The sequence below is a fragment of the Arthrobacter sp. RCC_34 genome, from assembly GCF_041360795.1.
GTDB lineage: Bacteria > Actinomycetota > Actinomycetes > Actinomycetales > Micrococcaceae > Arthrobacter_E.
This window is the reverse complement of sequence record NZ_JBFUPW010000001.1, coordinates 510481-623126: the sequence shown is the minus strand read 5'-3', so window position 1 is coordinate 623126 and position 112646 is coordinate 510481. Positions and strand designations below refer to the sequence as shown.

The following is a 112646-nucleotide window of genomic DNA, read 5'->3' as shown; positions in this document are numbered from 1 at the left end:
GAAACGGTGAACGCTGCCGACGGCGAGTCGGATGACGACGTCCGCGAAGGGAACTCCCCCCGCCTGTCCGTGGTGCCTTCGCCGTCCAGCTCCTCGGCGGATCAGGCTGCCGGTGACGGTGCCGCGGACCGTGGCGGTGAGGCCGATGTCCCCTCGGCTCAGAACTCCGAGGATTCCCCGGAAACCGATGACGCTTCCGGCTCGGATACCGAGAATGGCGCAGCCGACGAGAGCGTGTCTTCCCCGTCGTCCGAGCATGACGGGGAACCGGGCGCCTCGCAGGCCGGGGTCGAGACCACGGCCCTGCCGGTCATCAAGCACGAGGGCTGACCGGCTGCTCGGGCGGTGACGCGCCCGGCTTCGGCCGGAGCGCGTCGCTGACGATCCTCTCGAGTTCTTCCGCCCCCGCCAGGTCGTGGGGCCTGATCTCCTGCCCGTCGGCGACGTAGTAGAACGCTGCCCGGACCGTGTCCAGGGGAACTCCCCGCAATCGGGACCACGCGAGGCGGTAGACGGCGAGCTGCACCGACTTCCGCGCCAGGTCCTGGGCATCCCGCGGCACCCTGCCGGTCTTCCAGTCGACGAGGTCCCAGCCTCCGTCGGCGTCGCGGAACACGGCGTCGATCCTTCCGCGGACCACCAGGGGTCCCACCGAGGTTTCGACGGGCGCCTCGATGTACGCCGGAGTCCGCTGCGCCCACTCCGAGTCCTTGAACCGGGACACCAGCTCATCCAGTCCCAGCGCGGTGTCCAAGGCGGAGTCCTCACTCAGCGGCTCATCAAGGTCCAGCATTCCGGCCTGACCGAAGAACTCCTCCACCCAGGCATGGAACACGGTGCCCTTCCGGGCCGCCTGACCCGGCTCCCGGGGAACGGGACGCCGGAGCCGGCGGGCGACGGCCTCGGAGTCCGTGCCGAGCTCGACCAGGGTGGATGCCGAGATATGGGCGGGCAGTCGGACCTCGTGCCGCCGGGGCTGCCGTTGCCGGGCGGCGAGCAGAAGTTCGGCGTCCTCAAGCCAGATCTCGCCCTGCGCCGTACGGACGGGGTGCGCCTCGGCAGGGCCTTCCGCCGAGGTTCCGCGTCCCTCGGTCCGGCCTTCTGGCCCCGGTTCCGGCCCCGGTTCCAGCTCCAGCTCCAGCGTAGCGAGTACGGCGTGTGCGGACGCTTCAAGAGCTGCACGGCGCCCGGGCACCAGGCTCCTGCGCTGCCCGGTGTCGCCGTCGAGGGGGCCTTCCAAGGGGTCATACGGCCAGGGCGAGCGCCGGGTCTGTGCGGTCAAGGGATTCGTGTCCGGGATGTCCTCTTCCCCGACGCTGAGGCCGTGAAGCTGGACTTCAGCGAACTCGTCGTCCTCGGCCAGGGGCAGCAGCTCTGCCAGGAAGTCCGACATCGGCCGGAGAGCCCCGGCCGTGGCGTAGGCATGACTGGACACCCAGAGCAGGTCCTTCGCCCGGGTGTACGCGACATAAGCGAGCCGCCGCTCCTCGCGGACCGCATGCGCCTTCGCTTCTTCAGCGAACACCTTCGCGCTGCGGGTCCATTCGGCCTGGCCCACCTCCGTGGTGTCCCATAGGGGCAGACTCGCATGATCGCCGCGCAATGGCCACGGCAGGGTGTCGATCTCGATGTCCCAGTGCGCAGCCCGCTCCGAGGGGAAGTCCTTGGTGTTGAGGCCCGGCACGAACACGGCGTCCCATTCCAGACCCTTGGACGCGTGCACGGTCAGGATCTGCACGGCCTCGGGATCGGGTTCCGGGGGCGCCGCCGCCAGGCCGTTCTCCTCCCGCGCCGCGGCTTCGAGCCAGGAGAGGAAGGCGAGCAGGTCCACCCGTTCGTTGCTGCGGTTGAATTGGAGCACCTGGTCCGTGAAGGCTTCCAGGTTCCGGCGCGCGGAATGCAGGCTCCGCCCGGCACGCGCTTCCACTTCGATGTCCAGGAGCATCGCCCGTTCGACTTCGGCGATCAGATCCACCAGTTCATGGCCCAGATGGCCGCGGAGCCGGCGGAGCTCTTCGGAGAGCCGTTCGAGCCTCTGCTGACCGAGCGGACTGAGTGAGCGCCCTGCCGGCGACACCCAGCCGGGTTTGGGCAGGAAGTCGAGTCCCTCGATCAGGCTGGAGTCGTCCACCGGGTCAGGGGTCAGTGCGCTGTCGTCATCCGGCTCCTCGGCGTCCTCCCGGATCCGGGCGGACCGGCGACGGGCCAGCTGGGATGACCATTCCTGAAGCGTCATGAGATCCGCGGGTCCGATCCTCCAGCGGGCGCCCGCCATCAGACGCATCAACTTGTCCGACCGACCAGGATCAGCCAAAACGTGGAGGGTTGCCGTGAGGTCCATGATCTCCGGGGTCTCCAGCAATCCACCCAGGCCGATGACCTCATACGGGATCCCGCGAAGCTCCAGAGCATCCTGGACCGGCAGCATCTGCGACCGTTTGCGACACAGCACCGCCATCGTGCGGGCAGGCTGGCCGGAAGCCCGGAGGGAGAGCACATCGTCGGCGAGCGCCGCGGCCTCACGGTACTGGTCCGTGAAGCGCGCCAGGACGACGGTGCCTGCCGGCGCTCCCGGGCGAGGCCTGAGTTCGGGGACACTCTCGGTCCCGGAACCGGATGAGAGAGCACCGGACGAGAGCGGCCCGGCAACACGGTTCGCTACTTCCAGGATCCGTTCGCCGTTGCGCCAGGCGGTGGTGAGGTATGCCGTCCCGGACGGTTCCAGACCGCCGTCGGGCCGCCGTCGAGGGAACGCCTCGGTGAAGCGGAAGAGTTGGCCCGCGGAGGCGCCGCGGAAGCCGTAGATCGACTGATTCGGATCGCCGACGGCGGTGACCGCGTGACCGTCCCCGAACAGTTCCGAGAACAGGACCATCTGGGCATGTGAGGTGTCCTGGAACTCATCCAGGATGACGACCTTGCTGCGGTCCCGCTCCAGCTGCCGGGCCTGCGGGACATCCTGGGCGATCGTCGCGGCGAGGGCCACGAGATCGCCGTAGTCCAGAAGGCCGCGCTGCCGCTTGGCCTCCGCGTAACGGCCCACCATGCGGGCCAGGGCCACCCGGGTGCGGAACTTCGTCTGGAGCGCCCTCGCCGCGGTGTCGGCAGCCCGTCCGGTCACCTTGGGAGGCAGTGCTTCGTAGTGCGAGAGCAGATCCGCGACCCACTCCTCCACGCTGAGACGCTGCGAGGAGCCGGCCAGCGCGCCGGGCACCGCGGGCCGGAGGTGCTCCGCGCACTCGCCTGCGAGTTTCAGAACCCCGTTGACCAGGCTCGACTTTGCGGCCTCGACGTATTCCATCGGGCCGTCGTAGCTTTCCACCACCTGGCTGGCGAGCTGCCAGGCCTGGGCCGGTCCCATGAGGGTGACGTCGCGTTCAATGCCGAGGCGCAGGCCGAAGTCGGAGACGAGTGAATTCGCGTACGAGTGGTAGGTGGAGACGCGTGGTTCATGCAGCTCGTCCACGGCCAGTTCCACCGGTGCGATTCCGAGCCGCTGATTGACCTGGGCGAACTGCTGGAGTGCCTTCCGGACCCGATGGGCGAGTTCACCCGCCGCCTTGCGGGTGAACGTGACTCCGAGGACCTCTTCGGGACGGACCAGGCCGTTGGCGACGAGCCACACCACCCGGTCGGTCATCGTGGCGGTCTTGCCCGACCCCGCGCCCGCGATCACCAGCAGTGGCTCGAGGGGCGCAGAGATGATGCGGGACTGCTCCTCCGTGGGAGTGTTGCCGCCGAGCAGCGCGGCCAGGTCCTCCGGCGAGATGATCGCCGACGTCGTTTCGGTCATTCCGTGACCTGCCTTCCCGAGTGGCACAGCGGGCAGACCTCAGGGGTCTTGCAGCCGCCGAAGGGCGTCCCCGCCGAATCGTGCCGGGCTTCGAATGCGTGACCGGCCATGGCGATGGCCGCCTGGTGGACGAGATCCATCGCCCATCCGTCGTCCGGACCCAGCTCCGGTTGCTGCTGTTCGGTGAATCCCTTGGTGGTGTCACCGAGCTGGACCAGCGCCGCGCCGCCGCTCCGGGAGATGGGCGGAACCACCCGGTTCACACCGGTCCCCTGGCCCGTGGCGGAGGCATCCTGGACGGCGCCCGCTTCGAACGCGCCTGCGTTGATGGCCGCCTGATAGGTGCCGAGCTGGGCGTGCTGAATGATGTCCTCCTTCCGCGGTTTGGACTTGCCGGTCTTCAGGTCGACCACGTAGGCGCCGCCCCGTGAGTCCACCTCCAAGCGGTCGATCTGGCCCCGGATCCTGGTATGCAGCGTTCTGGCCGCGGTCTCCCCTTCCGGCACGAACTCCAGCGGCTCCTCCAGGTCCACGGTGAAATCGATCTCCACCGCCGCGAGGGACCGTCCCCCGCCGTTGGCTCCTGTGCCCTTCAAAGATGCGATGTAACTGGCGAGCTTGAAGAGCATCTGATCCGCGCGTCGGCGAAGGGCGTCGTTCTCCCAGCCTTCCGGCAGCCCGAGTTCCGGCCAGCGGTGGTCCAGCAGCTCCCGGTACTCGTCAAGGGTGGCTTCCGGAAGCTCCGCGGCGATGGCGTGGATGAGAGTTCCCAGGCTCCTGGCGAAGTCGGTGTGGGCTTCACCCCCGGCGGCCGGGACGAACCACTCAAGCGGCGATTTAGTGGCCTTCTCCACTTTCGACGGCGAGACCACGACGGTGCCGCCATCCGGAACGAGATCGTCCTCGGTACTGGCCGGGGACAGGCCCCACCACTGCGCGGGGTGCGCCCCCGGGACGTCGTGCCGCGCGAGGAGCGCGAGTACCTGGGCTGCATCCTGCGCGACGGCGGTGTGCCCGCCCTGACGATCCGTGTCCTCGGGCACTCTGCCCTGAGTTTTCGCATGCTCTTCCTCCGCCGTGCGCCGCAGCTCGGCGACCAGTGAGCGGAGATCCAGGGAACGGATGGCTTGAGTCCCCACCTCGTCCGACGCACCGGGAACCGCCAGCTCCAGGAACGCCGAAGAGCGCGATTCCTCGTCCTCCACCGCGGTCAGCACGAGCCGTTCGGAGGCCCTGCTGAGTGCCGCCACGAAGGTCCGGAGCTCATCGGTGCGGATGGCACGAAGCCGCTCGCCGGGGCCCTGCTGCAAGGCGACCCCGGGACCGTGTTCCATCGCGTCGGCGAGCAAGGTGTTGCCCAGGAGCTCACCGCGCAGCCTGGTGTTGGGCCAGGTCCCCTCCTGGAGACCCGCGATGAAGACCACCGGCCACTCGCGTCCCGCGGCGCCGGCCGGAGTCAGGACTTCCACCGCTTCCTCCACCGGCGGGCGGGCGGTGAGCGTGTCCATGGGCAGTTCCTGCGCGGTCAGGTAGTCGTAGAACTGCGCCGCACCCGACCCGGGGAACTGGGTGGCGAAGCGCTCCGCGCTTTCGAACAGAGCCATCACGGCATCCAGATCGCGATCAGCGCGTGCGCCGGCCGTGCCGGATTCAAGGGCGGTCTCGGCCCAGGGATCGGCAAGGCGGGAGGCCTTCCAGATGGCCCACAGCACGGTCTCACCGTTGGCCGCCTGCTCCTGCGCCGCTTTCCTGCCGTCCGCGAGCATCCTGGCGACCCTGAGGGCATGACGGGCCACGATGCCCATCGTCTCCAGCCAGCCCGGATCCTCCAGAGCCTCCACCAGCAGCTCATCGCTGCCCCGGGTCCCGCCTGCGGTCAGTTCTTCATGACGCAAACGCTGCCGCAGGCGCCGGATGTCCAGACTCGAGGCCCCACCGACCCGCGAGGACAGGAGCTCCACGGCTCGTTCAGGGTCCAGGACGAGCTGTCCCAGGACCACGCCCAGAACGTCCAGCAGAGGGCGCACCGCGAATTCGTCGCGGACGGCCGTCTCCCCGAGAGACACCCGCACGGGGATCCCCTGGGCCAGGAGGAAGCGCTGCACCCGTGAGACTTCCGCACCGTTGCGGACCACCACGGCGAGGTCCTCGAGGCTCTTCTTCCCCTTGAGGTGTTCGGACTTGATCTCCGAGGCCAGGAACCGCAGTTCGTGCCCACTTCCGCGGAACACCGCACCGGTGACGGATGCCTTCCGTCCGGCATTCTCAGGCACGACGGCACTGCCATCCCCTTCTTGAACCGTGTGCGCCGCTGTGGTTTCCAACGTGCGCGCCCATGAGGCGTCCGCGCCTCGGGGCACTCGGGCGGCAGCACGCCGGTACACCTCGGCCAGGGGCGGGGTCAGCCGATGCGAGGTGGTGAGCTCCAGGTTCAGGACGGCCCGCTCCTCCGTGCCGGCCCCGGCCGCACTGGCCCCGTCCGCACTGGGCCCGCCCGCTCCGAGTTCCTCCGCGACCCGGGACACCAGGTCCGGGCGGGCTCCGCGGAATCCCTGGACCGCCGTGTCCGGGCAGACCGTCGCGATGACGTCCTTCCCGTGGGCCACATCAAGGAAGAGCTCGTACACCGAGCGGTTGGACTCGTGCAGATCATCCACCAGGATCAGCTGCAGGCGATCCCTCTCCGCGGCCAGGAACTCCGGCGCCCCGGCGAACACCGATCGCGCGGCGGAGATGATGCCCGCGGGGTCGAAGGCCCCGGCGTTCCGCAAGTCCATCACGTCCCGGTACTCACGGTAGAAGCGTGCTGCGGCCAGCCATTCCGGGCGCCCCACCGCCTCGGCGAGCTCTTCCAGATCCTCCGCGCCGCCGTCGTGCTCGATGAGGCGATCGAAAAGCTCCCGGACCTCCTGACGGAAACCACGGGTGGGCAAGGCGGCTTCCAGGTCTCGGGGCCACGCGATGCCGGTGCCGGGGGTCTCCCGCGCACCGTCCAGCAGTTCCTTGATCACCTGGTCCTGTTCGGGCCCGGACAGCAGGCGGGGCGGTCCGTCCAGAGCGATCGCCCCTTCGGCGTGGGCACGGCGGATCACGTCGAAGGCGTACGCGGCCCAGCTCCGCGCCGGAGTGGTGCCGAGACTCCTGCCCAGCCGGGCTGTCAGGGAGTCCCGCAGACGGGTGGCCGCCACTCGGCTCGGCGCCAGGACGAGGACACGCTCCGGGTCCACCTCACCGGCGTCCACCCGTCGCACGGCGGCTTCCACCAGGGCGGTCGATTTCCCGGTTCCGGGCGCGCCCCACAGGATCACGGGTCCGCTCCCCTGCGGGAGATCGACCACCGCCTGCTGGTCCGCACTCAGCCTCGGCTGAACACCCGCCACTTGCAGTGGCGGCAGCAACGTGGGGCGTGCGCCACGGGCACCCGCGGCCCGCCTTCCTGAGATCTCTTCCGTCACGCGAACCATTCCATCACGGTGCTCCGACATTCTTCCCGGACCCGGTGCCCGCCTCCGCTCCCGGCTGACGCAGAGCATCGGCCAGGGCGTCCATGACCAGGAAATCCTCTTCACGAGGCGCCCAGCGCGCCGCCGGGAAGTCCACGCGCCAGCGGCCCTCCCCGGTCCGTGCGAAGTCCTCGACCTGACCCCGGAGCGGAGTGCCCTCCTCCCGGTACCGCCGGAAGGCCTCCGGTTCGTGGCCGCTCGGGGCCTCTCCGCTGGCCCGCAGCACACGCCACCAGCTGAGCCCCTCCGAGTGCCTCGCCATGATCGCGCCGATCTGGCGCGGACCGCCCTGCCCGAGCAGATCGGAGATGTCGCTGTACGCCACGGCGGTGCCCGGGGGCACCATGGCCACGATCCGCCGGACCGCATCGATGTATTCCTGCCGCATGTTCCTCAGCGTAGAGGGCCACGCCCACCGTGCCATGCCGGGAATGCCGCATGTGGATCATTCCGTCATCCGGTCCAGGTAGCGTTGAGGCATGAGCAGCACGCAGCGGAACGAGAGCATCTGGAACGCGGGTCCCCGCGCGGCCTTCGACGTGGAGACCACCGGAAAGAACTCCCGCGCGGCCCGGATCGTCACCGCCTCGCTCATCGTGGTGGACGCGAAGGGCGAAGTCCTGCAGGAACACGAGTGGCTCGCGGATCCCGGTGTCGAGATCCCCGCCGAAGCGGCCGAGGTGCACGGCATCACCACCGCCAAGGCGCGTGCCGAGGGCCGGCCGGCCGCCGCCGTCGTGCTGGAGCTCCGCAACACCATTCAGGACCTGTTCGACGCCGGCACGCCGGTCATGGCGTTCAACGCCAACTACGACTTCACGGTCCTCGCCGCGGAATGCGCCCGCCACGGCATCCCGCAGGTCACGCGCTTCCCTGTCCTGGACCCGTTCATCATCAACAAGCAAGTGGACCGGTACCGGAAGGGAACCCGGACCCTCGGAGCGCTCTGCGAAGAGTATGGCGTCCGCCTGGACAACGCCCACACTTCCGCCGCGGACGCCCTGGCCACCGTGCGGCTGCTGGACGCGATGGCGCAGAAATTCCCCAAGATCGTGATGCCGACGGCGTCCTTGCACCGGCTGCAGATCGAGTGGGCCGCGGCTCAGGCCGCCGATTTCCAGCAGTACCTCCGCCGGACGAAGCCGACCGCCGTGATCGAAGGCGAGTGGCCTGTCCTGCCTCCCGAAGAGCCCGAGCGCGGCGGTTTCTGACACCCGCGTGAGATCAAGGTCACAGCGCGACGTGATCCGGCCCGCAGCTCAGTGCTTCTGAGATACCGCACTCGCACCACCGCTTTCCCAGCATTTCTTCAGCTTCACTTGCAGAAAATTCGGTGAAATCAAGTCACCTCCGAATGTTACGCCTTCATGAAGCCGCCAATCGCCCCGTGCCATACTTAAATTCATTCTTCGGCTCGCGCCGGGTGGCACCATCCGAACCCCTTCGCGCGGGCCGTTTCGACGACCGGAACCCCCGGAATCCGCGCGGATCATCTTCCGTGGACGGACCGGGCCAGGCCACGAGAGAAAGCATCACACCCTTGAAACTGACCGGAAAACTTCTGAAGACCGGCGCCGTCGCGGCCGTCCTCTCCCTGTCCCTCGCCGCCTGCGGCGGGACGGGCTCCCCGTCCGCGAGCGGGTCCGCCACGGATGCGCTGGCCGGCGCCCAGACTCCGGACAAGTACACGACCGCGGACGTGACGCCGCTGGACAAGATCGACAAGTCCAAGCTCGGCCTGCTGACCCCTGGCACCATCAAGGTGGGCACCCTCTCCGACGCGCCGCCGAGCATCTACATCGACAAGTCCGGCAACTTCACCGGCTTCGACAACGAGCTGCTGAAGGCCATGGCCGCCAAGCTGGACCTCAAGGTCGAGTTCGCGTCCACCCAGTTCCAGAGCCTGCTCGCCCAGGTGAAGAACAAGCAGTTCGACGTCGGATCGTCCTCCATCTCCACCACGGACAAGCGCCGCGAGACCGTCGCGTTCACCAACGGTTACGACTTCGGCTTCATGGCTCTCGTGGCCAAGGACGACAGCAAGGTCAAGGCCATCGCAGACCTCAAGTCCGGCGTCCGCGTGGGCGTCGTCCAGGGCACCGTCCAGGACGACATGGTCACCAACCAGCTCAAGCTGGATCCGGTCCGCTTCAAGGACTACAACACGGCCTACGCCAACGTGAAGAACGGCCAGATCGATGCCTGGCTGGCACCGTCCCAGCAGGCCGAAGGCCAGATCAAGCCGGGCGACGGCACCAAGATCCAGGAGAAGAAGGTCGCCACCCAGAACTTCTCCGCCTACGCCGTGGCCAAGGACAACCCGGCCCTGGTCGAGGCTCTGAACTCGGCTCTCGACGCCGTGATCGCGGACGGCACCTGGACCAAGCTGGTCAAGCAGTGGTTCACGGACCGTCCGACGGTCAAGGAGCAGCTGCCGGACGGCTGGAAGCCGGGCAGCAAGGTCGTCAAGGTCCCCGCTTCCTGATCACCAAGGTCATCCCCACGGTTCGCACCGTGACCCGGTCAAGCCTGGGCCCCACTGCGGGGTCCAGGCTTGACTGGCTGAAACACTAGGAGTCATATGGACGCCCTGACCCGGCTCGGCGAAACCTTCCTGGACTGGAAGGCCATGGGGGAAGTCATCCCCGCCATGCTCGCGTACGGCCTGCTCAACACCATCATCCTCGCGCTCACCTCGGGGATCATCGGCACCGCGATCGGCATCGTGCTGTCCTTCATGGGAATCTCGCGCAACCCCGTCGCCCGCTGGATCGCCCGCATCTACACCGACATCTTCCGCGGCCTCCCCGCCGTGCTCGTGATCCTGGTGATCGGCATCGGTTTCAGCCCTATCCTGCGCGAAACCACGGGGATCACCAACCCGTACCCGATGGGCATCGCGGCGCTCTCTCTCATGGCGGGCGCGTACATCGGCGAGATCTTCCGCTCCGGCATCCAGAGCGTGGACAAAGGTCAGCTGGAGGCGTCGCGCGCGCTCGGTTTCGGCTACGGACCGTCCATGCGCATGATCGTGATCCCGCAAGGCATCCGCCGGGTCCTGCCCGCCCTGATGAATCAGTTCATCGCGCTCATCAAGGACTCCTCGCTGGTGTTCACCCTGGGTCTGACCACTGGACAGCGCGAGCTCTTCCAGATCGGACAGGACTATGCGGCGAACTCGGGCAATCTGTCCCCGCTCGTGGCCGCCGGCATCGTCTATCTGATCCTGACGGTCCCCCTGACGCACCTGGTCAACTACATCGACAAGCGCCTGAGCACCGGCAAGGCCCAGAAGGCCGAGCCCGACGAGGCCGCAGCAGTCATCGGGAAGGGATCCCACGCATGAGCCAGTTCGAATCCGGTTCCCTGACAGGCAAGAACCTCCACCTCGCCTTCGGCAGCAACAAGGTGCTCCGCGGCATCGACCTCCACGTGGAGAAGGGCACGGCCGCTTCGGTCATCGGCCCCTCCGGCTCGGGCAAGTCGACGCTGCTGCGCGTCATGAACCGTCTGATCGAGCCCGATCAAGGCGACATCCTGCTGGACGGCCGCTCCGTGCTCAAGGACAGCCCCGACGAGTTGCGCCGCCGCATCGGCATGGTGTTCCAGCAGTTCAATCTGTTCCCCCACAAGTCGGTGGGCGAGAACGTCGCGTTCGCCCTGCGCAAGCTCCGGAAGCTGCCCAAGGACCAGGCCTGGACCGAGGCTCTGGCACAGCTCGACAAGGTCGGGCTGAAGCATAAGGCCGAGGTGCGTCCCGCCACCCTGTCCGGCGGTCAGCAGCAGCGCGTCGCGATCGCCCGCGCTCTCGCCATGCAGCCCGAGGTCATGTTCTTCGATGAGGCCACGTCGGCCCTGGACCCCGAGCTCGTCAAGGGCGTCCTGGCCCTCATGACGGACCTGGCGAAGGACGGCATGACCATGGTGGTGGTGACCCACGAGATGGGCTTCTCCCGCAACGTCTCCAACCAGGTGGTGTTCATGGACGGCGGTGTCGTGGTCGAGAACGGCGCTCCGGACCAGCTCTTCACGGACCCGCAGACCGACCGTCTGAAGAAGTTCCTCTCGGACGTGCTCTGACGCACTCCCCCTTCGCGAGGGAACAGTTGAGGCCCCTACCCGAGCCGGGTAGGGGCCTCAGCTGTTCCCTCGCGGTGTCAGGGAGCAGACACGACGCGCGACGGCGTCGCTCACCTCCGCCGTCGCACGCGGAGACTCACGCGCCTCACAGCGGCAGGACGCCGGCGCCCTTCAGGTCCCGCATGACGATCGTGGAGCTGAGCTTGGCCACCCCGGGCAGGGCGGCGAGATGCGTGTCGTAGAGGTTCTGAAAACCGGCGAGGTCGGTGGCCACGCACTTCAGGAGGTAGTCGGGATCCCCGAACAGCCGGTACGCCTCGACGATCTGTTCCTCCGCCACCACGGCGTCCTCGAACGCCCGGATGGTCTCCTGAGACGTCTCCCGGAGCGTGACGAACACGAGGGCCCCGAAACCGAGTCCGACGCTCTGCAGATCCACCTCGGCGCGGTAGCCGCGGATGACACCGTCTGCCTCCAGATCCTTGAGCCGCCGATGGCACGGCGCCACGGTCAGCCCGACCTCCGCGGCCAGCGCTGTGGCCGTCATCCGGCCGTCCTTCTGGAGGCTGCGCAAAATACTTCTGTCAATGGCGTCGATCACGAGAAGAATCTATCGCAGATCGCGGGAATCCGCCGCAAAGTCGCGAGCACTTCTCGCGCAGATTTCCCTAGTCTTGCGCGATGGACTTCTCGCCGTTCCTGGGCTTCGCAGGCATCTCGCTGGCACTCGTCATGACTCCGGGCGCCGACTGGGCCTACACGATCGCGGCCGGTCTGCGGCGTTCGTCCCCGGTCCCGTCCGTGGCGGGCCTCTGCACGGGCTACGTACTGCACACGGCTCTGGTCACCGCCGGGCTCGGGGTGCTCCTGGCAGCCCGGCCGGACCTCGTGTCCTGGCTGTCCGTCGCGGGCGCCTTCTACCTCGCCTGGCTGGGCCTGAGCACGCTGCGGTCCTGGCGTTCGGCGCGGATCGAGTCCACCGGCCCGGCATCCTCGGGCGACCTTCCGACCCTCGACCAGAACGCGGGGACCTTCCCGTCCTTGCCCACGGCCGAGCGGCCGCGCCGCGGCCGGGAGTTCCTGGTGGGGCTGGGCACCAGCGGCATCAATCCGAAGGGCGTGCTCCTCTTCGCCGCGGTCATGCCGCAGTTCGTGACGCTGAGCTCGCCCCTTCCCGTGGCCGCGCAGACGACGGTGATGGGCCTGTCCCATGTGCTGATCTGCGTGCTCGTCTACGGGGCGGTGGCCTTCGCCGCCCGCCGTCTGCTGCGGAGCCGCCCCGGGCTGGCCCGCTCGGTCACCCTGGGCAGCGGACTCCTCATGCTGCTGATCTCCGTCGCTCTCCTCGTCGAGCAGGGCGGGCGCCTGCTCGCCTGACCGTCCGCCGGCCCGGCCCCGGCCGTCCGGATCAGGACGCGGACTTGGTCCGCACGACGAGCTGGGCGGCCGCCTCTGCCTTGGCACGGAATGCGGGATCAGCCTCCGCCCGGGCCACCACGGCGTCCAGCATCCGGCTCGCGGTCCAGCTGTTGGCGCACACCAGCAGCGACCCGCCGGCGTTGAAGAACCCGATCGCGCGGTCTTCCAGGCTCAGCGAGGACAGCTGCTTCGCCTCACAGAGGTCGTCCGACACGACGGCCCCGCGGAATCCGAGATCCTGGCGCAGCATGCCCTGGATGACCACGGGGGACATCGGCGCCATCCGTGCCGGATCGATCCGGTCGTAGGAGGCGTTGGACAGCATCACCCACCGGACACCCGACTGGACGGCTTGGCGGAACGGCTGGAGGGAGGGATCGTTCCGCGTGGTGACGGTGTCGTGCACGTCGGCGGCGACGTCGGTGTTGGCCGTGACCCTGCCAAGGCCTGGGAAGTGCTTCACCACAGGAGCCACGCCGGCCGAGCTCATCCCTTGGGCGAAGGCGTTCCCGGACGCCGCGATCGTCGCGGGATCGAAGCCGTAATTGCGCTGGTAGTGGCCGATCGGGATGTTCTGCGGCGCGAAATCGGCAGAGGGAACCACATCCAGCACCGGCGCCAGATCCATCGTCACTCCTGCCGACCGCAGTTCGCTCCCCCACTGCCGGGCGGCTGCCCTGAGGTCGGTGGGAGCCCACTGCCCCTGCTGCAGGGCGCTCGGAATGGCACTGAAGCCCGGGCCGCGCAGCACCTGGACCTGCCCGCCCTCCTGGTCGGTGGCGACGGCGGGCGGGATGACGGTCTGCGAGGACTGCACGGCGGCGCGCAGCTGAGCGACCACGGACGCCGTCGCGTCGACGCCGCCGGACGTCCTGCCGTTCAGATAGAAATTTCCCACGCCGGACTGCAGCGACGCCGCGGTCGCCCCGAGGTTGCTGCCGTCGGCCTTCGCCGAGACGAGGAACAGCTGGCCCATCCGCTGGCGCAGGCTGAGCGAGGCCAGGCCGGTGGGCGGCTTGGCGGGGCTGGTGCCGGGCGTGGCCGACGACGGCGCCGGGCTCGGAGTGCTGCGCGTCGGGGTGGGCGTCGGCGTCGGAGTAGGGGTCACCGAGCGGGTCGGCGACGGGCTGGCCGTCGCGCTGGCCCTGCCGGACGCCGTGGTGGAGCCCGGCGGATTCACCGGCTGCGCCTGGCACGCGCAGCCGGAGAGCACGCAGCCTGTGAGCACGAGGAGCAGGGCGGTGATGCCCGCTCCCCGGGCTTTTCTCAGGCTGCGCGCGCCCATGGTGAATCCTTTGATCAAGCCCCTGCGGCTGCCTTGGCCGCGGCGGGAAGTGCGGTGAAGATGCGGTCCATGGCGGCGTCGTCGTGGGCGGCGGAGAGGAACCAGGCTTCGAAGACGCTCGGCGGCAGGTAGATCCCGGAGTCGAGCATGGAGTGGAAGAACGGCGCGTAGCGGTGCGCTTCCTGGGCCTGCGCCTGGGCATAGTCGTGCACGCCGGTGGCGGACGTCCCGAAGGCCACAGAGAAGAGGTTCCCGGCGCGCTGGATCGAGTGGTCCACGCCCTCCGCGTCCAGTGCGGCCGAGAGGGCCGTGGACAGTTCCAGCGAACGGGCGTCCACCGTGGCATAGACCTCGGGCGTCGCGTGTGTCAGGGTGGCCACGCCTGCGGCCATCGCGACCGGGTTACCGGACAGGGTGCCCGCCTGGTAGACGGGGCCCAGAGGAGCGAGATAGTCCATGACCTCGGCGCGGCCGCCCAGAGCGGCCGTCGGCAGGCCACCGCCGATCACCTTGCCGAAGGTGAAGAGGTCGGGAGCCCAGCCCTCGGTGGCGCCGGTCAGGCCCCAGTACCCGGCCCAGCCGGTGCGGAAGCCGGTGAGGACCTCGTCCAGGATCAGCAGGGCGCCGTTCGCCTCGGTGATCCGGCGCAGGCCCGCATTGAAGCCCTCACCCGGGGTGACGACGCCCATATTGGCGGGCGCGGCTTCCGTGATAACCGCGGCGATGCGGCCCGGGTGTGCGGCGAAGGCTGCTTCGACGGCGGCGAGGTCGTTGTACGGGAGCACCAGGGTCTGCGACGCCGTGGCCTCCGTGACGCCCGCGCTGCCCGGCATCGCGAGGGTCGCCAGGCCGGAGCCGGCTGCGGCGAGGAGGGAGTCGACGTGGCCGTGGTAGCAGCCGGCGAACTTGATGACGAGCTCACGGCCGGTGAAGCCGCGGGCCAGGCGGATGGCGGTCATGGTCGCCTCGGTGCCGGTGGAGACCATGCGGATGCGCTCGACGGCGGGGACGCGCTGCATGACCAGTTCGGCCAAGCGGCCCTCGTCCTCAGTGGACGCTCCGAAGGAGAGGCCGCGGTCCACGGCCTGGTGCACGGCGTCCAGAACGGCGGGGTGCGCGTGGCCCAGGAGCGCGGGGCCCCAGGAGCAGACGAGGTCGACGTATTCCTGGCCGTCGGCGTCGTACAGGTAGGCGCCCTTCGCGCCCGCCATGAACCGAGGAGTGCCGCCGACCGAGCCGAACGCCCGGACGGGCGAGTTCACCCCACCGGGCATGAGTTGCTGGGCACGGGCAAAGAGCTCTTCGGAGTGGGTCATGACTCCATTCTCCCACTCCGGGAGGGCTCCACGCACGTTCAGGAGGCCCCTGGATCCGCCCGTCCCAGGAGCATTTCGCGCTCCTCCGCCATCCTGTTCCGGATGGCCGAGATGACCGCTGCGACGGCGGGCTGACGGAGCGCGTCGGCGCGGACCACCATCCAGTACGGGAGCTGTTCGCTGAACCGGTCCGGGAGGAGCCGGACCAGGTCCGGATGCCGGTCCGCCATGAAACAGGGCAGGAAGCCGATGCCCGCGCCGGCCCGCGTGGCCTCGACATGGACGAAGACGTTGGTGGACGTCAGGGCGTCCCGCATCTGCGGCGCGAGCCGGCGCGGGGCGTCGAGGTCGTCCACCTGGAGCATCGAATCGACGAAGTACACCAGGCCGTGCCGGGCGAAGTCCTCCTCGCACTCCGGCGTCCCGTGCCGGGCCAGGTAGTCGCGGGATGCGTACATGCCGAGCGTGTAGGCGCCCAGCGGGATGGCCTCCGCCCGGTGCACCTGCGGTTCGCCGACCACCACTTCGATGTCGACGCCGGAGCGCTGCTGCTGAGCACGGCGGGTCACGGTGACGAGCTCCACCGCAAGCCCGGGATGTGTCCTGCGCAGGACCGCGACCGCGGGCGCGGCGATGTAGGCGCTGAAGCCGTCCGTCGCGGTCATCCGGACCACCCCGGTCACCGGGTCCTCCGCCTCGGGCCCGAGGCGAGCGACGGCGTCGGCCACCTGGGAGGCGACGCCCACCGCCCGCTCCCCCAGCGGCGTGAGCTCCCAGCCGCCGGCCGAGCGGACCAGGACGCGACCTCCGAGCGACTTTTCCAGGGCGGCGATCTTGCGGGCCACCGTAGTGTGGTTCAGGCCCAGGGTTCCGGCGGCCACGGTGAACCGTCCGGAGCGGGAGACCTCCAGGAGGACCAGCAGCTGATCCGGCGAGGGTGACGGCGTCGTCATGGGCACCACCCTAAACCCGCCGGCCACCACCTGCTGTGCGATTTTGCACACGCACAGTGCGGCACTGGCCATTGATGCGGCAAATTCGCGCAGCGATACTGGCAGAGATCCAGTGATGCACATCACAACGCGGTGGTGCCGGCTCGCTGCAGACCCCGGAGGAACTCCATGAGCACCAGAGAACAACCCGCCGAAGCGGCCGCCGACCGTCCGCTCCTCACCCGCATCGTCTCCGCCTCCATGGCCGGGACCGTGGTGGAGTGGTACGATTTCTTCCTCTACGCCACGGCGTCGACGATCGTCTTCAACAAGATCCTGCTGCCGAAGATGGGCAACGAGTACGACGCCATCATCGCGGCGTTCATCACCTACGCCGTCGGCTTCATCGCGCGGCCCCTGGGTGGCGTGGTGTTCGGGCATCTCGGCGACCGCGTCGGCCGGAAGCAGACCCTGCAGATCACCATCATGATGATCGGGGTCGCGACGGTCCTGATGGGCTGTCTCCCGAGCTACCAGCAGATCGGGGTGTGGGCTCCCATCCTCCTGGTCGCGCTGCGCTTCATCCAGGGCCTCGCGCTGGGTGGCGAATGGGGCGGCGCGGTGCTCCTGGTCGCCGAACATGCCCCCGACGGACGGCGGGCGTTCTGGTCCTCCTGGCCTCAGGCCGCGGTGCCGCTCGGGAACGTGTTGGCCACCCTGGTCCTCTGGATCATGACCTCGGTCCTGACGCCGCCGGAATTCCTGGCGTGGGGCTGGCGCGTCGCGTTCTGGCTGTCCGCGGTGGTGGTCCTGGTCGGGTACTACATCCGGACCCGGATCACGGACGCCCCGGTGTTCCAGGAGGCCAAAGCGGAGATGGACCGCGAGAAGAACGCCGGGTTCGGGGTCTGGGAGGTCCTCCGCAAGTACCCCCGCGGCGTCCTCGTGGGCATGGGCCTGCGCTTCGCGGAGAACATCCTGTACTACCTCGTGGTGACCTTCTCCATCGTCTATCTCGGGACCGCCCTCAAGGTGAACACGGCGGAGATCCTCGGCATGATCGCCGTGGCGCACGTGTGCCACTTCATCGCCATCCCGCTCGTGGGGCGCCTCGCCGACCGTGTGGGACGGCGGCCCGTCTACCTCGCCGGCGCGATCCTCGGCGGCACCTGGGGCTTCTGGGCCTTCCCCGCCTTCGGCACGCGGAACACGTGGATCGTGGTGCTCACGATCATCGTCGGCCTGCTGTTCCACTCCCTGATGTACGCCGCACAACCGGCCATCATGGCGGAGATGTTCCCCACGCGGATGCGGTACTCGGGCGTCTCCATCGCCTATCAGGTGACCTCGATCGTGGCGGGCTCTCTCGCGCCTGTCCTGGCCACGGAATGGCTCAAGACCACCGGCTCGTGGTGGCCCACCGCCGTGTATCTCGCCGTGGCCGGCGTCATCACCCTGGTGGCGGCACTGTGTCTGCGCGAGACGCGCGGAATCTCGCTGCGGGCCCTCGACGCCGGAGCCGCGCCGGGCCGCGGGGTGTCCGCCGCCGTCGTCGGCCACCCGAAGGAGTCCCTGCGATGAGCGACGGCAGTCCACGGAAGGCGCTCGTCACAGGAGGGGCCTCGGGGATCGGGGCCGCCGTGGCCGCGGCCCTGGCCGACGCCGGGCTGCACGTGGTGGTGGCGGATCTCGACGGGGAAGCCGCGGAGGACGTGGCCGCACGGATCGGCGGGGAGGCATGGGCCGTCGATCTCCTGGACACCGCCCCGCTGGAGGCCCTGGAGCTGGACTGCGACGTCCTGGTCAACAACGCCGGGTTCCAGAAGGTCGCCCCGATCACCGAGTTCGACCCGGACACCTTCCGGCGGATCCAGCGGCTCATGGTGGAGGCGCCGTTCCTCCTGATCCGGGCCGCGCTCCCCGGGATGTACCGCCGGGGCTGGGGCCGGATCATCAACATCAGCTCGGTGCACGGGCTGCGCGCCTCGCCGTTCAAGAGCGCCTACGTGACCGCCAAACACGCCCTGGAGGGGCTGTCGAAGGCCACCGCGCTCGAAGGCGCGGCCCACGGCGTCACCTCGAACTGCCTGAATCCGGGATACGTCCGGACCCCGCTGGTCGAACAGCAGATCGCGGACCAGGCCACCGCGCACGGCATCACCCCCGCCGAGGTGCTGGAGAAGGTGATGCTGACCGAGATGGCGGTCAAACGCCTCGTGGAACCGGAGGAGGTCGCCTCGCTCGCGCGTTTCCTCGCCTCCGACGACGCCGCCATGGTCACCGGAGCGAGCTACACCATGGATGGCGGCTGGTCGGCGCGCTGACGCCCGGCTTTGATCTGCACGCGAGAACGGGCATTCCCCGGCGCCGGAACGCCGGGGAATGCCCGTTGTCAGGGTTGCTGCTAGGCCAGCATGTCGTTGACGAGCGGCGCGACCTGGGTTCCCAGCAGCTCGATGCTCTTGAGCATGGAGGCGTGCGGGAGCGTGCCGTTGGAGTACTTCAGATCGAAGCGCTGCATGCCGAGGTTCTTCTTGGCCGTGACGATCTTCCGGGCCACGGTCTCCGGCGAACCGACGTAGAGCGCGCCGTGCGCCGCGACCTGCTCGTTGAACTCGATGCGGCTCGCGGGACCCCAGCCACGCTCGGCGCCGATCTTGTTGCGGCTGGCGAGCCAGTGCGGGAAGAACTCCTCGCGGGCCTGCTCATCCGTCTCCGCCACGTGGCCCGGGGAGTGCACGGCGAGGGGCTGCCACTCCTTGCCCTGCTCCTCGAGCGACTTGTAGTACAGGTCCACGTACGGGCGGAAGCGGGCGGGATCGCCGCCGATGATCGCAAGCGTCATCGGGTAGCCGTAACTCGCGGCGCGCACCACCGACTGCGGGCTGCCGCCGACGCCGATCGACACGGGAAGCAGGCCGTCCGAGACCTGCGGGTACGCCATGAGCCCGCGGATCGGCCCGCGGGTGCGGCCCTCCCAGTGGATGGGCTTCTGCGAGCGGGCCTTGTCGAAGAGGGCGAGGCGTTCCTCGAACAGGAGCTCGTAGTCCTCGAGGTCGTAGCCGAAGAGCGGGAAGGACTCGATGAACGATCCGCGGCCCAGCACCACTTCGGCCCGTCCGCCGGAGATGGCGTTGAGGGTGGAGAAGCGCTGGAAGACGCGGATGGGGTCGTCGGAGGAGAGCACGGTGACGGCCGAGGAGAGGCGGATGTTCTCCGTCTTCCCGGCGATCGCGGCGAGGACCACCTCCGGCGCGGAGACCGCGAAGTCCTTGCGGTGGTGCTCCCCCACGCCGAAACCGAACAGACCCACCTGATCGGCCAGGACCCCTTCCTCCACCACATCGCGGAGGACTTCCTCATGAGACTTGGGCGTGCCGTCCTCGTGGAGGGTCACATCCCCGAAGGTGTCGACGCCGAGATGAACCGAGTGCGTGGAATCTGTATGCATATGCATGCAAACCGAGGGGGTGCCGGTTTCATTCCCGGCCGCGAGAGGGGCCGTCCGGGACGGGCCCGTCGTACTCCAGCTCCCGGATCTCGACGTCCCCGTTCCCCGCATCCCGCACGGCCAGGACAGGTCCGCGGGCACCGGGACGGTCCTCCGCCTGTTCCGCGGCTCGACGCTGAGGCCGCCAGGCAGTCAGTTCTGGCGTGCGCCAGGCCAGCAGGCCCATCAGCCAGGGCGCGCGCTCGAGGGCGGTTGGAATCCAGGCCGCCCCGGCCGAGATCACGGCGGCGAAACCACCGCCGAACAGGGGAAGGTACCACGGCAGGGTCATCCCTGAGGAGTATCCGGGCGCGGGCCCGGCTGCCGGGGGTGTCATCACAGGTTCGAACCACGAGATGGCGTTCACGAACGTCAGCTGAAGGATCACGAGCAGCACCGTCACGAGCACCGGAAGGGCGACGGCCCGTCCGGCCCGCCTCCGGCGTGCGCGGATCAGCTCCCAGCTCCGAGCCTGCCCCTCTCCGGCCCCGGACGGCCGGCCTTCGGACAGATCCCTTGCTGTCAAAGCCTCATCGGCGGCCCGCCGTCGCAGCCCCAGCACGACGACGAGACGAAGGACCGGGAACAAGGCGAGGACGCAGAGGCCGACGAGGAGCGGAACGACGGCCCCGCTGCTCGCCGTCCCGAAACCGACGGTGAAGGGAGGCGGGGTTTCCACGAGTGCGGTGAACGGTTCCGTCATGGTGGACCAGGTGATGATCCCGCCACCGAGCACCACCGCCGCCAGGGTGAATCCCAGGTACACGGGGTCGGCCAGGGGCAGCGCGACGCCGATAGCGCGGCCCGGCTCCTCCGGCTGCGACAGCACGAACGCCAGCGCCATGGCGGACACCGCCGTGGCGGCGACGGTGAACACCACGATGAGGGTCACTATGAGCCGCTTGGCTTCGTCGACGGCCACCTCCATCAGGCCCCGTTCCGGAGCCCGTGACCACTGGAGACGAGCGGTCAGCGCCGCCAGGAAGACCAGGAGGAAGATGGTGAGGGCGATCGACCACCAGCGCGTCTGCAGGGTGACTCCCAGACTCTGGGGAAGGTCGACGACAGGGGACCAGAAACCCAGCGCGGGGACGACGACGATCGCGGTGAACAGTCCCTCCCAGAACGCCCGTGCGACGATCGCCGACCGGGACCAGAGCTTTCCCTCGCTCCGGCAGGACCTCCGGTAGACGCCCCTCAGCCACCACCAGAGCACGAGGAGGTAGGTCATCACCAGGCCGGTGAGATGGATCTGTGAGTACGCGGAACCCTGCGCGATCTGAGGACCCTGGAACGTGACGTCGAGGCCTCCGCCGAGCAGGACTCCCGCCAGGACCAGCAGCGTCGTGGCCGCGGTCTCCGGATGTGACACGAACAGCGAGGCGTCGAGCGAGATGCCGGTGTAGGTCACCAGCATCAGCGCGAGAACGACGATCAGAAGCACACCCGACACCACTGAGGAGAGGAGCACCACCGGCACGATCGTCAGGAGCGTTCTCAAGCCACTGGGCGAGAACACCGCCTGGCCCTGAGCGCGCAGGACCTCGATCCAGGACTCCTCCGGCTCCCTCGTGACGGCCTTCGTCCAGGCCCTGCCAGCCGTGCGCTCCACACCCATCGACGTCCCCCTCGCCCTCGGCGCCACGGCCGATCCGGGACGCCAAGCCATGTGCGCCGCGCCGGGACGCCGTCTCAGACGTCCCGGATGCCCGGGATCATCCGCCGGGTTCAGCCCCGGCGCAGCCACCCGGCCAGCTCACTGGCCCAGTACGTCAGGATCATATCGGCACCGGCCCGCTTGATGCTCAGGACGGACTCCATGATCGCCGCGTCGCGGTTGATCCAGCCGTTGGCTGCCGCGGCCTCGATCATCGCGTACTCACCGGAGATCTGGTAGGCCGCGACGGGCACCGGGCTCATCGCGGCGACGTCCGCCAGGATGTCCAGGTAGCTCATCGCCGGCTTGACCATGACCATGTCCGCGCCCTCGTCGAGATCCAGCTGGACCTCGAGCAGCGCTTCGCGGCGGTTGGCGGCGTCCATCTGGTAGGTCCGGCGGTCGCCCTGCAGCTGGGAATCCACCGCTTCACGGAACGGGCCGTAGAACGCAGAGGCGTACTTCGCGGCGTAAGCGAGGATCGAGACGTCCTGGAACCCGGCGGCGTCCAGCGCGGAGCGCATCGGGGCGATCTGGCCGTCCATCATTCCGGACGGGCCGAGGACGTGTGCCCCGGCCTCGGCCTGCGCCACGGCCATCCGCGCGTAGATCTCAACCGTGCGGTCGTTATCCACGCGGCCCTCGGCGTCGAGCACGCCGCAGTGGCCGTGGTCGGTGAACTCATCCAGGCACACGTCGCTCATGACCACCAGATCGTCGCCGACTTCGGCGCGCACGTCGCGGATGGCCTTGTTGAGCACACCCTCGGGGTCGAGGCTCGCGGTGCCCTCGGCGTCGCGCACCGCCGGCACGCCGAACAGCATGATGCCGCCCACGCCCAGCTCCACGGCCTCGGCAGCCGCTCGCTTGAGCGAGTCGGTGGTGTGCTGCACGACGCCGGGCATCGAGGTGATCGGCGCGGGCTCGCTGAGGTCTTCGCGGATGAACGCGGGCAGGATGAGCTCGGACGGCGCCAGGCGGTGCTCGGCGACCAGACGGCGCAGAGCAGGGGTGGTCCGGAGACGGCGGGGGCGGTGGTGGAGTTCCATGGGTTCTTCTCCTGAATGTCAGTCGTGCAGCGCCGCGATGACGGCGTCGACGATTCCCTGGGGTGTGGGGGTGGCCGCCACGGCGGCCACGGTGAGGCCGAGGCGCTCCGCCTCGGCCGCGGTGCTCGGTCCGATCGCCACGAACCGGGCCTGGAGGGCGTCGCCAAAACGCTCCACGACGGCACGTGCGGCACTCGGCGAGGCCGCGATGACGGCGTCGAGTCGCCCGTGTGCATCGGCTTCCCGGGCCTGTTCCGGGCTGAGCACTGCGAACGAAGAGGCGCTCGGCGCACCGGTCACGCTGCGGCCGAGCTCGACCGTGAGCCGGCGTTCCGGCCGGGCGGGGGCGTCCACCGTGTGATAGGCCGTGACGGTGTCCACGGTGTTCCCGGCGGCCCGGAGCCCTTCCGAGAGCACCGTGCCTGCGATGTCGGCCTGCGGCAGGAGGATCCGGTGACCCTGCCCGGTCCAGAGCGCCAGGAGTCCGTCCGCGGACTGCTGGTCCTCCGGGGCGAGTGCCACGGCGAGGCCCAGCCGTTCCAGGATGACGCGCGAGGTGGGCCCGATGGTCGCGACCCGCACCGGAGCCCCGGCGAGAGCCTTCCAGCGCTCACTGCCCGCGTACTGCACGAGCGCCCGGACCGTCGTGATGCTGCTGACCACGAGCCAGTCGTACTCCCCCGCGATCACACGGTCCACGGCGTCGACCACCGCGGACGGATCGTCCACGGCCTCGAAGTCGATGAGGGGCAGCAGCGCCGGCTGGGCGCCGTGCACCTTCAGCGCCTGGTTCATGCTCGTCGCCCGGTCCGGAGAACGGGTCAGGAGCACCGTGCGGCCCGCGAGCGGCAGACCCCGGGGATCCAGACCGAGGCGTTCCCGCTCGGCCCGGATGTCCTGGTCCTCCAGGTCGGTGGACGCCTGCGGGAAACCCCCGGCAGAGGGCCACTCAGCCGAGGTCGGCAAAGTCCGCCACCCCGGCGTCGAGAAGTTCCTCGGCCAGTTCGATCCCCAGGAGGGTCGCCCCCACTTCGGTGAAGACGTCCGTCGCCTTGGAACGGCGCTCGTGCCGGGTGCCGTCCGGCGCGCAGACCACGGCCTGCAAGTGCAGGAAGCTGCCCTTGCGGAATGCGTGGGCGCCGACGGGAGCGGCACAGCCGGCTTCGAGGCGCGCCAGCAGCGCCCGTTCGGCGGTGACGGCGAGGCGGGAGTCGGCGTCGTCGATCGCGGCGAGGGCCTGCGCCAGGACATCCGGCGCCGCGGCCTGCGAGAGGTCCTGCGGCGCGTCCGCGCTGCGGGTCTCCACGGCCAGGGCGCCCTGCCCGGGGGCGGGGAGCATGACGGATGTCTCGAGGTACTCGCTGATGACGTCCGTGCGGCCCAGGCGCTTCAGCCCGGAGGCCGCGAGCACCACGGCGTCCAGGTCACCGGGGGCGTCCGCCGCGTTGCCCGGAAGTCCCGGGACGCGGCCCAGGCGGGTGTCGACGTTACCGCGGATGTCCACGATCTCCAGATCCGGGCGGGTCAGCAAGAGCTGGGCCGCGCGGCGCGGGGAACCCGTGCCGACCCTCGAGCCGATGGGCAGGGTCTCCAGCGTGAGGCCGTCCCGCGCGCAGAGCGCGTCACGGACATCCTCACGCGCCGGGACCGCCGCGATCGTCAGGCCCGGGACCGCCGCCGTCGGGAGGTCCTTGAGCGAATGGACGGCCACATCGCAGCGTTCCACCAGCAGCGCGTCGCGCAGCGCGACGGCGAACACCCCGGTGCCGCCCATCTGCGACAGCGGGCCGGTGAGGACGTCGCCGTCGGTCTTGATGCGGATCAGTTCCGTCTCAAAACCGCCGACCGCGGCCAGCTGATCTGCGGTGTGCTGGGACTGTGTGACAGCCAGCTGGCTCCCACGCGTTCCGATGCGGACGCCCATGCTCTTCTCTTCCTCCCTGTCCCGGTGTCCCGGGGTGATGCGGCTCAGGCCGGGTATGCGTCGTGCGTGGTGCCGAGAGTGACACCGGCTTCGGCGATCACCGGCTTGGCGCCACGGAAGTTCTCGCAGCAGCCGGGACGGCAGATGTCGTACCAGGCGCCGAGGTCCGTGACGTGCGGGCGGTCGGCGATGTTCTGCGCCACCGTCCGCTCGCTGATCAGGTCCACGAGGCCGGCCACGAACGTGCCGTGCGTGCCGGGGGTCGGCACGCGGACTGCTTCGACGCCGAGTTCCTTGCAGGTCTCCAGCGCCTCGGTGTCCAGATCCCAGGCGACCTCCATGTGGTCACTCACGAAGCCGAGGGGAACGATCACGGCGCCCTTGACGCCCTGCGGAGCGATCTCCTGCAGGTGGTCGTTGATGTCCGGCTCGAGCCACGGCACGTGCGGGGCGCCGGACCGGGACTGGTACACCAGATCCCAGGCGACCTCGGGGGCCACGACGGCCATGATGGCGCGGGCGGCGGCCAGGTGCTGAGCCACGTAGGCGGAACCGCCCTCGAAATCGCGGGGCTCGTCCGCGCTGCGGCCGGCGGCCTCGGCGTCACGGGTGGGGATGGAGTGCGTGGCGAAGAGGACGCGGATCTCCGAGTCCCGGGAGCCGTCCTCGGCTTCCAGCGCGACGCGGATCTTCTGCAGGCCCTCGAGCGTGCCCTCGACGAACGGGAGGATGAATCCCGGGTGGTCGAAGTACTGGCGGACCTTGTCCACCTGCAGCTTGCCGTCCAGGCCGGTCTCGGTGAGCGCGAGGCCGATGTCCTCGCGGTACTGGCGGCAGCTGGAGTAGCAGGAGTATGCGCTCGTGGTGATCATGAGGACGCGGCGGTGGCCGTCGTCGTACATCTGCTGGAGCGTCTGCGGGATGTAGGGGTCCCAGTTCCGGTTTCCCCAGTAGAGCGGCAGGGCGAGGCCGCGGGCCGAGAGCTCGGACTCGATGGCCGCCTTCAGCTCACGGTTCTGCTGGTTGATGGGGCTTACGCCGCCGAAGGCGCGGTAGTGGTGGCTGACCTCTTCGAGGCGCTCGTCCGGGATGCCGCGGCCGCGGGTGACGTTCCGCAGGAAGGGGATCACGTCGTCCTGGCCCTCCGGGCCGCCGAAGGAGGCGAGGAGGACGGCATCGTACTCGGCCGGGGCCATGCGGCCGCGGTCGGTGACGGTGTTCGGTTCGGTGCTGATGTGCAGCGCCTCGAGGGCGGCGTCGACTGGGGTGCTCATGCAAGGACCTCGGCAATCTGGGCCGCCGGGATGCGACGACCGGTGTAGAACGGGATTTCTTCGCGGACGTGGTTGCGGGCCTCGCTGTGACGCAGGTGGCGCATCAGGTCCACCAGGTCCACCAGCTCCGGCGCTTCGAGGGCCAGGATCCACTCCCAGTCACCCAGGGCGAAGGATGCCACGGTGTTGGACTGGACCTGCGGGAACTCGCGGCCGAGCAGGCCGTGCTCGCGGAGCATCTGGCCGCGCTCCTCCGCGGGGAGGATGTACCACTCGTAGGAGCGGACGAACGGGTACACGCACAGCCACTCCTCGGCGGGGACGCCGCGGGAGAAAGCGGGGGTGTGGCTCTTGGCGAACTCGGCGTCGCGGTGCACGCCCATGGCGGAGAACGCCAGCTCGGTGCCGGCGAACAGCTCGGTGCGGCGGATGCGGCGCAGCGCGGCCTGGAGTTCCTCCGGCTTGGCGCCGTGCAGCCAGAGCATGACGTCGGCCTCGGCTCGCATGCCGGAGACGTCGTAGGCGCCGCGGAGGGTCACCTGCTGGTCCGAGAGCGAGTCGATGAGGGTCTCGAATGCGGCCACCGCGCTCTCGGCCCGCTCCACGGTGCCGGTGCGCTTGAAGACGGCCCAGAGGGTGAAGAACTCGTTGCCGCCGCCCTGGGGCTCCGGCGCCCCGGCGTGGTGTCCTGCTGCTGCGTGGCTCATGCTGCTGTGTCCTCCTGCATCGGAAGTGATCGGATGTCCGTCTCCGCTGTGTACTTCGGTACTTCTTCGGTACTTCTTTTGACTTCTACGATATGTAGAATTCTAGGCCCGTGAGGGCCCCTGCCCGGAACCGGACCCGGCTCCGGTGAAAATCTTGAGCGTGTCCGCGACCACGGCGGCGAGGCCGGTTCCCGCAAGCCATGCTCCCACGACGTCGAGTCCCGGCTCCGCGGCGCACAGCTCCCGGACGGCCGCGACGCGTTGCCGGTGCCCGACCGCCGCGAACGGCAGCGCCCCGGACCAGCGGACCACGTCGTAATCCAGCACATCGTCCGCGGCGAGGGGCACACCCAGCAGCTCGGACGCATCGGCCAGGGCCGCCTGGAAGAGCTCCTCGTCGCTCTCGGGGGCGGCGCCGACTGCGGAGCTCTCGGTATTCTGGCCCGGCGCGCCGTCCTGACGGCCATAGCTGAGACGCAGCACATGCACGCCCGGCCCGGCGGCCTCGGCCAGCCAGGGCCATTTCGCCGTCGCGTGGGTGAGCGCCTTCGCCTGCACGCCCTGTGTCTGGGGCGCCACGAGGATGCCGGTGCCGCGGGGGCGGGCGTCCAGCTCGGGCTGATCGACCACGAGGGTCACGAGCTTGATCTGTGCCCCCGGCTCGGGACGATGCGCTGCGAGAGCGGGCACCTGGGAGGCGAGCAGCTCGACGGCGGCGGGGCCGTCCAGCGCCACGACCAGGTGCTCGGCGCGCAGCGTCTCCACCGCGCCGTCGTGCTCGACCGGAATGGTCCAGACGCCGTCGGCGTCCCGGCTGACGGGCCGCGCCGCGGCGGAGGTCAGCACGCGGGCGCCGGCCTCCCGGACATGGGCCTCCAGCGTTTCCACGAGCCGGTGCATACCGCCACGGAGACCCGCGACGGCGGACCCCGCACGGCGCGGCGCTCCGTTCCGGTCCGCGTCCCCGGGGACCGTCCGGGCCGACTGCCGCTGAGCGAGGACGGCCGCGCCGAGCGATCCGTGTTCCCTCATCCGCTTCCGCAGGCCGGGAGCCACCATGTCCACATCGAGCAGGCCCGGATCGGCGGCGTGGACTCCGCCCACCACCGGTTCGACCAAGCGCTTCAGCACCCGTCGGCCCTGCCGCAGCCTGACGAGCCGGGCCACGCTGCTGACGTCCGCGCCCGCGCCGAGATTCCCGGGCAGGACCCGGTCGAGGCTCGCCCGCAGCGATCCGGCCCAGCCGAGCGTGCGGCGGACCTCCTCGTCCCAGGGGTCGGCCGGGATGCCGAGGACGCCGGTCTTCGGGAGTTCGCGCGGCCCTTGGGGAAGCCTCACCCACGCACCCGACGGATGCGGCGCGACCACGTCCTGGTCGAGTCCCAGGTCCTTGAGCAAAGCAGGGATGGCGTCGCCACGGGTCGCGAAGGACTCCGCACCCGAGTCGAGTGTCAGCCCGCCCACCGTGTGCGAGCGAACCGCGCCGCCCAGCACGGGCCGCGCCTCCACGAGGGTGACGGCGACGCCGTCGGCGCTCAGCCGGTACGCGGCCAGCAGCCCCGACACTCCCCCGCCGACGACGACGGCGCGCCGCACCCCGGCGGGCGCGGTCACCGGAGCCGGGCCGTGGCCCTGCTGTGGCTGGGTGGGCTGGGACATGGCGGGCTCAGTACCCGATCGAGTGGATGAGCTCGACCACGCGGGTGAGCACTGCGGGATCCGTCTCCGGGGGAACCCCGTGACCGAGGTTGACCACGTGGCCCGGGGCCGAGGCGCCCGCCGCGATGACCTCGCGGACGTGGGCTTCCAGGACCTCCCACGGGGCGGGCAGCAGGGCAGGGTCGATGTTGCCCTGCAGCGGGACCGCGCCCCCGAGGCGGCGGTTGGCCTCGTCGAGGGGCAGACGGTAGTCGACGCCCATGACGTCCACACCGACCCCGTGCATGGCGGGCAGCAGCTCGGAGGTCCCGGTGCCGAAGTGGATCAGCGGGGCGCCGAGGCCGCGGACCGCGTCCAATGCCCGGGCGGACGCGGGGGCGACGTAGCGCTCATAGTCGGCCAGACCGAGGGAGCCGGCCCAGGAGTCGAACAGCTGCGCGGCGGAGGCGCCGGCTTCGAGCTGCGCCTGAAGGAAGAGACCCGAGGCGTCGGCGGCCCAGGCGGCCAGTGCCTTCCAGGTCTCGGGGTCGGCGTGCATCATCGTCCGGGGGCCGAGGTGGTCGCGGGACGGGCGGCCTTCCACCATGTAGGCGGCCAGGGTGAACGGAGCGCCCGCGAAACCGATCAGCGGAGTGCTGCCCAGTTCCTCGACGGTGAGGCGGACGGCCTGGCGGATGGGCTCGAGCGCCTCCCAGGTGAGCTTCGGCAGGGCGGCGACGTCCGCCGCGGTGCGGACCGGGTTCTCCAGCACCGGACCGACGCCGGGGACGATGTCCACTCCCACGCCCGCGAGCTTGAGCGGGATGACAATGTCGGAGAAGAAGATGCCGGCGTCGACGTCGTGGCGGCGCACGGGCTGCAGCGTGATCTCGGCGGCGAGTTCAGGCTTGAGGCAGGAGTCCAGCATGGAGATCCCCTGGCGGGCCTCGCGGTATTCGGGCAGCGAGCGGCCGGCCTGGCGCATGAACCACACGGGCCGGCGGGTGGGCTTGCCCCCGCGGTACGCGGTGATCAGCGGGGAATCCGACGTGGCGCCGGTGACCAGAGGGTGGGCAGCCGGGAGGGCCTGGAGCATGGAAGGCATATCTTGATTGTGCCTATCTTCGGGGCCGCAACTTGACGACACTTCGTCACTGACACTGTGTCAGTGATTTCCGCGCCATTACTGGGATCCGCGGATTCGCGGCCGGTTTTTCTACAAAGGTGCGAAGAGCATAAGATGGTGCCACTGTGGTGCTCTTTTCACTCACGGCGACCCACGCCGATCTGAACCTTGAAACCGTTGCTCGGCTGAGCAAGGGCGCTTCCGCCGTCGCCTCGCGGAGCGCCATGTCGCCGCCCCTGCCCGCCCGGTCCGGTGACGCCGCTGAGGACCTCGCCCTGAACGGCTCCGTGGTGCTCGCGACGTGCAACCGCTTCGAGATCTACGCCGAAGCCGCCACCGAACGCGGCCTGGAAGCCGCGCGTGACGAACTTCTCAAGAACATCACCACGCAGAGCGGCCTGGACGTGGCCACCGTCTCCCAGGCCCTGACGCTCCGCCGCGGCCCCGAAGTGGCCCGCCACCTCTTCTCGGTCGGCGCCGGGCTCGACTCCGCCGTCGTCGGCGAACGCGAGATCGCAGGCCAGGTGCGCCGAGCCCTCATCACCGCCCAGGATTCCGGCACCGCGAGCCCCGGTCTGGTGCGCCTCTTCCAGGCCGCCAGCCGCACAGCGAAGGAGGTCGGCACCCGCACCGCCCTGGGCAGCCGCGGCCTCTCGATCGTCTCCGTGGCTCTCGAGCTGGCCACCGAGCTGTCCGTGGACCGCGACTGGCAGAACACCCGCGTGGTCCTCTTCGGCACCGGCGCCTACGCCGGAGCCACCATGGCCCTGCTCCGCGAACGCGGCTGCACCCAGGTGAGCGTCTTCTCCGGCTCCGGCCGGGCGGGCGAGTTCGTGGCGGCCCGTGGCGGCACCGCGCTCGACGCGGACAATCTGTCCGCCGCGATCGCCGAGGCCGACGTCCTGATCGGCTGCAGCGGTTCGGACCGCAGGGTGTCCGCCGAAGAGCTCGCCGAGGTCCGCGGCCCTGAGCCCAAGCCCTTGATCGTGATCGATCTGGCGCTCAGCCGCGACTTCGACCCCGCCGTGGATGAGCTCGACGGCGTGGAACTCCTCACGCTGGAATCCGTGCGGCTCGCCGCGCCTGAGGAAGCCGCCGAATCCCTGGCCGAGGCCACGCGGATCGTTGACTCCGCCGCCCATGAATTCGAAGCGGAGCGTCGCTCCCGGAGCGTGGACTCCGCCATCGTGGCGCTGCGCCGCCACACCATGTCCGTGCTCGACTCCGAGATGGAGCGCGTGCGGGCCCGGCACGGCTGCACCGCCGCCGCCGAGGAGGTGGAGTTCGCGCTGCGCCGCATGGTCAAGCAGCTCCTGCACACCCCCATGGTCCGCGGCCGCGAACTCGCCGCCGCCGGCCTGCAGGAACAGTACGTGAACGCCATCGAGGCGCTCTACGGCATCGACGTCGCCGAGCCGCAGCCTGCCGCGTCCGAGGCCGGCTGCCCGGCTCACGAGGTGCCGACGCATGAGATGTCCGTGCACGAGGACACCGCGCAGGACCTCAGCGCCTGAGTACGCTGGAGCCAGAACTCCCCGGGCGCTCGGCCCGGAACCCTCAGTAGACCGGCTTGCCGGGCTCGACGTCCCGCACCCACGCCAGCACGCCGCCGTCGAGGTGGCTGACCTTCGTGTAGCCCTCGCGGCGAGCGGCCGCCAGGACGTTCGCGGAGCGGCTCCCCGCCTTGCAGTGGAACACGATCTCCGTGTCCCGCGGCAGCTCGTCCCACGCGTCGCCGGCCAGGATCCGGCCCTGCGGAATGAGGACCGAGCCGGGGATCGCCACGATGTCCCGCTCGCCCGTCTCCCGCACGTCCACGAGCAGGAAGTCCCGCGTCCCGGCGTCGCGCTCCTCCAGCATCGCGGCCAGGCGCCGCGCATCGATCACTCCGTCACTGTCGCCATCAGCCTCCGACGACGACGGCGCCTCCTCCGTGGGCGCCGTGCCGCAGAACGCGGCGTAGTCGCTCAGCTCGGTGATGGGCTGCGCCTCGGGATCCTTGAGCACGGTGATCTCGCGCCAGGACCCGCCCAGGGCATCGAACAGCGCGACGCGGCCCAGCAGGGACCGGCCCACGCCCGTCACGAGCTTGATGGCCTCGCTCACCATGAGGGATCCCACCGCGGCGCACAGCATGCCGAACACGCCTCCTTCGCCGCAGCTCGGCACGCTGCCGGCGGGCGGCGCCTCGGGGTACAGATCCCGGTAGGTGGGGCCGTGCTGCTCCCAGAACACGCTCACCTGACCGTCGAACCGGAAGATCGACCCCCACACGTACGGCTTGCCGGCGATCGCCGCGGCGTCGTTGACGAGGTACCGGGTCTCGAAGTTGTCGGCGCCGTCCAGGATCAGGTCGTACTGGCGGAAGAGCTCGACGGCGTTGGACGAGTCTAGACGGACGCGGTGCTGGACCACGGTCACCAGCGGGTTCAGCTCGGCGATGGCCAGCGCGGCCGACTCGGTCTTCGGCAGCCCCACACGATCCACCGTGTGCATCACCTGCCGCTGGAGATTGCTCAGCTCCACGACGTCGTCGTCCACCACGCCCAGGGTGCCCACGCCCGCCGCCGCGAGATAGAGCAGAGCCGGAGAGCCCAGCCCACCGGCGCCGATCACCAGGACGCGCGCGTTCTTCAGCCGGCGCTGACCCTCGGAGCCGATCTCCGGGATGATCACGTGCCGCGAATAGCGTTCGAGCTCTTCGCGGGTCAGATCCGCCGCGGGTTCGACCAGGGGCGGCAGGGCGGTGCGGGAAGTCAGGGAGGACATGTCTTCAATGTATGCCCACCGCCTCACACGCGTCATATTACCTATGGGTAAACTGGCCTTCACGCCGGACGCACAGGGATGGCGCTGGAAGTAAAGGATGGAATGTGACGGTGAGCGAAGCACGGCCGGGCGCTCGTACCGCGCGTCTTCCCCGGGACGAACGGCGGGCACAGCTGCTCCAGGCGGCCCAGGAAGTGTTCGTCGCGAACGGCTATCACGGCGCCGCGATGGACGAGATCGCCGAGACGGCCCGGGTCAGCAAGCCGGTCCTCTACCAGCACTTCCCCTCCAAACGGGAGCTCTTCCTCGCGCTCCTGGAAAGCCATCTGGCGGTGCTGACGGACATGCTCCTGACGGCCATCGACTCCACCACGGACAACAAGCTCCGCGTCCAGGCCGTCATGCGGGCGTACTTCGAATTCATGGCCGGCGACGATCAGGCGCACCGCCTGGTCTTCGAATCCGGGCTGACCAATGACGAGGAGGTCAGCGACCGTCTGGAGACGTTCAACCGGACCTTCGCGGACGCGGTCGCCCGGGTCATCGCCGAGGACACGAAGCTGCCTCTCCTGGAAGCACAGCTCCTGGGTCGCGGCTTGGCCGGGATGGCCCAGGTCAGTGCGCGCTATTGGCTCGAGACGGACGGGAAGCTCGACCTCGACGTCGCCAGCGACCTCATCTACCGCCTCGCCTGGCGCGGCATCAGCCGCTTCCCGAAGGAGAGCTGAGCGCCCGGCGTCCATGCCATGCCGCGCCCAGCGCTCCACCCCCGCGGTCTCAACCCACGCGCGCCGAACCGCTGAGTCCGCTGTCGACGTCGTGAGTCCGCTACACGATGTAGCGGACTCACACCCTGGGCAGCGAACTCAGCAGCTCCAGGGCCGGCAGGCCCTCGTTTCGACCGCTCCACCCGACCTCGTGTTCGCTCCCAGCGTGCCCGAACGGGCCTTCTCCCCCGGCCCGCCATATTAGGCTTGGAACAGCTGTTGAAGCCTGCGGTGCGCCGTGTTCGTCCGTGGCCCGCACGAAACTGCCAGGAGGCAATTGTGGAAGTAAAGATCGGCATCCAGAACGTAGCTCGCGAAGTCGTGTTCGAGTCCTCCGAGGAAGCGGAGGCCATCGCCACCGCCGTCTCCGAGGCGCTGGCCTCCGGCGGGCAGCTCTCCCTCACCGACGACAAGGGCCGTCGCGTGATCATCCCCGCCGCCGTCCTCGGCTATGTCGAGATGGGCCCGGAGGAGCAGCGCCGCGTCGGTTTCGGCGCTCTGTAAGGCAGACATGCTGTCCTTGATCATCCCGGTCCTGCTCGTGGCGGCCGTCGGCGCGCTCGCCTGGGCCGTCAACCGGCAGCGCGCCACGCTGGGCGCCGCACTCCCGGCCGGGGCGGGCGTCCTGGTCACCGCGCTGAGCTGGATCATCTTCATCGCGTTCGGACTGGGCTACCTGCCCGGCTGGACCTGGCTGCCGTGGATCGGACCGCTGGTCCTGGGCATTGCGGCGTCGTTCGCCGTGTCCTGGATCCTCAGCTCCCGCCGGTCCGCCGAGGACGCCAAGGCGCTGACGGAGATCCTGAAGGTCTGACTCAGTCAGCGCAGACGTCTTCAGGCCCGACGCCGAGGGGCGCCTCCCGTACCGTTCAGGTCCGGGAGGCGCCCCTCAGTCGTTGTGGCCAGGCGGGCCCAGGCCTGCCGCGCTGCGCAGCGGTCGGGCGCAGCCCGCGGTGCGCGCACGCGCCCGGAAGCCGGCGTCGTCTCTCAGTTCCGCAGTTCCTCAGAGGAACTCGGCGCGGCCCTCCATGCTGGACGAAGCCAGTGCGTGCTCGCGGCGCGGGATGCGGCCGGCGAGACGCGCCAGGCGGCCGGCCGTCACGGCGTGCCGGAAGGCGGTCGCCATGCGGGCCGGATCCTGCGCGCGGGTGACGGCCGTGGCCAGGAGCACCGCGTCGCAGCCCAGCTCCATGGCGAGCGCCGCGTCGGACGCGGTGCCGATGCCGGCGTCGAGCACCACGGGAACAGAGGCCCGGGAGACGATCACTTCGATGTTGTGCGGATTGAGGATACCCAGCCCCGTGCCGATCGGGGCGCCCAGCGGCATCACGGCCGTGGCGCCGAGCTGTTCGAGGCGCAGGGCCAGGACGGGGTCGTCGTTCGTGTAGGCGAAGACCTTGAAGCCCCGGGACACGAGCTGCTCGGTAGCGTCCACGAGCTCCACGGCATCCGGGAGCAGCGTGTGCTCATCGGCGATGACCTCGAGCTTCACCCAGTCCGTCTCCAGAGCCTCGCGCGCCAGTTCCGCGGTGAGCACAGCGTCGCGCGCCGTGAAGCATCCGGCCGTGTTCGGCAGGACGCGGATCCCCTGATCCACGAGCAGCTGGAACAAGGAGCCGCTTTGTGCCGGGCTGTACCGGCGCATCGCCACGGTGGTGAGCTCGGTCCCGGACGCGACGAGCGCTGCGCCCAGCCCTTCCAGGCTCGGCGCCCCTCCCGTGCCCATGATGAGCCGGGACCCCAGCTCCACACCGTCCACCACCAGCGGATCGAGCCCCTGGTCCTGCAGGATCTCCGTCATGTCAGCCTCCCTGCACCGCGGTCACGAGTTCCAGTTCATCGCCGTCTTCCAGCGCAGTCCCGGACCACAGGCTCCGCGGGATCACCGTGGCGTTCCGGGCCACGGCCATCCCGACGCGGCGTCCGTCCGCGGCCCGTCCATCGGCCAGGATCTCGCGACCCGTCACCTGAGAGACCAGGACCGCCACGGTGGCGTCCTCCCCCACGGCGCGCTCTTCGCCGTTCACCGTGATGTTCATGCGTGCGCCTCCACTGTGTTCTCCTTCAGAAGTCCCGGGCTGAACCGGTCGGGCCGGAAGGCCGCCCAGCGCCCGTCGTCGTGTCCGTCGAGCAGGTCCAGGACCGCCCGGGCCGCCACCGGCGTCAGCAGGACGCCGTGCCGGAAGAATCCCGTGGCGATGACCAGACCCGCCACCTCGCCGCCACCTGCCGCGGCGACCCGCCCGAGCAACGGCGCATTGTCCGGTGTCCCGGGCCGCGCCCGGGCCGTGATCTCCTCGAGTTCGAGCTCCGCGACCGCGGGGACCAGCTGCTGTGCGTCCCGGAGCAGCTGGTGCACACCGCCCGCCGACACTCCGGCCTGCCCGTCCTCGCGCTGGGTCGCTCCGATGACCACCGTGCCGTCCTCGCGGGGCACGAGGTAGACGGGGAGGCCACGGACCGAGCCGCGCACCGTCGCGGAGAGGAAAGGCCGCAGGCGTTCCGGGACCCGCAGGCGCAGGATGTCCCCGTGCACCGGGCGCAGCGGCAGGTCGAGCCCCTCGGGAAGCTCTCGCAGTTCGGGCGATGCCAGGCCGTTCGCCACGACGACCTCGTCCGCGGTCACGACACGGCCCGAGGCGAGCAGGACCCCCGTCACCCGGCCCGCCGTGGAGCCGCCGTCGTCGTCCGCCTCCCAGCGGAGAGCCTCCGCGCGCTCCGTCAGCACCGTCCCGCCGTCGCGACGGAAGGCCTCCAGCATCGCGGCGTGCAGAATCCGCGGGTCGACCTGGTGGTCACCCGGGGTGAGGAACGCCCCCGACAACTGGGGAGACAGCAGTGGCTCCATCCTGCGGGCCTCCCGCAGCGACACCGCCTGGACCTCCAGTCCATGCGCCTGCTGCGCCGCCTGGAGATCGGCGAGTGCGGCACGGTCGGCCGCGTCGAAGCCGACCACGAGCGTCGGCGTCGTCCGATGGCCGTTGGAGGGTCCGAACGGGGCCGCGAAATCCTCCCAGAGCGCTGCCGACTCCAGGGTCAGGGCGAGGAGGTCTTCCTCCTGATAGTGGTATTCGCTCACCGGGGCCAGCATGCCGGCGGCGGCGAAGGTCGCGCCCTGCGCCGGGGCCGGATCGATGAGCGTCACGCGACGGCCGGAGCGCAGCAACGTCCAGGCGATCCCCAGGCCCACGATGCCCGCGCCGATGACGGCCACGTCCGCCGGCTCCTGCTCCATGCTCCTCGTCCTTCCCTACGCCGGTACTAGCCGGATCAGGTGTGGCGGTCGGCGCTCAAGCCCTCTCAGCCGGCGAATGTGACCATCCGCTCCGGCTCCCGCAGTACCGCACCAGTCTAGAGGAACTAGGCTGAAGCCCATGGGTAATCGAGCAATTGCGACACCTTCCCTCGCCGCCGCACGGCTGTACGTCTGCACGGATTCGCGGGCGGAACGGGGCGACTTCGCGGACTTCGTGGATGCCGCGTACTCCGGCGGGGTGGACATCATCCAGCTGCGGGACAAGACGATCGAGGCCGCCGAGGAACTGGAGCTCCTCGCCGTGCTCCGGGAGGCCGCCGAACGCCACGGGAAGCTCTGGGCCGTGAATGACCGCGCCGACATCGCGCAGCTCTCCGGCAGTCCGGTGCTGCACCTCGGCCAGAAGGACCTGCCGCTCCCTGCCGCGCGCTCCCTGCTGAACGACGACGTCGTGCTGGGCCTCTCGAGCCACGCACCGGAGCAGGTGGACGCCGCCCTCGCTGCCGCGGCCCGCGGCGAGACCGACTACTTCTGCGTGGGACCGCTCTGGGCCACGCCGACCAAGCCCGGCCGCGCCGGAGTGGGTCTCGACCTCGTCCGGTACGCGGACTCGACCGGGACCTCCGTGCCATGGTTCGCCATCGGCGGCATCGACCACGGGAACGTGGCCCAGGTGGTCGAGGCCGGGGCGCGCCGCGTGGTCGTGGTCCGCGCCGTCACCGAAGCCTCCGACCCTGCGGACGCCGCCCGCCGCCTGCTGGCGGAGCTCCCCGACGCCTGACACCTCCTTTTAAATAGACAGCCACAGCCTTTAAACAACCACAGCCCCGGCGCCTTCTCGCGAAGGTGCCGGGGCTGTGGCCGTTGGAGCACGAACCTACTGGATTTCGTACTTCATGCCCTCGGGCTTGCTGGGCATGGCGCACAGCACGATGAGGATGATGCCACCCACGTACGGGATGAGCGACAGGAAGAACATCGGGCCGGGGAAGCCTGCATCATGCAGACGGCGCCACGCGACGGCGATGTACGGCACCAGGAGCGCCAGGGCGATGATTCCGCCGAGGATCAGGAGGATGGTGCCGAAAACCATCGCTCCGGTGAAGGTGACGTCCGAGGAGGACGTGTAGCCGGTCGAGGAGTCCGAGTACGCGGACTGGGAGACGACCCCACTGATGATGAGGGCATAGCCGATGGCGATCGGGATGCCTGCCACCAGCGCCTGGAACAGGTACCAGAACCAGAACTCACTGCGGCTGGCACGGCCCTTGAAGTTCGCGTAGTTGCTGAAGCCCATCTTGATGGCCTGCGTGAACCCTACGCTCGGGCGCGGGACGTAGGGCGGGTAGAGGCCACCGCTGTAGGCGGGCTGGCCGTACGGGCTGGCGGGCTGCTGCTGGTAGCCCTGCTGACCGTACTGGGGAGCCTGGGGGGCTCCGTACTGAGGAGCCTGAGGAGGCTGCTGGGCTCCGTACTGGGGAGCCTGCGGCGGCTGCTGCGGCTCGCCGCCGTTGTTGTTCTGCCAATCGGGTTGCTGCGTCATGGTCCTGTCTTTCCCTGATCTGGGTGCGCTTGATGCTTCTTTAACGTACAGTCTCCACCACATCTCCCCTTCGCTCAATGGGGAAAACTCCCCATTGAACAGGCTTAATATCCGTACTTCATCCCTTCGGGACTGCTCTCCATGGCCAGGAGCGCCAGGATGATCACCGAACCGAACGGCGCGAGGCTCAGCAGGATGAACCAGCCGCTGTATCCGGCGTCATGCAGGCGGCGCACCCGCAGGGCGAGCCCCGGGATCAGCAAGGCCAGGGCCACGACGACGAAGAGGACGCCCAGGACGATCCCGGCCACCAGCGGAGCGCTCCAGATGAAGTCGACGTCCCGACTGCGGTACCCGGTCCGCGAGGAGTCCGACAACGCTCCGCCCAGCGACGTCATGAAGCCGACGAACAGGAAGAAGTACGCCACGTAGCCGAGAATCCCGAGGACCAGATACTCGAAGACGAACCACCACCAGAACTCGGAGTTGACCGCGCGGCCGTTGAAGGTGGCGTAGTTGCGGAAGCCGGACTTGATCGCCTCCACGAAACCCACCTTCGGACGGATCACGAACGGAGCGGGCTGGCCCCAGCCCGGCGCCTGCCACGCCGGAGGCTGCCAGGCGGGACCGCCCTGGGGGTACGCCGGAGGGTGAGGCTGCGGATACGGCTGCGGGCCGGACTGAGCAGGCTGCGGGCCGGGCTGAGGTGGGATGTCGCCGGAGTGGTTCGGAGGCTGGCTCATGGTCACGCTTTCCCTGGTGGTGTGCTGTTCTCCCGCCAGTCTCGCCCACCATCGGCTTCAGGGAAAGGAACGGCCGCCACGGAGAGTCTCCGTGGCGGCCGTTCCAGGCTCAGTTCAGACTGTCGACGACGGCGTCAGACGCGGCTGTCGAAACGCGCGCCTTCGGGCTTGGGAGCCTGAGCCCACAGGAACAGGAGCACCAGGTTGCCGATCGGCACGAGGTAGAGGAGCAGGAACCAGGCGCTGAAGTTGGCGTCGTGCAGACGGCGAGCCCCGACGGCCGCGGTCGGCACGATCACCGCCAGCGAGAACAGCCCCGCGATGCCCCAGAAGATGAAGCCGATGATCATCAGGGCATTGGTGTTCACCTGGGCCTGGCCGGTGCCCGGGATCTCCGTGTAGTCACCGTTGGCGACCGCCTGCGACAGGCCGGTGCCGAAGAAGATCGCCGCAAGGGTGCTGAGAACCACCGCGATCACGGCCACGAAGACGAACCACCACCAGAATTCCGGACGGCCCGCACGTCCCGTGAAGGTGGCGTACTTCCGGAACACGGTCTTGATGGCGGCCATGAAGCCGAGGTTCGTTCCCGGGTCCAGGGGTCCGGGCGCCGCGGCGGACTGACCGCCGTAGACCGGCTGCTGCTGGTTGCCATACTGCTGCTGAGCATACGAGCCGCCGGTCTGCCCGTACTGCTGCGGCGCGGCCTGGCCGGCCTGCTGGTACTGGCCCTGCTGCGCGTACCCCTGCTGAGGGGCCTGCTGGTACTGCTGCGGGTACCCCTGCTGCGGCTGGCCATACTGCTGCTGACCGTATTGCTGCTGGTACGGACTTTGAGCCTGCTGCTGTCCGTACTGCTGCTGGGGCTGACCGTACTGCTGGGGCTGGTTCCAGTTCTGCTGACCAGGCTGCTGCCCCTGCTGGGACGGCGCACCCTGGGTCGGTGCGTTCTGGGGGCGCTGCGGGGGGACCGGCGGCTGCTGGGGATTCGGCTGCTGCGACTCGGGCTGATTGGTCATGGCTTGCCCTGCTCCTGACTGGCCACTGACGGCCGTGACACGCGGTGATGATTTTGCAGTCAGTATGCCAGAAGCAGGAATCAGCGGGATGTCGGAGAAGCCGGGAGACCGCCCGGGGGCTAGCCTGTGAGCGTGACGAACACATGGATCCCCAGCGGCGCCCAGGGCGTTCAGGACGGTCTCGCCGAGGCGCTCACCGCACTGCGCGAAGAACTCGAAGTCCCCCGGGCCTTCCCGCCTGACGTCCTCGAGGAGACCGAACGCGTCATCCGCACCCGGGAACTCCCGCCCTGGGACCGCACCGATCTGGAACTCGTGACCATCGACCCGGCGTCGTCCACGGATCTGGACCAGGCCGTGTTCATAGAACGTCACGGCGACGGCTACACCGTCTACTACGCCATCGCCGACGTGCCCTCCTTCATCACACCGGGCGGGGCGCTGGATGCCGAATGCCGGCGTCGGGGGCTCACGCTGTACGCTCCGGACGGCCGCATCCCGCTGCATCCCGAAGCGATCTCCGAGGACGCCGGAAGCCTGCTGCCCGACGTCGACCGGGGCGCCTTCCTCTGGGAGTTCACGCTCGACGCCACCGCCGCCGTCGTGAACGCCACGGTCCGCCGGGCCCGCGTCCGCTCGCGCGCCAAGCTGAGCTATCAGGGTGTGCAGGAGGCCATCGACGGCGGCACCGCCGACGCGTGCCTCCAGCTCCTTAGGGAGGTGGGCCTGAAACGAATCGAGCTCGAACGCCTCCGGGGCGGCGCCTCCCTGAAGCTCCCGGCTCAGGTGGTCGAACAGGACCCGGAGACTGGAGCCTACCGCCTCATCACCGAGGTCCCGCTGCCCGTGGAGGACTGGAACGCGCAGGTCTCCCTCATGACCGGCATGGCGGCCGCGGACCTGATGGTGCGCGGCTCCGTGGGCATCCTGCGGACCATGCCGCCTCCTGACGCGCGGTCCCTGGAGACGTTCGAACGCCAGACCGCCGCTCTCGGCAAACCGTGGAAGGCCGACGGTCCGGGTGGCATGAGCTACGGCGAATACCTCAGGACGCTCGACCCGGCCCAGCCGAAAGACCTCGCGATCGTCCATGCGGCGGCAGCCCTCTTCCGCGGAGCGGGCTATGTGGCATTCGACGGCGAGGTCCCCGAGAACACCGTCCAGGCCGCTATCGCGGCGCCTTATTCCCATGCGACCGCGCCGCTGCGCCGGCTCGTCGACCGCTGGGTGCTCGTGGTCTGCGAAGCACTCAGCCAGGGCACTGAAGTCCCGGCCTGGGCCAGGGAGAGTCTGCCACTGGTGCCCGACCTCATGAAAGCCGCCGAGCAGCGCTCGTCACGCCTGGACCGCGCCGCGATCGACACTGTCGAAGCCGCCGTCATGCTGCCCCGGCTGGGCGAGGTCTTCGACGCCGTGGTCATCTCCACCGGCAACGGAAAGAACGCCACCGCTCCGGTCGCGACCGTCCAGCTGCTCGATCCCGCGGTGTCGGCGCGCTGCACCGGCGCCATGGAACCCGGGACGCGGGTGAAGGTGCGCCTGGACGCCGCCGACATCCAGCGGCGCACGGTCACCTTCAGTCTGGTCGAGGACGCCCCTTCGGGCTCAGCCGAGGGAGGAAATCCAGGGAATCAGCCCTCCATCCCCTAGAATGAGGGGGTAGTCATGGATGCCCGGTCGTTGATTGACCATTGATTTCCCCCGCCCCGCCCGTTCTACACGGGCCCGGCACCCCTGATGGCCGCCAGTGCGGCCCACGCAGACCGCGATCGGCTTCCACCCGTACTCCGCCTTCTCCGGGACCTTTCCTGGAACGACCGGTGCCGTCGCCAAGGTTGGCAGACGCCCGTCCCGGCGCTGGCGGAGCAATGCCAAGGAGGCACGCGTGAGCGAAACCCACAGTCATGAAGTCCTGGTCGACACCAGCGGCACCGAGAGTGTCGAGCCGGAGGAGACCATCACCACCACGGCGGAACCGCACGCCGAGGTCCAGAAGACCTTCGCGGACTTCGGCGTCCGCGCCGAGATCGTCGATTCCCTGGCCCAGGCCGGAATCATCCACCCCTTCCCCATCCAGGCGCTGACGCTCCCCGTCGCTCTCGGCGGGCACGACATCATCGGCCAGGCGAAGACCGGCACGGGCAAGACGCTCGGCTTCGGCGTCCCGGCGCTGGAACGCATCGTCACCAGCGATGACCCGAAGTACGCGAAGCTGCAGGTCCCAGGCGCCCCGCAGGCCCTCGTGATCGTCCCCACCCGTGAGCTCGCCGTGCAGGTCGCCAACGACCTCGCCACCGCCAGCCGCCTGCACCAGGTCCGGATCGCCACCATTTACGGCGGCCGCGCGTATGAGCCGCAGATCGAGGCCCTTCAGAACGGCATCGACCTCGTGGTCGGCACCCCAGGCCGCCTGATCGACCTGTACAAGCAGCGCCACCTCAACCTCTCCAACATCAAGATCGTGATCCTCGACGAGGCCGACGAGATGCTGGACCTGGGCTTCCTCCCGGACGTCGAGACCCTGATGGCCGCCACCCCGGCCGGCACCCGTCAGACCATGCTCTTCTCCGCCACCATGCCCGGCCCGGTCATCGCCATGGCCCGCCGGTACATGTCGCGCCCCACCCACATCCGTGCGGCGGACCCGGACGACGAGGGCCTGACCAAGCGGGACATCCGCCAGCTGGTGTACCGCGCTCACTCACTCGACAAGATCGAAGTGGTGGCGAGGATCCTCCAGGCACGTGGCCGTGGCCGCACCGTCATCTTCACCAAGACCAAGCGCACCGCCGCGAAGGTCGCCGAGGAGCTGGTGGACCGCGGCTTCGCCGCCGCCGCTCTGCACGGTGACCTGGGCCAGGGCGCCCGCGAACAGGCCCTGCGCGCCTTCCGCAACAACAAGGTGGACGTCCTGGTCGCCACCGATGTCGCCGCCCGCGGCATCGACGTCGACGACGTCACCCACGTCATCAACTACCAGTGCGTCGAGGACGAGAAGATCTACCTCCACCGCGTGGGCCGCACGGGCCGTGCCGGCAACAAGGGCACCGCCGTGACCTTCGTGGACTGGGAGGACATGCCCCGCTGGGCCCTCATCAACAAGGCTCTGGGCCTCGACTTCGCCGAGCCCGTGGAAACCTACTCCTCCTCCGCGCACCTCTACACGGATCTGGACATCCCGGAAGGCACCAAGGGCCGGCTGCCCCGGGACAAGCGCGTCCTCGCCGGTGTGGACGCCGAGGTCCTCGAGGATCTGGGCGAGACCGGCAAGCGCGTCGCCAAGCGCCCGTCGTCCTCCTCCCGTGGTGACCGCCAGCGCGACGGGGAGCGCCGCTCCGGCGGCCAGCGCGGCGAGGGTGCTTCCGCGGACGGCGAGGGCCGCCGTCGTCGGACGCGTCAGCCTGACGCCGAGACCGCCGAGGCTCCCGCCGCCGAGAAGAAGACCGACGACGACGCCCGTCGCCGCCGCCCGCGCAACCGCACCCGCCGCCGCAACGGCGAGGTCGTGGCTCGCGAGGCCGGCGCCCCCGCCCAGGAATCCTGACGGGATCCATGGCCCGGACCGCTGAACAGCTCTGGCAGGCGGACGGCGGGAACCTGGTGGTCCAAGCGGACAACGCCGGGTTCCTGCCGTCCCTGCCGGATGACTCGTTCACGCTCATCTACATCGATCCCCCGTTCAACACGGGCCGCACCCAGCGCCGCCAGCAGACCACCATGGTCCGCAGCGCGGAGGGCGAGGGTGACCGGATCGGATTCCAGGGACGCTCGTACCAGACGCTCCGGGGGGATCTGCATCGCTACGACGACGCCTTCGAGGACTACTGGGCGTTCCTGGAGCCCCGGCTCCGCGAGGCGTGGCGGCTCCTGGCCCCGGACGGGACGCTGTACCTGCACCTGGACTACCGCGAGGTGCACTACGCCAAGGTGATGCTCGACGCGATCTTCGGCCGGGAGTGCTTCCTCAACGAGATCATCTGGGCCTACGACTACGGCGCCCGCGCCCGGCGTCGCTGGCCCGCCAAGCACGACAACATCCTGGTCTACGTCAAGGACCCGGAGGCGTATCACTTCGACGCGGCCGAGGTGGACCGCGAACCGTACATGGCCCCCGGTCTCGTGACCGAAGAGAAGCGCCAGCGCGGGAAGCTCCCCACGGACGTCTGGTGGCACACGATCGTCTCCCCCACCGGCAAGGAGAAGACGGGCTACCCGACGCAGAAGCCGGAAGGTCTCCTGCGCCGCATGGTCATGGCGTCCACCCGGCCGGGCGACTGGTGCCTGGATTTCTTCGCGGGTTCCGGAACCCTCGGCGCGGTGGCCGCCAAGACGGGCCGCCGCTTCGTCTGCGTGGACGAGAACCCATCGGCAGTGTCCGTCATGGCGACCCGCCTCGCGGACTCCGCCACGGTGCATACGCTGGGCTGAGAGCACCTTCCCGGCATCGTGTGCCGTTGGTGACGGTTTGCGCCCTTGTTGGCGTGGCGCGCCCCCATTGCGGCGCATTGCGTCGACAGGGGCGCCGAGACCGGCGAAACAGGCCCCCTCAGCCCCGGATCACGCTGCCGTGGCCCTGGTCCTCGATCCGGGCGAACTGTTCCGGGGACGTCAGGTTCTCGCCCAGCAGATTGGGCTTGCCCTTGCCGTGGTAGTCGCTGGAGCCCGTGACGATGAGATCGTGCTTCGCGGCGAGGCCCAGCAGGTATTCGCGGCCTTCGCGCGGATTGTCCCGGTGCCAGACCTCCAGGCCGGCGAGGCCGGCGTCGATCATCTCATGGAAGGTCCGCTCCCCCACCACGCGGCCGCGAGCGCTGGCCACCGGATGGGCGAACACGGGGACACCGCCTGCGTCCCTGACGAGCTCGACGGCGAGGGCCGGCTCCACGGCGTAGTGCTGCACGTAGTACCGCGAATGGGACGTCAGGATGGTGGCGAAGGCCTCGGTCCGGTCACTCACGATCCCCGCGGCCACGAGAGCGTCGGCGATGTGCGGGCGGCCCACGGTGGCGCCCGGCGCCAGGTGCTGGGTGACGTCGTCCCAGTTGAGTGGGTAGTCCTCGGCGAGCAGCGCGACCATGTGCTCGGCCCGGCTGAGCCGTGCGTCGCGGGCCTTGGAGATCTCCTCCAGCAGGCCGGGGTGCGTGGGATCGTGCAGGTAGGACAGCAGATGGACGCTGATGCCCTCGGAAGTGCGACAGCTGATCTCCATGCCGGGCACCAGGGCGACGCCCAGCCCCTTCGCCGCCTCAGCGGCCTCGGCCCACCCGTCGGTGGTGTCATGGTCCGTCAGCGCGACGACGTCGAGCCCGGCCTGAGCGGCGGAGGCCACGAGGTCGGCGGGCGGCTGAGTGCCGTCCGAGATGTTCGAGTGTGCATGCAGGTCGATCCTCACGCTCCCAGCGTAGTCCCGGCGGACCCGCGGAGCTCCGGATCAGTGAGACGATAGGAGGGTGAATGACGCAGAACACACCACTGATGCCAGCACCCAGCCGTTGGAGGACCGTGTGAACAACCGTTCGCAGCGCCCCTCCTCCGATGCCTTCAAAGCCTTCATGGCCGGCAGCTGGGCTCCCGCCTCGCAGGAGCTCCCGGCCGAGGAAGCCGTCGCCGCACACGCCGCCCGCCGTCGTCGCGCGATCTCGGACCAGTTCAAGGGCGAACGCCTGGTGATCCCCGCCGGTCCGCACAAGGTCCGCAGCAACGACACCGACTACCGCTTCCGCCCGCACTCGGCCTTCGCGCACCTGACGGGCCTGGGCGTAGACCACGAGCCGGACGCGGTCCTGATCCTCGAACCCACCGATGACGGCCAGGGCGACGACGGCGGCCACCACCACGCCACCCTGTACTTCCGTCCCATGGCCGGCCGCGACACCGAGCAGTTCTACGCGGACGCACGGTCTGGCGAGTTCTGGATCGGCCCGCGCCCGAGCCTGGCAGATCTGAAGGCGCGCCTCGACCTGGCGACCGCCCACCTCGACGAGCTCGAAGTGGCGATCACCAAGAACGTCGGCGCATCCGAGATCGGCGGCATCTCCATCCGCCTGCTCCGCAAGGTTGACGAGAACATCGACGCCCTGGTGGACACCGCTCGCTACAACACCGCCCAGGACCCCGAGAACCTGGACCTCTCCCAGCTCGACGCTCTGGACGAGAAGCTGGCCGAGGCCCTCTCCGAGCTGCGCCTGATCAAGGACGAGTGGGAGGTCGAGCAGCTCAAGCTGGCCGTCGCCGCCACCATCGAAGGCTTCCACGAAGTGGTCAAGGCCCTGCCCCGCGCCGTCGCCCACCACCGCGGTGAGCGCGTCGTGGAAGGCGCGTTCTTCGCGAAGGCCCGCGAGGAAGGCAACGACCTCGGTTACGACACCATCGCCGCCTCCGGCAACAACGCGACCATCCTGCACTGGATCAACAACAACGGTCAGGTGAAGGAGGGCGACCTCCTCCTCCTGGACGCCGGCGTCGAGGCGGAGAGCCTCTACACCGCGGACATCACCCGCACCCTGCCGGTCAACGGCACCTTCTCCGAGGTGCAGCGCCGCGTCTACGAAGCCGTCCTGGACGCCGCCGACGCGGCCTTCGCCGCCGCACGCCCGGGCCTGAAGTTCCGTGAGCTGCACCAGATCGCCACCCGTGTCCTGGCCGAGCGCCTGGCCGAGTGGGGCCTGCTGCCCGTGACCGTGGAGGAGGCCGTCGCGGAAAGCGGTCAGCAGCACCGCCGCTGGATGCCGCACGGCACGAGCCACCACCTCGGCATGGATGTCCACGACTGCGCCCAGGCCAAGCGCGAGCTGTACCTGGACGCCGAACTCGTCGAGGGCATGGTGTTCACCATCGAGCCGGGTCTGTACTTCAAGTCCGAGGATCTCGCGATCCCGGAGGAGTACCGCGGCATCGGCGTGCGCATCGAGGACGACATCCTCGTGACGGCGGACGGCGCCGTGAACCTGAGCGCCGCGCTCCCCCGCACGGCCGACGACGTCGAGGCCTGGATGGCCGGCCTGCGCGGCTGAGTGCCGCTCACCGCCGTCGTGGCGCGCTGAGCGCGACAGCGTGAGCACCGCGCCCCGGGCATGAGAATGGCCCCGCACCGGAATCCCGGTGCGGGGCCATTCGTCGTTCCGGACCCGTGCGACGCGCGGCGTCACATTCCGTGGTCCCGCCGGAGCGGGCCGGGGCTACTCGCCTCGGGGATCCTTGGGGTGCGGCTCGCCGTGCTGGTCCTGCTGAGGCTCGTCATGCTGCCCCTCCTGCTGCTGGGAGTGCTCGCCGTGCGGCTCCGCCTGCGGAGCGGCGTCGTGCTGCTGCCCGGCATCGATCTGCTGTTCCGCGTGCTGCTGTTCCGCGGACTGCGGCTCAGCCTGCTGCGGTTCCTGGGCCGGTGCCGCGGGAGCTGCCGGAGGCGTCTGGTTCAGCCGGACGCCGTACTGCGGGCGGCCGTCCGGGAGGTCGCGGTAGTCCGAGGACACCGTGGACGGGGCCTGCTGTTCCGGCGTCTGAGCCTGCTGCACGGCATCCTCGGAGCGCTGCCCGTAAGGATTGCCCCAGCCCTCGGGCCGCTGCGGCTCCTGTGGCGCCTGCGGCTGGCCGTGGCCCTGCCCGTATCCGGGGTGCTGACCACCCTGCGGACCCTGCTGCTGGCTGTGCTGACGGGCGCCGCCGTCGTTGCCCCGCATGGGGAGCTGCAGGAGCAGCCGGCTCGCTTCCCCCGCGACCTCGGGAGCCACGATCACGTCATAGCTGCTGGCCAGCACCTGGCTGGTCGAGGTGAAGTCCCGCTTGCCCCGCTGCATCGCGTAGCTGACGATGCCGAAGAGCGCGAAGAAGGCCGCGCCCATCAGCACCGAGGTCACCACGGAGAACGCGCCGCCCGGAGAGAACAGGGACAGCAGCAGACCGATGAAGAGACCGAACCACACACCGCTGAGCAGGCCGGACATGGCCACGCGCGGGTAGCTCAGACGGCCGGTCACGCGTTCCACGAGTTTCAGGTCGTTGCCCACGATCGAGACGTACTGGACGGGGAACTGCTGGTCCGCCAGGTAGTCCACGGCCTTCTGGGCATCGAGGTAGGAGTTGTAGGAGCCCACCGTCACGCCCTGCGGCACGGAACGGAGCTCCTCGGGAATCCTGGGTGCACCAAACAAGTTCGACATACCCACATTCTTGCCTATTCAGCCGGGCTGCAACCGGAATTCAGCCAAACGTGGACGAAGTGGATAGCCTAGTCGGGTGAGCAACCCTACTTCCCGCGTCTTCGTTGCCCGCCTCCTCGGTCTGGATGTCTTCGACCCTTTGGGTGATCGGCTCGGACGCGTCCGCGACGTCGTGGTGCTGGCCCGCGCCAACAACGCGCCTCCGCATGCGGTCGGCCTGGTGGTGGAAGTCCCGGGCAAGAAACGCGTCTTCGTGCCGATGACGCGCGTGACGAGCATGGACCAGGCCCAGGTCATCAGCACCGGGCTCGTCAATCTGCGCCGCTTCGAACAGCGCGGCATGGAGACCCTGGTGGTCGCCGAGATGTTCGACAGCCGGGTCACCCTCACGGACGGCTCGGGCTCGGCCACGATCGAGGACATCGCGATCGACCAGCACCGCTCGGGCGACTGGTTCGTCTCCAAGCTTTTCGTGCGCCGCGGGCACTCGTTCTCCCCGCTCGCCCGGCTGCGCCGCAACGAGACCATGATCATCAACTGGACGGACGCCGTCCCGGCCGCGGCCACCGAACCGCAGGCCGCCACGGCCTTCGTCGCCAGCCACGAGGACCTCAAAGCCGCAGACTTCGCCGAAGCCCTGCAGGAGATGAGCGACAAGCGCCGCTTCGAAGTGGCCAGCGAACTCCAGGACGAACGTCTCGCCGACGTCCTCCAGGAACTCCCCGAAGAGGATCAGGTGGAGATCCTGTCCTCCCTGGACCGCGAGCGCGCCGCCGACGTGCTCGAGGAGATGGACCCGGACGATGCCGCCGACCTCCTCTCCGAACTCCCCGAGGCGCAGCAGGAGGAACTCCTGCAGCTCATGGAGCCCGAAGAGGCCGAGGATGTGCGGCGCCTCCTGGAGTACGACGAGGACACCGCGGGCGGTCTCATGACCCCGGTCCCCGTGATCCTCCCGCCGGAGGCCACCGTGGCCGAGGCCCTGGCCCACGTGCGCCGCGAGGAGCTGACCCCGGCGCTCGCGTCCTCCATCTTCATCGCCCGCCCGCCGCTGGAGACCCCCACGGGCCGCTTCCTCGGCGTCGTGCACATTCAGCAGCTTCTGAGGTATCCCCCGCCCGAACCGATCGGCAACCTCGTGGACAAGAACCTGGAGCCTGTCCAGGATCAGGCCCACATCAGCGAGGTGGCCCGCATCATGGCGGTCTACAACCTCAATGCCCTGCCCGTGGTGAACGACACCGGCCGCCTGGTCGGCGCCGTCACCGTCGATGACGTCCTGGATCACCTCCTGCCCGAAGACTGGCGCGCCCACGCCGAGGACGTCCCGTTCAAGAAGCTGAGGGGTCGCAATGGCTGACAACAGGGATCGCCGCCCCGGGGCGGAGAAGAACAGCCTGGACACCCCCCGTGCCGCACGGGGCCGGTTCTTCCCCCGGTTCTCCCCCAACCCGGACGCTTTCGGCAAGGCCACCGAGGGCTTCGCCCGTTTCATGGGCACCCCGCAGTTCCTCGTCTACATGACGATCTTCTGTGTGTTCTGGCTGGCCTGGAACAGCTGGGCGCCCGCCGACTGGCAGTTCGATCAGCAGGCGCTCGGGTTCACCCTCCTGACGCTCATGCTCTCCCTCCAGGCCTCCTACGCGGCGCCGCTGCTCCTCCTCGCCCAGAACCGGCAGGACGACCGTGACCGCGTGGCCCTGGAACAGGACCGCCAGCGCGCCGAGCGGAACCTCGCGGACACCGAGTACCTCACCCGTGAGCTCGCCGCGCTGCGCGTCGCGCTGCGCGAGGTCGCCACCCGTGACTACGTCCGCGCCGAGATGCGGTCTCTCCTCGAAGACATCATCGAGGCTCAGGAGGAGTTCCATTCGGGCGAGGACGGCCCCGGCGACGGCGAGACCACGGCGGACAAGGTCAAGGAGAAGATCCGCGACAAGCGGGACCGTCAGCGCGGTCCGCGCACCCAGCAGATCCCGAAGATCAAGAAGCCCAGCCAGGACCCGGGAGCATGACACCGCCCACCACGGAGCAGCTGCAGCACGCCCTGGACACGGTCATCGACCCCGAACTCCGGCGCCCCATCACGGAGCTGGGCATGGTCGACTCGGTGACGATCGACGACGACGGCGCGGTCCGTCTGCGCGTGCTCCTCACCATCCAGGGCTGCCCCCTGCGGGACACGATCACAGCCGATGCGACGGCGGCGCTGTTCACGGTCCCCGGAGTGACGGCCGTCGACGTGGAGCTCTCCGTCATGACCCCGGAGCAGCGGCAGGCGCTCAAGGATCAGCTCCGCGGTCCCGGCGACACTCGCGGGATCCCGTTCAACCAGCCCGGCAACTTCACCAAGGTGTTCGCGGTGACGAGCGGCAAAGGCGGCGTCGGCAAGTCCTCCGTGACGGTGAACCTCGCGTGCGCCCTGGCGGCCCGGGGCCTCCGCGTGGGGATCGTCGACGCCGACGTCCACGGCTTCTCCGTCCCCGGCCTCATGGGCATCACCCAGTCCCCGACCCGCGTGGACGAGCTGATCCTGCCGCCCGTGGCCCACGGGGTCAAAGTCATCTCGATCGGCATGTTCGTGGAGGGCAACGCCCCCGTGGCCTGGCGCGGCCCCATGCTGCACCGCGCCCTGGAGCAGTTCCTCTCCGAGGTGTACTTCGGCGACCTGGACTACCTCTTCCTGGACCTGCCCCCGGGCACCGGCGACATCGCCATCTCCGTCTCGCAGCTCCTGCCGTCCGCCGAGGTCCTCGTGGTCACCACCCCTCAGTCGGCGGCGGCCGACGTCGCCGAACGCTCCGGCACGGTCTCCACGCAGACCGGCCAACGGGTGGTCGGCGTGGTCGAGAACATGTCGTACCTCGACACCCCCGGCGGTGAGCGACTCGAAGTGTTCGGCTCAGGAGGCGGTGAGACGCTCTCCCAGCGCCTCACGGAGACTCTCGGCTACCAGGTCCCACTGCTCGGTCACTTGCCCCTGGAAATCGCGCTCAGGGAGGGCGGGGACTCCGGAATGCCGGTCGTCCTGGCCCACCCGGACGCCGCGGTCTCCCGTGAGCTGCTCTCAGTGGCCGACGCGCTGGCCGCCAAGCCACGCGGACTGAGCGGGCTTTCGCTCGGAGTCACCCCGCGGGGGTGACCTCGGGCAGTCCAGCCGGCCACGGCTCACCCTGGAGACGACGACGGCGCGCCGACCATCGGATGGTCGGCGCGCCGTCGTCGTACTGGCAGCTCTGCTCAGGTGGCCTCGGTGTCGAAAGGCGCGCTCTCGCCTTCGGCCAGTCGCGGGATCTCCCGCTCCGGCATGGCGGTCGCGACGGCGGCCGCACCCACGGCGGCCGAGGCTGCGGCCGGGGCGTCCGGCTCCAGCAGGGCTTCGCGGATGATGCGGCGGGGATCGTACTGACGGGGGTCGTACTTGCGCCAGTCGACCTCGTCGATGTCGATGCCGACCTCGTCCTTGATCTGCTCACGGGCGCCGGAAGCCATCTTCCGGACTCCGCGGACCAGATTCATCAGGCCCTGAGTGTATTCGGGCAGACGCTTGGGGCCGATCACCAGAATGCCGATGATCAGCAGGATCAGGAATTCTGGCCCATTAATACCGAATATCACGTTGGAAAGACTACCCTCTCCCCCGCCTCCCGGACGATCCCGGAGGCGGGGCCGGACTTCAGTGACACGGAGCGGATCCGGTCAGTGGATTCCCGCCACGCGAGGGAGCTTGAGCTGGGGCCGTCCGGTGGCCGTGCGGCGCGGATCGCGGTCCGCCAGAGCGGTCCGGAGAAGCGCGCGCCCACGGTGGATCCGGGAACGCACGGTGCCGAGCTTGATGCCGAGCGCGGTGGCGACCTCATCGTAGGAGAAACCCTCGATGTCGCACAGGATCACGGCCGTGCGGAATTCGATCGGCAGCTTGTCCAGCGCGGCCTGGATGTCGGAGTCCAGGTTGTTGAATTCGAAGCTGCGTTCCGGGCTGGTCTCGTTGCCGGGGATCCGCTGGTCGGCGTCCTCGGGCAGTCCGTCGAAGCGGATGCGGGCCTTGCGGCGCACCTGGTCCAGGAAGAGGTTCGTGGTGATCCGGTGCAGCCAGCCGTCCAGCGTGCCCGGCTTGAACTTGTCGAGGGACTTGAAGGCACGGACGAAGACCTCCTGCGTGAGGTCCTCGGCGTCGTGGCGGTTGCCCGTGAGACGGAAGGCGAGTCGGAAGACCTTGGCGGAGTGGTTGGTGACCACTTCCTCCCAGCTGGGGCGCTTCCATTCCTCCAGCGGCGTCTCCACCTGGCCGGAGTCCTCGACTGCCACCGCGGTGGCAGGATTGTCAGCCATGTTCAGCATGTCCTGCTCCCTTCCGATCCATCCCCCGATGGCGGGTATGCGCCATACCGAGCCCCGGCTTCAATCGCCAGCACTTTGACCGTTATCATGTCAAGGTTCCCTGTGAAATATCTGGGGAGCTTCTTCCAGATACATCTTTTCCGCAGAGGGCGAACCACATGAGCACCGACAAATCCACCAGCTGGTCCTTCACCGAAGGCCTGCCGGAGGAAGACCAGGTGCTCCTCCGGGCACGGGAACGTGCTTTCGACCTGGGGGTTCCCGCGATCTCCGCGGGCACCGGCATGGCGCTGTCCGTCCTCGCCGCCAGCGCGAAGGCCCGGACCGCCGTGGAGATCGGCACTGGCGCGGGCGTCTCCGGCGTCTACCTGCTGCGCGGGCTCTCCCCGCAGGCGGTCCTGACCTCGATCGATCACGACGTGGAGCACCTCCGTGCGGCCCGTGTGGCGTTCGCCGAAGCCGGAGTCCCCGCCAACCGCACCCGCACCATCTCCGGCCGCGCTCAGGACGTCCTGCCGCGCCTCACCGATTCCGCCTACGACCTCGTCTTCATCGACGCCGACAAGGCTCAGGCGCCCTTCTACGTCACCCAGGCCCTCCGCCTGCTCAAGCCCGGCGGGGTGCTCCTGCTCAACGACGCCCTCGACCGCGACCGCGTGAGCAACCCCGCCAACCGCGACCAGACCACCGTCGCCCTGCGCCAGCTCATCAAGAGCCTGCGCGAGGACGAGGGCGTGCTGGCGACCGTGTTCACCACCGGCGACGGCCTCCTCGCCGCGGTCAAGCGCTGAGCTATTCCGCGGAGCTCGGCACGCACGCTCGGATGCCGCGGCCTTAAATACCTCAGCAGCCTTAAATACCGCAGCGCGGCCGCTTTCCAGCAGCCGCGCTCCGTGTGGCTTCAGCTCTGCGTCACGCCCTCCAGGCAGCCCTTGAGCTCAGCGGCCTCCGCGGCGTTGAGCTCCACCACCAGGCGGCCTCCGCCTTCCAGCGGGACCCGCATGATGAGACTGCGTCCTTCTTTGGTCACTTCCATGGGTCCGTCCCCGGTCCGGGGCTTCATGGCGGCCATAGGAGATTCTCCTTGTGTTCGTCGAGTGCGTCCTTCCCATTATCCCCTGAGTCGCGCGTCACAGGCTAATCGATGGACCAACCCGGACATCGGCCAGGCCCCAGGTCACGGAGGATAGTCACCGCCGCCCGGCAACTGGGCCCACGCCCAGAGCCAGACGATCCATACGATCTGGAGCAGGGAGAACATCAGGACGACCGTCCAGCGGTAGGCCCGCGAACGCGAGACGAATGCCGTGGCGAGTGCCAGAGGGAAGAGGGGCAGCAGCATCCGGAAGGTGCTGGTCTGAGGGTGCAGGAAGGCCAGCAGGTACCCGAAGTAGCAAGCACACCACAGGCGGAGTTCGACGCCGATCGCCCGGACCGCCGGAGCCTTCAGCAGGGCCCACGCGAAAACGCCCACGAATGCCAGGAGCGTGACCGGACCCAGACCCGGGCCGAGGAGCCCGACGGCCATGTCCCACCACGGTTTGAACGGCACCAGGTCGGTCCCCCGCCAGACGGTCTCGGTGCGGGTGTAGGCCTGAGGGTCCCCGGTCTTCAGCCAGGCGAGCGCCGGCCAGGCGAGTGCGGCCGCGCAGGCCACCACGGTCAGCGCCGCGTGGCGCAGCAGGGAGCCGAGCTCGTCCGGGGCCGGCCGGCGTCGTGCGCGGAAGAGCAGCCAGAGGCGGTGGACCAGCAGCAGTCCCACGAGCGCGCCGAAGGGCACCCCCGTGGGCCGGGACAGCGCCGCGAGGATGACGAACGGGATCGCGGCGAGGTACCGCTGCCGCACGAGCGCCAGAAGCGACGCCGCCAGCAGCAGGAGGTTGAGCGACTCCGCGTACGGCACCTGCAGGATGCCGGAGACGGGGAACACCGCCACGAAGGCCGCACCCCAGAACGCCGTGCGGTGGGAAGCGAAACAGAGGAAGAGACGGTGGATCACGAGCACGGCGCACAGGCCGGCCACCATGGCGATCACCGTCAGGGAGGCCAGGACCGGAATCCCCAGGAGGCCGGAGAGGGCCTTCCCCAGCAGCGGGAACAGTGGGTAGAAGGCCCACGCGTTCTCCTGGACGTTGCCGAGGGCGTCGACCGGGAGCTGTGACGGGTAGCCCTGCTCGGCGGCCGTCTGGTACCAGCGGCCGTCCCAGATCGTGATGAAATCCCAGTACCCGGGGCTCGCGGGCATCCAGGGATTCATGCCCTGTTTGAAGGCCGCGCCGGAGAAGACGAAGAAACTGAAGACGCGGGCCGCCACGTAGACCGCGCTGAGCTGCGCCCACCAGGGCCAGCTCCGCGGCGCGGTGATCATCCCCCGGACGCGCGGCGCCGGTTCGGACCCGTCCCGGCGGAGCTCCTGGGAGACCGGCTCACTCATGCGGCTGGTCACCGGTCGCCGGCCCGACGACGGCGGACCCCGCCGTCAGCTCCGCGAGCCGGCCCCGCAGTCGGCTCAGTTCGCTCTGCTGAACGGCGAGCTGATCCCGCAGACGGTCGAGAACCTCATCGACCTGGTCCATCCGGTACCCGCGCAGGCCGAGCGAGAACCGCAGCCGGTCCACATCCGCGGGCGTGGGGCGTTCCGGGAGCAGCACGGCCGGCAGGTTCGCCGCCGGCTCCTCGAAACCGTCCTCCAGATCGGGGGCACTCAGGGATCGTCCTCCCACCTTGATCCTGCGCAGCAGCGGCGTGGCCATGACGAAGGCCGCGCCGAGCACCACGATCGCGAGGAACACCAGGAGGAAAGTCATGCCTCCATGGTGCCAGAAAGCCCCGCCCCGGCCGACAAGGGACCAGGACGGGGCTTCCGCGTGCGGACTACTCGGGACGCTCGTCCGAGGTGCCCGGGTGGACGTCGTGGAGCACCCGACGCACGGCGTCGTCGGGGTCGTCCACCAGCTGGATGAGGTTGAGGTCCTGCGGGGACACCATGCCTTCGGCCACGAGCGTCCCCTTGATCCACTCGAGCATGGGTGTCCAGTAGTCCACGCCCACCAGCACGATGGGGAAGGAGGTCACCTTGTGGGTCTGGACGAGGACCATGGCCTCGAACAGCTCGTCGAGAGTGCCCAGGCCTCCGGGCAGCACCACGAACCCCTGGGCGTACTTCACGAACATCGTCTTGCGGGCGAAGAAGTACCGGAAGTTGACGCCGAGGTCAACCCACTCGTTCATGCCCTGCTCGAACGGCAGCTCGATGCCGAGGCCCACCGAGACCCCGCCGCCCTCGACGGCACCCTTGTTGGCGGCCTCCATCGAGCCGGGCCCGCCACCCGTGATCACCGCGACGCCGCTCTCCGCGAGCTTGCGGCCGATCTGCACACCGAGTTCGTAATACCGGGAACCGGGTTTGGTGCGGGCCGAACCGAACACGCTGATGGCCGGTCCGAGGTCCGCCAGGGCGCCGAAGCCCTCGACGAACTCGCTCTGGATCCGCATGACGCGCCACGGGTCGGAGTGGACGAAGGCGCCCGGCGTGCCGCTGTCCAGCAGCCGCTGGTCCGCCATTTCGATGCCGGCCTGCCCGCGCCGCAGTTCCACGGGGCCGCGACGCCGGGGTTCGTTGTGCCGGGGGGAAGTGAAGTGCGTGCTCATGGTCTTAGGCTAACGGGATCAGCCCAGCTCAGCGTGGATCACAATCCGGCAGAGATTGTGCGCTTGAGTTCACATTGCCCAAAAGATGTGACTAAGGTCATGGCATGACCGCACATGAGGAAGGGGAGGCCCTCGTCTCCCTCAAGGGCGTTAACAAGCACTACGGCGCATTGCACGTTCTGCAGGACATCAATCTGCAGGTGAAGCGCGGCGAGGTGGTGGTGATCATCGGGCCGTCCGGGTCCGGGAAATCCACGCTGTGCCGGACCATCAACCGCCTGGAGACCATCGACGACGGTGTCATCACCATCGACGGCAAGGAGCTCCCGGCGGAAGGCAAGCAGCTCGCGAATCTGCGAGCCGATGTCGGCATGGTGTTCCAGTCCTTCAACCTCTTCGCGCACAAGTCCATCCTGGACAACGTGACGCTGGGCCCCATCAAGGTCAAGAAGCAGGACAAGGCCACCGCCGAGCGCGATGCGAGCGCACTCCTGGAACGGGTGGGGGTGGGCAAGCAGGCCCCCAAACTCCCCGCCCAGCTTTCGGGAGGCCAGCAGCAGCGTGTGGCGATCGCCCGTGCTCTGGCCATGAAGCCCAAGGTCATGCTGTTCGACGAACCCACCAGCGCCCTGGACCCCGAGATGATCAACGAGGTCCTGGACGTCATGGTCCAGTTGGCCAAGGAGGGGATGACCATGATCGTGGTGACTCACGAGATGGGCTTCGCCCGGAAGGCCGCTGACCGGGTGGTGTTCATGGCCGATGGGCAGATCGTGGAGGATTCCGAGCCCGAGGCGTTCTTCACGAATCCTCAGAGCTCCCGCGCCAAGGACTTCCTGTCCAAGCTGCTCACCCACTGAACCTGCTCAACCACTGAACCTGTCAACACTCGATTGCTCAGTACCGAGCCACGCACCCGGCTCATCTCCATCTCCCCGGTCTGCCGACCGGACACGGAAAGGGAACGACAACCATGAGGAAGCTTTTCACCGGCCGCACCGCGGCACTGGGCGCCGCTGCCGCGGCGCTCGCCCTGACGCTCTCCGCCTGTGGCGGCTCGAGCGGCGGTTCCCCGAGCGACGGCGCCGCAGGCGGCGGTGACGCACCGTACACCGTCGCCAAGGACGTCTCCCTGACGGGAAGCCCCACCTTCGACAAGATCAAGTCCAACGACAAGATCCGCATCGGCGTCAAGCAGGACCAGCCCGGCCTCGGCTTCAAGGATGCAGCCACGGGTGAGTTCAGCGGATTCGATGTGGAGATCGCCAAGTGGATCGCCGCCTCGCTGGGCTACGACAAGAGCAAGATCGAGTTCAAGCCGATCCCCTCCGCCAACCGCGAGTCCGCGATCCAGAACGGTGACATCGACTACTACGTCGGCACCTACTCCATCACCGACAAGCGCAAGAAGCAGATCGACTTCGCCGGTCCGTACTTCGTCACCGGTCAGGGTCTGCTGGTGAAGTCTGACAACACGACAATCAAGAGCGAGAAGGATCTGGACGGCAAGAAGGTCTGCTCGGCCACGGGTTCCACTCCGATCCAGAACATCAAGGAGAACTTCAAGTCCGCCAAGCCGGTCGAGTTCGAGAACTACTCGCAGTGTGTCGCCGCGCTCAAGGACGGTTCCGTGGACGCGGTCACCACGGACCAGGCCATCCTGCTGGGTTACGCGTCGCAGGATCCTGACAAGGCGCTCAAGGTGGTGGGTGAGCCCTTCACCACCGAGAAGTACGGCGTCGGCATGGCCAAGGGTGACGCCGCCCTTCGCCACTTCGTGAACAAGCTGTTCACCGACGGCAAGGACACCTGGACGAAGATCTACGACTCGACCCTGGGCAGCACGGGCACCAAGGTGCAGCAGCCGTCGGTGGACGACTATCAGTGACACCTCTCGTGGGGCGGGAAACCGCCCCACGAGCCTCCCCTGTCCCTGCGAGCGAAAGCGATCTGACACGTGAACACGCTGCTCGACAATCTCGACCTCTTCACCGAGGGCTTCAAGAACACGATCATCCTGTTCTTCTTTTCGGCGATCTTCGCGCTGATCATCGGCACGGTGGTCGGGGCCATGCGCGTCTCGCCGGTCCCGGCGGCCCGAGCCGTCGGAACGGTCTACGTCAACCTGGTCCGCAACACCCCGTTGACCCTGATCCTGTTCTTCTTCGCCCTGGGCTACCCGAAACTGGGCCTGCCGCAGATCAGCTTCATGGTGGCGGCGATCATCGGTCTGAGCCTCTACACGGCGACCTACATCGCCGAGACGATCCGGTCGGGTATCAACACTGTCCCGATCGGTCAGGCGGAGGCCGCCCGCGCGATCGGCCTGGACTTCGGGCAGACCCTGAGCCTGGTGGTCCTCCCCCAGGCCGTCCGAGCGGTGATCCCCCCACTGTTCAGCGTGCTGATCGCCCTGTTGAAGAACACCACGGTCGCCGCGGGCTTCTCCGTCATGGAGGCCGGCGCCATCCGGGCCAATCTGTCCGAGCGCGGTGAGCCCGCGATGGCCGGGCTGCTGTGGGTGGCCCTCGGCTTCATCATCCTCGTCGCTCTGCTCTCCTTGCTCCAGCGGCACTTTGAGAAGAAGTGGAAGGTGGCACGATGACCTCGGTACTCTTCGACGCACCCGGCCCCAAGGCCAAGGCCCGCTACCTGGTGGGCGGCGTGATCACGCTCCTGGTGGTCCTGGGCGTCATCGCCTTCGTCATCGTCCGTCTGATCGACACCGGCCAGTTCACCGCGGCCAAGTGGAAGATCTTCACCTTCCCTCTGGTGCAGCAGACCATCCTTCAGGCAGTCGGCGCCACGCTCTCGGCTTTCGCCCTGGCCGCCGTGCTCAGCATCGTGCTGGGCATGCTGCTCATGGTCGGCAAGCTGTCCGACCATCGTTGGGTGTCGGTTCCCTGCTTCTGGTTCGTCGAGCTGTTCCGGGCCGTGCCGCTGCTGATCCTCATGATGATGATCTACTACGGCCTGCCGACGGTCGGCGTGCATGGGGTGACGCCCTTCGCGGCCGTGGTCGGCGGTCTCACCCTGTACAACGGCTCCGTGCTCGCGGAGGCGTTCCGCGCAGGCATCGAGTCGCTGCCGAAGGGCCAGAAGGAAGCCGGCATGGCGATCGGTCTGCGGAAGAGCCAGGTCATGAGCCTGATCCTCTTCCCGCAGGCTTTCCGGGCCATGCTCCCCCTGATCCTGGCTCAGCTGGTGGTCATCCTGAAGGACACGGCACTGGGCTTCATCGTCACCTACAACGAGATCCTGTTCCAGGCCAAGTACTTTGGCTCACAGGCGCTCTACGGATCGCCGATCATCCCGGCCGCCATGGTGGCCGCGGTGATCTACATCGGCCTGTGCCTCATCCTGTCCGGCATCGCCAAGCTGGTGGAGATCCGGCTGAGAAAGGGCCGTAAGGGCAAGGTGCTGGAGGCGAACCCGGCTCCGGGTTCCACGCTGGAAGGCGGGAGCGCCGGCGCCTGACGCCGACACCTGAATACCCGAGCAGCGGAGAGGCCGTGACCCTCAGGGTCACGGCCTCTTTGCTGCTCCGCGGGACTCAGTTGTTCCGCAGGACTCAGTCGGAGAGCCAGGCGGTGAGCGCCTCCAGGCACGTCCGCACGGCCTGCGCGTCCACGCGCTCGTCATCCTTGTGGGCCAGCAGCGCATCGCCTGGGCCGAAGTTCACAGCGGGGATGCCGAGTTCGGAGAAGCGCGCGACGTCGGTCCAGCCGTACTTGGGCTTCGGCTCGCCACCGACCGCGGCCACGAAGCTCGCGGCCGCCGGGTGGTTGAGGCCGGGACGGGCGCCCGGCGCGGCGTCGGTCCGCACCACGTCGAAGCCCTCCATGAGCTGCTTGACATGAAGCTCGGCGTCGTCCGCGGTCTTGTCCGGGGCGAAGCGGTAGTTGATCTCCACCACGCAACGGTCCGGGATGACGTTTCCTGCGGTGCCACCGTGGATGAGGACCGCATTCAGGCTCTCCCGGTAGTCCAGCCCGTCCACGGCCACGGTGCGGGGCTGGTACGCGGCGAGCCGGGTCAGGACCGGGGCCACCGCGTGGATGGCGTTCTCCCCCATCCACGCCCGGGCCGAGTGGGCAGCCACGCCACGGGTGGTCACCTCGAAGCGGCTCGTGCCGTTGCAGCCGCCCTCCACCACGCCGTTGGTCGGTTCGAGCAGGATCGCGAAGTCACCGGTCAGGAGCTCGGGGTGGTTCTTGACGAGCCGGCCCAGGCCGCTCTTGGAAGCCTCAACCTCTTCGTGGTCGTAGAAGACGAAGGTGACATCGCGCTGCGGGACCAGCTCGCCTCGACCGATGGCGGCGGCGAGCGCCAGCTGCACCGCCACGCCACCCTTCATGTCGACGGCGCCGCGTCCGTGGAGCACTCCCTCACCCGGAGTGCCGTCCCAGCTGCTGGGCACCGTGCCGCGGGCGCCCTCGGTGCCCGGCAGGGGCACGGTGTCCAGGTGGCCCGCGAGGATGACGCGTTCGGCGTGACCCGCCGTCGTGCGCGCGACGATCGAGTCGCCGTCGCGCGTCACCTCGAAGAAGTCCAGGGCCCGCAGGGCCTGTTCCACCGCGTCGGCGATGGCGGTTTCCTGGTCGGAGACGCTGTTGATGTCGATCAAGGCGGCGGTGAGGAGCGAAACGTCCTGCTGAAGGTCCAGAGCGGTCATTTTTTCACTCTACCGTCACGGGAAGCCGCTGCTTTTGAGGCCGCACGACGCGCCGATAAACTGCTCGCATGACTTCCGCAGCCCCTGAGAACGCTTCCGCCCAGAGCCGCACCGCCCACGGTTTCGGCATCGCCACCATCGCCGTCCGCGGCGAGGACGCCACCGTGCTGGACGTCTGGTTCCCCGCTCCCGCCCTGGGTGAGGCCGCCGAGTCCCTGCGGTCCGTGGAGAATGCGCCGCAGGACCTGATCGAGGCGGCTGCCGCCGGGGACGACGCCGACCGCGGCACCCAGCAGCAGGTGGTCTTCGTGCAGATCGACCTGGACGAGGCGCCCGCGGACACCGCCGACGCCTACCTGCGGCTGCACCTGCTCTCCCACCGCCTGGTGGCGCCGAACACCGTCAACCTGGACGGCCTCTTCGGCAAGCTCGCCAACGTCGTGTGGACCAACTTCGGCCCGGCCCTGCCCGAGGGCTTCGAGAGCGTGCGCGCCAAGCTGCGCAAGCGCGGCAACGTCACGGTCTACGGCGTCGACAAGTTCCCGCGCATGGTGGATTACGTGGTCCCCACGGGCGTGCGGATCGCCGACGCCGACCGCGTCCGCCTGGGCGCCCACCTCGCCGACGGCACCACGGTCATGCACGAGGGCTTCGTGAACTTCAATGCCGGCACCCTGGGCACCTCCATGGTGGAGGGCCGTATCTCCGCCGGCGTCGTGGCGGGTAACGGGACCGACGTCGGCGGCGGCGCCTCGATCATGGGCACCTTGTCCGGCGGCGGCAAGGAACGCGTCGCCCTGGGCGAGCGGGTCCTGCTGGGCGCCAACTCCGGCGTGGGCATCAGCATCGGCGACGACTCCGTCGTCGAGGCCGGCCTGTATGTGACGGCCGGGACGCGCGTCCGCCTGCACGGCCCGAAGGACGCCGACGGCGAGGAGCAGCAGCAGATCGTGAAGGCCGTGGAACTCTCCGGCGTCCCGAACCTGCTCTTCCGCCGCAACTCCAGCACCGGCGAGGTCGAGGTCCTGCCCCGCAAGGGCCAGACGGTGGAGCTGAACGAGGCGCTGCACGCCAACTAGTCAGGAACGCCATTTACCATGGAGGGGGCGGGACCGGTGGTCCCACCCCCTTTCCTGTCCCCCAACGGAAGCTTCTCGTGTCACGACGTCGCCACCTCAGGCTCTGGATCACGCTCGTCCTCCTCGCCAGCCTCGTGGCCGGGGGCATCTGGGTCGCCGTCCAGCTGACCCACACGATCAGCGCCGAAGGCCCCGAACTGTGCACTGCCGACGTGTCCGGGCAGAAGTTCCAGCTGACCCCCGAGCAGTCCGTCTATGCTTCGCTGATCTCCGCGGTCGGGGTCAGCCGCGAGCTCCCGCCGCGCGCGTCCTCGATCGCGATCGCCACGGCCATCCAGGAGTCGAATCTGCGGAACCTCAGCTACGGTGATGCGGCCGGTCCGGATTCCCGTGGCCTCTTCCAGCAGCGCCCCTCCCAGGGCTGGGGCACCGAAGCCCAGATCATGGACCCCTATTACTCCACGGCCACGTTCTACAAGGCCTTGGTGAAGGTGCCGAATTACCAGTCGATCCCGCTGACCGAGGCTGCGCAGACCGTCCAGCGTTCTGCCTTCCCCGAGGCCTACGCCGACCACGAGAGCGAGGGCCGCGCGTTCGCCTCGTCCCTGACCGGACAGTCCCCCGCGTCGTTCAGCTGCAGCCTCGCCCCAGCCTCCGGCGCCGGGGACCCCCAGTCCGTGCGCAAGGAACTCGCGAAGGCCTTCCCGCATCTCGGGCTCGAGGGCTCGGGTCGGGAAGTCCGGGTGGATGTCTCCGGGTCCACCGGCTGGGCCGTCGCGCACTGGGCCGTGGCGCATGCCAAGACCTACGGCATCGACCGCGTCGACTACAACACCCAGACCTGGCTGCGCGAGAACCGGGACGGCTGGCGGACCACTCACTCGCTCGGGCAGCAGGTGGTCATCACGCTCGCCTCGGGTCCGGGCGCCTGACCACCCCCGGTAAGCACTGGCCACCCCGGTAAGCACCGCGCACTCGTCAGACGAGCAGCTCGACGATCGGTTCCAGGTAACTGCGCAGGAGCGGCGGATCCCCCATGAGGTGGTGGCTGAGCAGCACGAGCTCCGGCTCCGGGTACCACGCCCGCGGCTCGGCGAACGGCAGCACCACGACGTTCAGGCTGAAGGTCCGTGCCCGGCGCCTGACGGCTTTCTCCCGGGCCTTCACCACTGCCTCCACCTCGGCTTCCAGCACCCCGGAATGCCGCGCCTGATGCTGCGTGTGCTCGCGGACCCGCGCCTCGGCCCAGCTGTAGGCCGCGCCGCGATGCGCACTGGCGATGCGGTGCAACGCCGGGGAACCCACGAATTGCGCGGTCTCCAGGATCACGGGAGCCTGCGTGTGGCTGTGATGGGTCCTGAGCAGGTGTTCCCACCACGCCTCCCATTCGATGCGGAGGGCATCGCGGCCGCCCACCTCGGAGATCAGGTGGTGATGCTCACTGCCGTGGACGCGCGGTTCGATGGGCGCCAGCGTCGGGATTCCGGCGTCGTGCATACCCGAACTGTCCCGCAGATACAGGGCGACGAGCAGTGGGAAGGAGGTGCCCACGGTGATGTTCCATGGAGCAGGCTCGTCCGCCCCAGACCGTCCGGGGCCGATGGGTTCATCGACGCTCATGCAGACCTCCTGGCCATGCCGCTGCAACGGCTCATGGCCCCGGCTCTCAGTGTAGATCCGCAGGCGCGTCCTGTTAATGGGCTGGGGCCTTAAACCTCGGGAGACTCCAGGCTCGCCAGATGGGCCAGCAGTACGCTCCGGCACATGGCGGCGTCCAGCCATCGGGTGTGCACGAGCGCGTGCAGGGAGAGGCCGTCCAGCAACGACATGAGACGCTCCGCCTCCACCACCAGATCCTCGAGCCGTCCCCCCGGCCGGAAGGCCTGGATGAGCTGCCCGACGACGGCGGCCGCCGCCCGGTAGCCACGCTCGGCCTCCGCCTGGAGCCCGGCGTTGCCGCGGGAGGCCAGGCGGAACTCAGTCCTGGCGCTGCACTCGGCGGCGCTGTTCCCGTCCAGGGGCAGGAACTCCGCGAGCAGCGCCAGCGAGGCTTCGCGGAGCCCGTCCTGATCGTCGCTTTCCGCGGCCGCCTGCACGGCGGGCAGGCGGGCGGACAGCCGTTCCTCCAGCCGGTCGTTGGCCGTGGCGAACGCGTGTTCCAGCAATTCGGCGCTGTCGGTGAAGTAGTGCCGCACGGATCCGACCACGAGATCGGCCTCGGCGGCGACTTCCCGGAGCGACACCCGGGCCAGGCCGTCGGTGGCGATGATCCGGAAGACGGCATCGGCGACGTCTGCTCTACGGGCTGCTGCATTCACGACTTTCGGCACCCTTAGTTTGTAGCACACCTGCGCTTCTTCTGCCTGCTGCGATACGGTGAAGCCATGACGATTTTGGTTACCGGCGGCTCCGGCTACATCGGTTCGCACACAGTCCTGGCTCTCCAGGAGGCCGGGCACGACGTGGTGGTGATGGACAATCTGTCCAATTCCAGCGAGGAGTCCCTGCGCCGGGTGGCGCAGCTCAGTGGCAAGCCCGTGCCCTTCCACCAGGTGGATCTGACCGACCCGGAAGGCCTGGAGCGCCTCTTCAGCACTTATGACTTCAGCTCCGTCATCCACTTCGCCGGGCTCAAGGCCGTGGGCGAGTCCGCGAGCATCCCGCTGGAGTACTACTACCGGAACGTGGCCGGCACCATCAATCTGCTCCGAGCCATGGACGCCCACGGGGTGCGCAGCATCGTCTTCAGCTCCTCCGCCACCGTGTACGGGGACCACAACACCGCGCCCTTCGTCGAGAAGATGGAGATGGGCGCCAACAACCCGTACGGCCGCACCAAGGAGCAGATCGAGGACATCCTCGCGGACCTCGGTGCCTCGGACGACCGCTGGTCCATCGCCCTGCTCCGGTACTTCAACCCGGTCGGCGCCCACGAGTCCGGCCTCATCGGCGAGGACCCCAGCGGCATCCCCAACAACCTCATGCCCTTCATCGCCCAAGTGGCCGTGGGCCGGCGTGAGAAGCTCATGATCTTCGGCAACGACTACCCCACGGTGGACGGGACCGGTGTCCGCGACTACATTCACGTGGTGGATCTCGCCGCGGGCCACGTCGCCGCCCTGGACTACATCTCCGCGCACGGCGGCACGCACCGCTGGAACCTGGGCACCGGAAATGGCGCGAGTGTGCTGGAAGTGCTCACCGCCTTCTCCCGGGCCGTGGGTCGCTCCCTGCCGTACGAATTCGCTGCGCGCCGGCCTGGCGACGTCGCCGAAAGCTACGCGGACGCCAGCGCCGCACTGGCGGATCTGGGCTGGTCCACGACGAAGACCCTGGACCAGATGTGCGAGGATCACTGGCGCTGGCAGAAGAACAACCCGAACGGCTACGCCTCCTGACGGCGGAGCCTCCAGCGCTTCAACGACGACGGCGGCCGCTCACCGGAAAGGTGAGCGGCCGCCGTCGTCGTTGATATGGAGATCAGACCGCCGGGTAGTTGCGCTCCGGGTAGCCCGTGTAGAGCTGGCGCGGGCGGCCGATCTTGGTGGCGGGATCGTTGATCATCTCGCGCCACTGGGCGATCCAGCCCGGCAGACGGCCGATGGCGAAGAGCACGGTGAACATCTTCTCGGGGAAGCCCATGGCCTTGTAGATCAGGCCGGTGTAGAAGTCCACGTTCGGGTAGAGCTTGCGCTGGATGAAGTAGTCATCCGCCAGGGCCTTCTCCTCCAGGCGCATCGCGATGTCCAGCAGTTCGTCGTTGCCGCCGAGCTTGCCGAGGACCTCGTGAGCGGTCGCCTTGATGATCTTGGCGCGCGGGTCGTAGTTCTTGTACACGCGGTGGCCGAAGCCCATGAGACGGACGCCGTCCTCCTTGTTCTTCACCTTCTCCATGTAGTCCTCCGGCTTGATGCCGTCGGCCTGGATCTGGCGGAGCATCTTCAGGACGGCCTCGTTGGCTCCGCCGTGGGCGGGACCGAAGAGGGCGTTGATGCCGGCCGAGACGGAGGCGAAGAGGTTGGCGTTGGCCGAGCCCACGAGGCGCACCGTGGAGGTCGAGCAGTTCTGCTCGTGGTCGGCGTGCAGGATGAGCAGCAGGTCCAGGGCCTTCACGATCGTGGGGTCCATCTCGTACTGTTCCACCGGGAGACCGAAGGACAGGCGCAGGAAGTTCTCGACCAGGTTCATCGAGTTGTCCGGGTACAGCATCGGCTGCCCGATGGACTTCTTGTGGGCGTACGCCGCGATGACCGGGACCTTGGCCAGGAGGCGGATGGTGGAAAGCTCCACCTGCTCCTGGTTGAACGGGTCCAGGGAGTCCTGGTAGAAGGTGGACAGCGCGGAGACGGCGGAGGACAGCACCGGCATCGGGTGCGCGTCGCGCGGGAAGCCTCCGAAGAAGCCCTTGAGATCCTCATGCAGCAGCGTGTGGCGGCGGATCTTCTGATCGAACTCCTCGAGTTCGGTCGGGGTCGGCAGTTCGCCGTAGATCAGGAGGTAGGAGACCTCGAGGAAGCTGGAGTGCTGCGCCAGCTGCTCGATCGGGTACCCGCGGTACCGCAGGATGCCGGCGTCGCCGTCGATGTACGTGATGGCGGACGAGGTGGCCGCCGTGTTCATGAACCCGGGGTCGTAGGTGACGGCGCCCGTGGCCTTCAGGAGCTTGGAGACGTCATACCCGTCGTTGCCTTCCACCGCGGCGATACGGGGAAGTTGCAGCTCGCCGTTGTCATGGCGGAGCGTTGCGCTCTTGTGCTCAGTCATGGAGTCTCCTTCATGGGGGCGTCGCCCCGGTAGAACTCGTGATCCAGTGGCTTCAGCGGCTGCGGGTTGGCCGTATCCGACAAAGCCAGGGCGGATTTCCCGGAGGAATCGCCAGGTTTCCAGTAACAAACTACAACCACCGGCAAGCGCTACCCTAATCGACAGCTTTTTCCCAGCAAGCCTTGCGCGGCGTTCCCCGGCGGAGTAGAAGTGCGACGCCGGGCCTCAGGCGAGCAGTCGCTCCACCGCGGCGTCGACCCGCTCATCCGTGGCCGTGAGGGCGATCCGGACGAAGCCTTCTCCGCGCCGGCCGTAGAAGACGCCTGGGCCGCAGACGATGCCGCGCTCGGCCAGGCGGTCCACGGTGGTCCACGTGTCCTCACCTGCAGTGCTCCACAGATAGAGGCCGGCCTCGGAGTGCTGGATGTCCAGCCCGAAGTGCCGGAGGGCCGGCAGCAGACGCTCCCGGCGGCCACGGTACAGGTCCTTCTGGGCCTGCACGTGGGCATCGTCGCCCAGGGCGATCCGCAGCGCGGCCTGAACGGGCGCGGGAACGATCATGCCCGCGTGCTTGCGGGCGTTGACCTGGTTCGCGATCAGCACGGGGTCACCGGCGGCGAAGGACGCTCGGTACCCGGCCAGATTGGACTGCTTGCTGAGGGAGTACACGGCGAGCAGACCGGACACGTCTCCCCCGCTGACCCGCTCATCCAGCACGCTGGGCACGGCTTCCCCGCCGCGCTGCGCGTCCCAGGCATCCCAGCCCAGCTCGGCGTAGCACTCGTCGGAGGCGACCACGGCGCCCTGCTCGCGGGCCTGGTCCACGACCTTCTTGAGGCGTTCCGCACAACGGACTTCTCCGGTGGGGTTGCCCGGAGAGTTCAGCCAGACCAAGCGGACCTTCGCCCGGGTGGCGGCGTCCAGGTCGTCCAGGTCGTCAGCGGCGATCGGGGTGGCGCCCACGAGCTGGGCGCCGATGTCATACGTCGGGTAGGCGACGCTCGGGCGCACCACCACGTCGCCGGGCTTCAGTCCCAGGAAGAACGGCAGCCAGGCGACCATCTCCTTGGACCCGACGGTCGGGAGGACGGCGTCGGGATTCAGCCCGGACACGTTCCGGCGGCGGGCGAACCAGTCGACCACGGCCTCACGGAGCGCCGGGGTGCCGTGCACCGTGGGGTATCCATGGGCGTCGGCGGCTGCCGTCAGGGCGTCCTGGATGAAGGCCGGAGTGGGGTCCACGGGGGTGCCGATGGACAGGTCCACCACACCGCCCTGGTGCTGCGCGGCCTTGGCACGGTAAGGCGCCAGAGCCTCCCAGGGGTATTCAGGAAGGCTCAGGCCGAAGGTCTCCGAGGGAAACGCCATCGTCGCGGAACTCAGTCCTGGTTCTGCGGCGGAAGAGCTGAGATGAACGGGTGATCCGTGCCCGTGTTGCCGACCTTGGCGGCGCCACCGGGGGAACCGAGGTCGACGAAGAACTCGACGTTGGCCTTGTAGTACTCGCTCCACTCGTCGGGGACGTCATCCTCGTAGTAGATGGCCTCAACGGGGCAGACCGGCTCGCAGGCGCCGCAGTCGACGCACTCGTCCGGGTGGATGTAGAGGGAACGCTCGCCTTCGTAGATACAGTCGACCGGGCATTCCTCAATGCAGGCCTTGTCCTTCACGTCCACGCAAGGCTGCGCGATTACGTACGTCACGTTCCCATATTCCTTCCGATAACGGTGCCCGTGTCCCGCAGGCGTTCCTCCGTTGGACTCCACTGTATTACCCCGGAGGTCACTTCACCGAAGAGGATGACGTCGCTCTACGATGGAGGCGTGTCGTTCTCCACACTCCGGGGCGTTCCCCTGCTGCTCAGCGCCCCCTTGGGCACCCGGGTGGTCGTGCGTTTCCGGCTCGACGACGGCGCGCTCAGCGACGCTCTCGGCGAGCTGACCGCGCGGGACGACGCCGCCGTCGCGAGTCCGCGCATCGTCGTCGCCGGGCGGAGCGGCGAGATCAGCATCCCGTTGGACCGCGTGACCCTGGCCAAGCCCGTCCCGCCGCCGCCCGCACGCCGCGCGCCGCGCTTCTGACTCGTCTCCCGGACAGCATCGCGAGGGCGCCGTCCTGAGCCGTCAGCCCAGCAGGATCCTGAGGAAGAAGAACGATCCGATCAGGAAGACCACCGCGAACACCAGGGTGCAGCCGAGCACGACCTTGCTCGTCTTCTCGATCACATAGGACTCGCTGGGCTTCCGCGGATTGACGCAGACGTCGAGGGCACTGCCCAGCGGGTATGGGGCCGGCCCGCCCCGCAGGGCGCGCCCCTGGAGCACCCGGCCGTCGGGGCCCTGGTACTGGTAGAGAGGGAAGTACCGCGCCGGACTGTCACCGGCGTCGCCTAGGCCGGGGCCCACTTTGTGACCGACCACCACGGCCTGGACGCGTGGCCACTCGCGCATGCCCCGCTCCCGCCGTCGTAGGGCGAGCACTTGGACCGCGGAGACGACCACCATCAGGAGGACGAAAGCTCCCCAGATGCTCCAGGCGACGGTCTGAACGGTCGACATGTGCGATTCCTCTCCTCACCGGGTCCCAGGTTCACCCTGGGACCCCTTGACGGGCGGATGGGCAGGGCTCCCCATCTCATGACATGCGCGGGCCGGGCGGTCCCGGTAGCGTGGCTCACAGTACCGCACCGTCCAGACCACGACCGGCAGAAAAGGCACCATGAAGAAGACCCCGATCTGGCCCGCAATCGCGCTCATCCCCCTGCTCGCGGCCTGCGCCCCGACGATACCGCTCCCCGCTCCGGCCTCCAGCGGGCCGAGCGAGGCCGCCACCACACCGGGAGACGAATCCTCGCCGTCCGACGGCGCCGGCAGCCCCTCCGCGAGCACCGGCGCCCTCAGCCTGAAGGAAGGCTGCGAGAAGTTCAACACCCTGGATGAGAAGCTCGCCGGTCTGCAGCCGACAGACAAGAAGGGGCTTCTCGACCTCTGGGACGAATTCGATCAGGCCTCTGACGCCGTTCCCTACGACCTGCAGGGGCTGTACAAGTCCATGAGCGTCGTGGTGCTGGCGTACCAGGGCAAGGCCGCCGGTGAGGGCGACGGCCCCAGCAAGCAGGACAAGGACCTCGTGTCGCAGCACTTCCTGCGGGCCTCCGGGCTCTGCACCCCGGAGGGCGTCACGCTCACCCTGAAGGTGCTCTGACAGCACCGCCCAGGACCTCCACGGGGCCGGGAGCCGACAGACCGTGGCAGGTTACGACAAAGGCGCCGTGCGCCATGGGGATGACTTCCCATGGCGCACGGCGCCTCAGCTCAGACCGTGATCAGGAACGCGCGCGGGCGCGGGCGGCCTTCAGTCGCTCGTTGGAGTCCAGGATCACCTTGCGGATGCGGATGTCCTCGGGGGTGATCTCCACGCACTCGTCCTCGCGGGCGAACTCGAGGGATTCCTCGAGGGTCAGCTCACGCGGCGGCGTGAGGTTCTCGAAGGAGTCCGACGAAGCCGCACGCATGTTGGTGAGCTTCTTCTCCTTGGTGATGTTGACGTCCATGTCGTCGGCGCGCGAGTTCTCGCCGACGATCATGCCCTCGTACACCTCGGAGGTGGGCTTGACGAAGAAGGAGCCACGCTCCTGCAGGTTGATCATGGCGAACGGCGTCACCACACCGGCGCGGTCGGCCACCATGGAACCGTTGGTGCGGTACTCGATCGGGCCGGCCCACGGCTCGTAACCCTCGGCGATGGAGGAGGCGATGCCGGCGCCGCGGGTGTCGGTGAGGAACTTGGTGCGGAACCCGATCAGGCCACGGGCCGGAACGATGAATTCCATGCGGCACCAGCCGGTGCCGTGGTTCGCCATGTTGGTCATGCGGCCCTTGCGGGCGGCCATGAGCTGGGTGACCGCGCCGAGGAACTCCTCCGGGACGTCGATGGTCATGTGCTCCATAGGCTCGTGGACCTTGCCGTCGATGGTCTTGGTGACCACCTGCGGCTTGCCCACGGTCAGCTCGAAGCCTTCACGGCGCATCTGCTCCACGAGGATGGCCAGCGCGAGCTCACCACGGCCCTGGACCTCCCAGGCGTCCGGACGCTCGGTCGGCAGGACGCGGAGGGAGACGTTACCGATCAGTTCCTTGTCCAGGCGGTCCTTGACCTGGCGGGCCGTCACCTTGGCGCCCTTGACCTTGCCGGCCAGCGGCGAGGTGTTGATACCGATGGTCATCGAGATCGCGGGGTCGTCCACCTTGATGAGCGGCAGCGGCTGCGGGTTCTCCAGATCGGTCAGGGTCTCACCGATGGTGATGTCCTCGATACCGGCGACGGCGACGATCTCACCCGGGCCGGCGGACTCGGCCGGAACGCGCTCGAGGGCCTTGGTGGCCAGGAGTTCGGTGATCTTGACGGTCTTGAGAGTGCCGTCCTGACGGGCCCAGGCGACCTGCTGGCCCTTGCGGAGGGTGCCGTTGTAGATGCGGAGCAGTGCCAGGCGGCCGAGGAACGGCGAGGCGTCCAGGTTGGTCACGTGGGCCTGCAGCACGCCGTCCGGGTTGTAGGTCGGCGCGGGGATGTGATCGATGATCGTCTTGAAGAGCGGCTCCAGGTCCTCGTTCTCCGGAGCGGTGCCGTCGGCGGGCTGCTCGGTGGAGGCACGCCCCACCTTGGCCGCGGCGTACACGACGGGGACTTCGAGGACCTTGTCCAGGTCCAGGTCCGGAACCTCGTCGGCCAGGTCGGAGGCCAGGCCCAGGAGGAGGTCCATGGACTCGTGGACGACCTCTTCGATGCGGGCGTCGGGACGGTCGGTCTTGTTGACCAGGAGGATGACGGGCTTGTGAGCGGCCAGAGCCTTGCGGAGCACGAAGCGGGTCTGCGGCAGCGGACCCTCGGAGGCGTCCACGAGCAGCACGACGCCGTCGACCATGGACAGACCGCGTTCCACCTCGCCGCCGAAGTCGGCGTGGCCCGGGGTGTCGATCACGTTGATGGTGATGGTCTCGCCGTTGGAGGCGGGACCGTTGTAAGCCACCGTGGTGTTCTTGGCCAGGATGGTGATGCCCTTTTCACGTTCAAGGTCACCAGAGTCCATGACGCGGTCCTCGACCTCGCCGTGGGAGGCGAAGGAGTTCGTCTGACGGAGCATGGCGTCCACGAGCGTGGTCTTGCCATGGTCAACGTGGGCGACGATTGCGACATTGCGCAGATCAGAACGCGAGGCAGTGTTTTCGGACATGCGGTTTTCGACTCGTTTCAACGACGACAAGACAGTGAATTCCGTGCCCGCGGATCACTTGTCCAGCGACGGGGCACAAAGCAGGGGGAGGACACCACAGCCCTTCCACGACAATTCTACCGGTTTGGGCAAGGGCTGTCGGACAAGCCGGGAATCCCGCGGATGAAGGGGCTGTCAAAGGCTTCTTCCGGCGCTCGATCCGCTCGGGGCGGCGTCCTCCGACGTCAGGCGTTTCCCGGCCTTCGACCAGGCGGGCGGGATGTGATCATTTCGATACGCCCAACGACTGGTCAAACCTCCTTCGCGGGCCTCACACTGATTGCAGACCACCCCCACTTAAGGAACCCCGTGAACATCGCCTTCCGCCGCGTCGCGCTCTCCGCGGCCACACTCGCCCTCGTGGCGGGCTCGATCATCGTGGGCGAGAAGGCCCCCCTCTCCCCCGCCCACACCGCTTCCGCCCAAGTGGCCGGAAGCGGGATCGGCGCAGGTCGGGGCACCGCCGTCGTCGACCTGCCCGGACCCGACGGCGTGCGGAAGGGCACCGCCCTCCTGATCGGTGACTCTCAGTCGGGCGGCGCCGCCGGAGTACCGGGTGAAGGCACCTGGCCGCGGCGAGGGCTCGCCAGCCTGGGCTACACAGTCACCTGGGTGGGCGCCGGCGGGACCGGTTACGCCGCAAGCAAGCCCCGTGCCGCGAACTACCTTCAGTCGTACCGGCGCGGTGTCTGGAAGCTCCCGCCCTTCACCCCGGAACTGATCGTCCTCCAGGGTGGCGGCAATGACGCGAACCAGGGAAAGCAGCTGTCCGAGGTCTCGCAGAACGCCCGACAGCTCGCATATCTGCTGCATCACCGTTACCCCGGGTCCCGCCTGGTGATGGTGGGCGTGCTCTCCCGTTCCGCGAACGACGGCGGCGGGCGGCGCCTGGCGGTCGACTCGCTTCTCTCCGCGACCGCCGAGGAGCTCAAGATCCCCTTCGTCGACGTTGGCGGCTGGGTGTCAACCTACGGCCTCAAGAACGACATGGCGGACGGAGTGCACCTGAAGCCGAGTGGACACCAGCGCCTGACCCCGGTGTTCGCGGAGCACTTGTCCCGGGCGCTCGAGAACCGCTGACCGCGGCGGCCGGAGCCGCCGAGCACATCACGCCCTGACAACGGCAAAGGACGGGGTCCCACCGAAACCGGTGGGACCCCGTCCTTTCTCAGGCCATGAGTGGTCAGGCGACCTCAGGCGGCAGCAGCAGTCGGGCACCGGGAATGGCGTCCAGCAGCTTCTGCGTGTATTCCTGCTGCGGGTTCTCGAACACACTGTCCGTGGTCCCCGTCTCCACGAGCTTTCCGCGCTCCATGACGCAGACGTCGTCGGCGATCTGACGGACCACCGCGAGGTCGTGCGTGATGAAGAGGTAGGTCAGACCCAGATCGGACTGCAGATTCGCGAGCAGGTTCAGCACCTGATCCTGCACCAGCACGTCCAGGGCCGACACGGCCTCATCGCAGATGATCACTTCGGGATCCAGTGCCAGAGCACGGGCGATCGCCACGCGCTGGCGCTGACCGCCGGAGAGCTCATTCGGGTAACGCCGCATCATGGACGCCGGAAGCGCCACGGCGTCCAGCAGCTCGCGGACCTTCTTCTCCCGGCTCACCTTGTCCCCCACCTTGTGGACCCGGAGTGGCTCCTCAATGGTGCGGAAGATGTTGAACATCGGGTCCAGCGAACCGTACGGATCCTGGAAGATCGGCTGCACGCGGCGACGGAACCGCAGCGCGTCGGAACCCTTGAGGGTGCTGACGTCGACGCCGTCGAAGGTGATGTTGCCGGAGGTGGGCGTCTCGAGACCGAGGACCATGCGGGCCACGGTCGACTTACCCGAACCGGACTCACCGACCACGGCCGTGGTGGTCCCACGGGTCACCTCGAAGCTGACGTTGTCCACCGCAGTGAAGTCGGTCTTACGTCCGAACGCGCCTTCACGCAGCTTGAAGACCTTGGTCAGGTCCTTGATCTGCAGCACCGCATCCGGCTTGCCCTTCTCGTGGACCGTCTCCGACCCGCTGAGCAGTTCCTCGGACTCGAGGCCGGCCTCCTTCGCCACCTGGATACGGCGGGACGCGAGCGACGGCGCCGCGGACACCAGGCGCTTGGTGTACGGGTGCTGCGGGTTGCGCAGCAGTTCCAGCGCAGGTCCGGACTCCACGACCTGGCCCTTGTACATCACGACAACCTTCTGAGCGCGCTCGGCGGCGAGACCGAGGTCGTGCGTGATGAGCAGGACGGCGGTGCCCAGCTCCTCGGTCATGTTCTCCAGGTGATCCAGGATCTGGCGCTGGACCGTCACGTCGAGAGCCGAGGTGGGCTCGTCGGCGATCAGAAGGCGCGGCTGGCAGGACAGACCGATGGCGATGAGGGCACGCTGGCGCATACCGCCCGAGAACTCGTGCGGGTACTGCTTCGCACGACGCTCGGCATCGGGGAGCCCGGCGTTGGACAGAGCCTGAGCCACGTCCTTGGGTCCGCTCGGCAGGCCATTGGCCTTGAGCGTCTCCTTGACCTGGAAACCGATCTTCCAGACCGGGTTCAGGTTGGACATCGGGTCCTGGGGCACCATGCCGATGGAGTTTCCGCGCAATTCGATCATGCGCTTCTCGCTCACATGGGTGATGTCCTCACCGTCGAAGATGATCTGCCCACCGGACACACGGCCGTTCTTGGCCAGCAATCCGATGGCAGCCAGGGCGGAAGTCGACTTGCCCGAACCGGACTCGCCCACGATCGCCACGGTCTCGCCCGGCATCACGGTGAAGTTGACCTTGCGGACGGCCTTGGCCGTGCCGCCGGCGGTGGTGAACTCGATCTCCAGATCCTTGATCTCAAGGAGCGGACGGTCTTCCTGTCCGCCGGAGGTGTTCGGCACCTCGTTCATGTTGATCTCCGGAGTCACTTCTTCCTCGCTTTGGGGTCAAGGGCGTCCCGCAGAGCATCGCCGAGCATGATGAAGCTGAGCACGGTGACGCAGAGAGCTGCCGACGGGTACAGGAGCACCGAAGGGTTGGTCCTCAGCTGAGTCCGGGCATCCGAAATGGCCTGGCCCCAGGACAGCAGCTCCTGCGGGAGACCGATACCGAGGAAGGACAGGGTCGCCTCGGCCACGATGAACGTGCCCAGGCTCACCGTGGCGACCACGATGATCGGCGCGAGGGAGTTCGGCAGCGCGTGGCGGATGAGGGAACCCCACCGGCTCACGCCCAGGGCAGTGGAGGCGGTGATGTAGTCGGCGTTCCGCACGGACAGGACGGCACCGCGGGTGATGCGGGCGATGTTCGGCCAGCCGAGCAGGGACAGGACGGCGACGACGGAGAGGATTCCGCGGTGATCACGGAAGAGCGGCATCTGGAACACCACCAGGGCGCCGAGCACCAGGGGCAGAGCGAAGAAGATGTCACCCAAACGGGCGAGCACCGAGTCCACCCAGCCACCGAAGAAGCCGGCGATGGCACCCAGGACGCCACCGATGATGACCACGAAGATCGTGGTCAGGATGCCGACGGACACCGAGGCGCGAGCGCCGTAGATGGTCTTGGCGTAAATGTCACAGCCCTGCCCGTCCGTGCCGAATGGATGTCCGCCGGAAGGTCCCTGAAGGGCCACGTCGAGCTTGCAGAAGCCACTCTGGCTCGGGTCCAGGGAGGTGAACAGCTGCGGGAAGATCGACACGACGGCGATCAGGACGATCAGAATCGCCGAGACGATGAAGAGCGGCCGGGTCCGGAGATTGACCCAGGCCTCCTTCCACAGGCTGCTCGGAGCGGCATCCGCCACCGTGCTGTCGACGGCCGCCAGGGGCGTCTCGTCCAACGGGGCGACGTAGTGCTCGATCACGCGGTCGTTGTTCTTATTTGTCATAGCGAATCCTCGGATCAAGCCAGGCGTACAGCAGGTCGACGACCAGGTTGGAGATGACGAAGACCAGCACGAGCAGGCTCACGATGGCCACGATCGTCGGGCCCTCACCACGGATGATGGACTGGTACAGCTTGTTGCCGACACCCGGGACGTTGAAGATGGCCTCGGTGACGATCGCACCGCCCATGAGGTTACCCAGATCCGCGCCCAGGAAGGTCACGACGGGGATGAGGGAGTTACGCAGCACGTGCACGGAGATGACGCGGCCACGGGACAGACCCTTGGCCGTGGCCGTCCGGACGTAATCGGCGTCCATTCCTTCCGCCACGGAAGTCCTGGTCAGACGCAAGACGTAGGCGAAGGAGACCGAAGCGAGCACGATCGCCGGCAGAATGAGCGAATTGAAGTCCACCGTCGACCCCACGGTGGGCCGCGCCCAGCCGAGTTGCAAGCCGACCACGAGCTGCAGCACGAAACCGATGACGAAAGTCGGAACCGAGATCAGCAGCAGGGAGATGACCAGCAGCGTCGCGTCGAAGAACTTGCCCTTGTTCAGACCGGCGATCAGACCCGCGACGATGCCGAAGACGGCCTCGATCACGAGGGCCATGATGGCCAGCTGCATGGTCACCGGGTAAACCTGGGCCAGGATGTCGGCGATGGGGCGACCGGTGAAGTCCACGCCGAGGTTGAAGGACAGCAGATTCTTCAGGAACAGGAAGTACTGGACGAAGAAGGGCTGATCGAGGTTGTACTGCGCACGCAGCGCGTTGATGACGGCGTCCGAGGGCTGCTTGTCCCCGAACATGGCACGGATGGGATCACCGGGGACCGCGAAGACCATGGCGTAGACGAGCAGTGTCACGCCGAAGAATACGGGGATGATCTGCAGGAGGCGTCGTCCTAGATAACGGAGCATGAGCGCCACCTGCTCTTGATCGAAGTCGTGTTTTTCATATGAGGGGTTCTCCGTAGATGAACGCCAACAAGCGAGCGTAACCAGACAACAGCAGTCAGGTTACGCTCGCTTGCGGCGTTGGACTACATCAGATGATGGATTCCTACTTGTTCTTGGTGACCTTGTAGTACTCGATCACACCGTGCCAGTCGGTCTCAACGTTGTTCACGCTGGTGCTCCAGCCGATGGGCTGGTTCTGGGACCACAGCGGGATGTTCGGGAGGTCCTTGAACAGGATCTCCTGAGCCTTGTTGAAGACCTTGGCGCCATCTTCAGGAGTCTTGGCGGCCTCACCTTCGAGGAGCAGCTTGTCGAACTCGGGGTTCGAGTACTTCTCGTAGTTGGAGCTGCCGTTGGTGCCGAGGGTCGGCTCCAGGAAGTTGTAGATCGACGGGTAGTCGGCCTGCCAGCCGGCGCGGACGGCACCGGTCAGCTTGCGGCTCAGACGATCGTCCAGCATGGTGGCGAACTTGGGGTACGGCTTGCCTTCGGCCTTGATGCCCAGGTTGTTCTTCAGCTGGTTGGCGACGGCGTCGACCCACTCCTTGTTTCCACCGTCGGTGTTGTACGCGATGGTGAACGTCTTGGAGGCGTCCCACGGCTTGATCTTGTCGGCCTGAGCCCACAGATCCTTGGCCTTGGCGGCGTCGAAGTTCAGGACATCGCTGCCCGGGATGTTCGCGTCGTAGCCGAGCATGGACGGAACGGTGAATTCCTTGGCCGGGGTGCGGGTGTCGTGGAAGATCACCTTGGTGATCTGCGCACGGTCGATCGCGTGGGAGATGGCCTGGCGGCGGAGCGAACCGGCCTCGCCCTGGAAGTCCTGCAGGTAGACCGGGATGTTCAGCGTGCCGTTGAGAGCGCTGGGCTTGTTGGCCGCGCGGCCGTCGAGGTCCTGCTGGAAGGTGGCCAGAGCGGTGGACGGGATGACGTCCAGCACGTCCAGGTTGTTGCCCTGGATGTCGGTGTAGGCCGCGTCGGAGTTCGTGTAGAACGCGAAGGTCACGCCGCCGTTCTTGGCTTCACGCGGACCCTTGTAGTCGTCGTTCTTGACGAGGGCGATCTGCTTGTCGTGCTGCCAGGCGTCGGCGGCGGCCATCTTGTACGGGCCGTTGCCGACGGGGCTCTGACCGAACTTCTTGGGGTCCTTCATGGCTTCGGAGGGAAGCGGGAAGAAGACGGTGTAACCGAGACGCTGGGTCCAGTCGGACTCCGGCTGCTTCAGCTTGACGGTGAAGGTGGTGTCATCCACGACCTTCAGGCCGGACATGGTCTGGGCCTTCGGGGCGGGCTTGGCGTTGTCACCGGTGCCGGTGGTCGCGGACACCGCGTCGTAGCCTTCGAGGGAGCTGAAGAAGCTGCCGTTGGACTGGCCGTTGGTGCTCAGCGCCTCGAAGTTCCAGGAGTCCACGAAGGTCTTGGCCGTGATCGCTTCACCGTTGGTGAACTTCTGGCCCGACTTGATCTTGATGGTGTAGTTCTGCGAGTCGGAGGACTCGATCGACTCGGCCAGCTCGTTCACGGTCTTGCCGCTGCTGTCGTAGCTGACGAGACCTGCGAAGAGCAGATCGACCACGCGGCCACCGAAGACCTCGTTGGTCTGGCCGGGGAGCAACGGGTTCTGCGGCTCGTTGCTGTATGCCCGCACGATGCCCTTCGGATCCGCATCGCCGCCGGTGGACCCGCCACCGTTGGTGCTGCCGCCGCCACACGCCGACAGAGCCAATGCAGCGAGGACCGCCAGGCCCAGTGCCTTGGAAGTGCGCGAGAAACGCATTCCGCCTCCTTTGGAGTTCCTGAGTAGAGATGGGGAATCTCGCGGATTCCCTATGAACGAGGTCCACGACACACAGGTGTGACTTGGCCTACATAACGTGAAAGCTTAGCTTGATTTTGTCCACCCAGTGGGCATCCGTTGCCAAACCGTGATCCTCAGACCGGCCGATTGTTACGCGCGAACGAGTTGTTGACTTGATTGTCACCTCGAATGACGCAATGCGTCTGGATCATGCACGTTCTCCACCGCGGTCAGGGCACCTTGTCGAACGCGCAGTTCAGCGTCCCGAAACGGTTCAGACCCGTGTCAAAGGAAAGTGCTCGCCAGCCGGCAGCAGCACCTCGACGGCGTCCCCGGTGGAGACCTCGCCACCCCGCGAAACGACGCCCATGACACCGGCCAGGCGGACTGGACGGCCGTCCCGATCGACCTTCAGAACCTGCTTCAAGAGTCCCGTCTGGAAGCCGTTGATCTGCTGACAGGGGTTTCTCAGACCCGTCACGGTGACGACCGCCGCACCCATGACAAGCCGTGTGCCCACCGGAAGGGACAGGAGATCCACGCCCCTCGTGGTCAGGTTCTCCCCCAGCTCCCCCGGCTTCACGGCGAAACCCGCGGCACGCAGCTCGTCGAAGAGCTCGGCATGGATCAGGTGCACCTGCCGGAGATTGGGCTGGGAAGGGTCCGCCGCCACCCGCGACCGGTGCTGAACGGTCACCCCGCAATGGGCATCCCCCTCGACACCCCGCCCTTCCAGCAGCCGCAACGACTCCACCGTCTCCTTGGAGAAGCCGTGCACCGGGCTGCGATGCAGCGCCTCGAGGTAGCCGACGGCGGTCATCCGCGGCCACCCCGCTCGTTTCCCCGCCGGTAATTGCCCGTCGCCCGCGCCAGGAGCTGCTGCCGGCCCTCATCGTCGGCACGGGCCAGCCGTGACGCGAGGTCCTGCGCCCGGCCTCCGGCGACAGTGACCACCTGTCGCCCGCCGCGGCGGATCAGGATCTTCCCGTCCTTGGTCTCGGCATAGTCGAAGGGGTCATCGAGGAGGCTCACGGCTCCAGCCTAGAGTGCCGGCCCGAAGCCGCGGAAGAGGGCCGGCGCCCAGGTCGCGGGCCGGCAGGATGGCTACCCGCTCAGGCCTTCAGCAGTTCGTCCGCCAGCGAGGTCCGGCGGTAGAAGACCTCCCGGCCGCGCCGGTAAGCCTCCAGCAAGCGCGCGGCCGAGAGCACCTTGAGGTGTTCACTCACCGTGGCAGGAGAGATGTCCAGGTGCTGCGAGAGGTATGTGGTCGTCATGGGGATGTCCAGCTGGGCCAGCACGGCGGCCCGGGTGCCGCCCATCAGATCGGACAGCGCGCAGTCGTCCCGGCCGCCGTCGCGCACTTCCCAGAGCGAGCCCACACCGCGCGGGGCATAGCTGACAGTCGGTGTGTAGGGACGCGCGTTGAGGAGCACCGTGCCCGGCCACGCGAAGACGCAGGGGATCAGGATCAGGCCCGGGCCCGCCGCGTCGAACGTGGACTCGCAGCCCGTGCCGGAGAAGACGTCGCAGCTCTTGCCTACGAAGTCGAGCCCTTCCTCGACCCGGAGCACCTGCGGGTGGAGCGTTCTGAGCACTTCGTCCAGGCCGCCCCGGGCGAGCAGCCGGAGGCGGTAGTCGATGTCGGCCACCTGGAGAGCGTGAATGCGCTCCCAATGGGGTTCGACGGCGAGTTTCCACACCCACTCGACGGCGTCGCACAGCTCCTCCACCACGCGATGGGGCTCGGCTTCGAAGGCATCGAGAATGGCGGGGGCGGCCGGGTGATCGGCCACGGTCCGGATGATCCGCATATCGTTCAGCAGCAGGTCCGCATCCTGGTTCAGCACGCGGTCCTTGCTGTCCTGGAAGCTCTCGTCCCGCGAGGGCGTCGGCGTCAGCCCGTCCAGAATGTGGCCGTTGGCCGTGATGAAGGCGCGGAGCACCTCCCATTTGTGGACCGCGCCGGGGCTCGCGGTCAGGACCTCCTTGGAGTCCGTGATCCACCGACGGTGCATCGGAACTCCCTTGGCGAGCGTGAGCACCGAGGTGACCGCTTCCCACCACGGAGAGACGCAGAAGCGGATCCGGGTCAGATCCGCGGGGGTCAGCTGCAACAACATGGTCTGAGACTAATGCCGGGGGTCGCCGGCATCGATGATTCGGTCTGCGCCGAATCGACGACGGCGCCGGCCGGCCCCCCGAACACTGGGGACATGGTCACTTCACCGCTCCCCTGCAGCCCCTCCGTCCGCCGTCGTCAGTTCCCGTCCCTGGCCCGGCTCATCCCGCGCCGCCGGGTGCGGCGGCCTCTCTCCCCACGCGAACAGATTCTGCTCCGCGACCGTCTGGAACTGGAATACCGTGCCCGCAAAGAGGCCGATCTGGTCCGCCGCGAGGTCGAGCTGGCGCGTGCGCAGGCCCACGGCATCATCCATTGAGGTCCATCGGCTGAGATCCGTCAGTCCCGGATCCGGACCACGCCTGTTCTACTATCGAACATGTGAGCGACACGAGCACTCCTGGATCACAGACCCTCAGCCGCGGCATCCGCTTGCTGGAGATCATCGCCGCGTCCGACCGTCCGCCGACCATCGCGGAGCTGGCGGGTGCGCTGGAAGTCCACCGCTCCGTCGCCTACCGTCTCCTGCTCACCCTGGAAAGCCATGGTCTGGCGACCCGGGACGCGTCCGGACGGGTGGCCCTCGGCGCCGGCCTTGCCGCGCTGGCCGCGGGCGTGTCGCGTGACCTCCAGCAGGCCGCCCTCCCCGAGCTCAACGCGGTCGCCAACGAACTCGGGATGACCTGCCTCCTCGCCGTCCAACTGGACCACGAGGAGGCGGTCACCTTGATCAGCGCGTCCCCGCGCCAGACCGTGGCCGTCGTCTCCTACCGTCCGGGACACCGCCACCCGATCACGCGGGGCGGCCCCGGGAAAGCGATCCTACTCTCCCTCCCGGCCGAGGCCTGGCCCGACGACGTCGACGAGCAGCTCCGCGCGGAGATCGACCTCAGCCGCCGGCGCGGGTACGCCCTCAGCCATGACGAGGTGGTCCCGTCCCTGTGGTCGGTCGCCGTTCCGCTGACCCTGCCGGGCCAGCCGCCGGCGTCGATCGCGGTCATCCACGTCTCCCTCCCTCACGAAGAGGAATCGATCGCCGAGCTGCTCAAGGCCGCCGGAGAGCGGATCGCGCGGGCCTACGGGGCCTGAGCGCCCTCGGCGGCTCGGGCCGTCGACGACGCCGGCCGCCTCAGGCGTCCGAGGACACCCGCGCGAAGAACGCGCTCAGTTCCTCGCGGGCCGTGAGCGGAAGCACCTGGGCGACGTACTGGTCCGGCCGGACCACCACGACGACCCCGTCCCGGTCGATGCCGCGGGCGTCGAAGACATCATGCCGCGGGTCAGCGGCGTAGACCTTCTCATAATCGATGACCTGGAACGGACCGGTGCGGGGCAGGAAGACCTCCGGCGCCGTGGTGATGTCGACGTCCAGATGCGGCTGCTGGTAGATCACCTTGGCGTCGAACCAGGCATCCGCGTCCAAACCGGCCGGGGTGGCGGCGAGCGGTGAGTCCGGCGACTCCGCCAGCCAGCGCCCGAGGCCGGCGGTCTCGGACGCCGGATCCAGACCGTCCCGGCCTGCGAACACGTAGATGCGCCAGCGGCCATCGGCCCGGGCATGGTGCCCGAGGTGCACCGGGTTGCCGTCACACACCCGGGTGACCTCGGCGGACTTGAACCGCTTGCCCAGCGGGAAGCCGGTGGCGAGATCCTGATGATCAGCGGTCCCGACGATCAGCGACGCCGTGTACTCGGTCATGAACCCGGCGGGGAACTCCGCGGTCTGGACGTAGAAGCGCTCCAGTTCCGCGGGATCGGCCATCTCGTCCGGACGGGCCGCCATGAGGCTGGACCACTCCTTGTCGAAGTCGATCAGGTTCTGCGCCACCACCTGACGTTCGGCGGAGTACGTGTCGAGCAGGGAAAGAGGCGCGCGGCCTTCCAGGACGTGTCCGAGCTTCCAGCCCAGGTTGAAGCCGTCCTGGATGGACACGTTCATGCCCTGTCCGGCCTTGGCGCTGTGGGTGTGGCAGGCGTCGCCCATGATGAACACCCGCGGCGTTCGCGAGCCGACCTCCTCTGCGGGGACGTCGTCGAAACGGTCCGTGACCCGGTGACCCACTTCGTAGACGCTCCGCCAGGCGACATGCCGGACGGTGAGGGTGTAGGGGTGCAGAATCTGGTTGGCCCGGCGTTCCACTTCCTCCTGGCTGGTCAGACGGACCTTGCCGGAGTCGTCGTGGGGCACCTCGCCGAGATCCACGTACATGCGGAAGAGATGGTTGCCTTCCCGCGGAATGTGAAGGATGCTGCCGCCGTCGTGGGACTGGATGGCGCACTTGCGGCGGATGTCCGGGAAGTCGGTGTCCGCGAGGACGTCCATCACACCCCAGGCGTGGAAGGCCTGGTCGCCCACCGGTTTACGGCCGATGGCTTCGCGGACCTTGCTGCGCGCGCCGTCGCCGCCCACCACGAACTTGGCCCGGATCACGCGCTCGGCGCCCTCATCCTCGCCCGCCGTCCGGCGCAATGTGACCGAGACGGGGTGCTCACCGCCGTCGTGGTCGATGTCGAGGCCCACGAACTCCCAGCCGTAGTCCGGCCGGTTGCGGGTGGGAGAGTTCTTCATGAATTCCAGGAAATAGTCCTGGACGCGGGCCTGGTTCACGATGAGGTGCGGGAACTCGCTGACCCCGCTGGGGTCGTCCGGCGCCACGGCGGTGCGGATGATGTCGCCGGGCTGCTCGGGGTTCGGCTTCCAGAAGGCCATTTCGGTGATGCGGTACGCCTCTTCGGTGATCCTCTGGGCGAAGCCGAACGCCTGGAAGGTCTCGACGCTGCGCGCCTGGATGCCGTCCGCCTGCCCCACTTCGAGGCGGCCCGGACGGCGTTCGATGACGCGCGTGGTGACGTCCGGGAACTGGGACAGCTGCGCGGCGAGGGTGATGCCTGCCGGACCGGTGCCGACAATGAGGACGTCCACCTCATCCGGCAGCTCATCCGGACGGTCCAGGCCGACGCCGGCGGCCGGCTGGATGCGCGGGTCGCCGGAAACGTACCCATGATGGTGGAACTGCACGGTGGATCTCCTCACGTCGCTGTGTGGTGACAGACGTTGCCGATAGTCTAAGTTCGATAATAGAACTAGCAATTCCTTTATCGAATAAAGTGAGCATAACCGCCCCGAACCGGTGCGGCAAGAGAACGTATACGATCCGCATCTTTGGGTATGATGTGTGACGTCCGGCACAGCAGCTCCTCAGGCGGCTGAGCCCGGTGCCCGAAAAAGGGGCACGAAGCCGTGCGGGCAGCACGCGCGAGACACATACGGACCCCACCTCTCCGTCTGTCTCGAAAGGCACGACCATGCCCACCGTCTCTCAGCACGTCGCAATCGCCCTCTCCCGCCACATCGATCAGGTCTTCGGCCTCATGGGCAATGGGAACGCGTACTTCCTGGACTCGATCCTGCGCGACACCGAGGCCACCTTCACCGCGGTCCGCCATGAGGCCGGCGCCGTGGTCGCCGCGGACGCACACTACCGAGCGTCCGGCCGCATCGCCGCAGCCACCACCACCTATGGCGCCGGGTTCACCAACACCCTGACCGCCCTCGCGGAAGCGGCCCAGGCCCGCATCCCCCTCGTTCTGATCGTCGGGGACGAGCCGACGTCCGGCCCTCGCCCCTGGGATGTGGACCAGATCGCTCTCGCCTCCGCCGTCGGCGTCCGCACGTATACCGTGGGTCGCCTCGACGCGGCGGCGACCACCATCATCGCGATCGAGCACGCCCTCGCATACCGCCTCCCAGTGGTCCTCGCCATCCCGTACGACGTGCCCACGCTCGAGGCCGGCGAGGTGCCCGGCACTCCCCCGCTCCGCCTCCCGCAGCCCCAGGCGCCGGCCCCCTTCACGCAGGCCGCCATCGCTCGCGTGGCCGAGACTCTGGCTCAGGCCGAACGGCCGCTCCTGATCGCCGGGCGCGGAGCGCATCTCGCCGGCGCCGGACCCGCCCTCGGAGCCCTCGCGGACGCCACGGGCGCCGTCACCTCCTCCAGCGCACTCGGCCGTGGCATCTTCCCGGACGAACGGTTCGACCTCGGCGTGACCGGCGGCTTCGGAGCGCCCGGCGCCATGGAGCTCATCCAGGAAGCGGACGTCGCGATCGTCTTCGGCGCGTCACTGAACCCCTTCACCATGCGGTTCGGCGAGCTGTTCGCGCCGGGCACCCGCGTGGTCCAGGTCGACATCGCCCCGGCCGCGACCCATCCTCGCGTGGGCGACTATCTGCAGGGCGACGCGCGCCTGGTGGCGGAAGCACTCACCGCGGCCCTCGACGGCGCCCGGCCGTCGGGCTGGCGGGACACCGTGGACATCGCGGCCCTCCGCACACAGGATCCCGGAGAGCCCGAGCTGGCCGACGGCCGGCTCGACCCCCGGCTGGCGGCCGCGCGGATCGCCGAACTGCTGCCGGAGGACCGGATCGTGGTGAGCGACGGCGGGCACTTCATCGCCTGGGCCAACATGTTCTGGCCGGTGGCCTCTCCCACGCGCATGATCATGGTCGGCACGGCCTACCAGTCGATCGGGCTGGGCTTCCCCAGCGTCGCCGGCGCGGCCCAGGCCGACCCGGACGCGACGATCGTCCTCACGACGGGCGACGGCGGCGGCCTGATGGCGCTGTCCGACCTGGAGACAGCTGTGCGGACCGCCGGCGGCCGGGGCCTGTGCGTGGTCTGGAACGACGGCGCGTACGGCGCCGAAGTCAACCTCTACGGTCTCAAGGGCCTAGCCGAGGATCCCATGCTCATCCCGGATGTGGACTTCGCCGCTCTGGGCAGCGCCGTAGGGGCCGAGGGCGTGGTTGTGCGGCGCCTGGAGGACCTCGATCGACTCGCCGAGTGGGCCTCCCGTCCGGCGGGAGAGCGTCCCTTCCTCGTGCTCGACCTGAGGATTTCGCGCTCGGTGATCGCGCCGTACCAGCGCGAGGTCATCCGCGTGAACAGCTGACGCCGGGGGCCGGCGTCGTCGTCGAGGCTGCACTTTCTCGGGGAAACCGCGAGGTTCCGCCCGAGAAAGTGCCATCTCAACCGCGAACGACGCCGGCGCCCGGCCTCGCGTTCAGCGCTGCCAGGCGTAGACCCCGCGAGACTGCTCCTCCTCCGCGGCGGGGCTGAGGTCGATGCCCCGCCGGTCACGGAGCAGCAGCGTGGCGATCAGACCCACCACGGTCATGCCCAGCAGGTACCAGGTGACCGACTGGGATGTGCCCGTGGTCTGCTGGAGCCAGGCGGCGATGGTCGGGGCGAAGGCGCCACCCACGATCGCACCGATGGCGTAGGAGATGGAGACTCCGGAGAACCGCACCGAGGCCGGGAACATCTCCGAGTACCAGGCCGATTGCGGGCCATAGGTGAACCCGAGCCCGAGCGTGAGCAGGATGAGCCCCAGGGCCAGCAGGCCGGGGTTCGCGGTGTTGACCAGCGGGAACAGCGCCAGCACGGCCGACCCCTGCAGCACCCAGCCGATCAGATAGGTGTTCCTGCGGCCGATGCGGTCGCTCAGCCAGCCGGCCACGAAGGTGGACACGAGCCAGCTCACCGAGGACGCGGTCACGGCCCACAGCACCGATCCGCGGTCCAGGCCCACCGGCCCGTCCGGGTTGGTGGCATAGTTCTGCACATAGCCGCCGGTGGTCATGTACCCCGCGGCATTGTTGCCGGCGAACACGAGCGCGGCCAGGAGGACCAGCGGCGTGTACCGGGCGAACAGGCGCACCACAGGCATCCCCGTCTGCTCCTTGCGCGCGGCGATCTCGGTGAACACCGGGCTCTCCTCCACGCGGCGGCGTACCCAGTAGCCCACGAGGATCAGCACCACGGAGAAGAGGAACGGGATGCGCCAGCCCCAGCCGAGGAAGGCTTCGCCCGGGAAGAGCGCGTTCATGATGGCGAGCATCGCGCTCGCGAGGAGCAGCCCGATCGGCACGCCGATCTGCGGCATGGCCCCGTAGAGCCCCCGCCGGTTCCGCGGGGCGTGCTCGACGGCCATGAGCACCGCCCCGCCCCACTCGCCACCGGCCGAGATCCCCTGAAGGATCCGCAGGACGATGAGAAGAATCGGTGCGAGCAGACCGGCCTGGGCGTAACCCGGCAGCAGGCCGATGAGCACGGTCGAGGCGCCCATCAGGATCAGGGTCACCACGAGGACGATCCGGCGGCCGTACTTGTCACCGAAATGACCGGCGAGGAAGGCGCCGAGCGGGCGGAAGAGGAAGCTGATGCCGACCGTGAGGAAGGCCAGGATGGTTCCGATCCCCTTCCCGGCGGGCTCGAAGAACAGGTGTCCGAAGACGAGCCCCGCGGCGGAGGCGTAAATGAAGTAGTCGTACCACTCGACGGTGGTTCCGACGACGGTGGCGAGGAGGACCCTCCGGCGGTCCGTGGAGGACGCTTCCGGGCGGGTGAGGACAGGGGATTTCTCGTTCATCTGGTGCTCCAGGGGCGAGTTCGGGCGATGCACCATCGCATTGCACCAGAAAATATACGATTTCAGATATGACCTGACAACCCCCTTGTCAGGGAATCCAGATCGTATATGATTTGGTGTACGACCTCCGTCAGCGAGTGAAGGGACGCCCGTGCCGACCAAAGAATCGACGCCGTTTCAGGTGACTCCCGGCAAGATCATCGCCGTGCATCTGAGTTACGCATCCCGTGCCGCACAGCGTGGCCGGACGCCCGCCTCCCCCTCCTACTTCCTCAAGCCGTCGAGTTCCCTGAGCGGCTCCGGCAGCACGGTCGAGCGGCCCGCCGGCACCGAACTTCTCGCCTTCGAAGGCGAGATCGCCCTCGTCATCGGCGAGTCCGCGCACCGGGTACCCGTGGACGAGGCCTGGAACCACGTCGCCTGGGTGACGGCGTCGAACGACTGGGGCCTGTACGATCTCCGGTCCAACGACAAGGGCTCCAACCTCCGGAACAAGGGACGGGACGGCTACACCCCGGTGGGCCCCGAGCTGATCGACGCCCGTACGGTGGACCCCGCCGCCCTCCGCGTCCGGGCCTGGCGCAATGGCGAGCTGGTGCAGGACGACACTTCGGGCGCCATGATCTTCCCGTTCTCCCAGTTGATCGCCGATCTCTCCCAGCACCTCACCCTCGAGACAGGTGATGTGATCCTCACCGGAACCCCGGCCGGCTCTTCCGTGGCCCTGCCGGGCGACATCATTGAGGTCGAGGTGGACGCGCCCACGGTGGAGGGCACGCCGTCGAGCGGGCGCCTCGTCTCCCGCGTGGTCGAAGGCTCTGGTTCCTTCGACCCTGCGCTCGGCTCCCTGCCCTCCGTGGATGACCACCAGCGGGAGGAGGCCTGGGGCTCCCGTGAAGCCGCCGGTCTCAGCGAACCCGGCCCGGCCCTCTCTCCCGCCCTGCGCGCCAAGCTGCTGGAGACCCCGGTGGCGGGCCTTTCGCAGCAGCTGCGCAAGCGCGGCCTGGACAATGTGGCGATCGACGGCGTGCGGCCCTCGGTGCCCGGCACCAAGATGGTGGGCGTCGCGAAAACACTCCGCTTCGTCCCGAACCGCGAGGACCTCTTCCGCAGCCACGGCGGCGGTTTCAACGCCCAGAAACGCGTCTTCGACAGCGTCGGCGAAGGCGAGGTCATCGTCATCGAGGCCCGCGGCGAGCGCGGCTCCGGCACGCTCGGGGACGTGCTCGCGCTGCGGGCGCAGATCCGGGGAGCGGCCGGCGTCGTGACCGACGGCGGCGTGCGGGACTACGTCACCGTGGCGGAGACCGGCCTCCCGGTCTTCAGCCAGGGACCCCACCCGGCGGTCCTCGGGCGCAAGCACGTCCCCTGGGACAGCGATCTGACCATCTCCTGCGGCGGCGCCACCGTCCAGCCCGGGGACATCATCGTCGGCGACGACGACGGCGTCATCGTCCTGCCGCCGTCGCTCGCCGAGGAGGTGGCCGACGCCGCCCTGGCCCAGGAAGCGGAGGACGCCTGGATCGCGCGTCAGGTGGCCGACGGTCACCCCGTGGACGGGCTGTTCCCCCTGAACGCGGAGTGGCGGGCCCGCTTCGAGGCCGACCACGGCACGGGAGAATGACGTCATGAGCAGCACCGTGACCTCCCTCAGCAAGTCCCAGATCGCCTACGAGTGGATCCGCGAGCGCATCGCGCGCCACGAGTTCGGGCCCGGCTACCGGCTCGTGCTCGGGTCGATCGCCTCCTCCCTGGACATGAGCGTGGTCCCGGTCCGCGAAGCCGTGCGGCGCCTCGAGGCCGAGGGACTCGTGGAGTTCGAACGCAATGTCGGCGCCCGCGTGACGCTCGTGGACGAGCAGGAGTACGTCCACACCATGCAGACCCTCGGCGTCGTGGAGGGTGTCGCGACCTCCCTGTCCGCGCCGCATCTCGGCTCGATCGACCTGGATCGGGCGGCGGAGATGAACGAGCGCCTGCGCCGGCTCCTGGACGACTTCGACCCCCACCTCTTCACCGTGGTGAACCAGCAGTTCCACACCGTGCTGTTCGAGCCGTGCCCGAATCCGCACATCCTGGACCTCGTGCACCGGGGCTGGGCCCGCATGGCCGGGGTCCGCGATTCCACCTTCTCCTTCATCCCCGGCCGCGCCCGCGAGTCGGTGGAGGAACACGACCACATCATCGAGCTCATCCGGAGCAACGCCAGCCCTCTCGAAATCGAGATGGCCGCCCGCGACCACCGCTGGGCCACGATGAACGCCTACCTCGCCCAACGCCATCCCGGCGACGGGCACACCGCCTGAGCACCCATCCGGGTGTCACGATCACATCCTTGGAGGAGAGCATGACCTCACCCGCCCTCGATCAGCGGCACGTCCCCGCGGATCTCCCCGAGCGCATCCGTCACTACATCGACGGGGAATTCGTCGACTCCCTTGACGGTGACACCTTCGACGTCCTCGAACCCGTCTCCAACGAAAGCTACGTCACCGCGGCGGCGGGCAAGAAGGCCGACATCGACCGCGCCGTCGCGGCCGCCCGTCGTGCCTTCACCGAGGGGCCGTGGCCGCGCATGCTCCCCCGCGAACGCTCCCGGATCCTGCACCGCATCGCGGACATCGTCGAGTCCCGGGATCAGCGGCTGGCGGAGCTGGAGTCCTTCGACTCCGGCCTGCCCATCACGCAGGCCCTGGGCCAGGCCCGCCGCGCTGCGGAGAACTTCCGCTTCTTCGCGGACCTGATCGTGGCGCAGGCGGATGACACCTTCAAGGTCCCCGGACGCCAGATCAACTATGTGAACCGCAAGCCGATCGGCGTCGCCGGGCTCATCACGCCCTGGAACACCCCGTTCATGCTGGAGAGCTGGAAGCTGGGCCCCGCCCTGGCCACCGGCAACACCGTGGTGCTCAAGCCGGCCGAATTCACGCCCCTCTCCGCGTCCCTCTGGGCCGGGATCTTCGAGGAGGCCGGCCTGCCGAAGGGTGTGTTCAACCTCGTCAACGGTCTCGGCGAGGACGCCGGCGACGCCCTGGTGAAGCACCCGGACGTGCCTCTCATCTCCTTCACGGGCGAGAGCCGCACCGGTCAGATCATCTTCGGCAACGCCGCGCCGTTCCTGAAGGGCCTGTCCATGGAACTGGGCGGCAAGAGCCCGGCCGTGGTGTTCGACGACGCCGACCTGGACGCCGCGATCGACGCCACGATCTTCGGCGTCTTCTCCCTGAACGGCGAGCGCTGCACCGCAGGCTCCCGCATCCTGGTCCAGCGCGGCATCTACGAAGAATTCTTGAAGCGCTACGCCGCCCAGGCCCAGCGGGTCAAGGTCGGCTACCCGCACGATCCTGCCACGGAGGTCGGCGCCCTGGTGCACCCCGAGCACTTCGACAAGGTCATGGGCTACATCGAGATTGGCAAGGGAGAGGGACGCCTCGTGGCCGGCGGCGGACAGCCGGAAGGTTTCGCCTTCGGCAACTTCGTGGCGCCGACCGTGTTCGCCGACGTCGCACCCGACGCCCGGATCTTCCAGGAGGAGATCTTCGGACCGGTCGTGGCGATCACCCCCTTCGACACCGACGAGGAGGCGCTCGCGCTGGCCAACGACACCAAGTACGGGCTCGCCGCCTATGTGTGGACGAACGATCTGAAGCGCGCCCACAACTTCTCGCAGGCCGTGGAGGCCGGCATGGTCTGGCTGAACTCGAACAACGTCCGTGATCTGCGCACCCCGTTCGGCGGCGTCAAGGCCTCCGGCCTGGGTCACGAGGGCGGCTACCGTTCGATCGACTTCTACACCGACCAGCAGGCCGTGCACATCACGCTCGGCAAGGTCCACAACCCGACGTTCGGCAAGCAGGAACCGCCTCACGAGAACGATCTCGACGACCCGGACCCCCGCTGAACCGCCCCATCTCACGCAAGGACGCATGACATGACGCATCTGGAAGACCGCACCCTCACCTCCTCCGGTTTCTACGTGAGCCAGGAGGCGCCGATCCACACGGCGAATCCGGTGGCCACCCCCGAGTCCCCCGCGCCGGACATCCTCCGCTGCGCATACATGGAGCTCGTCGTGACCGATCTGGCCGCCTCCCGGGTCTTCTACGTGGACGTGCTCGGCCTGCACGTGACCGAAGAGGACGAGGACGCGATCTACCTGCGCTCCACCGAGGAATTCATCCACCACAATCTGGTGCTGCGCAAGGGACCCGTGGCCGCCGTCGCCGCCTTCTCCTATCGTGTCCGCACGCCGGAGGACCTGGACCGCGCCGTCGCGTTCTACACGGAGCTCGGCTGCCGGGTGGAGCGTCGCCCGGAGGGCTTCGTGAAGGGAATCGGCGATTCGGTCCGCGTGGAAGACCCTCTGGGCTTCCCCTACGAGTTCTTCCACCAGACCGACCACGTGGAACGGCTGTCCTGGCGTTACGATCTGCACGTTCCGGGTGAGCTGGTGCGCCTGGACCACTTCAACCAGGTCACCCCGGATGTCCCGCGCGCCGTGAAGTTCATGCAGGACCTGGGGTTCCGGGTCACGGAGGACATCCAGGATGACGAAGGCACCGTCTACGCGGCCTGGATGCGCCGCAAGCCGACCGTGCACGACACGGCGATGACCGGCGGCGATGGTCCCCGGATGCACCACGTGTGTTTCGCGACCCACGAGAAGCACAACATCCTGGCCATCTGCGACAAGCTCGGGGCCCTGCGCCGCAGTGACGCGATCGAGCGCGGTCCCGGGCGCCACGGCGTGTCCAACGCGTTCTACCTGTACCTGCGGGATCCGGACGGCCACCGTGTGGAGGTCTACACCCAGGACTACTACACCGGCGACCCGGACAACCCGGTGGTCACCTGGGATGTGCATGACAACCAGCGCCGCGACTGGTGGGGCAACCCGGTGGTTCCCAGTTGGTACACCGAAGCGTCGCTCGTCCTGGACCTGGACGGAAAGCCGCAGCCCGTCGTCGCCCGCACCGATTCGAGCGAAATGGCCGTCACCATCGGCGCGGACGGGTTCTCCTACACCCGGCCGGACGACCAGGAGGCCATGCCCGAATGGAAGCAGGGCGAGTACAAGCTCGGAAACCAGCTGTAACGGCCGGCGCAGGAGAGAGGAACACCATGCTGAACGACAGCACCATCGCACAGCTGGCCCAGGAACTCGCCGACGCCGAACGCGACCGTGCGGTGATCCCGCGGATCACCGCACGGCACCCCGAGGCCACGATCGACGATTCGTACGCCATCCAGCGGGTCTGGCAGGAGAAGAACCTGGCGGCGGGCCGCCGGCTGGTGGGCCGCAAGATCGGGCTCACCTCCAAGGCCATGCAGCAGGCCACCGGGATCTCGGAACCCGATTACGGCGTGATGTTCGATGACACCGTTTGGGAGAACGGTTCCGTGCTGCCCTTCGACGCCTATTCGAATGTGCGGATCGAGGTGGAGCTGGCCTTCGTGCTCAAGGCACCGCTTGAAGGACCGCACTGCACGGTCATGGACGTCCTCCGGGCCACGGAGTACGTCACCCCGGCGCTGGAGGTGCTGAACTCCCACCTCGAGCTGGAGGGGCGCACGATCGTGGACACCATCAGCGACAACGCCGCCTACGGTGGCATGGTGTTGGGCGGGAATCCCACCAAACCGGACGCGATCGACCTTCGCTGGGTGTCGGCCCTGCTGTACCGCAATGAGACCATCGAAGAGACCGGAGTCTCCGCGGGAGTCCTCAACCACCCGGCCACGGGCGTCGCGTGGCTCGCGAACAAGCTGCACCACCATGGAGACCGGCTGGAGGCCGGGGAGATCATCCTGGCTGGGTCCTTCACACGGCCCGTCTGGATCTCCCGGGGCGACAGCGTGCTCTGCGACTACGGACCGTTGGGAACCATCTCATGCCGCTTCCTCTGAACCCGACCCTGCGTCACCGCCTCCAAGAGGCCGAGCGGCCCCTGTTCGGCGGCTGGGTCTGTTCCGGCTCGCCCGTCATGGCCGAGGTCATGGCCGGCTCGGGCCTCGACTGGGTCCTCATCGACATGGAGCACGCGCCGAACGGGCTCGAGTCCGTGCTGTCCCAGCTGCATGCCGTGTCCGGGTATCCGGTCACGGCCGTGGTGCGGGTGCCTTCTGCGGATCCGGTGATCATCAAGCAGGTCCTGGACCTGGGCGCGCAGACCATCCTGGTCCCGATGGTCTCCACCGAGGAACAGGCTCGGTCCGTGGCGGCCGCCGCCCAGTACCCGCCGCACGGCATTCGGGGTGTGGGCAGTGCCCTGGCACGGTCGGCTCGCTGGAACCGCGTCCCGGACTACCTGGAGAACGCCGCGGAGCACGTGTCGGTCTTTGTTCAGGTGGAGACCGGCGAGGGCGTGGAGAACGCGCGTGCCATCGCGGCGGTGGACGGGATCGACGGCGTGTTCGTCGGTCCAAGCGACCTGGCCGCGTCGCTGGGCCACCTCGGCCGGCAGGGCCACCCGGAGGTCGTCGCCGCGGTGGGCCGCGCCTTCGCCGACGTGACGGCCGCGGGGAAACCCGTGGGCGTCAACGCTTTCGACCCGCAGGCCGCGGCCGACTATGCGGAGGCCGGGGCGACCTTCCTGCTCGTGGGGGCCGACGTCGCGCTGACGGCCAGGGCGTCCGAGGCTCTCGCCGCGCGCTTCATCCCTCAGTCCGGGGGCGACGACGGCGGGGCCACGGCCTCGTACTGAAACGCGCCCTGGCCGGGGCCGCCAGGCCCGGCCAGGTTCCCTACCGCCGCACCCGCGCCGCCCACTCCCGGAGCAGCTCGCGGACCTTCACCGGCTGGTCCAGATGGACATTGTGGCCCGCCTCATCCAGCACCGCATACCGCGCGTCCGGGAAGGCTTGGGCCAGGACTTCCTGGTCCTCGAAGCCGACCACGTGATCCTGCCGCGCGGCCACGATCAGCACCGGCTTGACGAACCCCGCCAGCCGGGCATCCGGCACCGGGTCCAGGACGTACCGCTCGGCCAGTCGGTCCATGGCGCGCGTGTCCGCGGCCTTCAGCCCGGGCAGAGCCGCGGTCCGGAACCTCTCCCAGTTCTCGGGCGACTGCACCACCGACAGTTCCTCGTACGCCATCGCCTCGCCGGGCTTCAGCGCGCGGAGCAGGTCCTCGTCGCGCCGCAGCACGGTCTGCTCCGGCAACGTGCGATGAGAGAGAACTGGGTCCACGACAGGCGCGAGCAGCGCCAGCCCGAGCACCTGGTCGGGCCGCCTCGCCGCCAGCTCGCGAGCCAGCAGGCCACCCAACGAATTGCCGACGACGGCGAACGGCCGCCCGCCCGTCAGCTCCCCCGCCGCGGCGTCGAGCCAGTCAGCGAGAGCCGGGAGATCGCCGTCGCCGGCCAGCGCGGGAGTGCCGCCGAACCCGGGGAGGTCGAGGTACAGACGTTCCCAGCCGCCGTCGTCGAACACGTCGTCCAGATCCAGCAACAGGCGGTGGTCGATGCCGTTGCCGTGGACGAACAGGAGCGGTGTGCCCTCGCCCCGCCGGACGAGGTGCGGAACGGGCCGCAACGTCGGGAGGGCGAGGTGCAACAGCGGGTAGGGGCGCCCGGCGTCGTCGGTCTCGCTGCGCCCCGTCACGGTGAAGCCTTGACGCGCGTAGAAGGCAATGGCCCCGGGATTCTGTTCGTTGACGTCCACGGACTGCACGCCATGCTCCGCGATCACGTGGTCCAGCAGGGCGCTCCCGATGCCCCGGCGATGAGCGGAGGCGTCGACGAAGAGCATCTCCAGCCGGTCCTCCGCGGTCCCCGCGAAGCCGACCACCCGCCGGTCGAGCTCTGCGACGCTCAGCCGCACCTGCGGGAAATACGCCGCGGCGAGCTGCGCCTCAATCTCGTCGCGGTCCGCGGCCGCGAGGAAGCTGTGAGTGGCATCCACGGCACTGCGCCAGATCGCGACCAGCCGGGGGTGTTCCTCAGGTCCGCGGCAGTCGCGGATGAGCACGGAAGACATGGCGGGGAACTCCTTCGACAGGGCAGGATCGCCTCTGGACAGACCGGGACAGAACAGTCACCAGACTAATCGAGGGCCCTGTTCTTCCGGGGCACCGTGATGGTGATGGTGGCGACCGCGATCAGGAGGATTCCGGCGAGCTGCACCAGGTCCGGGATATGACCGTAGACCGCGATGTCCGCGAAGATCGCCACGGCCGGATTCACGAAGGACAGCGCCGCGAGCGCCATGGTCGAGAGCACTCGGGCCGAGCCGTAGAGCGCCGAGTACAGCAGGCCGGTGTGGATCACGCCCATCGCCGCGATCCACCACCAGCCGGTGCCGCTCCACTGCAGCTGCGCGGCGAACGGCAGGAGCAGAAGGGCGCCGGTCACGCACTGGATCAGGGTCATGACGTACGGCCGGATGCCCGTCGTGTGTTTCGCCGCGAGGGTGGCGAGAGCATAGAGAAGACCGGCCAGCAGCGCCGAGAGGACGCCTCCGATCTCGCGTGGCGCGGGGCTCTCGATCCCTCCGGGCCCGATGAACTTCGTGGCGAGGAGAAGCCCACCGAAGGCCACGACCAGCCAGATCAGGTCTCGCCTTCTCGGCAGTTCGCGGCTGATCAGGGCGCCGAGCGCCACCAGCAGGAAGGGCTCCATATGGTACGAGACGGTCGCCACGGTGAGCGTGGTGGTGGCAAAGGACTGGAAGAGGAACACCCAGTTGGCGACGAGCGCCACCCCGCCACCGAGGGTGAGCAGCACGGCTTTCACCGTCCACGTGCTCTGGCGGAACGCGTCGGTCGCCAGCGCGAGGAGCAGCAGCGCGCCGGAGGCGAAGACGCAGCGCCACGCGACGGTGGTGATCGGGTCGGTCCCCGCCTGGATGCTGAACACGCCGATAGTGCCCCAGCCCGCCATGGCGAGCGCGAGCCAGATCTTGGCGCGCAGTACCGTAGAGGCTGACTGCGAGCCTGATGGAGGCTGTCGGCGGTTGGTGGTGAGGTCTGCGGAGGAGGTCATGTATTGATCATGAACGCGAATTTCTTTTAGCACCAGTAATAGTTTCTAGGCCTTTCATCGTAGAATTTGTGAATGATCGATGTCCTCTCGCTCCGCGCTCTGATCGCCGTGGCCGACACAGGATCGGTGACCTCGGCCGCGACCCTGCTCAGCTACACGCCGTCGAACATCACCCAGCACATCCGCCGGCTCGAACGGACCGTCCAGTGCACCTTGCTCGAGCGCGTGGGGCGCGGCGTGGTGCTCACGGAGTACGCGCGATCGCTCGTAGAGCGCGGACGGCCTATCGTCCTCGCGCTGGACGACCTGGCGGCGGCGCACGACGGCGAACCGGCGGGCCGGGTGCGGATCGCCGTCTTCCCCACGGCGCTGCGGGGGCTGATCATCCCCGCCGTCGCGGCCCTCGCCTCCGCGCATCCGGCCTTGGTGGTGCAACCACTGGAGCTCGAGCCCGAGGAATCCCTGCTCTTCGTCCGGACCGGCCTGACCGATCTGGCGCTCGTGAAGACGTGGGGCCGGCTCGCCGAGGAGGCGCCGGATCCCGAACTGCGGTGCATCTCGCTCGGGGTGGACCGCGTGGACGCGATCCTGCCGAGCGGCCATCCGCTGGCAGGGCGGCCAGGCGTGTCCATGGAGGAGCTGCGGCACGAGCCGTGGGCAGTCACGCCGGATGACGGGCCGTACCGCCAATGGATCGCCGCACAGGGCGGACTCGGCAATCCCACCGGGCCCGTCTACGGGGCCGCGGAATTCCAGTCGATCATCGAGTACATCGCGGCAGGCCTGGCCGTGGGCGCGGTCCCCCGCCTCGGTCGCGGCCCCCTTCCTCCGGGTGTCACGGCCGTGCCGCTCACGGACGAGGCGTCCTTCCGGGAGGTGTCGCTCCTGGTTCGGGCGGCCGCCGCGGACGGCCCCAATCTGCACGCGGTCATCCAGGAGATTCTGCGGCAGTCAGGTTTGTCCCTGGAAACTCCGTGAGAATGAACTGAGCAAGCGCTTCACCTCTCTGCCCGGACGATCCGGCGGGGAGTCCACACGCCAGTAAAGGACGAGGACATGACGCAGAAGGTCGCAGTGGTCACGGGAGCCTCCTCGGGGATCGGCGAGGCCGCCGCCCGCGCATTGCACGCGGCGGGCTTCATCGTCTATGCGGCGGCCCGCCGCCTCGACCGCATGGCCGCCCTCGACGACGCCGGCATCCACACGATCGCCCTCGATGTCACGGACGCGGAGTCGTCCGCCGCCGCGATCGCCGCGATCCTGGAAGCGGAAGGCCGGATCGACGTGCTGGTCAACAATGCCGGCTATGGGTCCTACGGCTCGGTGGAAGAGGTGCCGCTCTCGACGGCTCAGGCGCAGCTCGACGTCAACGTCCTGGGGCTCGCGCGGATGGCGCAGCTCGTGATCCCGGGGATGCGCGCTCAGGGCAGCGGCCGGATCCTCAACGTCAGCTCCATGGGCGGCCGCTTCGCCATGCCGATGGGAGCCTGGTATCACGCCAGCAAGTACGCGGTCGAGGGACTCAGCGACGCCCTGCGCATGGAGCTCGCGCCGTTCGGGATCGACGTCGTGCTCATCGAACCCGGATCCATCCGGACCGAGTGGGGCGGCATCGCCGCGGGGAACCTTCAGGACGTCTCCGGGGACGGGCCGTACGCCCGACAGGCCGCGGCCATGGCCGTGACGATCGGTGGCAGCTCGGGTCCGACGGCGCGCCTGGCTTCACGGCCCGAAGTGGTCGCCAAGGCCGTCGTGAAGGCCGCCACCGCCAAGCACCCCCGAACCCGGTACCTTCCGGGTTTCGGCGCCAAGCCGCTGGTGTTCCTGCGCGCGGTGTTCCCCGACCGCGCCTTCGATGCACTCATCGCGCGGGGGCTCGGGGTGTGAGGCTCCGAACATGAGTGCGACAGCGCGGGTCTCCTAGGCGACCTGCAGCGGCGTGATCTCGGCGATCTGCCCGGCCACTCGGTCCTCGACTCGGTCCAGCTCGTACTGAATCTGGAGATTGAGCCAGAACTGGGGTGTGGTCCCGAAGTACCGTGCAAGCCGGAGTGCGGTATCAGCTGTGATCGCCCGTTTTCCGTGCACGATCTCGTTGATCCTTCGCGGCGGCACCTTGATCGAGACTGCCAGTTTGTTCTGCGTGATGCCGAAGGCTTCGATGAAGTCGGCCAGGAGCACTTCACCGGGGTGGACCGGCGCGAGCCGCTCAATGATAGTCAACGATCTCGACCTCCTCGGGACCAGCGTCCGTCCATTGGAAACAGATGCGCCACTGGTCATTGATCCTGATGCTGTGTTGCCCTGCACGTTCTCCCGCGAGCGCCTCCAGGCGATTGCCAGGCGGAACGCGCAGATCAGCGAGTGATTCAGCCGCTCCCAACTGACGAGCTTTCGCAGGGCGACACGATGGATCCGAGAATCGATCGACGGCACGCGCTCCCTCCGCCACAGGCGACCGGTGGCGGAGTCGCGGAACGACCTGATCGCAGCGCCAGCGTATAACGCATCGCGTTACTAACGCAATGCGTTATACCCAGAACTCGCCACGTCGCCAACGACCGATAGGGCGGGTTGGTCCCCTGCAGGGCTCCCGGGACGAAGACCTGTGGCCGGATGAACTGTCTGATGCTCATACCCTCAGCTTCGTCCAGGCGCATCGCCTCGTCGCCTAGCGAAGTGCGCTATGTGGACAACTCGCGCGGTAGAGCGGTAGAGGGGACCGCTGCACTTCTCCTCGCACCAGCGAAACTCGGTCTCAGCTCAACGGCCAGGACCAGCGCGCGTCGGCGGCGCTGCAGTCCCGGGCCATGCGGCGGGCATGAGACGCAGCGCGTTTGGTGGTCAACGGCACCGCGGGTTCCCAGACCCAGTCCTTGGGGAGGACATGGAGGGCCAGCGTCTCCAACCGCCGTCGTTCATCGACAGCCCGGATAAGCACGACGGCGAGATTCTGAATTCCCCACCACAGCACAACGCTTCCGTGAGGAATGGCCCCGGCCTCGAGCACCTTCCGCCCGTAGCCTTCGTCGGTGCTGAGGACCGACTCGGCATGAAAGGAATCGCCGCCGTAGTAGTGAATGCAGTGATTTCTCAGCATGGTCTCGGTCTCAAGGAGGGCGCGGGCTTCGCCGGAATCAATCAGCGGCGCCACCGCTAGAGGGAAGATCGCATGGTCACCTCGGTCGACGACGGGCAGGCCAAGATCTTCCCACCGGGGCTTCCTCCACGTGGGGATCGTCTCCAGGGTGCGGAGAAGCGCAATGCCATCCGTGATGTTCTCGACGTCGGTCATGGACACTGATCCTGCCATGACCGACGTCGGCCGCACAGCCGCTCGCTCACCCCTTCTCGACCGGCAGCCAGAGCTCGCACGAGGCGAAGCTCTCCGTGAACTCCAGGTACCGCACGATCGACGGCCCCGGCCGCAGGCGCCACGGATTCGACGGGAACCATTCGGTCGCCGTCGCGGCCCACAGATTCTGCAGCGTCTCCGGGAACGGGCCCCGCGCGGCGAACACCGCCCAGGTGCCGGCGTCGAGCGGGAGAGCATCGAGATCCTCCGGCACCTCCGTGCCGGACTCCACCGCGACGCCGTGCAGATACGTGAGCGGGGAGCCTTCCGGAGCGTCGGGGTCGACACCGTCGGTGACGGCGAGGATTCCCGACGGTTCGGCGTTGCTCAGGGCTTTGAGGCGCACGTGCTCCTCGACCGGGATCGCGGCGAGGTGCGCCTGGATGTGAGGGTTGACCCCTCGATGGATGAGCGGGACCCGAGCGGCATGCCCGACGAGCATGAGGCCGGGCAGTTCGGTGATGGTGACGTCCATGGACGTGCCCCCTTCTACGCTCAGGCGGAACCTGAGCATGGTGTGAGTGCTGAGCGGACCACCATGGCGTCGCACCTCGGACGGGCTGGCGCCGTGCACGGAACGGAACGCCCGGCCGAACGCCTCGACCGACCCGTAGCCGTAGCGCACGGCCACGTCGAGGAGATGCGGCGCGCCTGCGGCCAGCTCCGCACCGGCGAGGGTCATCCGGCGGTTGCGGATGTATTCCGAGAGCGGCATCTGCGCCAGCGATGCGAACATCCTCCGCAGGTGATACTCCGTGGTGCCGTGCCGCCGGGCGAATTCGGCGACGTCGATCGGCTCGCCGAGGTTCTCCTCGATGTGGTCGACCAGAGCGTTGAGCGTGGCGATCATGTGGTCCTCCTGACACCAATGATTCTCCGGGGCAGGCCGGGGACGGGACCCGATAGTTCCGGTCAGGTTCAATCAGGGTTGCTCGCACGATTTCCAGTGGACAGCGTGTTTTACATCATGCGGTCGTGCCGAGCGACCTGCAGACCGCTGACGATCTGCAGCGCAACGTAGGTGGCATGGTCCACAAACCTCGAACTTCTCAGAGTCGCGCTCAGCAAAAAACACGCTGCCGGGCGGCCTCCAGGATTCATCCGAGATCGAGCGACCGGATGTATCCATCGATGACCGGCAGATCGTTGACCAGGGTGTCCCAGACGGCCCCGTAGTCCGTTCCCTCATAGTGATGGGCCAACCGGTCCCGCATGCGTTTGATGGAGGACCAGGGAACTTCCGGATGCAGCCCAATCGTCTCTGAACTCATGCGCGCCACGTTTTCTCCGATTTTTACGATGAGCGACTCTGCTGCGAGTCCTGGCACATTGTCAGGGTCACCGGTGTACCAGTCGGGCCCTCGCGCGACGAGATCGGCTCCGATCGCACACAGCCTCAAGATCTCATTCAGGGCCCGGTTGTCACGATCGCTCATATTTCAACCGCAGACTTCAGAATTTCATGGTCGTCCGGCAGGCCGCCGTCAGTCACGACGTCGACCTCGATGCCCAAGAGTTCGCCGGCTTCATCGGCAAACTTCGCAAGCGTCAACAGACCCATGCCTGCAGGTCTCGTGACCAGAAGGTCCAGATCGCTGCCGGGCCTGTCGTCACGTCGAGCGACCGACCCGAAGACTCTCACGTTGACAAGACCATAGTGGTGCGCGAGATCGACCAGGTCGGTTCGGTGGTCAGCCAACGCATCATGGGGAAGCGGCAGTGTCGCCGCGCGGAGGCGGTTCACCATGTCAACGCTCGGCTTGCGCCGACCAGCCTCGTAAGCCGCGATGTTGGGCTGAGCCACGCCAGAGCGGCGGGCCAGCTCGGCCTGACTCAATCCAGCGGCTTCGCGGATTTCTCGAACACGGTTACTCACCCACTAAATATATCGCGTGATATAGGGGCGCGTCTGTGAAATCCATCGATACCAGCCCGCCATCTTCGACTCGAAAGGCTGCATCAGCCGACGATTTCCCCCAGCCGGGCCCCGAAGCCCGCGCACAGCACGTGCCCGTGATCCAAGGGCGCCCACCAGCAGGTCCAGCGCTGCGCCTGCCCCTCGGACGGATGCTCCTCGCCAGCGTGCCATCGTTCCGGGACAGAGTCCTCCACCGGTGCCAGCTGGAAGAAATGACGTTCGTGACGTTCGTCCTTGGCCGGCCTCACATCGTAGACCTCCGTGCCCAGCTCACGAACCGCACGGGTCCTCAGCCCGGTCTCCTCGAGCACCTCCCGGACGGCGGCTTCCGCGGGAGACTCCCCGGGCTCGACCGTCCCCGCCGGAACCTGCACCCCCGTGGTCTCGATCGGCACGTCGTCGTGAGTGAAGACCAGGAGCCGTCCGCGGTGGACGACGTAGGCGACAGCCTTCTGGACCACCCGCGTCTCCCGGCGCCCTGCGCCACTCACGCCGTGCCCCGGACTCGGGCCGACGCCAGGATTTCGTCATTCGCCCGCGACCACGCCTCGATCATCCCGGCGCCTCCGTGGCCTTCCCCCTCATCGATCACCAGACGGGACGCGGGCCATGCGCGGTGCACCTCCCAGGCGGTCACCGCCGGCCCGGAAATGTCGTTCCGGCCGTGAATGAGCATGCCGGGTATGTCCGCGATACTGGCCATACCCGCCAGGAGCCCGGCCTCGCAGAACCCTGAGTTCGACCAGTAATGCGTCGTCAGCGTCGCGAAGGCGAGGCGGTAAGCGTCGGACTCCCATCGCGGGTCCCGGGAGAATCCGCCGGCCCCGATGGACACGTGGGTGTCTTCCCACAGGGCCCACTCTTTCGACGCCGCATCGCGAAGCGCACTGTCCGGCGATTGCAGGAGCCGGGCATAGGCGTCGATCAATCGCCCCTCGCCCCGCCGGTATCCGATTCCCGAATCCTCCGCGAACGAGGCAAGCCTGTCCCAGGCCTCGGGGAACATCATGCCGACCCCTTCGGTGATCCACTCGACCTCACGGCGGCTCGTGGTGGTGACCGCCACGAGCACAAGCCCCAGCACCCGGTCCGGGTGGGTCTGGGCATACGCCAGTGCGAGAGTGGAACCCCATGAGACGCCGTTGACCACCCAGCGGTCGATCCCGCGGTCGGCACGAAGTGATTCGATATCCCCGATCAGGCAGGCAGTCGTGTTCACCCCGAGGTCTGTCAGCGGATCGGAGGCGTGTGGGAGCGAGCGCCCGCACCCTCGCTGTTCGAAGCCCACCACCCGGGTCCGTTCCAGGTCCACCCGGCGCCGGTAACCACTCGCGCTGAGCCCTCCGCCGGGACCTCCGTGCAGATAAAGGACGGGCGTTCCCAGTGGGTCACCCCATTCCTCCCAGTAGATCCGCTGGCCATCGGTGACCTCGAGGAATCCGGACTCGCGAGGAACCTCTGACATGGCGTCACACCCTTTCCCTGCCGCGCCCCGGGAGGCGACGGGTCGCCGTCGTCGTGGCAGCCGCCGACCGTGCCACAGCACGAGCCTGCCACACGGCCTCCCGTGCCGCGACGACCACGGCCGTCTCGCCCGACGACTCCCGGCACGGAAAGACCCCGGCACCAGGTGGCGTCGGGGTCGGTCCCGTCAGGGCGTGAACGGACAGCGGATGGCTCAGACGACGTCGACGTCGGCCTCCAGCGGGCGGGCGGCCCGTGTCCGGAACGCCAGGCCGAGCACCGACAGCAGCGCGATGACCGACAGGATCGTCGCGGCGAGGAAGCCTGCCCGACCGCCGGCGTAGAAGTCGCCCGGGATCGCGAAGGCCGCGAAGACGGACGCCACGATGGCCAGGCCTACCGCCCCGCCGAGCTGCTGCATGGTCTGGAACAGCCCCGATGCGGCACCGGCCTCCTCGGGATCGACGTTGCGCAGGGCGAGCGTGGTCAGCGGCATGAAGGTGAGACCGGCCGAGATGCCCGTGAAAGCGAGCGCCGCGATCACCACCGCGAGCGGCGTCTGCGGGCCGATCAGAGCCAGCGGCACGAAAGCCGCCACCCGGAGTGCGGCGCCGACGTTCACCAGACGCTCCGCGCCGAATCGCTCCACCAGGCGTGGCACGATGCGGGACATCGTGAACACCCCGACGGGCATCGGCAGGAACATCAGGCCCGTGACGAGCGGCGAATACCCCTTCGAGTCCTCCAGGTACTGCACCATCAGGAAGAACATCGCGAGCATTCCGGCGTACGTCGCCGCCATCGCGGCCAGCGCCGCCACGCGGCTGGGGCTGCGGAGCAGCTGAGGCCGGAGCAGCGGGTGAGCCACTCGTCGTTCCGTCACGGCGAGCGCCACGAGCAGGAGGACGCCGACGGCGAGTCCCGTGAGGGTGAGCGGGCTGGACCAGCCGTCCTCAGCGGCCTGGATCAGGGCCCAGACGATCGCGACGGCGCCGCCGGTGGCGGTGACGGCTCCCAGGACGTCGAAGTGGCCTGTCTGGCGCGGGGTCTCCGCCACCAGCTTCGGCACGGTCACGAGAATGGCCAGGCCGATGGGGACGTTGATGAACAGCGTCCACCGCCAGTCCGCCGTCGACGTCAGGATGCCGCCGAGAATGAGACCGAGCGCGCCACCCATGGAGGAGATCGCGGAGAACATGGCCAGGGCGCGGTTGCGCGCCTTGTCATCGCGGGCGCTGGTCGTGATGAGGGCGAGCACGCTGGGTGCGGCGAACGCGGCGCCGACGCCCTGGAAGGCGCGCGCGACCACGAGGAAGACCGGGTCGGTGGCGAGGCCGCCGAGGAGGGAGAAAAGGGTGAAGACGGCGACGCCGGCCAGGAAGGTCCGGCGGCGTCCGAGCACGTCGCCGACGCGGCCGCCGAGCAGCAGGAGGCCGCCGAAGGCGAGGGCGTAGGCGTTCAGGACCCAGCTGAGCTGGGCCGGAGAGAAGTGGAGGTCCGTGGCGATGCGGGGCAGCGCCACGTTCACGACGGTGGCGTCGAGGACGAGCATGAGCTGGGCGAGCATGACGAGGCCCAGCCCGAGGGAAGTGGTCCGGACTGTGGCCCGGTTCCGGGTGGGCAGAAGGGTGTCTGTGAGGGGAGCCATGGGGAGTCCTGTTCTGACGACGGGGACTGGCGTACACTAATCGGAGAGTTGCTCCGCTTAGAACTATACGGAGACACTCTCCGTTTTCGCAAGACTTTTCACGAAGGAAGTGTTCAGGTGCGCGCTGACGCCCGTCGGAACCGTGACCGGATCGTCGAAGTGGCCCGGGAGCTGGCCCGCGCCAAAGGCTATGACGCGCTGACCATGGACGAGGTGGCCAAGAAGGCCGGAATCGGCGCCGGTACGCTGTATCGCCACTTCCCCACCAAGGACGCGCTCCACGACGCCGTCATCGAGGCCTGGGCGGACAAGGTCAACGCCGCCGTGGACGCCGCCATGGAGGCGCCAGGGACTCCACGGGAACGGCTCGCCCTCTGGCTCCGTGAGTACACCGCGATGCTGACGGCACACCAGGGCGCCGCCGCGCGGATCACCGCCTCACTCGGAGTCGCCGGATCCCCCTACGAGGCCAAGTGCCAGACCTACATGCAGGCCAATCAGCGGGTCATCGACGCCCTCGGGTCAGACCTCCGGCCCGATGCGGAAGCCCTGCAGATGTGCCGCCTGGTGGGCGGCGTGGCCGCCGTCGCCGACAACAGCGGCCTGCCTGCGGAGGCCGTCACCGCCATGCTCGACGTCCTCGCGGACGGGCTCCTGGCGCCGCGGGCCTGACGCTGCGCGGTCGATGCCTGGTCGTCTAGCATGGGCGGTGAACGCCCGCCGGCGTACCGGCGGACATCACCGCGGAGACGACCTGAGGCCAGGAGACGACCATGACAGAGACGTACCCGATCCAGGAGAGGGTCGAGGCCGCGCTCGGGGCCGAGCGCGCCGACAAGCTGCTCACCGGGCTGGACAACTATTCGAATCAGCCGAACGCCGTCAAGGGCGCTGCGAAAAGGCCGAGCGACCCTGAGGTCGAAGCGGTCGCCCATGCGGCTTTCGCGGCCGTCACTCCCCAGGAGATCAACCTGGAGCTGGACTCGATCGGCATGTGGGGCCTGCTGACGCTCGCCGCCCGAGCGGACGTCACGATTCTGGACAGCCTGCCCCCGGGACGCGTGGACAACCCGAAGGTGGCCTCGATCAGGCGCGCGACGACGAAGCACCTCAAGGGTCTCGCGGAGGCCGCGGCGGCGGACCCGTCGACCGATTCAGCGGATTGAAACCGGGAACCACAACGAGAGGCGCTTCCCCACCACGAAGGAGCTTGAGTGGCTGACAACTCGCGCGAACCACTGGATTTCCTGGTCCTGGGCCACTCCCCCGAGGGTGCCACCGGCTGGCCACACCCGGTGTCGATCAGCGTCCATCCGCTGGGCGAGATGACGCTCCTCAATTTCTCGAAGGGGCCTCACATCGCCAACGTCGGCGGGCAACTGCGGGTCACATGGGTGATCGTCGATGATGCGCTGAAGGAGTCCTTCGCCGAAGAGTTCGACGCCTGTGACGCCCACTGGCTCGTGCCGTACCTCGCGCGGCTCGCAGCGGGTGAAGAGGTCACTGAACACGAACTCATTGACGCCTACCGGGCGAAGTTCGGTCGCTATCCGAAGACGGAGCTGTCCGCCAACCACACCTTCTGAGCGGCGACGGTTCCGGCCCCGGCCGGCTCCCCTTCGCTCCGTGGCCCATGATGAAGCGGTACTCCACCACGTCGCCGTCGGATATGGAGTATCACGTGCTTTCAGCACCGGCTCTGGCGTTGGGACGCCGCCGCGGACGTCGAACCGCGCTGAAATCCAGGGTGGACCACACCAGCGTCTGGTCATCGCACTTCCCGCCCTTCCCAGCGACGACCCCAACCGATAGCATTCGTTCAGCTATCCAGCCGTTCGGTATTTTTTTGGGGGACCATGGCACACTTGCCCAGCATTCGACAGAGAGGCCTCAAGGCCCTCTATGCAGTGACCGCGACGGTCGCCTTGTGCAGCGGGCTGGTGACGCCACTGGCCCCCGCCCTGGCGGAGGCGTCCCCCACTCCGACGGTCAGCGCCACCGCGACGCCGACGGAGACTTCCGCTCCGACGGAAACAGCGCCCGCGCCCTCCGCGACCCCGGTGACCACCGAGGCTCCGACGGCACCGCCGACGTCGGAACCCACTCCGGCTCCCAGCGTCACGGCCACCGCGACGCCCAGCCCGCAACCGACTGCCACGCCGTCGCCGATCCCGGTGGGCAGCCGTTTCACTACGTGGTACGGGTCCTATGGAATCGCTCCGATCTTCGGCAAGGCTCTTGGGGCTCAGGCCTGCGCGACAAGCACCTTCTGCACCCAGGAGTTCGAGTTCGGCACCGCCTATTGGAAACCGGCACGCGGAGCCCACGGCGTCTCCCGGACGACGGGCGTGGGCACCCGGTACTTCGCCGGTGGCGGCTACGCGAAGTACGGCATGCCGGTGACGGACCTTGATGACTATCAGTGGGCCGAGTCCGGATTCACGGTGCCCGGCTCGTACCAGCAGGCCTTCGAGAAGGTCATCATCGTGGCACCCAACGGAGCCGCAGCATTCGCGCTCGACCGCAGCCAGCCGATCGTCCAATACGTGCACCCGGACGTCCCCGGCATCATCGGCGTTCGGTGGCTGTCTCCGGTGCAGTGCGGCCTCGCTCGGGGAGGCTGTTCCGCACGGTACGTGGGCTACATGAACAGCGTGAAATACTACGCCGTCGTCCAGAGGTACTCCCTGGGCTCCTCGGCGCTGGGCGTCGTCGCCGTCGGCAGCCCGGAGTGGAATCGCTGGCGCGCCCTCGGTGGCGAAGCCGGTCAGGCAGGTTACCCGCTCGACTCGAGGTGCGACTTGTACTACGCACGCGGCTACTGCAAAACGACTTTCCAGCACGCCTCCATTTACACCAAGGGGACTTCGCTCACGGTGGTCAAGGGTGCGATGTTCCGCTGGGACGGCGATGCGGTCAACGTCGGCTTGTACGGACCCCCGCTGGCGGATGAGCGGTGTGGCCTGACTCAGGGCGGCTGCAGCCAGGAATTCGTCAATGGAACCGTGATGTGGACCCCGGCCACGAGCTCACAGCCGGTCAAGGGCGCCATCCGCACCAAGTGGCGGGCTCTGGGCGGCGAAAAGGGCCACCTCGGATATCCGACAGGGCCGGAGCAGTGTTTCGGCCTGACTGTCAACAACGTCGACAAGTCAGGGTGCTCTCAGCGCTTCCAGTACGGGATGATCTGGTGGTCTCCTAAGACCCCCGCTCGCGCCGTCTGGGGCTCGATCCTGGGCACCTACCAGCGCTCCAACTTCGTCTGGGGCGACTACAGCTCATTTGCGTATGCGGGCAAGTCACTCGGGTACCCCACCAGCGATGAGAACTGCTCAGGTCCCGGCGGCGGTTGCTACCAGCTGTTCCAGAACGGCATAATCTGGTGGTCGAAAACCACCGGCGCACAACGGGTGATGGGTGGAGACGCCCGGGTTTATCAGTCCCTCAACTGGGCCTGGGGCCGGCTCGGATATCCGACCACGGAGGAACAGCCCCTGCTCATGGGGCAGTACTATCCGAACAACGTGTGGGGTACCCGGCAGTTCTTCCAGCACGGCTACCTCACGTGGGACCCCCGGTACGGCGTCAAGGTCACGTACCGCTGACCCAGAGACGGCGAAAGGGCCCCGGCACCCACTGGTGCCGGGGCCCTTCCCGTGTCGGACTAGACGTTGAAGCGGAACTCCACCAGTTAGGTTGTAGAACTACTTCAAGCAGTTGTCTGCGCGGGTCCCCCACTCAGATCGTTTCCATAACCTTGTGGCAAACTCTGAAACATGACACTCACCCTGTGGCTGCAGATCGCGGCCTTGGCCGTACCGGCGGCCGTTGCTATCTTCTCCGCAATTTGGGCTTCACGATCAGCCCGTCGTGCTCAACATTCCGAACAGGATTCTGCCCGGCTTAGGGCACTGGAAGATCGCGTCGCACAGAAGAAGTACGAGCTCTACCTGCCGTTTCTACAGACTCTAGGGGACATGCTTACGCCCTCACGAAACGCGGCGGCAACCAAGAGGCTGGAAGACACTATGGCTGACTTCCAAACCTTCGTCACGGTCTGGGGGTCAGATGAAGTCGTTGAGACATTCTACAGGTATCGCACCTCAGCGAATACTTCGCCGCCGCCCCTGATCGTCATGCGCCTCATGGCTGACTTCCTGGTTGCAGTTCGACGAGATGTTGCCTGGCCAGACACAAGCATTCTCAACTTGCATGTAATCGGCATGCGAATCAATGACCTCCCTGAACACCCAGAAATGGTCGAGGCTCTCTCCATGCCCTTGAGCGAACTCTTCGAGCGCGAGAATTGGTCAGCGCCATTCGACCTGAACAGAGTGCATTGACGGTTCGCCATCCGCGCGAAAAGCCAAACTGCTGCGGAACTCTGCCACGCCACTACTTTTGGTGTGAAAGTGGTGTCGTGATGTCGGAGTGGGTCACAGTCTTGCTAATCTTCGCTAGCTCTGCGAGACGGATAATGAGGTCCTTCAGCGCATTCGTTCGCGCCTCTTCGGATGCGGCACCGGTGACACCTCGCAACAGTCGCATGCACTCTGCATCATGGCCAAACATCAGCGGAAGCTCGTTCAGCGCGCTCACGAGTCGGCTTTGATCACCTCGATAGCGCATAGCCTCGCGGACAAGCGCAATCCGCGCTTCGTTACGGGTCTGTCGCGCGGTTAGCCAGCCGCTGACAAGCGTCGCAGAGAGCGTTGCGACCGCACCGATGACTCCACCAGCGATAGCCCCGACGATTCCGGCGAGTGCTGCATCCATCAAACCGCCACCTTCCCACGCAACTACACGTTGAAGCGGAACTCCACCACGTCGCCGTCGGACATGACGTATTCCTTGCCTTCGATGCGGACCTTGCCGCGGGACTTCGCCTCGGCCATGGATCCGGCGTCGACCAGGTCCTGGAAGGAGACGACCTCCGCCTTGATGAAGCCGCGCTGGAAGTCGGTGTGGATCACGCCGGCCGCCTGCGGGGCGGTGTCGCCCTGGCGGATGGTCCAGGCGCGGGCCTCCTTGGGACCTGCCGTGAGGTAGGTCTGCAGGCCGAGAGTGTGGAAACCGACGCGCGCCAGCTGGTCCAGGCCGGACTCCTCCTGGCCGTTCATCTCGAGCATCTCGCGGGCCTCCTCCTCGGAGAGCTCCACCAGGTCGGATTCCAGCTTGGCGTCGAGGAAGATGCAGTCGGCCGGCGCGACCAGAGCGCGCAGTTCTGCCTGCTTCTCCTCGCTGCCCAGGATGCCCTCGTCGGCGTTGAACACATAGATGAAGGGCTTGGCCGTGAGCAGGCTCAGTTCCTTGAGCTTGTCGAGGTCGAGCTTGTCCGAGGCGATCGAGGAGAAGATGGTGTCGCCGCGTTCGAGGACGGTCTGGGCGGCCTTGATGGCGTCCAGTTCGGACTGCTCGCGCTTGCGGGCGCGGATGTCCTTCTCGAGGCGCGGGATGGCCTTCTCGATGGTCTGCAGATCGGCGAGGATCAGCTCGGTGTTGATGGTCTCCATGTCGGAGCGCGGGTCGACCTTGCCGTCGACGTGGATGACATCCGGGTCATCGAACACGCGCACCACCTGGGCGATGGCTTCGGCCTCGCGGATGTTGGCGAGGAACTGGTTGCCCAGACCTTCACCTTCCGACGCGCCCTTCACGATGCCTGCGATGTCCACGAAGGACACGGTGGCCGGGAGGATCCGCTGGCTGCCGAAGATCTCGGCGAGCTGGGTGAGGCGCGGATCCGGGAGGTTGACGACGCCGACATTCGGCTCGATCGTCGCGAACGGGTAGTTCGCTGCGAGGACCTGGTTGCGGGTCAGTGCGTTGAAGAGCGTTGACTTGCCAACATTGGGAAGTCCGACGATGCCGATAGTAAGAGCCACGGTCAACCATCATACCGGGAACCGCCCCTCGGCCCGCCGCCGTCATTAATGTCAGTCCCCCATGGCACAGTGAAAAGCATGGAAAACATCCTGCTGGTTCTTCTCGCACTGCTGCTCGGCCTCGCCGCCGGTTTCCTCTGGGGACGGTCCCGGAACGACGACGGCGCGCCCCTCCTGCGCGCCCAGCTGCGGGATGCGGAACAGCAGCTGGGCCTGAGCCGCGAATCCCTCGCCGACGCCCGGGCGCGTGCTGAACTGCTCGAACGCCAGAACAGGGCCCTCAGCAGTTTTGACGAGCAGGAGAACACCGTCCTGCATGCGCTGGCGCCCGTGGCCGAGAAACTCGCCGCCGTCCAGCAGCACGTCGCCGTCCTGGAGCGGGACCGGCAGCACCAGTTCGGTCAGCTCTCCGAGCAGCTCCAATCGGCCCGTCAGGTGGAGGCGGCGCTCCTCGAGAGCACCCACTCTCTGGCCTCGGCCCTGAAGAACAACGCCAGCCGTGGACGCTGGGGAGAAGTCCAGCTCCGCCGGGTGGTCGAATCCGCCGGCCTGCTGGACCATGTGGACTTCCACGAACAGTTCAGCTCGGTGTCCGGTGACTCGGCGGTCCGGCCCGACCTCGTGGTGCAGCTGCCCCAGGGCAAGTACCTGGTAGTGGATTCGAAGGTGCCGCTCACCTCCTTCCTGGAAGCCCAGGAGAGCGGGTCCTCGTCCTCACCGGAGCGGCGGAACGACCTCATGAAAGCCCATGCCAAGGCGGTCCGGGCCCACATCGACGCCCTGGCGAGCAAGCGCTACTGGGACGCGGTGCCCGCCAGTCCGGAGCTCGTGGTCTGCTTCCTGCCCGCGGAGTCCTTCCTGGCCGCAGCGCTGGAGGCGGACGGCAGCCTGCTCGACTACGGCTTCAGCCGCAACGTCGCCCTCGCGTCGCCCGCCACCCTGATGGCACTGCTGAAGGCCGTCGCCGTCACGTGGCGGCAGGAACTCCTGACCGAGAACGCCAAGGACCTCTACGACCTCTCCCAGGAGCTGTACACCCGTCTGGGAACCATGGGCGGGCACATCTCCAAGATGGGATCGTCCCTGAAGTCGAGCGTGGAGAACTACAACCGCTTCGTCGGAACCCTCGAAACCCGCGTCCTGAGCACCGCCCGCAAGATGACGAGCCTGAACCTCGGCGATGCCGAGCAGTTCAGCACCCCGTCCACCATCGAAACGACGCCGCGGGTCCTCACCTCAGCCGAGCTCCTGGACGACGACCGGGCCGCCTCCTGACGGCGGCGCCCGCGGGACTCAGCCCGCCGGCCTCAACCCGCGGGGCTCAGCCGCGGTACTCCCCGCTGAAGACCACTTCAGCGGCGCCGCCGACCCACAGCTCGCCGTCGATGTCCTTGATGTGCACGCGGCCGTCCCGGTCCATGCAGCCGCCCTGCCGGTTGATGAACGGAGCCGTCGCGCGACCGGTCTCGATCATCCATTGAGACGCCGACGCGTTGAGGCTGCCGGTCACCGGGTCTTCCATCAAGGGGCCGCCGATCCCGTCGGAGAAGAAGCCCCGCACTTCGAACGCATCCTGGTCGCCGTCGGCGCACGGGCCGAGGACTCCGATGTCCCAGCGGCCCGGATGACGGCTCGCGTTCGGCTGGAGATCCACCACAGCACGGTCGTCTGCCAGGAGAACTCCCACCCACCCGGGACCGTTGTCGATCCACCGGGACTCGACCACGTCGTCGCGCTCGATGCCCAGGATCTCCACGACATCCTGCAGATAGGACTCCTCCACCTCACCGCCACGGATCAGACCCGGGGCCGAGAAAGCCAGCAGGCCCTCTTCTTCCCGGACCTGGATCAGACCGGCGCCGCACTCCTGCACGATGACACCGGGCGTCTTCGGAACCCCTCCCGCGTCCAGCCAGGCCCGTGCTGTTCCGAGCGTCGGGTGGCCGGCGAAAGGGCACTCGGAACCGGGAGCGAAAATCCGGACGCGGTAGTCGGCCTCATCGGTGGTCGGCGGCAGGACGAAAGTGCACTCGGACAAGTTGGTCCAGGCGGTGAGGCGGACCATCTCCTCGGTGGTCAGCCCCTCGCCGTCGAGCACCACGGCCACCGGGTTACCGCCCAGCGCCGACGTGCCGAAAACATCCACTTGCCTGAATCGCCTGCTCATCCTTCGAGGCTATCAGCCGTCAGGAGGGAGAACTGACCGGAATCCCAGCCATCACTGCAGGTCAGGAGCTTGTCCGTCACCGTCAGCGACGATCCGTCAGCTCAGGGGCCGGTTGCCGCGGCCGCCCAGGGCCCGGCTGGAATCGCCGGCGGCCTTGAGCGTCGCGCGCAGTTCCTTGGGGAGGGAGAACAGCAGGTCCTCCTCGGCCGTCACGACTTCCTGGACGTCGCCGTACCCGTAGTCGGCCAGCAGACGCAGGACGTCCTGCACCAGGACCTCGGGCACCGACGCACCGGAGGTGACGCCGACGGTGGCCACACCCTCGAACCACGCCTCATCGACCTGGTTCGCGTAGTCCACACGCTCGGACCGCTTGGCGCCGTACTCCAGCGCCACCTCCACGAGGCGGACGGAGTTGGAGGAATTCGCCGAACCGACCACGATCACGAGGTCGGCCTGCGGGGCCACCTTCTTGATGGCCACCTGGCGGTTGGTGGTCGCGTAGCAGATGTCGTCGCTGGGCGGGTCCTGCAGGGTCGGGAACTTCTGGCGCAGCAGGCGCACGGTCTCCATGGTCTCGTCCACGCTGAGGGTGGTCTGCGAGAGCCAGATGACCTTGTCGGGGTCACGGACCGTCACCTGGTCGACCTCGTGAGGCCCGTTGACGACCTGAATGTGCTCCGGAGCCTCACCCGCGGTGCCTTCGACCTCCTCATGGCCCTCGTGGCCGATGAGCAGGATGTCGTAATCGTCCTTCGCGAAGCGCACTGCCTCGCGGTGAACCTTGGTGACCAGCGGGCACGTCGCGTCGATTGTCCGC

111 protein-coding genes, 1 pseudogene and 1 riboswitch (2 of these 113 only partly in view) are annotated in these 112646 nt (G+C 68.2%); of the genes and pseudogenes, 48 read left to right on the top strand and 64 right to left on the bottom strand.

Translation table 11 applies throughout. The annotated features are described in order from the left end of the window. On the top strand, positions 1 to 330 hold the final stretch of the coding sequence (locus AB6732_RS02940) for a phosphotransferase (RefSeq protein WP_370958152.1). Its footprint begins 1122 nt before the window's first position; 330 of the gene's 1452 nt are visible here — the last part of the coding sequence; its start codon lies off the left edge, out of view; its stop codon occupies positions 328 to 330. On the opposite strand, the gene AB6732_RS02935 is transcribed toward AB6732_RS02940, so the two are convergent. Genes AB6732_RS02935 through AB6732_RS02925 form a run of 3 tightly spaced genes read right to left on the bottom strand, consistent with a single transcriptional unit; the run spans position 314 to position 7684 of the window. Further along, positions 314 to 3793, bottom strand: a complete 3480-nt coding sequence (locus AB6732_RS02935; protein WP_370958150.1) for an ATP-dependent helicase — start codon at positions 3791 to 3793, stop codon at positions 314 to 316. The two genes, AB6732_RS02940 and AB6732_RS02935, sit on opposite strands and share 17 nt — an antisense overlap. Next, positions 3790 to 7257: an ATP-dependent helicase gene (locus AB6732_RS02930; protein ID WP_370958148.1), complete on the bottom strand. Its 3468-nt coding sequence runs from the start codon at positions 7255 to 7257 to the stop codon at positions 3790 to 3792. Before AB6732_RS02930 ends, AB6732_RS02935 begins: the two co-directional genes overlap by 4 nt. A 4-nt stretch (positions 7258 to 7261) precedes the next feature. Beyond that, positions 7262 to 7684: an MGMT family protein gene (locus tag AB6732_RS02925; RefSeq protein WP_370958146.1), complete on the bottom strand. Its 423-nt coding sequence runs from the start codon at positions 7682 to 7684 to the stop codon at positions 7262 to 7264. Positions 7685 to 7775: 91 nt separating this feature from the next. On the opposite strand from AB6732_RS02925, the gene AB6732_RS02920 reads away from it, so the two are divergent. The 4 genes from AB6732_RS02920 to AB6732_RS02905 all read left to right on the top strand — a co-directional run bounded on the left by AB6732_RS02920 (position 7776) and on the right by AB6732_RS02905 (position 11376). Next, positions 7776 to 8507: a 3'-5' exonuclease gene (locus AB6732_RS02920; protein WP_370958144.1), complete on the top strand. Its 732-nt coding sequence runs from the start codon at positions 7776 to 7778 to the stop codon at positions 8505 to 8507. Positions 8508 to 8836: 329 nt separating this feature from the next. Then, positions 8837 to 9781: a substrate-binding periplasmic protein gene (locus tag AB6732_RS02915; protein ID WP_370958142.1), complete on the top strand. Its 945-nt coding sequence runs from the start codon at positions 8837 to 8839 to the stop codon at positions 9779 to 9781. Positions 9782 to 9877: 96 nt separating this feature from the next. Further along, the gene (locus AB6732_RS02910; protein ID WP_370958140.1) at positions 9878 to 10642 is read left to right on the top strand and encodes an amino acid ABC transporter permease; all 765 of its coding nucleotides are present in this window, start codon (positions 9878 to 9880) and stop codon (positions 10640 to 10642) included. Next, a complete protein-coding gene (locus AB6732_RS02905) occupies positions 10639 to 11376 on the top strand; it encodes an amino acid ABC transporter ATP-binding protein (protein ID WP_107003595.1) in 738 nt (245 codons plus the stop codon). Before AB6732_RS02910 ends, AB6732_RS02905 begins: the two co-directional genes overlap by 4 nt. A gap of 145 nt (positions 11377 to 11521) precedes the next feature. Here the strand turns inward: AB6732_RS02905 and AB6732_RS02900 are convergent, their stop codons facing one another. Then, positions 11522 to 11977: an Lrp/AsnC family transcriptional regulator gene (locus tag AB6732_RS02900; RefSeq protein WP_370958137.1), complete on the bottom strand. Its 456-nt coding sequence runs from the start codon at positions 11975 to 11977 to the stop codon at positions 11522 to 11524. An 80-nt stretch (positions 11978 to 12057) separates the two neighbouring features. Between AB6732_RS02900 and AB6732_RS02895 the strand changes: the two genes are divergently transcribed. Further along, a complete protein-coding gene (locus AB6732_RS02895; protein ID WP_370958135.1) occupies positions 12058 to 12753 on the top strand; it encodes a LysE family translocator in 696 nt (231 codons plus the stop codon). A gap of 31 nt (positions 12754 to 12784) precedes the next feature. Here the strand turns inward: AB6732_RS02895 and AB6732_RS02890 are convergent, their stop codons facing one another. The 3 genes from AB6732_RS02890 to AB6732_RS02880 are packed head-to-tail and all read right to left on the bottom strand — an operon-like array spanning position 12785 to position 16349. Further along, entirely contained in the window at positions 12785 to 14080 is a 1296-nt protein-coding gene (locus AB6732_RS02890; protein ID WP_370958133.1) for a glycoside hydrolase family 3 N-terminal domain-containing protein, read from the bottom strand. A 14-nt stretch (positions 14081 to 14094) separates the two neighbouring features. Continuing rightward, a complete protein-coding gene (gene hemL / locus AB6732_RS02885; protein WP_370958131.1) occupies positions 14095 to 15396 on the bottom strand; it encodes a glutamate-1-semialdehyde 2,1-aminomutase in 1302 nt (433 codons plus the stop codon). Positions 15397 to 15434: 38 nt separating this feature from the next. Next, positions 15435 to 16349, bottom strand: coding sequence for a LysR family transcriptional regulator (locus AB6732_RS02880; protein ID WP_370958129.1), 915 nt, complete (start codon positions 16347 to 16349; stop codon positions 15435 to 15437). Positions 16350 to 16517: 168 nt separating this feature from the next. Between AB6732_RS02880 and AB6732_RS02875 the strand changes: the two genes are divergently transcribed. Together AB6732_RS02875 and AB6732_RS02870 are read left to right on the top strand one after the other, a co-directional pair. Next, positions 16518 to 17909, top strand: a complete 1392-nt coding sequence (locus AB6732_RS02875; protein ID WP_370958127.1) for an MFS transporter — start codon at positions 16518 to 16520, stop codon at positions 17907 to 17909. After that, positions 17906 to 18652 carry a 3-hydroxybutyrate dehydrogenase gene (locus AB6732_RS02870; protein ID WP_370958125.1) on the top strand — a complete coding sequence of 249 codons (747 nt, stop codon included), beginning with the start codon at positions 17906 to 17908 and terminating at the stop codon, positions 18650 to 18652. Before AB6732_RS02875 ends, AB6732_RS02870 begins: the two co-directional genes overlap by 4 nt. Positions 18653 to 18732: 80 nt before the next feature. Here AB6732_RS02870 and AB6732_RS02865 read toward each other — a convergent pair whose 3' ends face one another. From AB6732_RS02865 to hemE, 9 genes are all read right to left on the bottom strand, one after another. Beyond that, entirely contained in the window at positions 18733 to 19779 is a 1047-nt protein-coding gene (locus AB6732_RS02865) for an LLM class flavin-dependent oxidoreductase (protein WP_243874602.1), read from the bottom strand. Positions 19780 to 19807: 28 nt separating this feature from the next. Next, positions 19808 to 21436, bottom strand: a complete 1629-nt coding sequence (locus tag AB6732_RS02860) for a hypothetical protein (RefSeq protein WP_370958122.1) — start codon at positions 21434 to 21436, stop codon at positions 19808 to 19810. Between the two features lie 110 nt (positions 21437 to 21546). After that, entirely contained in the window at positions 21547 to 22524 is a 978-nt protein-coding gene (gene hemB / locus AB6732_RS02855; RefSeq protein WP_370958120.1) for a porphobilinogen synthase, read from the bottom strand. Positions 22525 to 22542: 18 nt separating this feature from the next. Then, the gene (locus AB6732_RS02850) at positions 22543 to 23490 is read right to left on the bottom strand and encodes a uroporphyrinogen-III synthase (RefSeq protein WP_370958118.1); all 948 of its coding nucleotides are present in this window, start codon (positions 23488 to 23490) and stop codon (positions 22543 to 22545) included. After that, the gene (hemC, locus tag AB6732_RS02845) at positions 23474 to 24448 is read right to left on the bottom strand and encodes a hydroxymethylbilane synthase (protein ID WP_066211166.1); all 975 of its coding nucleotides are present in this window, start codon (positions 24446 to 24448) and stop codon (positions 23474 to 23476) included. Before hemC ends, AB6732_RS02850 begins: the two co-directional genes overlap by 17 nt. 44 nt (positions 24449 to 24492) lie before the next feature. Next, positions 24493 to 25722, bottom strand: coding sequence for a ferrochelatase (locus AB6732_RS02840; protein WP_370958116.1), 1230 nt, complete (start codon positions 25720 to 25722; stop codon positions 24493 to 24495). Next, positions 25719 to 26429 carry a hydrogen peroxide-dependent heme synthase gene (gene hemQ, locus AB6732_RS02835; protein ID WP_370958114.1) on the bottom strand — a complete coding sequence of 237 codons (711 nt, stop codon included), beginning with the start codon at positions 26427 to 26429 and terminating at the stop codon, positions 25719 to 25721. Before hemQ ends, AB6732_RS02840 begins: the two co-directional genes overlap by 4 nt. 102 nt (positions 26430 to 26531) lie before the next feature. Next, a complete protein-coding gene (gene hemG, locus AB6732_RS02830) occupies positions 26532 to 28088 on the bottom strand; it encodes a protoporphyrinogen oxidase (protein ID WP_370958112.1) in 1557 nt (518 codons plus the stop codon). Positions 28089 to 28095: 7 nt separating this feature from the next. Next, positions 28096 to 29172, bottom strand: coding sequence for a uroporphyrinogen decarboxylase (hemE, locus tag AB6732_RS02825; protein WP_370958110.1), 1077 nt, complete (start codon positions 29170 to 29172; stop codon positions 28096 to 28098). 146 nt (positions 29173 to 29318) lie between these two features. On the opposite strand from hemE, the gene AB6732_RS02820 reads away from it, so the two are divergent. Further along, complete coding sequence (locus AB6732_RS02820) at positions 29319 to 30707, top strand: glutamyl-tRNA reductase (RefSeq protein ID WP_370958108.1); 1389 nt, start codon at positions 29319 to 29321, stop codon at positions 30705 to 30707. A gap of 43 nt (positions 30708 to 30750) precedes the next feature. Here AB6732_RS02820 and moeB read toward each other — a convergent pair whose 3' ends face one another. Further along, positions 30751 to 31962 carry a molybdopterin-synthase adenylyltransferase MoeB gene (gene moeB, locus AB6732_RS02815; RefSeq protein WP_370958106.1) on the bottom strand — a complete coding sequence of 404 codons (1212 nt, stop codon included), beginning with the start codon at positions 31960 to 31962 and terminating at the stop codon, positions 30751 to 30753. 104 nt (positions 31963 to 32066) lie between these two features. On the opposite strand from moeB, the gene AB6732_RS02810 reads away from it, so the two are divergent. The 3 genes from AB6732_RS02810 to AB6732_RS02800 all read left to right on the top strand — a co-directional run bounded on the left by AB6732_RS02810 (position 32067) and on the right by AB6732_RS02800 (position 33543). After that, positions 32067 to 32690: a TetR/AcrR family transcriptional regulator gene (locus tag AB6732_RS02810; RefSeq protein ID WP_370958104.1), complete on the top strand. Its 624-nt coding sequence runs from the start codon at positions 32067 to 32069 to the stop codon at positions 32688 to 32690. Positions 32691 to 33008: 318 nt separating this feature from the next. Then, positions 33009 to 33233 carry a DUF3107 domain-containing protein gene (locus AB6732_RS02805; RefSeq protein ID WP_066211181.1) on the top strand — a complete coding sequence of 75 codons (225 nt, stop codon included), beginning with the start codon at positions 33009 to 33011 and terminating at the stop codon, positions 33231 to 33233. Positions 33234 to 33240: 7 nt separating this feature from the next. Next, entirely contained in the window at positions 33241 to 33543 is a 303-nt protein-coding gene (locus tag AB6732_RS02800; protein WP_107003580.1) for a hypothetical protein, read from the top strand. 189 nt (positions 33544 to 33732) lie between these two features. Here AB6732_RS02800 and AB6732_RS02795 read toward each other — a convergent pair whose 3' ends face one another. From AB6732_RS02795 to thiO, 3 genes are all read right to left on the bottom strand, one after another. Continuing rightward, entirely contained in the window at positions 33733 to 34530 is a 798-nt protein-coding gene (locus tag AB6732_RS02795) for a thiazole synthase (RefSeq protein ID WP_370958102.1), read from the bottom strand. A gap of 1 nt (position 34531) precedes the next feature. Continuing rightward, entirely contained in the window at positions 34532 to 34768 is a 237-nt protein-coding gene (gene thiS / locus AB6732_RS02790) for a sulfur carrier protein ThiS (protein ID WP_370958100.1), read from the bottom strand. After that, a complete protein-coding gene (gene thiO, locus AB6732_RS02785) occupies positions 34765 to 35964 on the bottom strand; it encodes a glycine oxidase ThiO (protein WP_370958098.1) in 1200 nt (399 codons plus the stop codon). Before thiO ends, thiS begins: the two co-directional genes overlap by 4 nt. Further along, positions 35960 to 36076: riboswitch (TPP riboswitch) on the bottom strand. (Overlaps the previous gene by 5 nt.) Before the next feature lie 27 nt (positions 36077 to 36103). Here thiO and thiE point away from each other — a divergent pair. Next, the gene (thiE, locus tag AB6732_RS02780; RefSeq protein ID WP_370958096.1) at positions 36104 to 36766 is read left to right on the top strand and encodes a thiamine phosphate synthase; all 663 of its coding nucleotides are present in this window, start codon (positions 36104 to 36106) and stop codon (positions 36764 to 36766) included. Between the two features lie 96 nt (positions 36767 to 36862). On the opposite strand, the gene AB6732_RS02775 is transcribed toward thiE, so the two are convergent. The 3 genes from AB6732_RS02775 to AB6732_RS02765 all read right to left on the bottom strand — a co-directional run bounded on the left by AB6732_RS02775 (position 36863) and on the right by AB6732_RS02765 (position 39290). Next, the gene (locus AB6732_RS02775; protein ID WP_370958094.1) at positions 36863 to 37528 is read right to left on the bottom strand and encodes a DUF805 domain-containing protein; all 666 of its coding nucleotides are present in this window, start codon (positions 37526 to 37528) and stop codon (positions 36863 to 36865) included. A gap of 104 nt (positions 37529 to 37632) precedes the next feature. Beyond that, positions 37633 to 38271: a DUF805 domain-containing protein gene (locus AB6732_RS02770; RefSeq protein WP_370958092.1), complete on the bottom strand. Its 639-nt coding sequence runs from the start codon at positions 38269 to 38271 to the stop codon at positions 37633 to 37635. A gap of 134 nt (positions 38272 to 38405) precedes the next feature. Further along, positions 38406 to 39290 (bottom strand): DUF805 domain-containing protein, encoded by an 885-nt coding sequence (locus AB6732_RS02765; protein WP_370958090.1) that lies wholly within the window; start codon positions 39288 to 39290, stop codon positions 38406 to 38408. Between the two features lie 132 nt (positions 39291 to 39422). Here AB6732_RS02765 and AB6732_RS02760 point away from each other — a divergent pair, with 132 nt between their 5' ends. The 3 genes from AB6732_RS02760 to AB6732_RS02750 all read left to right on the top strand — a co-directional run bounded on the left by AB6732_RS02760 (position 39423) and on the right by AB6732_RS02750 (position 43718). Continuing rightward, the gene (locus AB6732_RS02760; RefSeq protein WP_370958088.1) at positions 39423 to 40940 is read left to right on the top strand and encodes an RNB domain-containing ribonuclease; all 1518 of its coding nucleotides are present in this window, start codon (positions 39423 to 39425) and stop codon (positions 40938 to 40940) included. A 235-nt stretch (positions 40941 to 41175) separates the two neighbouring features. Then, entirely contained in the window at positions 41176 to 42834 is a 1659-nt protein-coding gene (locus tag AB6732_RS02755) for a DEAD/DEAH box helicase (protein WP_370958086.1), read from the top strand. An 8-nt stretch (positions 42835 to 42842) separates the two neighbouring features. Continuing rightward, positions 42843 to 43718, top strand: a complete 876-nt coding sequence (locus AB6732_RS02750) for a site-specific DNA-methyltransferase (protein WP_370958084.1) — start codon at positions 42843 to 42845, stop codon at positions 43716 to 43718. Between the two features lie 118 nt (positions 43719 to 43836). On the opposite strand, the gene AB6732_RS02745 is transcribed toward AB6732_RS02750, so the two are convergent. Then, positions 43837 to 44682, bottom strand: a complete 846-nt coding sequence (locus tag AB6732_RS02745) for a PHP domain-containing protein (protein WP_370958082.1) — start codon at positions 44680 to 44682, stop codon at positions 43837 to 43839. A 58-nt stretch (positions 44683 to 44740) separates the two neighbouring features. Between AB6732_RS02745 and AB6732_RS02740 the strand changes: the two genes are divergently transcribed. Beyond that, positions 44741 to 46303 (top strand): aminopeptidase P family protein, encoded by a 1563-nt coding sequence (locus AB6732_RS02740; protein ID WP_370958080.1) that lies wholly within the window; start codon positions 44741 to 44743, stop codon positions 46301 to 46303. A gap of 165 nt (positions 46304 to 46468) precedes the next feature. Here the strand turns inward: AB6732_RS02740 and AB6732_RS02735 are convergent, their stop codons facing one another. Then, a complete protein-coding gene (locus AB6732_RS02735) occupies positions 46469 to 47446 on the bottom strand; it encodes a general stress protein (protein WP_370958078.1) in 978 nt (325 codons plus the stop codon). Between the two features lie 76 nt (positions 47447 to 47522). Here AB6732_RS02735 and AB6732_RS02730 point away from each other — a divergent pair, with 76 nt between their 5' ends. Genes AB6732_RS02730 through AB6732_RS02720 form a run of 3 tightly spaced genes read left to right on the top strand, consistent with a single transcriptional unit; the run spans position 47523 to position 50588 of the window. Further along, positions 47523 to 48806 carry a magnesium transporter MgtE N-terminal domain-containing protein gene (locus AB6732_RS02730; RefSeq protein ID WP_066211215.1) on the top strand — a complete coding sequence of 428 codons (1284 nt, stop codon included), beginning with the start codon at positions 47523 to 47525 and terminating at the stop codon, positions 48804 to 48806. After that, the gene (locus AB6732_RS02725) at positions 48799 to 49461 is read left to right on the top strand and encodes a DUF1003 domain-containing protein (protein ID WP_370958076.1); all 663 of its coding nucleotides are present in this window, start codon (positions 48799 to 48801) and stop codon (positions 49459 to 49461) included. Before AB6732_RS02730 ends, AB6732_RS02725 begins: the two co-directional genes overlap by 8 nt. Further along, positions 49458 to 50588, top strand: coding sequence for an Mrp/NBP35 family ATP-binding protein (locus AB6732_RS02720; RefSeq protein WP_370958074.1), 1131 nt, complete (start codon positions 49458 to 49460; stop codon positions 50586 to 50588). Before AB6732_RS02725 ends, AB6732_RS02720 begins: the two co-directional genes overlap by 4 nt. A 98-nt stretch (positions 50589 to 50686) precedes the next feature. Here AB6732_RS02720 and AB6732_RS02715 read toward each other — a convergent pair whose 3' ends face one another. Together AB6732_RS02715 and sigE are read right to left on the bottom strand one after the other, a co-directional pair. Beyond that, entirely contained in the window at positions 50687 to 51061 is a 375-nt protein-coding gene (locus tag AB6732_RS02715; protein WP_370959583.1) for a twin-arginine translocase TatA/TatE family subunit, read from the bottom strand. A gap of 84 nt (positions 51062 to 51145) precedes the next feature. Then, positions 51146 to 51787: an RNA polymerase sigma factor SigE gene (sigE, locus tag AB6732_RS02710; RefSeq protein ID WP_307497613.1), complete on the bottom strand. Its 642-nt coding sequence runs from the start codon at positions 51785 to 51787 to the stop codon at positions 51146 to 51148. Positions 51788 to 51945: 158 nt separating this feature from the next. On the opposite strand from sigE, the gene AB6732_RS02705 reads away from it, so the two are divergent. Continuing rightward, complete coding sequence (locus tag AB6732_RS02705; protein ID WP_370958072.1) at positions 51946 to 52578, top strand: O-methyltransferase; 633 nt, start codon at positions 51946 to 51948, stop codon at positions 52576 to 52578. 110 nt (positions 52579 to 52688) lie between these two features. On the opposite strand, the gene AB6732_RS02700 is transcribed toward AB6732_RS02705, so the two are convergent. From AB6732_RS02700 to AB6732_RS02685, 4 genes are all read right to left on the bottom strand, one after another. Next, complete coding sequence (locus AB6732_RS02700; protein ID WP_307497615.1) at positions 52689 to 52859, bottom strand: DUF3117 domain-containing protein; 171 nt, start codon at positions 52857 to 52859, stop codon at positions 52689 to 52691. Positions 52860 to 52964: 105 nt separating this feature from the next. Beyond that, entirely contained in the window at positions 52965 to 54155 is a 1191-nt protein-coding gene (locus tag AB6732_RS02695; RefSeq protein WP_370959582.1) for a hypothetical protein, read from the bottom strand. 58 nt (positions 54156 to 54213) lie between these two features. Continuing rightward, entirely contained in the window at positions 54214 to 54594 is a 381-nt protein-coding gene (locus AB6732_RS02690) for a DivIVA domain-containing protein (RefSeq protein ID WP_370958069.1), read from the bottom strand. A 67-nt stretch (positions 54595 to 54661) separates the two neighbouring features. Beyond that, positions 54662 to 55438, bottom strand: a complete 777-nt coding sequence (locus AB6732_RS02685) for a TIGR00730 family Rossman fold protein (protein ID WP_370958067.1) — start codon at positions 55436 to 55438, stop codon at positions 54662 to 54664. A gap of 104 nt (positions 55439 to 55542) precedes the next feature. On the opposite strand from AB6732_RS02685, the gene AB6732_RS02680 reads away from it, so the two are divergent. The 4 genes from AB6732_RS02680 to AB6732_RS02665 all read left to right on the top strand — a co-directional run bounded on the left by AB6732_RS02680 (position 55543) and on the right by AB6732_RS02665 (position 58915). Further along, a complete protein-coding gene (locus AB6732_RS02680; RefSeq protein ID WP_208186400.1) occupies positions 55543 to 56298 on the top strand; it encodes an amino acid ABC transporter ATP-binding protein in 756 nt (251 codons plus the stop codon). Between the two features lie 113 nt (positions 56299 to 56411). Next, the gene (locus AB6732_RS02675; protein WP_370958065.1) at positions 56412 to 57326 is read left to right on the top strand and encodes a glutamate ABC transporter substrate-binding protein; all 915 of its coding nucleotides are present in this window, start codon (positions 56412 to 56414) and stop codon (positions 57324 to 57326) included. A 69-nt stretch (positions 57327 to 57395) separates the two neighbouring features. Further along, positions 57396 to 58043 (top strand): amino acid ABC transporter permease, encoded by a 648-nt coding sequence (locus AB6732_RS02670; protein WP_370958063.1) that lies wholly within the window; start codon positions 57396 to 57398, stop codon positions 58041 to 58043. Next, entirely contained in the window at positions 58040 to 58915 is an 876-nt protein-coding gene (locus AB6732_RS02665) for an amino acid ABC transporter permease (protein ID WP_370958061.1), read from the top strand. The genes AB6732_RS02670 and AB6732_RS02665 overlap by 4 nt, the downstream gene beginning before the upstream one ends. A 94-nt stretch (positions 58916 to 59009) precedes the next feature. Here AB6732_RS02665 and dapE read toward each other — a convergent pair whose 3' ends face one another. Further along, positions 59010 to 60113, bottom strand: coding sequence for a succinyl-diaminopimelate desuccinylase (gene dapE, locus AB6732_RS02660; protein ID WP_370958059.1), 1104 nt, complete (start codon positions 60111 to 60113; stop codon positions 59010 to 59012). A 68-nt stretch (positions 60114 to 60181) separates the two neighbouring features. Here dapE and dapD point away from each other — a divergent pair, with 68 nt between their 5' ends. Further along, a complete protein-coding gene (gene dapD / locus AB6732_RS02655) occupies positions 60182 to 61192 on the top strand; it encodes a 2,3,4,5-tetrahydropyridine-2,6-dicarboxylate N-succinyltransferase (RefSeq protein WP_370958057.1) in 1011 nt (336 codons plus the stop codon). A 77-nt stretch (positions 61193 to 61269) separates the two neighbouring features. After that, a complete protein-coding gene (locus tag AB6732_RS02650) occupies positions 61270 to 62124 on the top strand; it encodes a hypothetical protein (RefSeq protein ID WP_370958055.1) in 855 nt (284 codons plus the stop codon). Between the two features lie 46 nt (positions 62125 to 62170). Here AB6732_RS02650 and AB6732_RS02645 read toward each other — a convergent pair whose 3' ends face one another. Both AB6732_RS02645 and AB6732_RS02640 read right to left on the bottom strand, forming a co-directional pair. Further along, a complete protein-coding gene (locus AB6732_RS02645; RefSeq protein ID WP_370958053.1) occupies positions 62171 to 62812 on the bottom strand; it encodes a hypothetical protein in 642 nt (213 codons plus the stop codon). An 89-nt stretch (positions 62813 to 62901) separates the two neighbouring features. After that, positions 62902 to 63510: a TetR/AcrR family transcriptional regulator gene (locus AB6732_RS02640; RefSeq protein ID WP_370958051.1), complete on the bottom strand. Its 609-nt coding sequence runs from the start codon at positions 63508 to 63510 to the stop codon at positions 62902 to 62904. Positions 63511 to 63576: 66 nt separating this feature from the next. Here AB6732_RS02640 and galE point away from each other — a divergent pair, with 66 nt between their 5' ends. After that, positions 63577 to 64590, top strand: coding sequence for a UDP-glucose 4-epimerase GalE (galE, locus tag AB6732_RS02635; protein ID WP_370958049.1), 1014 nt, complete (start codon positions 63577 to 63579; stop codon positions 64588 to 64590). 82 nt (positions 64591 to 64672) lie between these two features. Here galE and AB6732_RS02630 read toward each other — a convergent pair whose 3' ends face one another. From AB6732_RS02630 to fdxA, 3 genes are all read right to left on the bottom strand, one after another. Continuing rightward, the gene (locus tag AB6732_RS02630) at positions 64673 to 65956 is read right to left on the bottom strand and encodes a citrate synthase (protein ID WP_370958047.1); all 1284 of its coding nucleotides are present in this window, start codon (positions 65954 to 65956) and stop codon (positions 64673 to 64675) included. A 225-nt stretch (positions 65957 to 66181) separates the two neighbouring features. Then, entirely contained in the window at positions 66182 to 67324 is a 1143-nt protein-coding gene (gene dapC, locus AB6732_RS02625; protein WP_370958045.1) for a succinyldiaminopimelate transaminase, read from the bottom strand. Between the two features lie 11 nt (positions 67325 to 67335). Continuing rightward, the gene (fdxA, locus tag AB6732_RS02620; protein WP_066211251.1) at positions 67336 to 67659 is read right to left on the bottom strand and encodes a ferredoxin; all 324 of its coding nucleotides are present in this window, start codon (positions 67657 to 67659) and stop codon (positions 67336 to 67338) included. Positions 67660 to 67779: 120 nt separating this feature from the next. On the opposite strand from fdxA, the gene AB6732_RS02615 reads away from it, so the two are divergent. After that, entirely contained in the window at positions 67780 to 68037 is a 258-nt protein-coding gene (locus AB6732_RS02615; protein WP_370958043.1) for a hypothetical protein, read from the top strand. A gap of 42 nt (positions 68038 to 68079) precedes the next feature. On the opposite strand, the gene AB6732_RS02610 is transcribed toward AB6732_RS02615, so the two are convergent. Continuing rightward, complete coding sequence (locus AB6732_RS02610) at positions 68080 to 68514, bottom strand: DUF3592 domain-containing protein (protein WP_370958041.1); 435 nt, start codon at positions 68512 to 68514, stop codon at positions 68080 to 68082. Positions 68515 to 68674: 160 nt separating this feature from the next. On the opposite strand from AB6732_RS02610, the gene AB6732_RS02605 reads away from it, so the two are divergent. Then, complete coding sequence (locus tag AB6732_RS02605) at positions 68675 to 69160, top strand: hypothetical protein (protein WP_370958039.1); 486 nt, start codon at positions 68675 to 68677, stop codon at positions 69158 to 69160. A 121-nt stretch (positions 69161 to 69281) separates the two neighbouring features. Here the strand turns inward: AB6732_RS02605 and typA are convergent, their stop codons facing one another. Then, complete coding sequence (gene typA / locus AB6732_RS02600; RefSeq protein ID WP_066211262.1) at positions 69282 to 71189, bottom strand: translational GTPase TypA; 1908 nt, start codon at positions 71187 to 71189, stop codon at positions 69282 to 69284. A gap of 348 nt (positions 71190 to 71537) precedes the next feature. Between typA and AB6732_RS02595 the strand changes: the two genes are divergently transcribed. Continuing rightward, the gene (locus tag AB6732_RS02595) at positions 71538 to 72308 is read left to right on the top strand and encodes an SGNH/GDSL hydrolase family protein (protein ID WP_370958037.1); all 771 of its coding nucleotides are present in this window, start codon (positions 71538 to 71540) and stop codon (positions 72306 to 72308) included. A gap of 103 nt (positions 72309 to 72411) precedes the next feature. Here the strand turns inward: AB6732_RS02595 and AB6732_RS02590 are convergent, their stop codons facing one another. The 7 genes from AB6732_RS02590 to AB6732_RS02560 all read right to left on the bottom strand — a co-directional run bounded on the left by AB6732_RS02590 (position 72412) and on the right by AB6732_RS02560 (position 79977). Further along, the gene (locus AB6732_RS02590) at positions 72412 to 74121 is read right to left on the bottom strand and encodes a dipeptide ABC transporter ATP-binding protein (protein ID WP_370959581.1); all 1710 of its coding nucleotides are present in this window, start codon (positions 74119 to 74121) and stop codon (positions 72412 to 72414) included. 14 nt (positions 74122 to 74135) lie between these two features. Further along, a complete protein-coding gene (locus AB6732_RS02585; RefSeq protein ID WP_370958035.1) occupies positions 74136 to 75101 on the bottom strand; it encodes an ABC transporter permease in 966 nt (321 codons plus the stop codon). Then, positions 75091 to 76020 carry an ABC transporter permease gene (locus AB6732_RS02580; protein ID WP_370958033.1) on the bottom strand — a complete coding sequence of 310 codons (930 nt, stop codon included), beginning with the start codon at positions 76018 to 76020 and terminating at the stop codon, positions 75091 to 75093. The genes AB6732_RS02585 and AB6732_RS02580 overlap by 11 nt, the downstream gene beginning before the upstream one ends. A gap of 142 nt (positions 76021 to 76162) precedes the next feature. Then, positions 76163 to 77836: an ABC transporter substrate-binding protein gene (locus AB6732_RS02575; protein ID WP_370958031.1), complete on the bottom strand. Its 1674-nt coding sequence runs from the start codon at positions 77834 to 77836 to the stop codon at positions 76163 to 76165. A 295-nt stretch (positions 77837 to 78131) separates the two neighbouring features. Further along, positions 78132 to 78677, bottom strand: coding sequence for an MOSC domain-containing protein (locus tag AB6732_RS02570; protein WP_370958029.1), 546 nt, complete (start codon positions 78675 to 78677; stop codon positions 78132 to 78134). Next, positions 78674 to 78889: a hypothetical protein gene (locus AB6732_RS02565; protein ID WP_370958027.1), complete on the bottom strand. Its 216-nt coding sequence runs from the start codon at positions 78887 to 78889 to the stop codon at positions 78674 to 78676. Before AB6732_RS02565 ends, AB6732_RS02570 begins: the two co-directional genes overlap by 4 nt. An 80-nt stretch (positions 78890 to 78969) precedes the next feature. Beyond that, the gene (locus AB6732_RS02560; protein WP_370958025.1) at positions 78970 to 79977 is read right to left on the bottom strand and encodes a helix-turn-helix domain-containing protein; all 1008 of its coding nucleotides are present in this window, start codon (positions 79975 to 79977) and stop codon (positions 78970 to 78972) included. A gap of 93 nt (positions 79978 to 80070) precedes the next feature. Here AB6732_RS02560 and AB6732_RS02555 point away from each other — a divergent pair, with 93 nt between their 5' ends. Together AB6732_RS02555 and AB6732_RS02550 are read left to right on the top strand one after the other, a co-directional pair. Beyond that, positions 80071 to 80295, top strand: coding sequence for a hypothetical protein (locus tag AB6732_RS02555; RefSeq protein WP_370958023.1), 225 nt, complete (start codon positions 80071 to 80073; stop codon positions 80293 to 80295). Positions 80296 to 80357: 62 nt separating this feature from the next. Next, entirely contained in the window at positions 80358 to 81065 is a 708-nt protein-coding gene (locus tag AB6732_RS02550) for an IclR family transcriptional regulator (protein WP_370958021.1), read from the top strand. Between the two features lie 40 nt (positions 81066 to 81105). Here the strand turns inward: AB6732_RS02550 and AB6732_RS02545 are convergent, their stop codons facing one another. Further along, a complete protein-coding gene (locus tag AB6732_RS02545) occupies positions 81106 to 82995 on the bottom strand; it encodes an FAD-binding monooxygenase (RefSeq protein ID WP_370958019.1) in 1890 nt (629 codons plus the stop codon). 287 nt (positions 82996 to 83282) lie between these two features. Here AB6732_RS02545 and AB6732_RS02540 point away from each other — a divergent pair, with 287 nt between their 5' ends. Beyond that, positions 83283 to 84926 carry a thiamine pyrophosphate-binding protein gene (locus tag AB6732_RS02540; RefSeq protein ID WP_370958017.1) on the top strand — a complete coding sequence of 548 codons (1644 nt, stop codon included), beginning with the start codon at positions 83283 to 83285 and terminating at the stop codon, positions 84924 to 84926. Between the two features lie 111 nt (positions 84927 to 85037). Here AB6732_RS02540 and AB6732_RS02535 read toward each other — a convergent pair whose 3' ends face one another. Beyond that, positions 85038 to 86405, bottom strand: coding sequence for an MFS transporter (locus tag AB6732_RS02535; protein WP_370958015.1), 1368 nt, complete (start codon positions 86403 to 86405; stop codon positions 85038 to 85040). A gap of 151 nt (positions 86406 to 86556) precedes the next feature. Between AB6732_RS02535 and AB6732_RS02530 the strand changes: the two genes are divergently transcribed. The 6 genes from AB6732_RS02530 to AB6732_RS02505 are packed head-to-tail and all read left to right on the top strand — an operon-like array spanning position 86557 to position 93109. Further along, positions 86557 to 88029, top strand: a complete 1473-nt coding sequence (locus AB6732_RS02530) for a fumarylacetoacetate hydrolase family protein (RefSeq protein WP_370958013.1) — start codon at positions 86557 to 86559, stop codon at positions 88027 to 88029. A 4-nt stretch (positions 88030 to 88033) separates the two neighbouring features. Beyond that, complete coding sequence (locus AB6732_RS02525; RefSeq protein ID WP_107003547.1) at positions 88034 to 88711, top strand: GntR family transcriptional regulator; 678 nt, start codon at positions 88034 to 88036, stop codon at positions 88709 to 88711. A gap of 41 nt (positions 88712 to 88752) precedes the next feature. Next, the gene (hpaE, locus tag AB6732_RS02520; protein WP_370958011.1) at positions 88753 to 90306 is read left to right on the top strand and encodes a 5-carboxymethyl-2-hydroxymuconate semialdehyde dehydrogenase; all 1554 of its coding nucleotides are present in this window, start codon (positions 88753 to 88755) and stop codon (positions 90304 to 90306) included. Between the two features lie 30 nt (positions 90307 to 90336). Then, positions 90337 to 91500: a 3,4-dihydroxyphenylacetate 2,3-dioxygenase gene (gene hpaD, locus AB6732_RS02515; protein WP_370958009.1), complete on the top strand. Its 1164-nt coding sequence runs from the start codon at positions 90337 to 90339 to the stop codon at positions 91498 to 91500. 26 nt (positions 91501 to 91526) lie between these two features. Then, the gene (gene hpaH, locus AB6732_RS02510; RefSeq protein WP_370958007.1) at positions 91527 to 92312 is read left to right on the top strand and encodes a 2-oxo-hept-4-ene-1,7-dioate hydratase; all 786 of its coding nucleotides are present in this window, start codon (positions 91527 to 91529) and stop codon (positions 92310 to 92312) included. Then, the gene (locus tag AB6732_RS02505) at positions 92297 to 93109 is read left to right on the top strand and encodes an HpcH/HpaI aldolase/citrate lyase family protein (protein WP_370958005.1); all 813 of its coding nucleotides are present in this window, start codon (positions 92297 to 92299) and stop codon (positions 93107 to 93109) included. Before hpaH ends, AB6732_RS02505 begins: the two co-directional genes overlap by 16 nt. Before the next feature lie 40 nt (positions 93110 to 93149). Here the strand turns inward: AB6732_RS02505 and AB6732_RS02500 are convergent, their stop codons facing one another. Together AB6732_RS02500 and AB6732_RS02495 are read right to left on the bottom strand one after the other, a co-directional pair. Beyond that, the gene (locus AB6732_RS02500) at positions 93150 to 94385 is read right to left on the bottom strand and encodes an acetyltransferase (RefSeq protein WP_370958003.1); all 1236 of its coding nucleotides are present in this window, start codon (positions 94383 to 94385) and stop codon (positions 93150 to 93152) included. A 65-nt stretch (positions 94386 to 94450) separates the two neighbouring features. Then, positions 94451 to 95389: a DMT family transporter gene (locus AB6732_RS02495; protein ID WP_370958001.1), complete on the bottom strand. Its 939-nt coding sequence runs from the start codon at positions 95387 to 95389 to the stop codon at positions 94451 to 94453. Positions 95390 to 95461: 72 nt separating this feature from the next. Here AB6732_RS02495 and AB6732_RS02490 point away from each other — a divergent pair, with 72 nt between their 5' ends. Together AB6732_RS02490 and AB6732_RS02485 are read left to right on the top strand one after the other, a co-directional pair. Beyond that, positions 95462 to 96367, top strand: a complete 906-nt coding sequence (locus tag AB6732_RS02490) for a LysR family transcriptional regulator (RefSeq protein ID WP_370958000.1) — start codon at positions 95462 to 95464, stop codon at positions 96365 to 96367. Between the two features lie 78 nt (positions 96368 to 96445). Continuing rightward, positions 96446 to 97276 (top strand): oxidoreductase, encoded by an 831-nt coding sequence (locus AB6732_RS02485; protein ID WP_370957999.1) that lies wholly within the window; start codon positions 96446 to 96448, stop codon positions 97274 to 97276. 33 nt (positions 97277 to 97309) lie between these two features. Here the strand turns inward: AB6732_RS02485 and AB6732_RS02480 are convergent, their stop codons facing one another. The 9 genes and pseudogenes from AB6732_RS02480 to AB6732_RS02440 all read right to left on the bottom strand — a co-directional run bounded on the left by AB6732_RS02480 (position 97310) and on the right by AB6732_RS02440 (position 103774). Next, on the bottom strand, positions 97310 to 97612 hold the full coding sequence (locus AB6732_RS02480) for a HigA family addiction module antitoxin (RefSeq protein ID WP_370957998.1): 303 nt from the start codon (positions 97610 to 97612) through the stop codon (positions 97310 to 97312). Further along, positions 97599 to 97876, bottom strand: a pseudogene (locus AB6732_RS02475) (type II toxin-antitoxin system RelE/ParE family toxin). The gene AB6732_RS02480 and the pseudogene AB6732_RS02475 overlap by 14 nt, the downstream one beginning before the upstream one ends. Positions 97877 to 98147: 271 nt before the next feature. Next, positions 98148 to 98684, bottom strand: a complete 537-nt coding sequence (locus AB6732_RS02470) for a hypothetical protein (protein WP_370957997.1) — start codon at positions 98682 to 98684, stop codon at positions 98148 to 98150. A gap of 46 nt (positions 98685 to 98730) precedes the next feature. Then, entirely contained in the window at positions 98731 to 99594 is an 864-nt protein-coding gene (locus tag AB6732_RS02465) for a GyrI-like domain-containing protein (protein ID WP_370957996.1), read from the bottom strand. Positions 99595 to 99841: 247 nt separating this feature from the next. Then, the gene (locus AB6732_RS02460) at positions 99842 to 100180 is read right to left on the bottom strand and encodes a DUF86 domain-containing protein (protein ID WP_370957995.1); all 339 of its coding nucleotides are present in this window, start codon (positions 100178 to 100180) and stop codon (positions 99842 to 99844) included. Further along, a complete protein-coding gene (locus AB6732_RS02455; protein ID WP_278266976.1) occupies positions 100177 to 100620 on the bottom strand; it encodes a helix-turn-helix domain-containing protein in 444 nt (147 codons plus the stop codon). Before AB6732_RS02455 ends, AB6732_RS02460 begins: the two co-directional genes overlap by 4 nt. An 83-nt stretch (positions 100621 to 100703) precedes the next feature. Beyond that, positions 100704 to 101123, bottom strand: a complete 420-nt coding sequence (locus AB6732_RS02450) for an NUDIX domain-containing protein (RefSeq protein WP_370957994.1) — start codon at positions 101121 to 101123, stop codon at positions 100704 to 100706. Between the two features lie 26 nt (positions 101124 to 101149). Next, complete coding sequence (locus AB6732_RS02445; protein ID WP_370957993.1) at positions 101150 to 102127, bottom strand: alpha/beta fold hydrolase; 978 nt, start codon at positions 102125 to 102127, stop codon at positions 101150 to 101152. A gap of 213 nt (positions 102128 to 102340) precedes the next feature. Beyond that, positions 102341 to 103774 carry an MFS transporter gene (locus AB6732_RS02440; RefSeq protein WP_370957992.1) on the bottom strand — a complete coding sequence of 478 codons (1434 nt, stop codon included), beginning with the start codon at positions 103772 to 103774 and terminating at the stop codon, positions 102341 to 102343. A 117-nt stretch (positions 103775 to 103891) separates the two neighbouring features. On the opposite strand from AB6732_RS02440, the gene AB6732_RS02435 reads away from it, so the two are divergent. From AB6732_RS02435 to AB6732_RS02425, 3 genes are all read left to right on the top strand, one after another. Then, the gene (locus tag AB6732_RS02435) at positions 103892 to 104446 is read left to right on the top strand and encodes a TetR/AcrR family transcriptional regulator (RefSeq protein WP_066211312.1); all 555 of its coding nucleotides are present in this window, start codon (positions 103892 to 103894) and stop codon (positions 104444 to 104446) included. Between the two features lie 101 nt (positions 104447 to 104547). Then, positions 104548 to 104940, top strand: coding sequence for a hypothetical protein (locus tag AB6732_RS02430; RefSeq protein ID WP_370957991.1), 393 nt, complete (start codon positions 104548 to 104550; stop codon positions 104938 to 104940). 48 nt (positions 104941 to 104988) lie between these two features. Continuing rightward, on the top strand, positions 104989 to 105360 hold the full coding sequence (locus tag AB6732_RS02425) for a hypothetical protein (protein WP_370957990.1): 372 nt from the start codon (positions 104989 to 104991) through the stop codon (positions 105358 to 105360). Positions 105361 to 105674: 314 nt separating this feature from the next. Here AB6732_RS02425 and AB6732_RS02420 read toward each other — a convergent pair whose 3' ends face one another. Next, positions 105675 to 105965 (bottom strand): hypothetical protein, encoded by a 291-nt coding sequence (locus AB6732_RS02420; RefSeq protein ID WP_370957989.1) that lies wholly within the window; start codon positions 105963 to 105965, stop codon positions 105675 to 105677. Between AB6732_RS02420 and AB6732_RS02415 the strand changes: the two genes are divergently transcribed. Then, positions 105949 to 107379, top strand: a complete 1431-nt coding sequence (locus AB6732_RS02415) for an LGFP repeat-containing protein (RefSeq protein ID WP_370957988.1) — start codon at positions 105949 to 105951, stop codon at positions 107377 to 107379. The two genes, AB6732_RS02420 and AB6732_RS02415, sit on opposite strands and share 17 nt — an antisense overlap. 171 nt (positions 107380 to 107550) lie before the next feature. Then, entirely contained in the window at positions 107551 to 108117 is a 567-nt protein-coding gene (locus AB6732_RS02410; RefSeq protein ID WP_370957986.1) for a hypothetical protein, read from the top strand. 52 nt (positions 108118 to 108169) lie between these two features. Here the strand turns inward: AB6732_RS02410 and AB6732_RS02405 are convergent, their stop codons facing one another. Next, a complete protein-coding gene (locus AB6732_RS02405; RefSeq protein WP_370957984.1) occupies positions 108170 to 108550 on the bottom strand; it encodes a hypothetical protein in 381 nt (126 codons plus the stop codon). A gap of 23 nt (positions 108551 to 108573) precedes the next feature. Next, positions 108574 to 109659 carry a redox-regulated ATPase YchF gene (gene ychF / locus AB6732_RS02400; RefSeq protein ID WP_107003606.1) on the bottom strand — a complete coding sequence of 362 codons (1086 nt, stop codon included), beginning with the start codon at positions 109657 to 109659 and terminating at the stop codon, positions 108574 to 108576. A 78-nt stretch (positions 109660 to 109737) separates the two neighbouring features. Here ychF and AB6732_RS02395 point away from each other — a divergent pair, with 78 nt between their 5' ends. Beyond that, on the top strand, positions 109738 to 110934 hold the full coding sequence (locus AB6732_RS02395; protein WP_370957981.1) for a DNA recombination protein RmuC: 1197 nt from the start codon (positions 109738 to 109740) through the stop codon (positions 110932 to 110934). A gap of 46 nt (positions 110935 to 110980) precedes the next feature. Here AB6732_RS02395 and AB6732_RS02390 read toward each other — a convergent pair whose 3' ends face one another. After that, complete coding sequence (locus AB6732_RS02390) at positions 110981 to 111826, bottom strand: PhzF family phenazine biosynthesis protein (protein ID WP_370957979.1); 846 nt, start codon at positions 111824 to 111826, stop codon at positions 110981 to 110983. Positions 111827 to 111922: 96 nt separating this feature from the next. Further along, on the bottom strand, positions 111923 to 112646 hold the 3' portion of the coding sequence (locus AB6732_RS02385) for a 4-hydroxy-3-methylbut-2-enyl diphosphate reductase (RefSeq protein WP_370957977.1). It continues 362 nt past the right edge of the window; the window shows 724 of its 1086 coding nt (coding positions 363-1086); its start codon lies beyond the right edge, outside the window; the stop codon is at positions 111923 to 111925.

Bases quoted from the DNA above. Each gene is read 5' to 3' on its own strand.
- AB6732_RS02935 (WP_370958150.1), bottom strand. From the start codon at position 3,793: ATGACCGAAACGACGTCGGCGATCATCTCGCCGGAGGACCTGGCCGCG.
- AB6732_RS02930 (WP_370958148.1), bottom strand. From the start codon at position 7,257: ATGGTTCGCGTGACGGAAGAGATCTCAGGAAGGCGGGCCGCGGGTGCC.
- AB6732_RS02925 (WP_370958146.1), bottom strand. From the start codon at position 7,684: ATGCGGCAGGAATACATCGATGCGGTCCGGCGGATCGTGGCCATGGTG.
- AB6732_RS02920 (WP_370958144.1), top strand. From the start codon at position 7,776: ATGAGCAGCACGCAGCGGAACGAGAGCATCTGGAACGCGGGTCCCCGC.
- AB6732_RS02910 (WP_370958140.1), top strand. From the start codon at position 9,878: ATGGACGCCCTGACCCGGCTCGGCGAAACCTTCCTGGACTGGAAGGCC.
- AB6732_RS02905 (WP_107003595.1), top strand. From the start codon at position 10,639: ATGAGCCAGTTCGAATCCGGTTCCCTGACAGGCAAGAACCTCCACCTC.
- AB6732_RS02895 (WP_370958135.1), top strand. From the start codon at position 12,058: ATGGACTTCTCGCCGTTCCTGGGCTTCGCAGGCATCTCGCTGGCACTC.
- AB6732_RS02890 (WP_370958133.1), bottom strand. From the start codon at position 14,080: ATGGGCGCGCGCAGCCTGAGAAAAGCCCGGGGAGCGGGCATCACCGCC.
- hemL (WP_370958131.1), bottom strand. From the start codon at position 15,396: ATGACCCACTCCGAAGAGCTCTTTGCCCGTGCCCAGCAACTCATGCCC.
- AB6732_RS02880 (WP_370958129.1), bottom strand. From the start codon at position 16,349: ATGACGACGCCGTCACCCTCGCCGGATCAGCTGCTGGTCCTCCTGGAG.
- AB6732_RS02875 (WP_370958127.1), top strand. From the start codon at position 16,518: ATGAGCACCAGAGAACAACCCGCCGAAGCGGCCGCCGACCGTCCGCTC.
- AB6732_RS02870 (WP_370958125.1), top strand. From the start codon at position 17,906: ATGAGCGACGGCAGTCCACGGAAGGCGCTCGTCACAGGAGGGGCCTCG.
- AB6732_RS02865 (WP_243874602.1), bottom strand. From the start codon at position 19,779: ATGCATACAGATTCCACGCACTCGGTTCATCTCGGCGTCGACACCTTC.
- AB6732_RS02860 (WP_370958122.1), bottom strand. From the start codon at position 21,436: ATGGGTGTGGAGCGCACGGCTGGCAGGGCCTGGACGAAGGCCGTCACG.
- hemB (WP_370958120.1), bottom strand. From the start codon at position 22,524: ATGGAACTCCACCACCGCCCCCGCCGTCTCCGGACCACCCCTGCTCTG.
- hemC (WP_066211166.1), bottom strand. From the start codon at position 24,448: ATGGGCGTCCGCATCGGAACGCGTGGGAGCCAGCTGGCTGTCACACAG.
- AB6732_RS02840 (WP_370958116.1), bottom strand. From the start codon at position 25,722: ATGAGCACCCCAGTCGACGCCGCCCTCGAGGCGCTGCACATCAGCACC.
- hemQ (WP_370958114.1), bottom strand. From the start codon at position 26,429: ATGAGCCACGCAGCAGCAGGACACCACGCCGGGGCGCCGGAGCCCCAG.
- hemG (WP_370958112.1), bottom strand. From the start codon at position 28,088: ATGTCCCAGCCCACCCAGCCACAGCAGGGCCACGGCCCGGCTCCGGTG.
- hemE (WP_370958110.1), bottom strand. From the start codon at position 29,172: ATGCCTTCCATGCTCCAGGCCCTCCCGGCTGCCCACCCTCTGGTCACC.
- moeB (WP_370958106.1), bottom strand. From the start codon at position 31,962: ATGTCCTCCCTGACTTCCCGCACCGCCCTGCCGCCCCTGGTCGAACCC.
- AB6732_RS02800 (WP_107003580.1), top strand. From the start codon at position 33,241: ATGCTGTCCTTGATCATCCCGGTCCTGCTCGTGGCGGCCGTCGGCGCG.
- AB6732_RS02795 (WP_370958102.1), bottom strand. From the start codon at position 34,530: ATGACGGAGATCCTGCAGGACCAGGGGCTCGATCCGCTGGTGGTGGAC.
- thiS (WP_370958100.1), bottom strand. From the start codon at position 34,768: ATGAACATCACGGTGAACGGCGAAGAGCGCGCCGTGGGGGAGGACGCC.
- thiO (WP_370958098.1), bottom strand. From the start codon at position 35,964: ATGGAGCAGGAGCCGGCGGACGTGGCCGTCATCGGCGCGGGCATCGTG.
- thiE (WP_370958096.1), top strand. From the start codon at position 36,104: ATGGGTAATCGAGCAATTGCGACACCTTCCCTCGCCGCCGCACGGCTG.
- AB6732_RS02775 (WP_370958094.1), bottom strand. From the start codon at position 37,528: ATGACGCAGCAACCCGATTGGCAGAACAACAACGGCGGCGAGCCGCAG.
- AB6732_RS02770 (WP_370958092.1), bottom strand. From the start codon at position 38,271: ATGAGCCAGCCTCCGAACCACTCCGGCGACATCCCACCTCAGCCCGGC.
- AB6732_RS02765 (WP_370958090.1), bottom strand. From the start codon at position 39,290: ATGACCAATCAGCCCGAGTCGCAGCAGCCGAATCCCCAGCAGCCGCCG.
- AB6732_RS02750 (WP_370958084.1), top strand. From the start codon at position 42,843: ATGGCCCGGACCGCTGAACAGCTCTGGCAGGCGGACGGCGGGAACCTG.
- AB6732_RS02735 (WP_370958078.1), bottom strand. From the start codon at position 47,446: ATGTCGAACTTGTTTGGTGCACCCAGGATTCCCGAGGAGCTCCGTTCC.
- AB6732_RS02725 (WP_370958076.1), top strand. From the start codon at position 48,799: ATGGCTGACAACAGGGATCGCCGCCCCGGGGCGGAGAAGAACAGCCTG.
- AB6732_RS02720 (WP_370958074.1), top strand. From the start codon at position 49,458: ATGACACCGCCCACCACGGAGCAGCTGCAGCACGCCCTGGACACGGTC.
- sigE (WP_307497613.1), bottom strand. From the start codon at position 51,787: ATGCTGAACATGGCTGACAATCCTGCCACCGCGGTGGCAGTCGAGGAC.
- AB6732_RS02705 (WP_370958072.1), top strand. From the start codon at position 51,946: ATGAGCACCGACAAATCCACCAGCTGGTCCTTCACCGAAGGCCTGCCG.
- AB6732_RS02700 (WP_307497615.1), bottom strand. From the start codon at position 52,859: ATGGCCGCCATGAAGCCCCGGACCGGGGACGGACCCATGGAAGTGACC.
- AB6732_RS02695 (WP_370959582.1), bottom strand. From the start codon at position 54,155: ATGATCACCGCGCCGCGGAGCTGGCCCTGGTGGGCGCAGCTCAGCGCG.
- AB6732_RS02690 (WP_370958069.1), bottom strand. From the start codon at position 54,594: ATGACTTTCCTCCTGGTGTTCCTCGCGATCGTGGTGCTCGGCGCGGCC.
- AB6732_RS02685 (WP_370958067.1), bottom strand. From the start codon at position 55,438: ATGAGCACGCACTTCACTTCCCCCCGGCACAACGAACCCCGGCGTCGC.
- AB6732_RS02680 (WP_208186400.1), top strand. From the start codon at position 55,543: ATGACCGCACATGAGGAAGGGGAGGCCCTCGTCTCCCTCAAGGGCGTT.
- AB6732_RS02675 (WP_370958065.1), top strand. From the start codon at position 56,412: ATGAGGAAGCTTTTCACCGGCCGCACCGCGGCACTGGGCGCCGCTGCC.
- AB6732_RS02665 (WP_370958061.1), top strand. From the start codon at position 58,040: ATGACCTCGGTACTCTTCGACGCACCCGGCCCCAAGGCCAAGGCCCGC.
- dapE (WP_370958059.1), bottom strand. From the start codon at position 60,113: ATGACCGCTCTGGACCTTCAGCAGGACGTTTCGCTCCTCACCGCCGCC.
- dapD (WP_370958057.1), top strand. From the start codon at position 60,182: ATGACTTCCGCAGCCCCTGAGAACGCTTCCGCCCAGAGCCGCACCGCC.
- AB6732_RS02645 (WP_370958053.1), bottom strand. From the start codon at position 62,812: ATGAGCGTCGATGAACCCATCGGCCCCGGACGGTCTGGGGCGGACGAG.
- galE (WP_370958049.1), top strand. From the start codon at position 63,577: ATGACGATTTTGGTTACCGGCGGCTCCGGCTACATCGGTTCGCACACA.
- AB6732_RS02630 (WP_370958047.1), bottom strand. From the start codon at position 65,956: ATGACTGAGCACAAGAGCGCAACGCTCCGCCATGACAACGGCGAGCTG.
- dapC (WP_370958045.1), bottom strand. From the start codon at position 67,324: ATGGCGTTTCCCTCGGAGACCTTCGGCCTGAGCCTTCCTGAATACCCC.
- AB6732_RS02610 (WP_370958041.1), bottom strand. From the start codon at position 68,514: ATGTCGACCGTTCAGACCGTCGCCTGGAGCATCTGGGGAGCTTTCGTC.
- AB6732_RS02605 (WP_370958039.1), top strand. From the start codon at position 68,675: ATGAAGAAGACCCCGATCTGGCCCGCAATCGCGCTCATCCCCCTGCTC.
- typA (WP_066211262.1), bottom strand. From the start codon at position 71,189: ATGTCCGAAAACACTGCCTCGCGTTCTGATCTGCGCAATGTCGCAATC.
- AB6732_RS02590 (WP_370959581.1), bottom strand. From the start codon at position 74,121: ATGAACGAGGTGCCGAACACCTCCGGCGGACAGGAAGACCGTCCGCTC.
- AB6732_RS02585 (WP_370958035.1), bottom strand. From the start codon at position 75,101: ATGACAAATAAGAACAACGACCGCGTGATCGAGCACTACGTCGCCCCG.
- AB6732_RS02580 (WP_370958033.1), bottom strand. From the start codon at position 76,020: ATGCTCCGTTATCTAGGACGACGCCTCCTGCAGATCATCCCCGTATTC.
- AB6732_RS02575 (WP_370958031.1), bottom strand. From the start codon at position 77,836: ATGCGTTTCTCGCGCACTTCCAAGGCACTGGGCCTGGCGGTCCTCGCT.
- AB6732_RS02570 (WP_370958029.1), bottom strand. From the start codon at position 78,677: ATGACCGCCGTCGGCTACCTCGAGGCGCTGCATCGCAGCCCGGTGCAC.
- AB6732_RS02560 (WP_370958025.1), bottom strand. From the start codon at position 79,977: ATGTTGTTGCAGCTGACCCCCGCGGATCTGACCCGGATCCGCTTCTGC.
- AB6732_RS02555 (WP_370958023.1), top strand. From the start codon at position 80,071: ATGGTCACTTCACCGCTCCCCTGCAGCCCCTCCGTCCGCCGTCGTCAG.
- AB6732_RS02540 (WP_370958017.1), top strand. From the start codon at position 83,283: ATGCCCACCGTCTCTCAGCACGTCGCAATCGCCCTCTCCCGCCACATC.
- AB6732_RS02535 (WP_370958015.1), bottom strand. From the start codon at position 86,405: ATGAACGAGAAATCCCCTGTCCTCACCCGCCCGGAAGCGTCCTCCACG.
- AB6732_RS02525 (WP_107003547.1), top strand. From the start codon at position 88,034: ATGAGCAGCACCGTGACCTCCCTCAGCAAGTCCCAGATCGCCTACGAG.
- hpaE (WP_370958011.1), top strand. From the start codon at position 88,753: ATGACCTCACCCGCCCTCGATCAGCGGCACGTCCCCGCGGATCTCCCC.
- hpaD (WP_370958009.1), top strand. From the start codon at position 90,337: ATGACGCATCTGGAAGACCGCACCCTCACCTCCTCCGGTTTCTACGTG.
- hpaH (WP_370958007.1), top strand. From the start codon at position 91,527: ATGCTGAACGACAGCACCATCGCACAGCTGGCCCAGGAACTCGCCGAC.
- AB6732_RS02505 (WP_370958005.1), top strand. From the start codon at position 92,297: ATGCCGCTTCCTCTGAACCCGACCCTGCGTCACCGCCTCCAAGAGGCC.
- AB6732_RS02500 (WP_370958003.1), bottom strand. From the start codon at position 94,385: ATGTCTTCCGTGCTCATCCGCGACTGCCGCGGACCTGAGGAACACCCC.
- AB6732_RS02495 (WP_370958001.1), bottom strand. From the start codon at position 95,389: ATGACCTCCTCCGCAGACCTCACCACCAACCGCCGACAGCCTCCATCA.
- AB6732_RS02490 (WP_370958000.1), top strand. From the start codon at position 95,462: ATGATCGATGTCCTCTCGCTCCGCGCTCTGATCGCCGTGGCCGACACA.
- AB6732_RS02485 (WP_370957999.1), top strand. From the start codon at position 96,446: ATGACGCAGAAGGTCGCAGTGGTCACGGGAGCCTCCTCGGGGATCGGC.
- AB6732_RS02470 (WP_370957997.1), bottom strand. From the start codon at position 98,684: ATGACCGACGTCGAGAACATCACGGATGGCATTGCGCTTCTCCGCACC.
- AB6732_RS02465 (WP_370957996.1), bottom strand. From the start codon at position 99,594: ATGATCGCCACGCTCAACGCTCTGGTCGACCACATCGAGGAGAACCTC.
- AB6732_RS02460 (WP_370957995.1), bottom strand. From the start codon at position 100,180: ATGAGCGATCGTGACAACCGGGCCCTGAATGAGATCTTGAGGCTGTGT.
- AB6732_RS02445 (WP_370957993.1), bottom strand. From the start codon at position 102,127: ATGTCAGAGGTTCCTCGCGAGTCCGGATTCCTCGAGGTCACCGATGGC.
- AB6732_RS02440 (WP_370957992.1), bottom strand. From the start codon at position 103,774: ATGGCTCCCCTCACAGACACCCTTCTGCCCACCCGGAACCGGGCCACA.
- AB6732_RS02430 (WP_370957991.1), top strand. From the start codon at position 104,548: ATGACAGAGACGTACCCGATCCAGGAGAGGGTCGAGGCCGCGCTCGGG.
- AB6732_RS02410 (WP_370957986.1), top strand. From the start codon at position 107,551: ATGACACTCACCCTGTGGCTGCAGATCGCGGCCTTGGCCGTACCGGCG.
- AB6732_RS02405 (WP_370957984.1), bottom strand. From the start codon at position 108,550: ATGGATGCAGCACTCGCCGGAATCGTCGGGGCTATCGCTGGTGGAGTC.
- AB6732_RS02395 (WP_370957981.1), top strand. From the start codon at position 109,738: ATGGAAAACATCCTGCTGGTTCTTCTCGCACTGCTGCTCGGCCTCGCC.
- AB6732_RS02390 (WP_370957979.1), bottom strand. From the start codon at position 111,826: ATGAGCAGGCGATTCAGGCAAGTGGATGTTTTCGGCACGTCGGCGCTG.